The organism is Streptomyces sp. Ncost-T10-10d, assembly GCF_900091955.1.
Taxonomy (GTDB): domain Bacteria; phylum Actinomycetota; class Actinomycetes; order Streptomycetales; family Streptomycetaceae; genus Streptomyces.
Window position 1 is genome coordinate 1 of record NZ_FMDF01000149.1, and the last position, 95,188, is coordinate 95,188.

Sequence of the window (95,188 nt, forward strand, 5' to 3'; positions counted from 1 at the left end):
GAGCTGGAGCAGCGGCCGTCCGGGCGCGCGGTCGAGTCGAGGCCCGCGACGACATGAGCACGGGGAGTGCGGCGTGTGGGCACCGGCGCAGTCCGGTGGCCGCTCTGTCCCCAAATGCCGGAACGGCCTGAACCGGACTCGCCGGACGGACTCGAATCCGTCGCCTGACCAGGGCGTTCGCCCGGGTGGCGGGAGTGGCCGCGGGCGACACCATAGGATTGGGCCAAAACCACACACCAACCCCTGAGGATCGCTGCATGCCTGGCATCACGCGCGAGGAGGTCGCCCACCTCGCCCGGCTGGCGCGTCTGGAGCTGAAGGGCGAAGAGCTCGATCACTTCGCCGGTCAGCTCGACGACATCATCGGCGCGGTCGCCCGCGTCTCCGAGGTCGCCGACCAAGACGTACCGCCGACCTCCCACCCGCTGCCGCTGACCAACGTCATGCGCGCGGACGAGGTCCGTCCGTCGCTCACCCCCGAGCAGGCGCTCTCCGGCGCCCCGGCCCAGGAGCAGCAGCGTTTCAAGGTGCCGCAGATCCTGGGGGAGGACTAAAAGCCATGACGGACAACAGCACCATCATCAAGCTCACCGCCGCCGAGATCGCCGCGAAGATCACGTCCGGCGAGCTCACCGCCGTCGAGGTCACCGAGGCACACCTGGCCCGGATCGACGCGGTCGACGAGAAGGTCCACGCCTTCCTGCACATCGACCGCGAGGGCGCGCTCGCGCAGGCCCGTGCCGTCGACGCGAAGAAGGCGGCCGGTGAGAAGCTCGGTCCGCTGGCCGGTGTCCCGCTCGCGCTGAAGGACATCTTCACCACCGAGGGCATGCCGACCACCGTCGGCTCCAAGATCCTCGAAGGCTGGATCCCGCCGTACGACGCGACCCTCACCAAGAAGCTGAAGGCTGCCGACGTCGTCATCCTCGGCAAGACCAACATGGACGAGTTCGCCATGGGGTCCTCCACCGAGAACAGCGCCTACGGCCCGACCGGCAACCCGTGGGACCTCACCCGTATCCCGGGCGGCTCCGGCGGCGGCTCCTCGGCCGCGCTCGCGTCGTACGAGGCTCCGCTCGCCATCGGCACGGACACCGGCGGTTCCATCCGCCAGCCCGCAGCCGTCACCGGCACCGTCGGCGTCAAGCCCACCTACGGCGGCGTCTCCCGTTACGGCATGGTGGCGTTCTCCAGCTCCCTGGACCAGGGCGGGCCCTGCGCCCGTACCGTCCTGGACGCGGCCCTGCTGCACGAGGTGATCGCCGGGCACGACCCGATGGACTCGACGTCCATCGACGCCCCGGTCCCGCCGGTCGTCGAGGCCGCGCGCAACGGCAGCGTCGACGGCATGCGCATCGGTGTCGTCAAGCAGTTCGCCGGTGAGGGCTACCAGGCCGGCGTCGTCCAGCGCTTCAACGAGTCGGTCGAGCTGCTGAAGTCGCTCGGTGCCACGATCGTGGAGCTGGACTGCCCGTCGTTCGACCTGGCGCTGTCGGCGTACTACCTGATCGCCCCGTCCGAATGCTCCTCCAACCTGGCCCGCTTCGACGCCATGCGTTACGGCCTGCGGGTCGGCGACGACGGCACGCGGTCCGCCGAGGACGTCACCGCGCTCACCCGCGAGGCCGGCTTCGGCGACGAGGTCAAGCGCCGCGTCATCCTCGGTACGTACGCCCTCAGCTCCGGCTACTACGACGCGTACTACGGCTCGGCGCAGAAGGTCCGCACCCTCATCACCCAGGACTTCGAGAAGGCCTTCGAGCAGGTCGATGTGATCGTCTCCCCGACGACGCCCACCACCGCCTTCCCGATCGGCGAGCGCGCCGACGACCCGATGGCGATGTACCTCGCGGACCTGTGCACCATTCCGACCAACCTCGCCGGCAACTCCGCCATGTCGCTGCCCTGCGGCCTGGCCCCGGAGGACGGCCTGCCGGTCGGACTGCAGATCATCGCCCCCGCCATGAAGGACGACCGGCTGTACAAGGTCGGAGCCGCCGTCGAGGCCGCCTTCGTGGAAAAGTGGGGCCACCCGCTGCTGGAGGAGGCTCCGTCGCTGTGAGCGCACTGACCAAGGCCAAGGGCTTCAAGAAGTCCAAGACCGGTACGTACCTGTCCATCGGCACCACCGCTTTCGGGGCGCTCGGCGTCATCAAGCAGGCCAGGAAGGCCCGCTTCGAACACGACACGCTCCGACTGATCGACGCCGTTGTCTCCGCCGCCGCCATCGCCACTGGTGTCGCCCTGCTGCTGCGCGAACTCAAGCGCATCGGCGATGACGACGTACTGCTGGGCTGAGAGGGAAGTTTCACCGTGACTGTCACTGACCTGGTGTCGTACGAGGACGCGCTCGCGTCCTACGACCCCGTCATGGGCCTGGAGGTCCATGTCGAGCTCGGCACCAAGACCAAGATGTTCTGCGGCTGCTCGACCGAACTCAAGCAGGACGCCAACTCCCAGACCTGCCCGGTCTGTCTCGGCCTGCCCGGCGCACTGCCGGTCGTCAACGAGATCGGCGTCGAGTCAGCCATCAAGATCGGCCTCGCGCTGAACTGCGAGATCGCCGAGTGGTGCCGCTTTGCTCGGAAGAACTACTTCTATCCGGACATGCCGAAGAACTTCCAGACCTCCCAGTACGACGAGCCGATCGCCTACAACGGTTATCTGGACGTCCAGCTGGAGGACGGGGAGATCTTCCGGGTGCAGATCGAGCGCGCCCACATGGAGGAGGACACCGGCAAGTCGACCCACGTCGGCGGTGCCACCGGCCGTATCCAGGGCGCGTCCCACTCCCTGCTCGACTACAACCGTGCGGGCATCCCGCTCATCGAGATCGTCACCAAGCCGATCGAGGGCGCGGGCGCACGTGCCCTCGAGGTCGCCAAGGCGTACGTCGCCGAGCTCCGCGAGCTCATCAAGGCGCTCGGTGTGTCGGAGGCCCGGATGGAGATGGGCCAGATGCGCTGCGACGTCAACCTGTCGCTGCGCCCCAACGGCACCGAGACGTTCGGTACGCGCTCCGAGACGAAGAACGTGAACTCGCTGCGTTCCGTCGAGCGCGCGGCCCGCTTCGAGATCCAGCGCCACGCCGCGGTGCTGAGCTCGGGCGGCACGGTCGTGCAGGAGACCCGGCACTTCCACGAGGAGGACGGCTCCACCACGGCCGGCCGCATCAAGGACAACGCCGAGGACTACCGCTACTTCCCCGAGCCCGACCTGGTGCCGGTCGCCCCGGCCCGCGAGTGGGTCGAGGAGCTCCGCAAGGGCCTCCCCGAGATGCCGCGGGTGCGCCGCAACCGGCTGAAGGAGGAGTGGGGCGTCTCCGAGCACGACATGCAGTCCATCCTCAACGCCGGTGCGGTCGACCTGATCGTCGCCACGACCGACGCGGGCGCCCCCTCGGACCAGGCCCGCAAGTGGTGGATGGGCGAGCTGGCCCGTAACGCCAACGAGACCGGCCGCGGCCTCGACGAGCTGCCGATCACCCCGGTGCAGGTCGCCAGGGTGGCCGAGCTCGTCACCTCGGGCGACCTCAACGACAAGCTGGCTCGCCAGGTCATCGAGGGCGTCCTCGCGGGCGAGGGCGACCCGGACACCGTCGTCGAGAAGCGCGGCCTGAAGGTCGTCTCCGACGAGGGCGCGCTGGGCGCTGCCGTGGACGAGGCCATCGCCGCCAACGCGGCCATCGCGGACAAGATCCGCGGCGGCAAGGTCGCGGCGGCGGGCGCGCTCGTCGGCGCGGTCATGAAGGCCACCCGCGGCCAGGCGGACGCGGCCCGTGTGCGCGAGCTGATCCTGGAGAAGCTCGGCGTCGAGGGCTGATCCCGTCCCCTGCGTGGGCGGTTTCCGCACGTCCCTGAAGGGGTGGTGCACCCGTGAGCCGGGTGCACCGCCCCTTCACCCATCCGGAGAGTCAGTCCGCTGAACACCGTCACTGCCGAGATCGTCTCCGTCGTCCTCCTGCTCGGCGTGCTGGCCTTCGCCGTCGTACGCCCCCGGGGGCTGCCGGAGGCGACCGTTGCCGTGCCCGTGGCCGTGCTGGTGACCGTGGCCGGTGCGGTCCCGTGGCCGGAAGCCCGCGCACAGGTGGGCAGCCTGCTGCCGGTCGTCGGATTCCTCGCGGCGATTCTGGTCCTGGCCCAGCTCTGTGCGGACGAGGGGCTGTTCACGGCCGCCGGTGATCTGGTCGCCCGGGCCTGCGGCGGACGGACCGGTCCCCTGCTCGGCGGGGTCTTCGTCGTGGCCTCCGTGATCACCGCTGTGCTCAGCCTGGACGCGACCGTGGTCCTGCTGACCCCCGTCGTCCTCGCCACAGCCGCCCGCGTCGGCGCCCGCCCCCGCCCGTACGTCTACGCCTGTGCGCACCTGGCCAACTCGGCGTCCCTGCTGCTGCCGGTCTCCAATCTCACCAACCTCCTGGCGTTCACCGCGAGCGGCCTCTCCTTCACCCGCTTCGCCGCGCTGATGACCCTGCCGTGGCTGGCCGCCATCGCCGTCGAGTACGCCGTGTTCCGCCGGGTCTTCGCCGCCGATCTGGCAGCGGGTGCGTATCCGTCGAGGCCGCGGGAGGACCGTCCGGGCATCCCCGTTTTCACGCTCGTCGTCCTTGCCCTGACCCTGGGCGGATTCGTCGTCACCTCGTTCGCGGGTGCGGAACCGCTGTGGGCGGCGCTGGCGGGTGCCGGGGTGCTGGCCGTCCGTGCGCTGGCGAAGCGCGAGACCACCGTCAGGGGCCTCGTCCGCTCCGCCAACCCGCTGTTCTGCCTGTTCGTACTGGCGCTGGGCGTCGTGGTCAAGGCCGTGGTCGACAACGGCCTCGGTGCGGGGATCGACACCCTCCTGCCGGGCGGCTCGTCGCTTCCCGCGCTGCTTGCAGTGGCCGCGGTGGCGGCCGTGCTCGCCAACCTGATCAACAACCTGCCCGCGATCCTCGCTCTGCTCCCGGTCGTCGCGGCCGCGGGTCCCGGCCCGCTGCTTGCCGCACTGATCGGCGTGAACCTCGGCCCGAACCTCACGTACGTCGGCTCGCTCGCCACCCTGCTCTGGCGCCGCATCCTGCACAGCCACGGTGCCGCGCCCGACCTCGGCCACTTCACCCGGCTGGGGCTGCTGACCGTACCGGCGACGCTGGCCGTGTCGACGGTCGCGCTGTGGGGTGCGCTGCAGCTGATCGGGGTGTGATCGGGTGCGGGGCGCGGTTGGACTTTCCCGGCCGACCTGTTGGACGTTCACCACCGAGCCGTACGAAATCCTTCCCGGCGCCACCTGGCTTGATTAGTTTCCGGGCTGAACGACATGACTCGGGAGGCTCACTTGACCACGGACATTTCACGGCGACGGCTCTTCGCGCTCGGCGGCGGTGCACTCGGCGTCGCGGCTGCGGGGTCACTGCTTCCGCCGTCGCTGCAGGCCGCGATTGCCGCGCAGCCGGAACATTCGGCGGGGTCCGGTGGCGGTGACGGGCTCGGAGCCATCAAGCATGTGGTGATCCTGATGCAGGAGAATCGTTCCTTCGACCATTACTTCGGGACGCTCCGAGGAGTGCGCGGCTTCGGCGACCGCAACGCCGTCGAACTGCCCTCCGGCAAGCCCGTCTTCGAGCAGCCCGCCCCGCTGGGCACCTCGGTGCTGCCGTTCCCGGTGCGGGACGCCGCCGAGACGCAGAAGAAGGACCTCCAGTACATCGGCGCGCTCGACCATTCCTGGAGCGGTGGCGGGAAGGCCTGGGCCGGGGGTGGATGAACGGCTGGGTGACCGCGAAGACGGCCGCCACCATGGCGTACTACGACCGCCGTGACATCCCGCTGCACTACGAACTGGCCGACACCTTCACGGTCTGCGACGCCTACCACTCCTCCATCCACACCTCGACCAGCCCCAACCGCAACCACCTGTGGAGCGGGAAGACGGGCAACGAGGCGAACGGCAAGCGGGCCGTCGGGAACGACGCGTACAACGAGGGCACGCACCCCGGGTACGACTGGGGCACGTACGCGGAGCGGCTGGAGAAGGCCGGGCGCAGCTGGCGCACGTACACCGAGTGGGAGAACTTCACCGACAACCAGATCGAGTTCTTCGCCACCTTCAAGGCGATCGCCCGCAAGGCGCTGGCGAAGACCGGCGGCCATACGTACATGGAGTCGTTCTACTCGGCGGTACGGGACGCGGACGCCACGGAGCGGGAGCAGCTGTTCGCTCTGCTCGAAGAGGGCGTCGCCACCCTGGACAAGGCCGAACGCAGCCTCTTCGAGCGTGCATTGCGCCGGGTGGAGACCGGAACGCTGGCCGATGAGTTCGCCAAGGACGTGGCGGCGGGCACGCTGCCCGAGGTCTCCTATCTGGTGCCGTCGGCCGTCGACTCCGAGCACCCGAGCGTCTCCTCGCCGATCCACAGCGCGACGATCGTCTACAAGATCCTGGACGCGCTGGGCAAGCACCCCGATGTGTGGCGGCACACCGCTGTCCTCATCAACTACGACGAGAACGACGGCTTCTTCGACCACGTGCCGCCGCCGGTCGCGCCGCCCGAGGTGGCCGAGGAACAGTGGGAGGGCAAGCCCACCGGTCTCGGGATCCGGGTGCCGCTGCTCGTCGTGTCGCCGTGGACCGTGGGCGGCTACGTCTGCTCCGAGGTCTTCGACCACACCTCCGTGATCCGCTTCCTGGAGCGCTGGACCGGCGTGAAGGAACCGAACATCAGCGACTGGCGGCGCACCGTCACCGGCGATCTGACCTCGGCCTTCGACTTCAAGCGCGCGCGGCGCCGGCCCGAGGTCGAGCAGCCCGCCGCCATCCCGCCGTTCAGCGGACGCTGGGCGCCGAAGCCGCCGCTCGTGCAGCACATGCCCGTACAGGAGCCCGGAGCCCGCCCGGCCCGCGCGCTGCCGTACCAGCCGGACGCCCAGGCGAAGCTGGTGGACGGGGCGGTGCAGGTGGCCCTGAGCAACACGGGGCGCTCGTCGGCGCACTTCGCGCTGTATCCGTACGCCGGGGAGTTCCCCGTACCGCAGCACCGGGATGTGAGGGGCACGGCGCGATGGACGGTGCCCCTCGCCGGTGCGGCGTACCGGTTCACGGTGACCGGGCCGAACGGCTTCCGGCGCGAGTTCGCCGGGCCCGCGAAGGACGGCGTTTCGGCCGGGGCCGAGGTCGCCTCGCGGGTCGACGCGCACGAGCGGGATCTGCATCTCACCCTGCGCAACACGGGGCGGACGACGCTCACCTTCACCGTGCGGCCGTTGGGGTACGTCGACGAGGCGGACCTGCGGGACTGGACCAGGACCGTCAAGGTCAAGCCGGGACGCAGCCGTACGGTCGTGCACTCGGCGGCCGACGCACACGGCTGGTACGACCTGTCCGTCACCGTCGACGGGGACGATGTCTTCCGGCGACGGCTGATGGGGCACATCGAGAACGGCCGGGCGAGCGTCTCCGGCTGACGGGCCGTCCGGCAGGCCTCCGTACGGGGGTTCGGCGTCCACCGGAACCGCCGCGGCGCGGCATGCGTTTCCTTGATCATGACTGAACTGATCGGGAAATGGGCCGGAGTCACGGCGGGCGCCGCTCCCGAGGAGGCGGACCCCGTCGTCCTGGAGTGCGCCCGCCTGCTCGCCGCCGAACCGGACGGCGAGCAGGCGGTCCTGCTGACCTTCGGTCTGGTGAACATGGCGCGGTACGTCCTCGGGCGACGCGGCGCCGGCGTCGAGCGGGTCGTGGTGGACGCGCTCGGCGCCGCCGCCGAGGCCATGGACGAGCAGTGTCTTCAGGCCGGCGGGTGCGGGCACGCGGCCCATCCGTACACCGACAGCCTGGAGGAGTGGGACACGGACGCGGACGCGCTGCTCGACGCGCCGGACGTCCAGGTTCCGCTCGCTGCGTGGGACGAGGCCGAGGTCTGCCCCCACAACGCCGCCGGATGGGCTCGGACGGCCGCCGATGTGATCCTGCCAGGCAGCACGGACGGCATCCCCGAGATCGTCCCCGAAAGCCATCAGAGATACATCCGCAGCCTGGGCAGTGTGCTCAACGACTATCCGAACGGTGATCCGTTCTGGGACCTGGAGATCCACGCCGGACCGCCCAGCGGTCTCTCCCGGGCCGCTCTCGCCGGCTATGTCGTCGTCGCCCATGCGAACTGCTGGTACGCGGGGTCGGGCCGGATCAGACGGCGGTCGCTGCTCGACGACATGATCGAGGGCCTGGAGTCCGTACTGCCGCTGCTGCCGGACGAGGCCTGCGCGCACGAGGACGGCGAGCACCCGGCACTGCACTCCGGCAGCGACCAGCAGGCCGCCGAGGGCATCCACCTGCAGAGTCCCGGCGGCCGGACCGTCCTGCGCGAGGAACACGAGGACGGTCACGGGGCCTCGCTGGAGGCATGGACGTGCACCACCTTCCTGCGCGCCCTCGCCGTCGAGGCCCGCGACCATCTGCGCGAAGCGGTCGACAGACTCTTCGGCACCCGGGAGACAGCACATCTGGACCCGGTGTATCTGCGCCCCGACGGCCGGCTCGACATCAAACCGCTGAGCGAGCGGCATGTCCCGTTCAAGGACGAGACGGCCTCCGAGGAGGCGGCGCTCTGGGCCGCCCGGCGGTACGAGCAGCTCGGCCCCGACGGACCCGCGCTCGACCGGACCGTCCTGCTGCTCCTGATGGGCACGGCGGCCGATTCCCTGCAGCTGTCGTACGGAATCGCCCGCGAGATCCTCGGAATCCTCCGTACCGCTGCCGCCACCCTGCCCGGCGGCGCATGCGCCCACGCGGACGGCCATGCGCCCGGCCATGAGCGCACGTCCGACCGCTTGGCACGCATCGCGCACCTCTACGCCCCCGACGCATGCCCCGCCCTTGGCCCGGACTCCGGCCAGGGCTTCGGGAGCGAGGTGCTGACCTGCCCCGTCCATCTGGCGGAGGCCGTGGCGAAGGGAATCGCGGAGATCGAGGAGCAGTTCGAGGAAGAACTGGAGGCGGCGGAACGACTGACCGAGTGAGATGGCCTGAGGTCGCTGCGACTTGGGGGCCACGGAAATTCCTGCGGCCATTGTGAGTAAGGCCACGAAAGCGACAAATGATCACCTTCGGCTGCCAGAGTGGCGGTTCTCAGGTCATGTGTTCTTTGCGGGTAATTCATGTTTTGTCCCGGTAAAGATCCGCGAACCCTCAGGGAGCACGTCCGTTGGCCGCCATTGCCCGCTGGTGCATCAGGCACCGCCTCGTCGCCGTCCTCATCTGGCTCCTCGCCCTCGGCGGCGCAGCCACCGCGGCGGGCTTCGCGGGTTCTGCCTACTCCAACGACTACGACGTGCCCGGTACGGAGTCCGGCCGGGCCGCCGAGCTTCTCAAGAGCGGTTTCACGGACCTCGGCGGTGACACGGACACCATCGTCTGGCACACCACCGACTCCACCGTGCGGGCCGCCGATGTCCGCCAGACGATGACCCGGACCCTGCACGCGGTCGAGGAACTGCCCGGGGTCGGCGCAGTCACCGGACCGTACGGGGCGTCAGGCGCCGGGCAGATCAGCGAGGACGGACACACCGCCTACGCCACGATCACCTTCGACCAGCAGTCCGACGACATCCCGGTGCAGCAGGCCCGGGCGGTCGTCGACACAGCGAAGGCTGCCGCCGGCGACCACCTCCAGGTGGAACTGGGCGGCTCTGCCATCGCCCTCACCGAGGCGCCGTCCGTCCACTTCAGCGAGGCCATCGGGGTCGTCGTCGCAGCCGTCGTCCTGTTCCTCGCCTTCGGCTCGCTCGGCGCCAGCATGCTGCCCATCGCCACTGCTCTCGTCTCCGTCGGCACGGCGTACGCGGGCATCGTGCTGCTGGGCCATGTGATGACCGTCGCCGACTTCGCCCCCATGCTGGGCATGCTGATAGGGCTCGGCGTCGGCATCGACTACGCGTTGTTCATCGTCACCCGGCACCGCACAGGACTGCGCACAGGCATGACCGTCGCCGAGGCGGCGCAGAACGCCGTCGCGACGACCGGGCGGGCCGTCGTCTTCGCCGGAGCCACCGTCTGCACAGCGCTGCTCGGCATGCTGATCCTGCGGCTCGGGTTCCTCAACGGCGTGGCGATCGCCGCCTCGCTCACCGTCGTCCTGACCGTGGCCGCCTCCGTGACCCTGCTGCCTGCCCTGCTGTCCTTCATCGGCGTGCGGGCGCTGAGCCGGCGCGAGCGCAGAAGGCTCGCAGAGCGCGGACCGCAGCCCGAACTGCCCACCGGCTTCGCCGCCCGCTGGTCCGCGTTCGTCGAACGCCACCCCAAGCTGCTCGGGGCGTTCGCCGCCGTGGTGATGCTGGTCCTCGCGCTGCCCACGTTCTCCCTGCACCTGGGCACCTCCGACCAGGGCAACAACGCCTCCTCGTCGACCGCCCGGCAGGCGTACGACCTGCTGGCCGACGGATTCGGACCGGGCGTCAACGGCCCGCTGACGATCGCCGCACAGCTCGACGGCGCGGACGACCGGCTGGCGATGGACGGCCTGCCGGACGCCCTGCGAGCCACCGACGGCGTGGCCTCGGTCGGCCCGGTCACGTACAACAACAGTGGCAGTGCGGCCTTCATCACCGTTGTGCCGAAGTCGTCACCGCAGTCGCAGGAGACCAACACGCTCGTCGGCCGGCTGCGTACGGACGTCCTCCCGCAGGCCGAGGCGAACACCTCGCTGCGGGCCCATGTGGGCGGGATGACGGCCGGCTACGACGACTTCGCCCGGATCATCATCGGCAAACTCCCGCTCTTCATCGGCGTCGTCATAGGGCTCGGCTGTCTGCTCCTGCTGATGGCCTTCCGGTCGATCGGCATTCCGCTGAAGGCCGCCGTGATGAATGTGGCGGCCGTCGCCTCCTCGTTCGGAATCGTCGTCGCGATCTTCCAGTGGGGGTGGGGGAGCGAGCTGCTGGGGCTGGGCAGCTCGGGTCCCATCGAACCGTTCCTGCCGGTCATCATGGTGTCTGTACTCTTCGGGCTCTCCATGGACTACCAGGTGTTCCTGGTCGGGCGGATGCACGAGGAGTGGCTGGAGACCGGTGACAACCGGCGGGCGGTACGAGTCGGCCTCGCCGAGACCAGCCGCGTGATCAACTCCGCGGCCGTGATCATGATTTCGGTCTTCCTCGCCTTCGTCCTCAGCGGGGACCGGGTCATCGCCATGTTCGGAATCGCGCTCGCCGCGGCGGTCGCCCTCGACGCCTTCGTTCTCCGTACGCTGCTGGTCCCGTCCCTGATGCATCTGCTGGGCGGAGCGAACTGGTGGCTGCCGCGCTGGCTGGACCGGCGGCTGCCGCGGATCAGCATCGAGCCTCCCGAGTGCCGCGTGCCGTATGGGAAAATCCCGCAGACAGCGAAACCGGTGGAACCGGTGGGAACCGCGCAGGCAGTGCAAACGGTGGAATCGGTTCGAGAAGGAGCATGATGTTCGCGATATCCCTGGGCGACGACGGAGCGGAACTGCGGCCGCTGGAGATCTGGCGGGCGGCGGAATTCCTCGCCCATATGGACCGGGCACGCGAGATCGTCGACCCCTGGATCCCCCTCGCCTCGTTCGCCACCGACCTGGACTCGGCGCGTGCCCTGCTCCGGCAGTACGCGGAGAAGCAGGCGGCCGACACGGGGCGCCTCTACGGCATCTGGCTGGACGGCACGCTCGTCGGCGGTGTCCTGTTCCGGATCTTCGACACGGAATCCGGGAACTGCGAGGTCGGCTGCTGGCTGGAGCCGGCGGGGGAGGGGCGTGGCCTGGTCACCCGGGCGACACGGAAGCTGATCGACTGGGCGGTGTACGAGCGCGGCATGCACCGCGTGGAGTGGCGCGCGTCCGCCGCGAACACCCGAAGCATCGCTGTGGCCAAGCGGCTCGGTATGACACGCGACGGGGTGCTGCGCGAGAACTACCTGTACCGCGGCGAGCGGCACGACTCGGAGATCTGGTCCGTACTGGCCCGGGAGTGGCGCGCGCAGAAGGCCTGAGGCCGGGGCAGGGGGCCGGCCGGCGGCGCGCGTTAAGAGGGTTCTCATCCGGGCCGCCTACCGTGCGGGACATGAACCCCGGAACTCCCAAGAACCCCACCACTCCCACCGGCCCTGCCGCTCCCGCTGTTCTCGACGCCGAGGAGACCGCGGCCGAGGAGAACACCGCCAAGGACGCGGCGTACAGCCTCGACAAGGGGGCGGCCGAAGCCGAGGGAGAGCCCGCGGTGGCCGACGGCGCCGGAGCGGGTTCCGCGCCGGACCCCGCCCAGGACCTCGATGCGGATGCCGTCTTCAAGGACTCCGACGACGACTCCGACTTCACGGACCCCGACTTCGACGACTCCGGCAAGGAGTCGTCCGGCCTCGCATCGGCCGCCGCGGCCGTGGCCGCCACCGGTCTCGGTGTCGTCGCGCTGAGCGGGTCATGGACCGGCAAGGTCGCCGCCGAGCGCGAGACCCTGATCGGGCAGATCAAGACCTCGGGCGGTGGCACCGCGGCCCAGCAGATCTCGGAGATCTACGGCGACGCCTGGCACTCCACCGCGCTGGTCAACGGCCTCTTCGCACTGCTCGCCCTGCTGGTCGGCGTCTTCGCCCTGGTCCGCCCTGCCTTCGGCGCACCCTCCCCGCACCCGCAGCCCGGCTGGGTGCGTGCCGTAGCGACCGCCGGCATCGCGCTCGGTGTCCTCGGCCTGGTGATATCCGCCGGCATGTACTTCGACCTCATCGTCGCTCTGCCGACCGCGGGCATCACCAAGTGAGTACGTACCGTCCTAAGGCCGTCTAAGGCATCCGCCAGGGCGGCCCCGGCCGTGTGCGGCAGTGTCCGCACCCGGCTAAGGCCCCCCGCCCCGCGAAGATGCGGAACTCGCCCGATGTGGCGACACCCCCTGGGAGACGACAGTGGGGGCACGGCAGAAGCACTGCCGCCCCCCAGGCCCCAACGGGCCGTCGTCCTCCGGGAGAAGCACATGTACACGCTCGAACTCCACAAGATGAACGCGATCGAACTGCGGCGCCGTGCCGAGCAGGAGCGGCTTGTCGGGGAGGCCCGTCGGGCCCGCCGCGCCACCCGCAGGGCCGCCCGGGAATCCGTACACAAGGAGGCCGAGGGGCCGGTGAGTACGGACCGGAACCGGTTCGCCCACGCCGCGTAGCAGGTGTGTGACGGCTTCGCGATGCCGGACGACCCGATTCCGGGGCCTGCACCCTCGGACCCATGTGCGATGCTCAGCGACGTGGAGACCAGGTCCGTCAGTCCCGTGTTCGTCGGCCGCGCAGGCGAATTCGCCTCGCTCGTCGATGCGCTCACCCGCGCCACCGCAGAGGACACCGGCCGGGCCGACCGCCCCGGCGGCGAGCCGCAGGCGCTGCTCATCGGTGGCGAGGCGGGCGTCGGCAAGACCCGGCTGGTCGAGGAGTTCCTCGCGGCGGCGGTGCGCCGCGAGGCCGTCGTCGCCGTCGGCGGCTGCGTCGAGGTCGGTGCCGATGGCCTGCCCTACGCCCCGTTCTCCACCGCCCTGCGCGCCCTGCGCCGCACCCTGCCCGACGAGATGGCCGCCGCCTGCGCCGGGCAGGAGGGCGAACTGGCCCGGCTGCTCCCCGAACTCGGCGAGGCCGACCGGGACGCCACCGACGAGCACAGCACCGCCCGCCTCTTCGAACTCACCGCCAGACTCCTGGAGCGCATCTCGGCGCAGCGCGCGGTCGTCCTCGTACTGGAGGACCTGCACTGGGCCGATGCCTCCACCCGGCATCTCCTCGCCTATCTCTTCCGCACCGTCCGCAGCGGCCGCCTCGTCGTGATCGGCACCTACCGCTCCGACGACATCCACCGCCGACACCCCCTGCGCCCCCTCCTCGCCGAACTGGACCGGCTGCGTACCGTCCGCCGGATCGAACTCGCCCGCTTCAACCGCACCGAGGTCCGCCGCCAGCTCACCGGCATCCTTGCCGCCGCCCCCGAGCCGGCCCTGGTGGACGAGATCTTCGAACGCTCCGACGGCAACGCCTTCTTCGTCGAGGAACTCGCCTGCAGCCTGGAGAGCGGCGACCGCTCCCGACTCTCCGACTCGCTGCGCGATCTGCTGCTCGTCCGTGTCGAAGCGCTCCCCGAGGACGCGCAGAAGGTCGCCCGGATCGTGGCCGAGGGCGGTTCCACCGTCGAGTACGGACTGCTGGCCGCGGTCGCCGGCCTGGGCGAGGACGAGCTCATCGGGGCGCTGCGGGCGGCCGTCGGCGCCAACCTGCTGCTCACCACCCCGGAGGGCAACGGCTACCGCTTCCGTCACTCCCTGGTCCGCGAGGCCGTCAGCGACGATCTGCTGCCGGGCGAGCGCTCCCGGCTCAACCGGCGCTATGCGGAAGCCCTGGAGATCGATCCCACCCTCGTCCGCGCCGGTGAACGGGCCACCCGGATCGCCAGCTACTGGTACGGCGCACACGATGCCGCCAAGGCCCTGCCCGCCGTACTGAAGGCCTCGGTCGAGGCCCGCCGTCGCTACGCGTTCTCCGAGCAACTCCGCCTGCTGGAAAGGGCGATGGAGCTGTGGGACGACGCCCCCGACGATGTGCGCCGCACCCTGCGCCCCATCGACTACGCCGAGAGCTACCCGGCCTGCGGCTGCGACCCCGACACCACCCCGCTGCGCTATCTCGACCTGATGGCCGAGGCGACCGTCGCCGCCCGGTTCGGCGGCGAACGCGAACGGGCCCTGGCCATCGCCAAGAAGGCCATGCGCGTCCTGGACGGTGAGGACGACCCGCTGCGCGCCGCCTGGTTCTGGGTCCAGCGCTCCCGGCTGATGCAGGACCTCACCCGTGGCGACGGATCGCAGGAACTGGCCACCGCCCAGGAACTCGTCCGCGGCCTGCCCCCGTCCGTCGTGCATGCCGATGTCCTGATGAGTGTGGCGGGCTGGGGCGCCCTGCACCGCCCGGGCGCCGAGACACTGCAAGCCGTCGACCGGGCCGTGGAGTACGCCCGGCTCGTCGGTGACGAGTACATCGAACTGCACGCCAGGCTCACCCGTGGCGGGCTCACCGCCGACGCGGGCAGTGTCGACGAGGGCATCGCCGAGATGTACGCGGTCCGCGACCGCGCCGATGAACTGCACCTGGTCGGCATCATGAGCCGGGCCGGCATCAACCTCCCCTCCACTCTCGAATCCATGGGCCGCTCCCTGGAGGCCGTGGCCGCCGCGGACCACGGCATCGACATCAGCCGCAGCCACGGCATCGCCGACATGGAGGCATGGGTCCGCTGCAACCAGGCGACCTCGCTCTTCTCCCTCGGCCACTGGGACGAGAGCCGCGCGACCACCGACGCGGCGGCCCGTGCCGCCCAGTCCAGCAAGGCGCGAGGGCTCGTCGCCTCACGCCGTACCGAACTGGCCCTCGCCCAGGGCGACCTGGCCGAGGCCGAGATTCAACTCGCCCTGACCCGAAGCTGCTTCGGCTCCCGCGACCCGCAGCCCCAGCACCTCATCAACGTCGTACGCCATGCCATGATCCTCGCCGTGCAGCAGGGGCGGCTCCCCGAGGCGCGGGCCGCCTTCGAGGCGCAGGCGGAGCAGGGCTTCCCGCCCGGCACCCAGCGCTACGCCCTGCCGCTGCTCCATGTCGCCGCCGCTGCCGAGGCCGACGCCCGGGGTCTGCCCGCCGCCGAACCCGGCCGGCCGGCGATCCTCGCCGGCATCCGGACCCACCTGAAGCGGCTGCCGACGCTCATTCCCATCTGGGCCGCCCACGGTCTCCTGGTCGACGCCGAACTGGCCAGGGCCGAAGGCCTCGACACCCCCGACCACTGGTCCCGCGCCGCCGCCGCCTTCGCCCCCCTGCACCGCCCGTACGAGCTGGCACAGATCCGCCACCGCTGGGCCGAGGCCCTGCTGATCGCCGCAGGCGACCGGTCCGCGGCCACCACCCTGCTGCGCGAGGCCCACCGCACCGCCGGGCGACTCGGCGCGCGCCCGTTGACCGAGACCATCGAGCTGCTGGCCGGACGCGCCCGCATCACCCTCACCACCTCCGACCGGTCCCCGGCCCACGGCACCGCTCAAGAGATACCGGTCGCCGTCACCGTCCCCGCCCAGGACGGCACCACCGACGCTGCGGCGGACCCGGAGCAGACCGAGGACCACCTGCGCGAGGCGGCAGCAGCGGCGGTGGAGTCGTTCGGGCTGACGCGACGCGAACAGGATGTGCACCGTCTCGTCGCGGCCGGTCACACCAACCGCAGGATCGCCGAGGAGCTCTTCATCTCACCCAAGACCGCGAGCGTGCACGTCTCCAACATTCTCGCCAAGCTCGGCGTCTCCAGCCGCGGTGAGGCGGCCGCCCTGGCCCACCGGCTCCGCCTTTACCCGGCCCGGAACGCTTCCTGATACCGGGGGCATCCGGCCCCGCCTACGGTCGCGCGTCCGGACCGGCCCCCTGAGCGTCCGGGGTATCGGTATCCGGCCCGGACGTCTCATCGGAGTCGTCCGCTGCCTGGTCAGGGTCCGGTATCGCGTCTGTCGCGCCACGGTCCGCCCCAGGACCTTCGCCGGTACCGGACGCCCTGACGATCACCTTTCCGGAGGCCAGGTCTATGGGCCCGCGCCCGGGGTCGCCGACACCGAGATCCACCCGGGTCAGCTCCAGCCGCTTCTGCTCCTCGGCGGCATGCTTACGCCCCGGCGCGAAGAGTTCCTCGAAGAAGTTGAACACCGGTCGCACGCCCTTTCACCTGCTGTAGCAGCTACCGGACCTTCAGCACCAGGATTCTGTCGTCTCCCGGTTTCGGGGTGCCACGGGTGTCCGTATTGCTCGTGACCAGCCAGAGTTTGTCGCCGCCCGCGGCGAGCACCGTGCGCAGACGCCCGTACTTCCCCTTCAGGAACGACTGCGGGGCCGCCAGAGATTCCTTGCCGGACAGCGGAATCCTCCAGAGCCGCTTACCGCGCAGGCCCGCCATCCAGATCGAACCCTTGGCGAAGGCGATCCCGCTCGGGGACGCCTCGGACGTCTTCCACTGTGCCACGGGATCGATGAACCCCGGCTTCCCCGCCTTGCCCTCGACCTCCGGCCAGCCATAATTCCCACCCGGCTCGATCCGGTTCAGCTCGTCCCAGGTGTCCTGCCCGAATTCGGACGCCCACAGCTGCTTCTGCCCGTCCCAGGCCAGCCCCTGCACATTACGGTGCCCGTACGAATACACCACGGAATCGGCCTCCGGATTGCCGTGCAGCGGCCGGCCGTCCGGGGTCATCCGCAGGATCTTGCCGGCCAGCGATTTCTTGTCCTGCGCGAGCCCGGTGTCCCCGGTCTCCCCGGTGCCCGCGTACAGCATGTGATCCGGGCCGAAGGCGATCCGCCCGCCGTTGTGGATCGAGCCCTTCGGGATGCCCCGCAGAATCGTGTCCGGTGCACCCAGTAGCCGGCCGGGCGTCGTGCCGTTCTCGTCGTACTGCATGCGCGCGATGCGGTTGTCGGACTCGGTCGTGAAGTACGCGTACACCAGATGGTCCGAACCGTACGTGGGGGAGACCGCGATCCCCAGCAGCCCTCCCTCCCCACCGGGCGACACCCCGGGCACGGCGCCCAGCAGGGTCTTCTTGCCGCTCTTCCCGTCGATCCGGGTGATCGTGCCCTTGTCGCGCGAGGAGACCAGCAGATCGCCGCCGGGCAGCTCCGCCAGCCCCCACGGCGAGTCGAGGCCCTCGGTGAGCGTGGAGACCACCTCGACCGAGCCCTTCGCCGGTGGCAGGGCCACCGAAGCGGACGGGGACGCGGCAGCGGAGGGGCGGGACGGCGTCGGCAGGTGTCCGACGCCCGCCGCACCGCCGGAACCGTCCCCCGAGGAACACCCCGCGGTCATCAGCAGCGTGCCCGCCGCCAGTACGGCCACCGTTGCGTGACGCATGCCTCGACGCCGCCCCCTACGACCCGCAAGGTCTCGTACAGATCCGAACAGAACACCGCGCACAGCACCGATCCCTTCGACGGCCGCCCGACTACTGTTCTTACACCGCAGCCCCGCCCCGGGTACCCGATGCCCGCCGGTTTTCTCGATCGGTGATCACGAATGCGGGGCCGGAGGTCAGTCCCACGACCCCCGCGCCGGGGGCAGCCGGGCGATCTCCACGAGATCCTGCGCGGTCAGCGTCAGCCCGGCCGCCCCCGCGTTCTCCACCGCCCACCGCTCCCGCTTGGTCCCCGGCACCGGCACCACATGCGGCCCCTGCCGCAGCACCCAGGCCAACGCCACCTGCGCCACAGTCGCCCCGTGCCGCTCCGCGATCCGCCGCAGCCCGACCACCACCGGCTGGTTCGCCGCCATCATCTCGGCCGTGAACCGCGGATGCCTGGCCCGCAGATCGTCGGGCTCGAAGCCCTGTCCCGGGGTCAGCGTGCCCGTCAGATAGCCGTTCCCCAGGGGCATCGCCGCAAGCAGCCCCACACCCCGCGCCGAGCACCACGGAAGCAACGACTCCAGCGCCTCCGGCGACCACACCGACAGCTCCGCCTGCACCGCGCTCACCGGGAAGACCTGTTGCACCCGATCCAGCTGACGGATCGTTTCGTCATACATTCGGGCACCCGGCCGGCGTGAAGCCCGCGCCCCGACCGCACAGAGCCCGAGCGCCCGCACCTTCCCGGCGGTCACCAGCTCCGCCATCGCACCCCAGGTCTCCTCGACCGGCACCTCGGGATCGGCCCGGTGCAGCTGGTACAGATCGATCACATCGGTCTGCAGCCGCCGCAGCGAGGCGTCACAGGCCCGCCGCACATAGCCGGGGCGGCCATTGGCGACGATGTGCTGATCGCCCACCAGCAGCCCGCACTTGGTGGAGACGAACGCATCGGACCTGCGGCCCTTCAGCGCCCGGCCCACCAGCAGCTCATTGGTGAAGGGGCCGTACATGTCGGCTGTGTCGAGCAGTTGGACGCCCGCGTCGAGCGCGGCGTGCACAGCACGCAACGCACGGTCACCGCGCTGCTGCGACGCGCTGTACGCCCAGCTCATCGGCATACAGCCAAGACCGACCGCACCCACGGCGAGCGCCGCCGCACCGAGACTCCTGCGCTCCAACTCCCCGAACCCTCCCTAAGGTCCCGTGACGACAGGACCTCGGCCCCGCCGTCACGGGACCACACCGCACCCCAAAGTAACCTCTGCCGGCCGCCGCCCCTCGCGCAGCCTCCCGAGGATTAGCCTCCTGACCATGACTTCGACGAAGACTCCCGACGTATGGATGCCGTTTCCCGCCGATGAGATCGAAGGACTCCCCGAGGGTCTCAACTACCACTTCTGGGACGGCGCGCAGGACTACCCGGCCGACCCGGCCCGCTGCGCCTTCTACGTCGTGCCCTACATGAAGGGTTCACAGATCGCGGTCCGACCGCTCGCCGACATGACACGGGTCCAGATCGTGCAGACGCTCTCCGCGGGCATCGACCATGTCGAGCCGGGGCTCGGTCTGCTGCCGGCCGGGGTGCGACTGTGCAATGCCAAGGGGGTCCACGAGGCGTCGACCGCGGAGCTCGCCCTCGCGCTGATCCTCGCTTCCCTGCGCGGCTTCCCCGGGTTCGTCCACGGTCAGGACAAGGAGGAGTGGCGGGCCGGCTTCTACCCCGCGCTCGCCGACAAGTCCGTGCTGATCGTGGGGTACGGATCGATCGGGGCCGCCATCGAGGACCGGCTCGCGCCCTTCGAGTGTGCGCGGGTGGCGCGCGTCGCGCGCTCTGCGCGGACAACTGCACGCGGCCCCGTACACACGCTCGACGACCTGCCCGCGCTCCTGCCCGAAGCCGACGTCGTCGTGCTGTCCACCCCGCTGAACCCGTCCACGCAAGGGCTGGTGGGCGCGGAGTTCCTCGCCGCGATGCCGGACGGGGCGCTGCTCGTGAACGTCGCACGGGGCGGCGTCGTCGACACCGAGTCGCTGCTGCTCGAACTGGAGTCCGGCCGGCTGCGCGCCGCCCTTGATGTCACCGACCCGGAACCGCTGCCCGCCGGCCATCCCCTCTGGCATGCTCCGAACGTCCTGATCACTCCGCATGTGGGCGGCAGCACCTCGGCGTTCCAGCCGCGCGCCCGGCGTCTGGTGGCCGGACAGCTGAGCCGTTTCGCCGCAGGGGAGCCGGTGCAGAACGTCGTACGTACCACCGGTTGACCACGCTGCGGGTCCGTGCGGCTGCGTACCGTTCCGACAAGTGCCCGATCGTCACGGAGAGTAGATAAACTATGTCCCTGAGTGACTGGTCTGGTGTATCGTCCCGAAAGGGGCGCTGAGCCGAGGAAGGGACTGCGCCGGGGAGGACGCAACACGCGAGGGGGCGACGGGCGATGCACGGCCGATGGGCGAACGATCCGGCACCGCAGGGCAGTCGACGGCGACAGGGGCCTGTTCCGGGTTTCCCGTCGTCCGCCCGCAGGGTGGGCGACGCGGCGCCCGGTGCGTGCGATCGCCGAGCGGAGAGCCGTCCTCGTACGGGACGCTCTTGGGCGAGTCCGACAACGCGGCAGGGGGGTTCCCCCTGCTTGAGCGAAACCGAGTGCTCGAGGGAGTGCGTGCCGGGCGTCGCGGCACTGACGGAAATCCCGGAACAGGCCCCAGCCGGGCGCCGGGCGCGTGCGCACCCGGCGGCGTCGGGTGCGCCCCGGTGAGCGCGCCGGCCGGCGCCCTCGGGGCGTTCCTCTCCCGGCGGTCCACCGTCGGCGGCGCGTCCGCACTGGTCCTGCAGGTCCTGGTCGGCCTCGTCTGTGGCGGTTACGCGGTGGGGGCGGCCCTCGGCTGGGGTTCTTCGGAACTGGCGCTCATCATGGGGGATTTCGGCCTCAGCGCCGCCGCGCTGGTCGCGGCGGTCTCCTGCTTCCTCTACGCGCGGACCGGCGGCGACCGGTTCCGGCCCGCCTGGCTGCTGTTCGCGCTCTCCTCGCTCATGGCCGCAGGGGGCAATGCGGTCTGGGGCTGGTACGAGGTCGTGCTCGGGCGCCCGGTGCCCAGCCCCTCCCTCGCCGATGTCTTCTACCTCTGCTTCGCGCCACCCGCCATCGTCGGGCTGCTCGTCCTCGCCAAACGCCCCGTCACCCGGGCCGGATGGTTCTGTCTCGCGCTGGACTCCTGGCTGATCGGCGGATCGCTCCTCACGCTCTCCTGGAGCCTCGCCCTCGCCCATACCGCGCATCTCGTGGACGCCGAGGGCGCGAGCGTGGCCCGCGCGGCGCTCGCGCTGGCCTATCCGCTGCTCGATATCGTGCTTGTCTCCATGGTCCTGGCCCTGCACTTCCGGCGGTCCAACGCCAACCGCTCCGCGGTGAACACCGCCGTTGCCGCACTCGCCCTGACGGTCCTGTCCGACGCCCTGTTCACCTCCCCCCTGCTGCGCCAGACCTACCACTCCGGCCAGTTGCTGGACGCGGGCTGGTTCGCCGGTTCCCTGCTCCTCGCGTACGCACCCTGGGGGGCGAACGGCGCAAGGGGCAACGCCTTCCCGCCCCAAGGCGCGCCGCGCTCCACCAGCCGGCCCATCGCGGGGTCGCTGGCCGCGCTGACGCCGTATCTCGCCGCCGCCGTCTGCACGCTCGGCATTCTCTACAGCGTCACCGAGGGGCGCCGGGTGGACCGCGTCGTGGTCTTCACCGGCTGCACGGTGGTGCTCGCCCTGGTCGTCCGGCAGGGCATCATGCTCGTCGACAACATCGCGCTCACCCAGGAGCTGGCACAGAAGGAGAACCACTTCCGCTCCCTGGTCCAGGGGTCCAGCGACGTCATCATGATCGCCGCCCCCACCGGCGTCCTGCGCTACGTCAGCCCCGCCGCCGCGGGGGTGTACGGGCGGGATGCCGACGACCTGGTCGGCGCCGAGCTCGCCTCGATCATCCACCCCGAGGACCTGGGGCGGGTGGTCCACGAGGTGCGCCGGTTCCTCGCCGCTTCTCCGCGGGAGGAGCCCACCACCCGGATCGAGTGCCGCTTCAGATCCGGTACGGGCGACTGGCTCAATGTCGAATCCACGGTCAACCGCCACCAGGGCGGGCTGATCCTCAACAGCCGCGATGTGACCGAACGGGTCCGGCTGCAGGCCCAGTTGCAGCACAACGCCGAGCACGACCCGCTCACCGACCTGCCCAACCGCGCCCTGTTCACCGAGCGGGTGCGCCAGGCCCTCGGCGGCCGCCGCTCCGGCGACCCCGGCACCGCCGTGCTCTTCATCGACCTCGATGGCTTCAAGGCGGTCAACGACCGCCTCGGCCACCAGGCGGGCGACGAGCTCCTCATCCAGGCCGCCCGCCGCCTCCATGAATCCGTACGGGCCGGTGACACCGCGGCCCGCCTCGGCGGTGACGAATTCGCGGCCATCATCCTCGGCGACGGCATCCGCGACCTGTCCGCCCGGGAATGTCAGGTCCACGAGATCGCCGACCGGCTGCGCCTCACCCTCTCCCAGCCGTACCGCATCGGCACCGGCGAGGTCCGGGTCGCAGCATCCATCGGGGTCGCCTTCGCCGAGCCCGGCATCTCTCCGAGCGACCTCATGCGCAATGCCGACCTCGCCATGTACCGCGCCAAGGCGGGAGGCAAGAACCGCGTCGAGCTGTACGCCCCGCAGATGCAGGCCGAAGTCGTACGCCGCTCCGAACTGGCGACCCGGCTGCGCACCGCTCTGCGCGACGGCGAGTTCGCCCTGCTCCACCAGCCCGTGGTGCATCTCGCCAGCGGCACCGTCGCCGCCGTCGCCGCCCAGGCCCGCTGGCGCTCCGCCCAGGGCATCCTGTTCACCCCGGCCGAATTCCTCCGCGTCGCCGAGGACAGCGACCGCACGGCCGAACTCGGCCGCTGGCTCCTCGAAGAGGCCGTCGAGCAGGCGGCCGACCGGGCCAGAGCCGGTCATCCGGTCTCCGTCGCCGTGCGGCTCTCCGCCCGCAGGCTCCTCGACAAGGGGATGCCGTTCGGCTCCGTCGAGGCGCTGCTCACCCGACACAGCCTGCCCTCCGGCGCCCTGATGATCGAGGTCGCCGACAGTGACCCCCGGATCTCCTTCGACGAACTCGAACAGCGTCTCGTCGCGCTGCGCCGGCTCGGTGTCCGCATCGCGCTCGACGGCTTCGGCAGTGGATACGCCGCGATCAATGCCCTGCGCCGGCTCCCCATCGACGTACTGAAACTGGACCGCGGTCTCGTCGAGGGTGTTGTGGAATCTGCCCGGCTGCACAAGATCACCAGCGGCCTCCTGCGCATCGCCTGCGACCTCGGCATGCAGTCCGTGGCCGATGGTGTCGACGTACCGGAGCAGGTCCTCGCACTGCGCGCCATGGGCTGTACGCACGGCCAGGGAATGGCCTTCTCCGGACCGCTCGACGAGTACCGGCTGCGCCGCGCCCTGGCCCGCGGCGAGTTCCCGGTGCCCGGCAGTGCCCCCGCCCAGCCGGTCCTGGCCGGCGGCTCGATCCCACTCCTCAGCGGCTCACATGTTGAGACGCCCGTCCCACCCACTTGACACGTTGTATGCGTCGGAGAGAGGGTCAATGCCATGCGCACCCGAATTCTCGTACTTGGAAAGCGCGTCGGCTGAAGCAGAGTCCCTCACTGACACTCTGCAGACCACACCGACGCGCTCCCCTCGCTTGCCTCACGGCACGAGGGGTTTTTTGTTGCACTGACTCCAGGCAAAACCTCGTAAAACACCCGCAAAAACCCTCAGCTTCGAGAAGAGAATGCCGATGACCGAGCAGGCCACCGGGGCCCACCATCCCCAGCCGCGGGCCCGTAACGGCGGATCGTCCGCCGCCACCGTTGAGCACGTCACGGGCGCGCAGTCCCTCATCCGGTCTCTCGAGGAGGTGGGGGCCGACACGGTATTCGGCATTCCCGGCGGTGCCATCCTTCCGGCGTACGACCCGATGATGGACTCCACCCGGGTCCGTCATGTGCTGGTCCGCCACGAGCAGGGCGCCGGACACGCCGCCACCGGCTACGCACAGGCCACCGGCAAGGTCGGCGTCTGCATGGCCACCTCCGGCCCCGGCGCCACCAACCTGGTCACGCCGATCGCCGACGCCCACATGGACTCCGTCCCGCTGGTCGCGATCACCGGTCAGGTCGCCTCCAAGGCCATCGGCACGGACGCCTTCCAGGAAGCCGACATCTGCGGCATCACGATGCCGGTCACCAAGCACAACTTCCTGGTCACCAAGGCCGAGGACATCCCGCACACCATCGCCGAGGCCTTCCACATCGCCTCCACCGGCCGTCCGGGTCCCGTCCTCGTCGACATCGCCAAGGACGCCCTGCAGGCGCAGACCACGTTCAGCTGGCCGCCCACCCAGGACCTGCCCGGCTACCGCCCGGTCACCAAGCCGCACGCCAAGCAGATCCGCGAAGCCGCCAAGCTGATCACTCAGGCCAAGCGCCCGGTGCTGTACGTCGGCGGCGGTGTCATCAAGGCGGGGGCCACCGCCGAACTGAAGGTCCTCGCAGAGCTCACCGGAGCGCCCGTCACCACCACACTGATGGCGCTCGGCGCATTCCCCGACAGCCACCCGCTGCACGTCGGAATGCCGGGCATGCACGGTGCGGTCACCGCCGTCACCGCGCTGCAGAAGGCCGACCTGATCGTCGCCCTCGGAGCCCGATTCGACGACCGCGTCACCGGCAAGCTGGACAGCTTCGCCCCGTACGCCAAGATCGTCCACGCCGACATCGACCCGGCCGAGATCGGCAAGAACCGTGCCGCGGACGTCCCGATCGTGGGCGATGCCCGCGAGGTCCTGGCCGACCTGGTCCAGGCCGTCCAGGCCGAGCACAACGACGGTCACGTCGGTGAGGCCGCCCGGACGGGATATTCAGCCTGGTGGAAGGACCTCAACCGCTGGCGTGACACCTACCCGCTCGGCTACGACCTGCCCGAGGACGGCAGCCTCTCGCCGCAGCAGGTCATCCAGCGCATCGGTCAGCTCGCCCCCGAGGGCACGATCTTCGCGGCGGGTGTCGGCCAGCACCAGATGTGGGCCTCGCACTTCATCCAGTACGAGCAGCCCGCCACCTGGCTGAACTCCGGCGGCGCCGGAACGATGGGTTACGCGGTCCCGGCCGCGATGGGCGCGAAGGCCGGCATGCCGGACCGTACGGTCTGGGCGATCGACGGCGACGGCTGCTTCCAGATGACCAACCAGGAACTCACCACCTGCGCGCTCAACAACATCCCGATCAAGGTCGCCATCATCAACAACGGGGCGCTCGGGATGGTCCGCCAGTGGCAGACCCTGTTCTACAACCAGCGGTACTCCAACACCGTGCTGCACTCCGGCGCCGACACCGAGGGCGTCCCGGCGAAGGGCACCCGCGTCCCGGACTTCGTCAAACTGTCCGAGGCCATGGGCTGCCACGCGATCCGCTGCGAGGACCCGGCCGACCTGGACAAGGTCATCGAAGAGGCCAACTCCATCAACGACCGCCCCGTCGTGATCGACTTCATCGTCCACGAGGACGCCATGGTGTGGCCGATGGTCGCCGCCGGCACCTCCAACGACGAGGTCATGGCCGCCCGTGGGGTCCGCCCCGACTTCGGCGACAACGAAGACGACTGAGAGACAGAGAGAGACCGACTCCATGTCCACCAAGCACACGCTCTCCGTCCTGGTCGAGAACAAGCCCGGTGTCCTCGCCCGGATCACCGCCCTGTTCTCCCGCCGCGGCTTCAACATCGACTCGCTCGCGGTCGGTACCACCGAACACCCCGACATCTCGCGCATCACCATCGTCGTCAATGTCGAGGACCTGCCTCTTGAGCAGGTGACCAAACAGCTCAACAAGCTGGTGAACGTCCTGAAGATCGTCGAACTCGAGCCGTCCGCTGCGATCCAGCGTGAGCTCGTCCTGGTGAAGGTCCGCGCCGACAACGAGACCCGCTCCCAGATCGTCGAGATCGTCCAGCTGTTCCGCGCCAAGACCGTGGACGTCTCCCCGGAGGCCGTCACGATCGAGGCGACCGGCGGCGCCGACAAGCTGGAGGCCATGCTCAAGATGCTGGAGCAGTACGGCATCAAGGAGCTGGTCCAGTCCGGCACCATCGCCATAGGGCGCGGCGCGCGCTCGATCACCGACCGTTCGCTGCGCGCCCTCGACCGTTCGGCCTAGGCACCGCCACTTCGCCGCTCGTATGGCGAGACCCGAAAACGTATCTGACGCACCCCGCCGTACGGTGGGACGCAACACCTGCACACCAAGGAGAGACCCAGTGGCCGAGCTGTTCTACGACGACGATGCCGACCTGTCCATCATCCAGGGCCGCAAGGTCGCGGTCATCGGCTACGGCAGCCAGGGCCACGCCCACGCGCTGTCGCTGCGCGACTCGGGTGTCGACGTCCGTGTCGGTCTGCACGAGGGCTCCAAGTCCAAGGCCAAGGCCGAGGAGCAGGGGCTGCGCGTGGTGACCCCGTCCGAGGCCGCCGCCGAGGCCGACGTCATCATGATCCTGGTCCCGGACCCGATCCAGGCCCAGGTCTACGAGGAGTCCATCAAGGACAACCTCAAGGACGGCGACGCGCTGTTCTTCGGCCACGGCCTGAACATCCGCTTCGGCTTCATCAAGCCGCCGGCCAACGTCGACGTCTGCATGGTCGCCCCGAAGGGCCCGGGCCACCTGGTCCGCCGTCAGTACGAGGAGGGCCGTGGCGTTCCGTGCATCGTGGCCGTCGAGCAGGACGCCTCGGGCAACGGCCTGGCGCTCGCCCTGTCGTACGCGAAGGGCATCGGCGGCACCCGCGCCGGCGTCATCAAGACGACCTTCACCGAGGAGACCGAGACCGACCTGTTCGGTGAGCAGGCCGTCCTCTGCGGTGGCACCGCCGCCCTGGTCAAGGCCGGTTTCGAGACCCTGACCGAGGCCGGCTACCAGCCGGAGATCGCGTACTTCGAGTGCCTGCACGAGCTGAAGCTCATCGTGGACCTCATGTACGAGGGCGGCCTGGAGAAGATGCGCTGGTCCATCTCGGAGACCGCCGAGTGGGGCGACTACGTCACCGGCCCGCGGATCATCACGGACGCCACCAAGGCCGAGATGAAGAAGGTCCTCGCGGAGATCCAGGACGGCACCTTCGCCAAGAACTGGATGGCCGAGTACCACAACGGTCTGCCCAAGTACAACGAGTACAAGAAGGCGGACAGCGACCACCTCCTGGAGACCACCGGCCGTGAGCTGCGCAAGCTCATGAGCTGGGTCAACGACGAGGACGCGTAACCCATTCGCCCCGGGGGCGGGTCTCCTGACCCGCCCCCGCGGTGTTCCCCCTGCTTCACCGCTGGAAGAGGCGGCGTCGTACGTGTGTACAAGTCGTCCACCCCCGTGTGGGTGATCCTTCCATCGGGGCGCAGTATGCGTCCTGGCGCATGACTACACTTCTCCACACATACACGCGTCAGGCCCACAGTGTCGTGCGTCTTCCACGCGGCAAGCCCCTCCACCGCCTGCGGCCGTCGGGACGGCCGTCCGCACTGGACTTGTGAGGACTCACGTGAGCTCGAAACCTGTCGTACTCATCGCTGAAGAGCTGTCGCCTGCCACGGTTGACGCCCTGGGTCCGGATTTCGAAATCCGGCACTGCAACGGCGCGGACCGCGCCGAACTCCTCCCCGCGATCGCCGATGTCGACGCCATCCTGGTGCGCTCCGCCACCAAGGTCGACGCCGAGGCCATCGCCGCCGCGAAGAAGCTGAAGGTCGTCGCCCGCGCGGGCGTCGGTCTGGACAACGTCGACGTCTCCGCCGCCACCAAGGCCGGCGTGATGGTCGTCAACGCGCCGACCTCCAACATCGTGACCGCCGCCGAGCTGGCCTGCGGTCTGCTGGTCGCCACCGCGCGCAACATCCCGCAGGCCAACACCGCCCTCAAGAACGGCGAGTGGAAGCGGTCCAAGTACACCGGCGTCGAGCTGAGCGAGAAGACCCTCGGCGTCGTCGGCCTCGGCCGCATCGGTGTCCTGGTCGCTCAGCGCATGTCGGCCTTCGGCATGAAGATCGTCGCGTACGACCCCTATGTGCAGCCCGCGCGTGCCGCCCAGATGGGCGTCAAGCTCCTTACGCTGGACGAGCTGCTCGAGGTCGCGGACTTCATCACCGTGCACCTGCCCAAGACCCCCGAGACGCTGGGCCTGATCGGCGACGAGGCGCTGCACAAGGTGAAGCCCTCGGTGCGCATCGTCAACGCCGCGCGCGGTGGCATCGTCGACGAGGCGGCGCTCGCCTCCGCCCTCAAGGAGGGCCGGGTCGCCGGTGCCGGTCTCGACGTGTACACGAAGGAGCCCTGCACGGACTCCCCGCTGTTCGAGTTCGACCAGGTCGTCTGCACCCCGCACCTCGGCGCCTCCACCGACGAGGCCCAGGAGAAGGCGGGCATCGCGGTCGCCAAGTCCGTGCGCCTCGCCCTCGCCGGTGAGCTCGTGCCGGACGCGGTCAACGTCCAGGGCGGTGTGATCGCCGAGGACGTACGTCCGGGCCTGCCGCTCGCCGAGAAGCTCGGCCGGATCTTCACGGCGCTCGCCGGGGAGGTCGCGGTCCGCCTCGACGTCGAGGTGTACGGCGAGATCACCCAGCACGACGTCAAGGTGCTCGAACTCTCCGCGCTCAAGGGCGTCTTCGAGGACGTGGTCGACGAGACCGTGTCGTATGTGAATGCCCCGCTCTTCGCGCAGGAGCGCGGTGTCGAGGTCCGCCTCACCACCAGTTCCGAGTCGCCGGACCACCGCAACGTGGTCACCGTCCGCGGCACGCTCTCGGGTGGCGAGGAGATCGCCGTCTCCGGCACGCTGGCCGGCCCCAAGCACCTCCAGAAGATCGTAGCCGTCGGCGAGTACGACGTGGACCTGGCGCTTGCCGACCACATGGTGGTGCTGCGTTACGAGGACCGTCCAGGTGTCGTCGGCACGGTCGGCCGGATCCTCGGCGAGGCCGGTCTGAACATCGCGGGCATGCAGGTCTCGCGGACGGACGCGGGCGGCGAGGCACTGGTCGTGCTCACCGTCGACGACGACGTCCCGGCGTCGGTGCTCACCGAGATCTCCACGGAGATCGGTGCCGCATCGGCTCGTACGGTGAACCTGACCGACTGACGGCCCCAGGCCCCGCGTACCCGGCATCTAGACGTGCGTCTTACACAAACGTCTGCATGCCGGGTACGCTGCTTTCATGGGACACCGTGAGGATCTGCTCGAAGGCGCCAAGCGCTGCCTGCTGGAGAAGGGATACGCCCGGACGACGGCGCGCGACATCGTGGCCGCCTCCGGTACGAACCTCGCCTCCATCGGCTATCACTACGGCTCGAAGGAGGCCCTGCTCAACCTCGCCTTCCTCAAGGTGACGGAGGAGTGGGGTGATGTGCTCACCGAGCGGCCGGACGTGGACGACGACCGCGGCGACGGCGGGCCCCAGTCGCCGCTCGACCAGTTCCGCGACACCTGGGAGCGGGTGATCGACAGCTATGGGCAGACCCGGTCCGTCTGGCAGCTCCAGATGGAGGTCGTCTCCCGGATCGACCAGGACCCGGATCTGCAGAAGGCCCTGGCGGGCCCGCAGCGCGAGGGGCGTGACGGGCTCGCCGAGAACATGCTCGGCATCGACCCGGAGACGGACCCGGAGAAGGCGCGGGTGGCCGGGCTGTTCTGCCAGGCGCTGCTCGCGGGTGTGATGGTGCAGTGGCTGATGGACAGTGAATCGGCGCCTTCCGCACAGGATCTGACGGACGGTCTGAAGGCCGTGCTCGAAGGGCGGGTGCGACAGGAAGGGCCTGGCGTCGCCGACCAGGCCGGCCCGAGTGCCGGGGTCCGGGGTGACGGTGACGTCCTCGAACGCCGGACGGGTTGACGGGGGCTCTCAAATGCGTCGTGCTCGGTGACGGCGCGCGGGATCAGAGCCGCGCGCCCTTGAGTGTCATGTGCAGCAACAGCCGGTCCTCGCCGTCGTTGAGATCGAGGCCGGTGAGCAGCTGAACCCGGGAGAGCCGGTAGTAGAGCGTCTGGCGGTGGATACCGAGTGCGGTGGCCGTCCGGGACGCCTGGCCCGCGCAGTCGAGGAACACCTCGGCGGTGCGGGCCAGATCCTTGTGCGGCGGGGTGAGCAGGGCGCGGACCGCGGGATCCGCGGCCGCTTCTGCGGGGAGCGCGGTCAGCAGCCGGTACGGGCCGATCGCCGACCATTCGGCGACCGGGCCGAAGCGGGACTCGGCCGCCGCCGCGCGGGCCGCGGCCGACGCCTCGTGCCAGGCCTCGGCCAGGTCCGCCAGGTCCCGACGGGGCATCGCGACCCCGGCGGTGGCGTGCCCGCCCGCGGAGGAACGCAGCCGCTCCGCGGCGGTGAGCGCCGGGTCGAGGACATCGCTGGAGCGCAGCCGGATCAGCGCGGCCAGCGAGGGGCCCCCGGCGGCCCCGGGGGCCGGGACCGAGGTCAGCGCCGATGCCGAGGACACCGTACGGACCGTTGGCGGGTCGTCGGTCCACGGGGTCACGCACACCACCGTGTGCAGGCCTTCCGCATCCCGGCCCAGTGCCTCGCGCAGCGCGGCCACCGCCATGTCGCGCTGCCAGCCCCGCCCGGCGGTGAGGACCGCACCGAACTCCCGGGACAGATCCGTGCCCGCCCGCGCCTCGTCGGAGAGCAGCCCCCCGATCCGGGCCGCCACCTCCATCGCCGCCCTCAGCTGCTCGTCGGTCGGCCCGGGGTCCGCGTCGAGCAGCCATACGTAACCCAGTACGACACCCCGATGGCGTACCGGCAGACAGATACGGCCCCGGAACACCCCGGCCTCCGGGGCGGCCGGAATGCGGACCGGGCCGGTGGCGCGGGCGATGCCGAAGCCCTCGAACCAGGCGCGCACCGCGGGCGTGGAGCGCCGGGTCAGGATCGAGCGGGTGCGGACCGGGTCCATCGCCGTGTCGTCGTCGCTGTCGTGGGCGCCGAAGGCGACCAGGCCGAAGTCCCGGTTCTCCAGCGTCGCGGGGGCGCCGAGCAGCCCCGAGATCTCGTCGACCAGCTCCTGGTAATCGCCCTTCACCCAGCCATTCTCGCACCCCTTCAGACATCTGTCTGAGATCCCGGGAATGGATGCGTGACAGCTGTCGATGGCACACCATCGGAGGGATCCTTAGATTTCACGGTGGTTCTCCGTGCTGTACCGCTCTGTCCTCATCTGCCGGTACGGCCTTCGTTCGTACTTTCCGTGGAGGTGCCCCGTGCTGGGTCCCGTGATTCTCGCCGCGTCCCGCAGCGACAAGATGCGCCGTTTCATCTCGGCCGCACCTGGCACCAAGCAGGTCGTCGACCGGTTCATCGCCGGTGAGACCGTCGAGCAGGTCGTCCCGGTCATCGAGGACGCCGCCGACAAGGGCCTCGAAGTCACCCTCGACGTGGTCGGTGAGGACATCACCACCCCGGAGCAGGCCGCCGCCGCCCGCGATGCCTACCTCGAACTGATCGAGCGCCTCAAGGACCTGGGCCTGGGCACCAAGGCCGAGATGTCCGTCAAGCTCTCCATGTTCGGCCAGTCCCTGGAGGGCGGCCACGAGCTGGCGCTCGCCAACGTCCGCCCGGTCGTCGAGGCCGCCGCCGCGATCGGCACCACGGTCACGCTGGACGCCGAGGACCACACCACCCTCGACTCGATGTTCGCCATCCACGAGGAGCTGCGGAAGGACTTCCCGCAGACCGGCTGTGTGATCCAGGCGTACCTGTTCCGCACCGAGGAGGACGCCCGCCGCCTCGCCGCTGCCGGCAGCCGCGTCCGCATCGTGAAGGGCGCCTACAAGGAGCCCGCCTCCGTCGCGTACCAGGACAAGGCCGAGATCGACAAGGCGTACGTCCGCATCCTGAAGACCCTGATGGAGGGCGAGGGCTACCCGATGATCGGGTCGCACGACCCGCGTCTGATCGCCATCGCCCAGGAGCTGGCCCGGAAGGCCGGGCGCAAGCTGGACGAGTACGAGTTCCAGATGCTGTACGGCATCCGCAGCGACGAGCACATCAGGCTCGCGGCCGAGGGCCACCGGATGCGTGTGTACACCGCGTACGGCACCGACTGGTACGGCTACTTCATGCGCCGCCTCGCGGAGAAGCCGGCGAACCTGCTGTTCTTCGGCCGCTCCATCCTCACCAAGGGCTGACCTGCCCGGCTGACCCCCACCCTCTGACACAAGGAGACAAGGCACTCATGGACGCTGTTACCCAGGTCCCCGCGCCGGTCAACGAGCCGGTCCACTCCTACGCCCCGGGTTCCCCGGAGCGCGCCCGCCTGGAGGCGAAGCTCAAGGAGCTCAGCCAGAACCCGATCGACCTTCCGATGACCATCGGTGGCGAGAAGCGGATGGGCGGCGGCGAGCGCTTCGACGTCGTACAGCCGCACAACCACAAGGCCGTCATCGGTACGTTCGCCGGCGCCACGCAGCAGGACGCCCAGGACGCGATCGACGCCGCGCTGGCCGCTGCCCCGGCCTGGCGCGCGATGTCCTTCGACGACCGCGCCGCGATCATCCTGCGCGCCGCCGAGCTGCTGTCCGGCCCCTGGCGCGAGACGCTGGCCGCATCCACGATGCTCGGCCAGTCGAAGACCGCCCAGCAGGCCGAGATCGACACTCCCTGTGAGCTCGTCGACTTCTGGCGCTTCAACGTGCACTATGCGCGCCAGATCCTGGCCGAGCAGCCCCCGGCCAACTCGCCGGGCGTGTGGAACCGCATGGACCACCGCCCGCTGGAGGGCTTCGTCTACGCGATCACGCCGTTCAACTTCACGGCCATCGCGGGCAACCTGCCCACCGCCCCGGCCCTCATGGGCAACGTCGTGGTGTGGAAGCCGTCCCCGACGCAGACCCACGCCGCCGTGCTGCTGATGCAGCTCCTGGAAGAGGCGGGTCTGCCCAAGGGCGTCATCAACCTGGTGACCGGTGACGGCATCGCCGTCTCCGAGGTGGCCCTGAACCACCGCGACCTGGCCGGTATCCACTTCACCGGTTCGACCCCCACCTTCCAGCACCTGTGGAAGACGGTCGGCAACAACATCGCCAACTACCGCACCTACCCGCGGCTCGTCGGCGAGACCGGCGGCAAGGACTTCGTCGTCGCCCACCCGTCGGCCGACCACGCCGTGCTGAAGACCGCGCTCACCCGTGGCTCCTTCGAGTTCCAGGGCCAGAAGTGCTCGGCTTCCTCCCGTGCGTACGTCCCGGCCTCCATCTGGAACTCCGGTTTCAAGGAGAAGTTCGCGGCAGAGGTCGACTCCATCACCATGGGTGACGTCACCGACCTGTCGAACTTCATCGGTGCCGTCATCGACGAGCGCTCGTTCGCCAAGAACAAGGCCGCGATCGACCGCGCCACGTCCGACCCGTCCTGCACGATCATCGCGGGCGGCACGTACGACGACTCGGTGGGCTACTTCGTCCGCCCGACCGTCATCGAGTGCAGCGACCCGGAGAACGAGGTCTTCACGACCGAGTACTTCGGCCCGATCCTCGCCGTGCACGTCTACGAGGACGACAAGTACGACGAGATGCTGGAGCAGATGGAGTCGGTCTCCGACTACGCGCTGACCGGTTCCGTCATCGCGGGCGACCGCGCCGCGGCCGCGCACACGATGGAGAAGCTGCGGTACGCCGCGGGCAACTTCTACATCAATGACAAGTCGACCGGTGCCGTCGTCGGCCAGCAGCCCTTCGGTGGCGGCCGCGCCTCGGGTACGAACGACAAGGCGGGCGCCCCGCAGAACCTGCAGCGCTGGACCCTGACCCGGGCCATCAAGGAGACGCTGGTTCCGCCGACCGACTACACCTACCCCCACCAGGGCTGACACCCCCCGGGGCGCCGCACCCCCGGCGCCCCGCCACGAATTCCGCCTCCCGCCCGGTTCCCCTGCCGGCCGGGAGGCGGTTTCCATTCCGGCGCCGTCCGCTCAGGAGCGGTCCCCTCAGTAAAGGAACCGCTTCACCACCGCGTCGCCCGCCTCCGCGGCCCGCCCGTAGAAGTCCAGCACCTGCCTGTAGTGGTGGGCGAAGACATCGCGGACCTCGGGTTCCGGCCGGCCCCAGTGCGTGCCCACGCCCCCGGCGGCCGCGTGCCACAGCTGGTCGAACGGATGGCTGCGGAGGAACTCCGCCGCCTCCCGCACCCCTGCGGCCTCCAGAGTCACCGACGGCGCCTCGATCCCGGCCGGGTCCTCGTGGACGGTCCCGCCGAAGACCGGGAGCTCGCAACTGCCCTGGCCGGGCGGTGCGGTGAGGCACAACTCGTGCACCGCGGAGAAAACTTTGGAGATGTGCAGATCCGTCTCCAGGAAATCGAGCTCGTCGTCCGTGTCGGCGAAGACCGCCGTCACCCCGGCGAAGTCCTGCGGCAGCCCGGCTGCCGGAACGGCCCGCGCCTGCATGCTGAAGCTCATCGTCGTCCCCTCCCACCGGGCCGCTGTCCGCCGGCCCCCCTGCTCATGAACGGTAGGGGCGCCCACTGACAACGGCCCGGGCCGACGGGTGAGCCTGCGGGCCGGAGACTCCGGCCGCTACCGGTTCAGCGGTCGCACGAGGTGCGGCCCGGGGCCCAGCGGCAGGCCACCGCGGCGAAGCCGCCGTCGGCAACCACATCCACCGACAGCGCGTCGCCGCCCCGCACCGCGCGGGCCGTGCGCACCAGCCCCGTCGGCCCGTCCGTCACCGTTTCGACCAGCCACCGGCCGGCCCCGATCCGCAGGGGCACCTCGGCGGTATGCGCCGTGCCCGCGTACGTACCGCCGATGAACCAGCGGCTGCCGTTGCGGCGGGCCAGGACCGCGCTGCTTCCCGGCTCGCCCGCCAGCAGCCGGGTGTCGTCCCAGGCGTCCGGCAGCTGCTCCAGGAAATGCCGGGCCACCGGGCGGGCTTCGTACGACTCGGGGGTGCCGGCCAGGTTCTGGACCCCGGACTCGTACAGCACCGACAGGCCCAGCTCACCCGCGTCGGACGCGGCGTTGGGCCGGTTCGGGCGATGGAAGGCGCCAGGGGTGAAGTCCATGGAGCCGATCACGTTCCGGGTGAACGGGAGCGTGGTCAGATGCTGGGCGGTGTTCGTCTTCTTCTCCTCTCCGTTGACGCCCTCCAGCGACATGACGTGCGGCCAGGTGCGCTGGATGCCCTTGGGGATCGTGGAGCCATGGAAGTTGACCAGGAGGTGGTGGGCCGCCGTCTCGGGGAGGATCTTGTCGTACCACTGGAACGTCTCCTGCGCCTCCGAGTCCATGAAGTCGATCTTCACCCCCTTGACGCCCCACTTCTCCAGTGTGGTCAGCCACTGGGCGCGCTCCTCGGCGGTGTCCAGGTCGCGGTGGTGGATCCAGACCTGGATTCCGACGCCGCGCTCCCTGCCGTAGCGCACCAGCTCCGGAATCCAGCTGTGCGACTGCCAGTCGGGGTCGGTGACGTCCCACTGGTCCGGGTCGAAGTACCAGCCCGCGTCGACGACGGTGTACGGCCAGTGGCGGGCGGCCGCGTAGTCGACGTACCCCTTCTGCATCTCCAGGCTCTGGCCCGCCGGACGCCCGCCCGCCAGCCAGGTCCACAGGGCCCGGCCCGGCTTGATCCAGGAGGTGTCACGGACCTCGGAGGCCGGGGCGAGATCGTCCGTGAAGGTGGACCCGGTGACGGTCGCCAGGTCGCCGGTGACCACGGCGCGCCAAGGCGTGGTGAGGGCGCCCTTCACCTGGACCTGCTCGTCCCAGAGCTTGACGCGGTAGGTGGTGGAGCCTGCGTCATGGATCAGACGGGCCCCGGAGTAGCTGCCGGTGAGGTCGGACTCGGCGACCAGGGCGTAGCCGCCTTCGGTACGGAACAGCCCTTGCATCATGTATTCACCGGCCGGGGCGCCCGCGGCGGAGTACGCGTTGAAGAGGTTCTCGTTGTCCTTGCGGTAATTGCCGAGCCACGCCGACGCCCCCTCGGGCAGGGTGAACGCGGAAGCCTCGCGCAGGACGTTGCCCGTGTCACCGGGCAGCACGTAGCGGTAGGCGACACCGTCGGCGGAGGCCCGGACGAGCAGATCGAGCCGGGCACCGGCCGCGGTACGGAAGCGGAAGCGCGATTCACGCATGTGGACGGCGCGGCTCCGGGTCTTGCCCGCGCCCGTGCGGTAGTGCTCGTCCACTGAGCGGTCGCTGCGGCCGAGGAACCCCAGCCCCGCGGTGAGGTCGGCCCGCTCGGTCACGATCCCCACGGGTGACGGGGCGATGACCGTCCCGCCTTCGCGGGACACCGCCAGGCTCAGTGATCCGGTCGCACGGTCGAGCCGCAGCTCCGCGCGGGGCCCGTCGGGCTTGTCCCGTACCGTCCAGGTGCTCTCCTCGGCGTGTGTGCCGGCCGCCGTCAGCAGCGTCGACGCGAGCGCGCCGCACAGGACCACCGACAGCGTTGCGATGCGGGTTCTCCATGGCTTGTGCAGTGACACGATTTCTCCCAGTCCAGAGGCTCATCGTTCACAGACCTGACCATTGGTCCGATGGCTGGGAGGATGATGGTGGACTGAGGGGGCGTCAAGGTTCCTGGCAGCAAATACATCGGATCAATAGAGGGGAGGGTGGGGAGTCGCCCGGGATCTCCTACTGTGTCCCTGTTCAGCTCCGGCCGTGCACGACGTTCAGGTCCAGCCGTGCACGATCAGTGAAAGGCCGACCGTGAAGCCGCCGCCCAGCAGGATCAGGCAGCGGCCGTAATGCCGACGGTGACGGCGCATCAGCAGTACCGAAGGCGGCGAAGCCGCGCTGGGAGATTGAGGCACGTGATCGATATGCCGCTGCGCACCGCGCACACCTACATGCTGACCCCGGCCACCCTCGACGAGATCCGCACCTTCCTGGACACCGCTTTCGAGGGAGACTTCAGCGACGACGACTGGGACCACGGCCTCGGCGGCATCCACGTGTATGTACGGGACGGCAGCGGGCTCCTCGCGCACGGCAGTGTCGTCCAGCGCCGGCTGATCCATGAGGGCCGCTCGTACCGGATCGGCTACGTGGAGGCCGTGGCCGTCCGCGCCGACCGCCGCCGGGAAGGGTTCGGCGGGCGCGTGATGGCAGGGCTGGAACAGGTCGTGGACGGGGCGTACGCCTTCGGGGCCCTGTCCGCATCGGCTGCCGGGGCCGCGCTGTACGCGGGGCGCGGCTGGCAGGTGTGGCCGGGGCGGATCGCCGTACAGGGAAGGCGCGGGGTGGAGCGACTGCCGGACGAGGAGGGCAGCACGTATGTCCGCGGTGCGGCCGGCCGCGTGCTGCCGGCCGCGTCCGGGACGCTGATCTTCGACTGGCGGGACGGGGACGTGCTGTGATCGGGCGGTGGCCGACCGGAGGATCGCCGCCGGGGGTGTCCGCCGCTCAGGGACGAGTTCCCCGGACCGAAGGGACTCGTCGGGGGAGTGCTGATGGAGGAGGAGTACGCGCCGGTGCACCCGGCCGGCCGTCCGGCGCCGCGGATGCTCCCGCTGGTGGACCGGGCGGAGCGCTGCACCTCGTACACCCGGGACCGGTGGGCCGCACAGGAGCGGATCCCGCGTGCGACGGTCGAGGCCGAGGACGATAGCGGCGCTCTCGATGGTGTGCCGTCGTCCCGGCATGGCGATCACGCCGGAGCTCTCACTCGAAGGAGCACCGGACGCGGTCGAGATCACGGCTCTCGGGCCGGAGCCGCCGACGCGTTCGGTCGGCTGTGTCACCACCCCTGAGCAGGCACGATCGCTCGCTGCCCGGGCCCTGATCCGGGAACTGAGGGCGGGCGGCCGTAAACCTCCGTCTCAGATAGTAGGAAGTCCGAGTAATTGTGGAGACAGACCGGCCGAGCTGTCCTAGCTTTGTAGAAGCCGAACGTCTCGCTAGATCCAGCGACTGGCGGTCGTGAGTGTGCGCCCCTGTGCAGGCAACCCCTGCGGCGCCCGCTCCCCGCCCCTTCCGGCGCCTCGAAATCCCGATCTCGAAATCACGTTCACGATTTTTCGATCTCGAAATCCTCGCGATCTCAAGGAGTCGATCCACCATGGCCGAGACGACTGTCCGCCGAGTCCGTCACACCCACCGCCCGACCGAGTCGGAGCGCCAGAATGCCGCCGCCGCCCTGCAGCGGGCCCTCGACCGCAGGGACAACGGCGGCTCCACGGGCCACTGAGAACGGTCAGCCGCGACTGATCTCGAAGTGGTCGATGCGCTCGCTCGACAGTCCTGGCGCGCATCCGCCACCTTCGCGTGTGCGCGGGCGACCCTGATCCGCCGGAGCGCATGATTCCGTGAGGTAAACCGTCATGGCCTGCCCCGCTTGAGTGCAACCTGACGCATGTTGAAAGGGGTGCACCACCTGTCGGCGGTACGGTCGCAGCCGCTGGTACGTCCGTATGGTGGACATGAAATGTCATGGTGTGGGACGCGCAGTAAGGTGCGGACATGTCTCGCAGCATCAATCTCGCAGTGATCCCTGGTGACGGTATCGGCCAGGAGGTAGTGGCTCAGGGCCTCAAGGTCCTCAATGCTGTTCTCCCGCAGGATGTGAAGCTGGAGACCAAGGACTTCGACTTCGGCGCCAAGCGCTACCACGCGACCGGTGAGACCCTCACCGACGCGGATGTCCAGGCGCTCAAGCAGCACGACGCAATCCTGCTCGGCGCGATCGGTGACCCCTCGGTTCCGTCCGGCGTCCTGGAGCGCGGCTTCCTGCTGAAGCTCCGTTTCCTCTTTGACCACCATGTGAACCTGCGGCCGTCGAAGCTCCTCCCGGGTGTCGCGACCCCGCTCAAGGGGCAGCCGGAGATCGACTTCGTCGTGGTCCGTGAGGGCACCGAGGGCCCGTACACCGGCAACGGCGGCTCGATCCGCACCGGTACCCCGCACGAGGTCGCCACCGAGGTCTCGGTCAACACCGCCTTCGGTGTCGAGCGTGTGGTCCGTGACGCCTTCGCCCGCGCCCAGGCGCGCCCGCGCAAGAAGCTGACGCTGGTCCACAAGAACAACGTGCTGACCTACGCCGGGCACCTGTGGACCAACATCTTCAACAAGGTCGCGGCCGAGTTCCCGGACGTCACCACCGACTACCTGCACGTGGACGCGGCGACGATCTTCCTCGTCACGCAGCCCGAGCGTTTCGACGTGATCGTCACCGACAACCTCTTCGGCGACATCATCACCGACCTCGCCGCGGCCGTCTCCGGCGGCATCGGCGTCGCCGCCTCGGGCAACATCAACCCGAGCGGCGAGTTCCCCTCGATGTTCGAGCCGGTCCACGGCTCCGCCCCGGACATCGCGGGCCAGGGCAAGGCCGACCCCACGGCCGCGGTCCTCTCCGTCGCCCTTCTGCTGCGCCACCTCGGCTACGAGGCCGAGGCCGTGCGCATCGAGGACGCCGTCTCCGCCGACCTCGCGGAGCGAGGGGGGCACCTCCCAGGCCCTTCCGGCTCTGGGGGAGGCACGACGACTCGTACCACCGACCAGATCGGCGACGCGCTCGCGGTACGCGTAGCGAGCTGACCCGACGACTCCATTTCGAAGCCGCCGGGTCGCAATCGCACCCGGCGGCTTCTCCTGTGCCGTCCCGGGTGCCACCATCGACCACTGGACCGCAATCACGTCATTTCGTGCACGGCCACCCGGGAGCGATAATCGAACGGGGCCGTCGCTCGCGGTGAAGCTCGGACGTCCTAGCACCTGTCTGACAGGAGCGGCGTGAGCGCGGTCGAACACACACAACCGGTGAAGGACACGCACACATGACGATGCCCACGATCGAGCTCAAGCCCTCCTCGAACCCGCTGTCCGACGCGGAGCGCGAGGCGATCCTGGTCAAGCCCGGATTCGGCCGCTACTTCACCGATCACATGGTGACGATCCGGTGGACCGAGGGCCGCGGCTGGCACGACGGCCAGCTCGTCCCCTACGGCCCGCTCTCCATCGACCCCGCGACCACGGTCCTGCACTACGCGCAGGAGATCTTCGAGGGCCTCAAGGCCTATCGCCGGCCCGACGGCTCCGTCGCCACGTTCCGTCCCGAGGCGAACGCCAAGCGTTTCCAGGCATCGGCGCACCGGCTGGCCATGCCGGAACTGCCCGTCGAGACGTTCATCGAGGCGTGCGACGTGCTGGTCCGGCAGGACAAGGCATGGGTTCCGGCGCACGGCGGCGAGGAGTCGCTCTACCTGCGCCCGTTCATGATCGCGACCGAGGTCGGCCTCGGTGTGAAGCCCGCCAACGAGTACCTTTTCGTCGTCATCGCCTCGCCCGCCGGTGCCTACTTCCCCGGTGGCGTCAAGCCGGTCTCCATCTGGCTGTCCGAGGACCGCGTCCGCGCCGTCCCCGGCGGCATGGGCGACGCCAAGACCGGCGGCAACTACGCGGCGTCGCTCCTCGCCCAGGCAGAGGCCGCGGCGAAGGGCTGCGACCAGGTCGCCTACCTCGACGCGGTCGAGCACAAGTGGGTCGAGGAGCTCGGCGGCATGAACCTGTACTTCGTGTACGGGAACAAGATCATCACCCCGGCCCTGACCGGCTCCCTGCTCGCCGGCGTCACCCGTGACTCGCTGCTCAAGGTCGCCCGCGACCTCGGCTACGAGTCCGAGGAGGGCCGCGTCTCCATCGACCAGTGGCGGACCGACACCGCGAACGGCACTCTCACCGAGGTCTTCGCCTGCGGCACCGCAGCCGTCATCACCCCCGTCGGCACCGTCAAGTCCGCGGGCGGCGAGTGGACCCAGAGCGAGGGCGCGCCCGGCGAGGTCACGATGAAGCTGCGTGAGCGCCTGCTGGACATCCAGCGCGGCGTCGCCGAGGACACCCACGGCTGGATGCACCCGCTCGGCTGACCAGCCGGTTCCGTACAGACGAAGGCCGCGCCCGGCTGCTCGCCGGGCGCGGCCTTCGTCGTGCTGTGCCTGGCTGGGATCCCGACGCTCTCGAGCTCGGGCGTCAGGTTCGAGGTGCCCGGCGCCAAGTACGGAGCCTTCCAGTGGAAGGGCGATCTCCAGGACACCTCTGCGGGCGACGGCCACAATGTCTATGTTCAGGTCAAGGCCGAGGGGTACAGCTGGAACCGCTACAACGGCAACGTACGACGGCGCCGCCCGGTACACCAGCGACGCCTGGATGCGTGCCTGCCGTGACCGCGGCTCGTTCCACCCGGGATGGTGTCGACTCCGCGTTGTTCCATCGGCATGAGGCCGCCCCTGACGCCCGATTATTAGAGTGCCGTTCAATGTGACGTAAGGGCCGATAACCGTCAGTATCTTCCTGTCATGGGAAACCATGGTTAGAGTGACGTTCTAATCTGGAGGTATGGTGACGTGAGACTGACCCCGACCGAGCGTGACCGGCTGCTGCTCTTCGGAGCTGCTGAACTGGCGCGGGCGCGCCGGGCGCGTGGGCTGAAGCTCAATGTGCCCGAAGCGACCGCGCTGATCGCGGACACCGTGTGCGAAGCGGCGCGCGACGGACGGCGGCTCGCGGAGGCCATCGAGGCCGCGCGCGGTGTGCTGGGACCCGACGACGTCCTGCCCGGTGTGGCGGATGTGGTCACCGAGGTCCATGTCGAGGCCGTCTTCGACGACGGATCCCGGCTGGCCGTCGTGTCCGAGCCCATCGGCCACGGCGCCGGAGTCCGGCTGGGGGACGGCGCGCCCGGCGCCGTACTGCCCGCACCGGCGCACGCCGAGCCCGAACCCGCTCTGCGGCTGGCCGTGCGCAACACCGCGACCGTCCCGGTCAGCGTCACCTCGCACTACCACTTCTTCGAGGCCAACCCGCGACTCGACTTCGACCGGGCCGCGGCATACGGCATGCGGCTGTGTGTTCCCGCCGGGTCATCGGTCCGTTTCGACCCGGGCGGCGAGGCCGAGGTCGGCCTGCTGCCGATCGGCGGTGCTCGCATAGCGATCGGTTTCGCGGGCCTGGTCGACGGCCCGCTGGACGCGCCCGGCGCGAAGGACGAGGCTCTGCGACGTGCGGCGGCCTGCGGTTATCTGGGAGCGGAGGACGCCTGATGGACCCCTACGAATACGCATCGGTCCACGGACCCCGCGCCGGGGACCGGGTTGTCCTCGGCGACTCGGGCCTGGTGGTACGCGTCGAGTCGGACGCACAGCAGCACGGCGACGAGTTCCTCGCCGGATTCGGCAAGACCGCGCGCGACGGGCTGCACCTCAAGGCCGCGGCCGTACGCGACACCTGTGACGTCGTCATCAGCAATGTGCTGGTCATCGACGCGGCCCAGGGCATCCGGAAGGTCTCGATCGGCATCCGCGAAGGCCGGATCTGCTCGATCGGACGGGCCGGGAACCCGGACACGCTCGACGGCGTCGACGTCGTCGTCGGTACGGGCACCTCGATCGTGTCCGGCGAAGGAATGATCGCGACGGCCGGCGCCGTCGACACCCATGTCCATCTGCTCTCGCCGCGCATCATGGAGGCCTCGCTCGCCTCCGGCGTCACCACCGTCATCGGCCAGGAGTTCGGCCCGGTGTGGGGCGTCGGGGTCAACTCGCCGTGGGCGCTGCGCCACTCCTTCAACGCCTTCGACGCCTGGCCGGTCAACATCGGCTTCCTGGCGCGCGGTTCCTCCTCCGACGACGCGCCCCTGGTGGAGGCGCTCGCCGAGGGCGGCGCGTCCGGCTTCAAGGTGCACGAGGACATGGGCGCGCACACCCGCGCACTCGACACCGCCCTGCGGGTCGCCGAGGAGCACGATGTACAGGTCGCCCTGCACAGTGACGGGCTGAACGAATGCCTGTCCGTCGAGGACACCCTGCGCGTCCTGGACGGCCGGACGATCCACGCCTTCCATATCGAGGGCTGCGGCGGCGGACACGTACCGAACGTGCTCAAGATGGCGGGCGTCCCGAACGTCATCGGTTCCTCCACCAACCCGACCCTGCCGTTCGGCCGGGACGCGGTGGCCGAGCACTACGGGATGATCGTCTCCGTACACGACCTCAAGACCGACCTGCCCGGTGACGCCGCCATGGCACGGGACCGGATCAGGGCCGGGACGATGGGCGCGGAGGACGTGCTGCACGACCTCGGCGCGATCGGCATCACCTCGTCGGACGCACAGGGGATGGGACGCGCGGGCGAGACCGTACGCCGTACCTTCGCCATGGCCGGGAAGATGAAGGCCGAGCTCGGCCCGATGGAGGGCGACGGCCCGCACGACGACAACGCCCGGGTGCTGCGCTACATGGCGAAGCTGACGATCAACCCGGCCATCGCGCATGGTCTGGCGCACGAGATCGGCTCGATCGAGGTGGGCAAGCTCGCCGACATCGTGCTGTGGAAGCCACAGTTCTTCGGGGCCAAGCCGCAGCTCGTACTCAAGTCGGGCTTCCCGGCGTGGGGAGTGACGGGCGACCCCAACGCCGCGACCGACACCTGTGAACCGCTGGTCCTGGGACCGCTGTTCGGGGGGCACGGCGCGACCCCCGCGGACATCTCGGTGGCCTTCGTGGCGAAGGCTGCGACCGAGCTGGGTTCCGACCTGATACCGACGCGACGCCGCCGGGTGGCCGTACGCGGCACCCGTGGGATCGGGCCGGCGGACCTCCGCCTCAACTCCCGTATCGGCGATGTGGCAGTGGACGGACGCAGCGGCCTGGTCACGCTGGACGGTGCCCCGGTGCGCTCCGAGCCCGCCGACTCGATCTCTCTCAACCGCCTCTACTTCCTTTAAAAGCACAGCTAAAAGCACAGCCTTAGGAGTCCGACGACATGACGTTCCGTATGCCGCCCGAGTGGGCCCCGCACGAGCGCACCTGGATGGCCTGGCCGGGCCCCAACGTCACCTTCTCCGGCGACGACCTCGCCGAGTCCCGCCAGGCATGGGCCGCGGTGGCCCGGGCCGTACGCCGCTTCGAGCCGGTCACCATGGTCGTCGGGCCCGGCCAGGCGGAGGACGCCCGTGGCCTCCTCGGCCCGGACATCGAGCTGGTCGAGCGCGAGCTGGACGACGCCTGGATGCGCGACATCGGCCCGACCTTCGTCACCGACGGCACCCTGCTGGCCGCCGTGGACTGGGTGTTCAACGGCTGGGGCGCACAGGACTGGGCCACCTGGGATCACGACGCGAAGATCGCCCGCCATGTCGCGGACCTCGCCGGGGTCCCCGTGCACAGCTCATCCCTCGTCAACGAGGGCGGCGGCATCCACGTCGACGGTGAAGGCACCGTCCTGCTCACCGAGACCGTGCAGCTCGGCCCCGAGCGCAACCCGGACTGGACCAAGGAAATGGTCGAGGCCGAGATCCACGCCAAGCTCGGCACCACGAAGGCGATCTGGCTGAAGCGCGGCCTGACCGGCGACTACCCGCCCCACGGCTTCGGCACCCTCGGCCATGTCGACATCGTCGCCGCCTTCGCCGGACCCGGTGTGGTCGTCGTCCACACCCAGCCGGATCCGTTCCACCCGGACCACGAGCTCTGCAGGGAGAACGTGGAGATGCTCAGGGCCCAGACCGACGCGCGGGGCCGCGCCCTGGAGGTCATCGAGGTCCCGGCCCCGACCGTGGTTCAGGACGAGGAGGGGCAGTGGGTCGACTACTCCTACATCAACCACTACGTCTGCAACGGCGGCGTGGTGCTGTGCGCCTTCGACGACCCCCGTGACGAGAACGCCGCGGGCATCTTCCGCCGCCTCTACCCCGGCCGCACGGTCACGCCGGTCGACGCCCGCACGATCTTCGCGGGCGGGGGCGGTATCCACTGCATCACTCAGCAGCAGCCCGCAGTAGGTGGCTGAGCGGCGGATCCGGTAGAACGTACGGGTGAACGAGATGCTCTGCGCGGCGGCCGCGGCATGACCCCGCCCTCCGCCCGGCGGCGCAATACGGCGCCGCCCCGTGAGTCCCTGCTCGCCGCCGCCATGGCCACCATCGCCGAGCGCGGGCTCGACGGGCTGACCATGGCGGGGCTCGGGCGCGAGGTCGGGATGAGCAGCGGGCACCTTCTGTACTACTTCCGGACCAAGGACGAGCTCCTGCTGCAGACCCTGGAGTGGAGCGAGGGGCGCCTCGGCGCCGAACGCAGCGCCTTGCTCTCCCAGCAGGCTCCCGCCGCCGAGCGGCTCGACCACTACGTGGATCTGTACGTCCCCGAAGGGCCGCGCGATCCCCATTGGACGCTCTGGCTGGAGGTCTGGAACCGCTCGCAGAACGCCGACGCCGACGCGCGCGGTCGCCAGGCTGCCATCGAGGGGGCCTGGCACCGGGACCTGGTGGCGCTGCTGGCCGAGGGCATTTCGCGGGGGGAATTCCGCGCCGTGGACCCGGACCGGTTCGCCGCCCGATTGCGCGCCCTGCTCGACGGCTTCAGCGTCCATGTCGCCGTCGGCATACCGGGTACCGGCCGTGAGCAAGTCCTTTCCCACGTAAGGGAGTTCCTGCAGAGCTCGCTGCTTCCGTGAACGCAACGCACGCAAGTACTCGCGATCGTTGCGCACTGCACCCTTGTTACGTTTCTGTTTCCTGGGGCACGGTGACGAACCATGGGACGAGAGCAGTGGAAGAAGATCTGGGTCGGCTCCGCCGGCAACATGGTCGAGTGGTTCGACTGGTTCGTGTACGCGACCTTCGCCGTCTACTTCGCGGATTCGTTCTTCCCCGAAGGCAATGAGACCGCCAACCTCATGAACACCATGGGCATCTTCGCCGTCGGCTTCTTCATGAGGCCGGTCGGGGGATGGTTGCTCGGCCGGATCGGTGACCGCAGAGGACGCAAGGCCGCGCTCACCCTCACCGTCACCCTCATGTCGGCCTCCGCGGTCCTCATCGCCATCGCGCCGACGTACGACGTCGCGGGATACGGGGGTGTCGCCGTCCTGCTGGTGGCCCGGCTGCTGCAGGGCCTCAGCGTCGGGGGCGAGTACGCCGCCAGCGCCACCTATCTGACCGAGGCGTCCGCGCCCCACCGGCGCGGCTTCGCCTCCAGCTTCCAGTACGTGTCCATGACCGCGGGACAGCTCATCGGCCTCGGCCTCCAGATCATCCTGCAGCGCAACATGTCCGACGCGGCCCTGCACAGCTGGGGCTGGCGCATCCCGTTCATCGTCGGTGCGCTCGGTGCAGCGATCGTCTTCTATCTGCGCCGCTCGATGCTGGAGACCGAGGTGTACGCGGAGTCCGGCGCCGCCGAGCAGGAGGACCGCGGCACGCTGAAGGCGCTGTGGCAGCACAAGCGCGAGGCGTTCCTGGTGATGGCGCTGACCATGGGCGGGACCGTCGCGTACTACACGTACACGACCTATCTCACCAAGTTCCTCTCCAAGAGCGCCGGCATGGAGAAGTCCACCGCCTCGCTCGTCAGCTTCTGCGCCCTGTTCGTCTTCATGTGCATCCAGCCACTGGCCGGACTGCTCTCCGACCGGATCGGCCGCCGCCCGCTGCTGATCACCTTCGCCGTCGGCTCGACCTTCCTGACCGTGCCGATCATGACGATGCTCAAGCACGCGGGTACCTTCTGGCCCGCGTTCGGCCTGGCGCTCCTCGCCCTGGTCGTCGTCACCGGCTACACCTCGATCAACGCCTGTGTGAAGGCCGAACTCTTCCCGACCGGCATCCGCGCCCTGGGCGTCGCCCTCCCGTACGCCATCGCCAACGCGCTCTTCGGCGGTACTGCCGAGTACGTGGCGCTCTGGTTCAAGAAGTCGGGCGTCGAGTCCGGCTTCTACTGGTACGTGGCGGGCTGCGCCGCGGTCTCCCTGGTCGTCTACCTGACCATGCGCGAGACCCGCGACATCGACCTCGGCCGGGTCGGTGCCGACCGGAGGACAGGGCAGGCGGCCCCGGCGGAGTCGTCCGGAGCGACGAGCGTCACGCCCGCATCCTGAGACGGGTCACGGTGCGGAGGCAGCCCTGTGCGACACTGCCTCCGTGCCCTCGTTCGTCATGATTATCGGCAACAGGCGCGCCGGTCCGCAGTGACCGTCCCGTACCACCATGTGCGGCACGGCCACCGTGCCCCAGACCCGCGCGCAGACCTCTCGCACCCGCGAGGGGTTTTTTCGTTTTCCGGCCCTCACCTCGGCCGGGGCGAGGCGCGCGGGATGATGGGGGCAAGTGGAGCCAGATCGTCCGGATCCACTCATCCGACAGGAGTCAGACCAGCATGACCACCAAGGCCAAGGCCACCGACGACAGTTTCCATGTCTTCGACACCACACTGCGCGACGGGGCTCAGCGTGAAGGCATCAACCTGACGGTCGCGGACAAGCTGACCATCGCGCGGCACCTGGACAACTTCGGCGTGGGCTTCATCGAGGGCGGCTGGCCCGGCGCCAACCCCCGGGACACCGAGTTCTTCGCCCGCGCCCGGCAGGAGATCGAGTTCAAGAATGCCGAGCTGGTCGCCTTCGGCGCGACCCGCAGGGCCGGTGGCAAGGCCGCCGAGGACCACCAGGTCAAGGCGCTGCTGGACTCCGGTGCCCCCGTGGTCACGCTGGTCGCCAAGTCCCACGACCGCCATGTGGAACTCGCCCTGCGCACCACCCTCGAAGAGAACCTGGAGATGGTCCGCGACACCGTTTCCTTCCTCCGTGAGCAGGGCCGCCGGGTCTTCGTGGACTGCGAGCACTTCTTCGACGGCTACCGCGCCAACCCCGAGTACGCCAAGGCCGTCGTCCGCACCGCCTCCGAGGCCGGCGCCGATGTCGTCATCCTCTGCGACACCAACGGCGGGATGCTCCCGGCCCAGGTCCAGGCCGTCGTCTCCACCGTTCTCGCCGACACCGGCGCCCGGCTCGGCATCCACGCCCAGGACGACACCGGCTGCGCGGTCGCCAACACCCTGGCCGCCGTCGACGCGGGCGCCACCCACGTCCAGTGCACCGCCAACGGTTACGGCGAGCGGGTCGGCAACGCCAACCTCTTCCCGGTCGTCGCCGCCCTGGAACTCAAGTACGGCAAGACCGTCCTGCCCGAGGGCGCACTCGCCGACATGACCCGCGTCTCGCACGCGATCGCCGAGGTCGTCAACCTGACGCCCTCCACTCACCAGCCCTATGTGGGTGTTTCCGCCTTCGCCCACAAGGCCGGACTGCACGCCTCCGCGATCAAGGTCGACCCCGACCTGTACCAGCACATCGACCCCGCGCTGGTCGGCAACACCATGCGGATGCTCGTCTCCGACATGGCGGGCCGCGCCTCCATCGAGCTCAAGGGCAAGGAGCTCGGCATCGACCTCGGAGGCGACCGCGAACTCGTCGGCCGAGTCGTCGAGCGCGTCAAGGAGCGCGAGCTCAAGGGCTACACGTACGAGGCCGCCGACGCCTCCTTCGAACTGCTGCTGCGCGCCGAGGCCGAGGGCCGGGCACGCCGCTACTTCCGCACCGAGTCCTGGCGCGCCATCGTCGAGGACCGCCCCGACGGCACGCACGCCAACGAGGCGACCGTGAAGCTCTGGGCCAAGGGCGAGCGCATCGTCGCCACCGCCGAGGGCAACGGCCCGGTCAACGCACTCGACCGGGCGCTGCGCGTCGCGCTGGAGCGGATCTACCCGCAGCTCGCCAAGCTGGAACTGGTCGACTACAAGGTCCGCATCCTCGAAGGCCGCACCGGCACCGAGTCCACCACCCGCGTCCTCATCACCACGGGCGACGGCACCGGCGACTGGGCGACGGTCGGCGTCGCGGAGAACGTCATCGCGGCGTCCTGGCAGGCGCTGGAGGACGCCTACACGTACGGGTTGCTGCGGGCCGGGATCGAACCGACGGAGTAGTCGCCCCGGTCCGGGGCGGGCCCACGGAGCAGTCGCCGCGGGCCCGCCCTCCGGCGGCCCTGTTGCTGGAGATGCCACTTCTGGTTGGCCGCTCCCGTGCACGTCCAGATCCGGGCGCGGGCCCCGTTCGCCGCCGACTGGGCACGCGAGGTGCTGTCCGAGCCGGTGGAACGGCCACGAGGAGAGCGTGCCCCGCTGGTCGCGGCGAAGCCGTACCCACGCTTCGCGCCGCCACGTGATGCGATTCCTTCCAGGCGTGAATGGCCGGGCCTCCTGGCAAGACTCAGGGGAACTGCTGTTACGCGCCCACGTCAAGGGGATGCGTGTTCAAACCTTGAAGACGCAACGCGCTCTGCCTGTACAGGAGATGGGTACGGACCAATGTCGGCGTGAAGTATTGACGGCAGTGTTCCAGCGGGGTTAACTCACGCCGCAACGCCGGTACCGGTTCCGGAACCGGTTGCGGTACCGGTTTCAGCTCCCTGCCGTGCCTTGTCCTGGAGGCCCCGATGCGTGTCACCATCGCCGATGTCGCCCGCGAGGCCGGCGTCAGCAAGACGACCGTGTCCCGGGTCATCAACACCAAGGGCGAAGTGGACGGTTCCACGGCCGCCCGTGTTCGTGAAGTGATCGCACAGCTCGGCTATGTGCCCAGCTCGGGCGCCGTGGGCCTGGCCCGCGGCAGCAGCCGTACGGTCGGGATGCTGGTGCCCTCGCTCACCTGGCCGTGGATGGGCGAAGTGCTGCAGGGGGTCGTCGACACGGTCGAGGCCGCGGACTACGGGCTGCTGCTCTTCACCTGCAACCGTGGTGCCGAGTCCGTGGAGCGCTTCGCCAGCCAGGTGTCGGCGCGTGCCTTCGACGGGCTGTTGGTCGTCGAACCCGAGAACACCCTCGACCACCTGACCGCACTGCACCGCGGCGGTCTGCCGATCGTGCTGATCGACGACCGCGGCCACCACCCCGAATTTCCCTCCGTCGTGACCACCAACCACGAAGGAGGCGCGTCCGCCGCCCGCCATCTGCTGACGGCCGGACGCACCAGACCCCTGGTCATCACCGGCCCCCAGAACTTCGGCTGCGTACGCGACCGGCTGGACGGATTCCGTACGGTCCTGCCCACCGATCTCGTCGCCCACGGGGATTTCACCGAACGCAGCGGCCGGCTGGCCGTGGAGCAACTACTGGCTTCCGGTACCGAGTTCGACTCTGTCTTCGCGCACAACGACATCAGCGCGGCGGGCGTGCTGCGGGCGTTGCGTGCGGCCGGGCGGTCCGTACCGGACGACATCGCCGTGGTCGGCTTCGACGACATCCCGATGGCCGAGCACACCGAACCGCCGCTGACCACCGTGCGCCAGCCCACCCGGCAGATGGGTGAGACGGCCGCGCGGATGCTGCTGTCCCACCTCGGCGGCACGGCCGTACCCGATGAACCGGTCGTGCTGCCCACCGAACTGGTCGTGCGTCACTCGGCGCCGTAGCGGTCCGGCCGGTTCCCCGGCCGCCTGCACCCCGCACAACCTCCCTCACGATCCGCACCGCCCCGTACCGCCTGTACCCGGCGCGCCGAGCGCTGCCCACTTTCCGGATCTCCCAGACCCGCAGTCCCTCATGGAGTCGCCATGTCCGCACGACGTCACGCCACGCTGAGAGCGCTCTCGCTCGCCACCGCCGTGGTCGCGCTCGCCGCCGGTTGCTCGTCCGCCAACTCGGGTGCCAACAAAGGGGGCGGCGCCTTTGGCGTGCTGACCCTGGGCAAGCCGGACGGGCCGCAGACCAACAACAGCAACCCGTTCCTGAGCACCTCGGCGAGCGCCACGCTCGGCTACCGCTTCATGATCTACGAGCCGCTGGCGATGACGAACCAGATCCGCCCCGCGGACAAGGCCGCCCCCTGGCTGGCGACCGACTGGAAGTGGGAGTCCAACTTCACCAAGGTCACCTTCACCCTCGACCCCAAGGCCGAGTGGGCCGACGGCAAGCCGCTGACCGCCGACGACGTCGCGTACACCTTCGACCTGCTGAAGAAGCACCCGGCGCTGAACGGCAACGGCATCCCGTTCGACGGGGTCGTCGTGCAGGGCAAGAGGGTCGTCCTGACGTTCAAGGACTCCCAGTACGTCAACCAGAACAAGATCATCCAGCAGTTCATCGTGCCCAAGCACATCTGGGAAGGCGTCAAGAACCCTGAGACCTGGCCCAACCGGACACCCGTCGGCTCGGGCCCGTACAAGCTCAAGACGTTCACCCCGCAGACCACCACCCTGACCGCCACGCCCACCTACTGGAAGGGTGCGACCGAGGTCAAGGAGCTGCGCTACACCGCGTACAACGACAACAGCGCGGCGACCACGGCGCTGGCGAGCGGCAAGGTCGAGTGGTCGTTCGTCTTCATGCCGAACTACAAGCAGCTGTTCATCAGCAAGGACCCCAAGAACCACAAGCTGTGGTTCCCCTCCGGACTCGGCATCCACGGACTGTGGTTCAACACCGCCCGCAAGCCGTTCGACAACCCGGCGCTGCGCAAGGCCATGGCGATGGTCGTCGACCGCAAGGCGATCTACACCCAGGCCGAGGCGACGCTCTACCCGGAGATCACCAACCCGACCGGCATCCCGCTGCCCGCCGGTGACTCCTTCCTCGCGCCCGAGTACAAGGGCGCCACCACCGCACCGGACGTGGCGGGAGCCAAGAAGGTCCTCGCCGACGCCGGGTTCAAGCTCAGCGGCGGGGTGCTGAAGGACCCGAGCGGCAAGCCGGTGAAGCTCACCTTCACCGACCCGGCCGGCTGGAACGACTACATCACCGGTCTCGCGATCATCAAGGACGACATCAAGCAGCTCGGCATCGAGGCCAAGGTCAAGACGCAGACCGCGGATGCCTGGGGCGCGGACGTCGCCAACGGCAACTTCGACGCCACCCTGCACTGGACCAACAGCGGCGCCACCCCGTACGACATGTACCAGAACATCATGGACGGCGCGCTGCTCCAGCCCGTCGGCAAGGCGTCCCAGCTCGGCAACTTCGGCCGCTTCAAGAACGACGAGGCGACCAAGGCGCTCAAGGACTTCGCCAACGCCACCGAGGACTCCGCCCGCACCACGGCCATGAACACCCTCCAGAAGATCATGGTCGAGCAGGCGCCGATGATCCCGACGGCCGCCGCCCCCATCGGAGCCGAGTACTCCACCAAGAACTGGGTGGGCTGGCCCACCGAGGCCGACCCGTACGCCCCGCCGCAGCACACCCAGCCGTCCGCGCTGCAGATCGTGCTGAAGCTCAAGCCCGCCAAGTAGAGCCAGGGATACGGGACACAGGGACCGGCCATGTCAGAACAGTCCACAAAGAACCACGTCGTGCTCGAAGCACGCGGAGTCACCAAACACTTCCCCGTACGCCGCACCGGACGCGACCTCGTCGCGGGCAGGCGCCGTACCGTCCACGCCGTCGACGACGTCTCGCTGCGACTGCGGCGCGGCACCGTCACGGCGCTGGTGGGGGAGTCGGGCTCCGGGAAGTCCACCGTCGCCAGACTGCTCGCCCAGCTGTATCCGCTCACCGAGGGCGAGATCCACCTGGACGGCACGGCGGTGAAGGCCGGACGCGGCCGGTCCTTCCGCAATTACGTACGCCAGGTCCAGCTCATCTTCCAGGACCCGTTCGCCTCGCTGAACCCGGTGCACACCGTGCGCTACCACCTCACCCGTGCGCTGAGGATCCATGACCGGGCGGGCAGCGGCGAGGCGGAGCTGGAACAGAACCTGACCGCTCTGCTGAACCGTGTCCAGCTGACTCCTCCTCATCAGTATCTGGACAGGTTCCCGCACGAGTTGTCCGGGGGACAGCGTCAGCGCGTGGCCATCGCCCGCGCGCTCGGCGCCGATCCCCAGGTCCTTCTCGCCGACGAGCCCGTCTCGATGCTGGACGTCTCGATCCGGCTCGGGGTGCTCAATCTGCTGAAGGGCCTCAAGGACCGGCTGCATCTCGCGATCCTCTACATCACCCACGACATCGCCTCGGCCCGCTACTTCGCGGACACGACGCTGGTGATGTACGCGGGCCGGATCGTCGAGGGCGGTGACAGCGAGACCGTCACCCAGCGCCCCGCACACCCCTACACCCAGCTCCTCATCGCCTCGGCACCCGACCCGGACCGGGTGGTCGCCGAGGCGGAACAGGAGGAGTCCGGCAGCGGCGAACCGCCCTCGCTCATCGCCCCGCCCGCCGGCTGCCGCTTCCACCCCCGCTGCCCCGAGGCCATGGAGCGCTGCCGCACCGAACTGCCGCCGCGCTTCGACCTCGAAGACGGTCAGTGGGCGGCCTGCTGGCTGTACGCGGACGGCACGGAAGCCGCCGATGACCACGAGAAGGAGGCCGCGAAGTGAAATACCTGCTGAAACGGCTCGCCTTCTACCTGGTCACCGCGTGGGCCGCGATCACCATCAACTTCCTGATCCCGCGCATGATGCCGGGCGACCCCGTCCAGGCACTCATCTCCCGCTTCCAGGGCCAGCTCGACACCAGCGCCATCAACTCGCTCAAGGCCCTCTTCGGCCTCGACAAGCACCAGTCGCTCTGGCAGCAGTACACCGACTACTGGTCGCATCTGCTCGACGGCGACCTCGGGCTCTCCTTCACCTTCTTCCCGACCCCGGTCAGCGAGGTGATCGCCCAGTCGCTGCCCTGGACGCTGGCGCTCGTCGGAGTCACCACCCTGATCAGCTTCGTGCTCGGCACCGGTATCGGCGTCTTCACCGGCTGGCGGCGCGGCTCCTGGATGGACAGCCTGCTGCCCGTCACCACGTTCATCTCGGCCATTCCGTACTTCTGGCTGGGGCTCATCGCCATCGCGCTGTTCGCCATGAAGTGGCCGCTCTTCCCCGAATCGGGCGGCTACGACAATTCGCTCGTCCCCGCCTTCGACTGGCCGTTCATCTCCAGCGCGCTCTACCACGCGGCCCTGCCCGGCCTCACCATCGTGCTCAGCGCCGTGGCCGGCTGGATCCTCGGCATGCGGAACATGATGGTGACGGTGTCCTCCGAGGACTACGTCATGGTCGCCCAGGCCAAGGGGCTCTCCGAGCGCCGGGTGATGTTCGGATACGCCGCACGCAACGCGATCCTGCCCAACATCTCCGGCTTCGCCCTTTCGATCGGCTTCATCGTCGGCGGCACCCTGCTGGTGGAGATGGTCTTCAACTATCCCGGCATCGGCTACCAGCTCTTCCAGGGCGTCGGCGCCAAGGACTACCCCCTGATGCAGGGCGTCTTCCTGATCATCACGCTCTCCGTCCTCGCGGCGAACCTCCTCGCCGACGTGATCTACCTGATCCTCGACCCCCGTACCCGAAGGGAGGCCTAGGAACATGGCCGTCACCGCTGCCGAGGTCGCCGTGACCGACGCGACCGGGGCCCCGGCGCCCAGCAAGCGCCGCCTGCGTTTCCTGCGCGGCCGCAAGACCGTCATCGGTCTCGGGATTCTCGCCTTCTTCGTCGTGATCGCGGTCATCGGGCCGTGGATCGCACCGTACGACCCCGACGCCATGAGCAACGAACTGCTCCGGCCGCCGTCCGGCGCCCACTGGTTCGGCACCACGCAGACCGGTCAGGACGTGCTCTCGCAGATCCTCGTCGGCACCCGGGGCGTCCTGGTCGTCGGCTTCGTCGCCGGTATCTTCGCAACGATCCTCTCCGTACTGGTCGGGGTCAGCGCCGGCTTCCTGGGCGGCACGGCCGACGAGCTGCTCTCGGTGCTCTCCAACGTCTTCCTGGTGATTCCGGGACTTCCGCTGATCATCATCGTCGCCAGCTTCGTCTCCGACGCGGGCGACCTGCTCATCGCCGCCGTCATCGCCTTCACCTCATGGGCGTGGGGAGCGCGCGTGCTGCGTGCGCAGACGCTGTCGCTGCGGCGCCGGGACTACGTCGAAGCGGCCCGCGCCACCGGCGAGTCCACCTGGCGGATCATCTTCTTCGAAGTCCTGCCGAACCTGACCGCCGTCATCGCCTCCGGCTTCGTCGGCACGGTCATCTTCGCGATCCTCTCCGAGATCACCCTCGCGTTCATCGGCGTCGCCGACATCTCCAACTGGAACTGGGGGACCGTCCTGTTCTGGGCGCAGTCCAACCAGGCCCTGGCCCAGGGCGCGTGGTGGTGGTTCGTCCCCGCCGGGCTCTGCATCGCGCTGCTCGGCATGTCGCTCGCCCTGATCAACTTCGGCATCGACGAGTTCGTCAACCCGCGCCTGCGTACGGAGACCGGCGCGTCCAGGAAGGTCCGGATGCGGGTCGGATTCACGCCCGTGGCACGCGGTACGCACGACAAGGAGACCCGCTCATGACCAGCGAGCCCGTCCTCACCATCCGCGGTCTGAACGTGGACTACGGGACCGGGGACGACGCCGTGCACGCGCTGCGCGACATAGACCTCACCCTCCACCGGGGCGAGGTCCTGGGCCTGGCGGGCGAGTCCGGGTCCGGCAAGTCGACGCTCGCGTACGCCGTCACCCGGCTGCTGTCGCCGCCCGGGGTGATCACCGGCGGCGAGGTCCACTACCACCAGCGGCACGGCGAAGCGCTCGACCTGCTGACCCTGTCGGCTCCCGAGCTGAGGGCCTTCCGCTGGCAGGAGCTGTCCATCGTCTTCCAGGGAGCGATGAACTCGCTCAACCCGGTGCACACGGTCCACAGCCAGCTCACCGACGTACTCCAGGCACACCGCCCGGAAATGAAACGGCCCGAACGGACGGCCCGTGCAAAGGAGTTGCTGGCACTCGTCGGCATTTCGTCCGACCGTCTCGCCGCCTACCCGCACCAGCTCTCCGGCGGGATGCGCCAGCGCGTGATGATCGCGATGGCGCTCGCGCTGGAGCCCGAGATCGTCATCATGGACGAGCCGACGACGGCCCTGGACGTCGTCATGCAGCGCCAGATCCTGCGCCAACTGGTCAGACTCCGCGAGGAGCTGGGCTTCTCGGTCGTCTTCATCACCCACGACATCTCGCTGCTGATCGAGTTCTCGGACCGGATCGCGATCATGTACGGCGGCCGGATCGTCGAGGAGGCCGGTGCCTCCGCGATCTACCAGGACCCCCGCCACCCCTACAGCGACGGCCTGCTGCACTCCTTCCCGGCGCTGCACGGCCCTCGCCGCGAACTCACCGGCATCCCCGGCTCGCCCCCGCATCCGTCCGCGATGCCGGCCGGCTGCGCCTTCCACCCCCGCTGCGGCAAGGCGCTCGACGCCTGCACCACCCATGTCCCGGAGCTCGCCGTACCGGACGGGGGCGACTCGCGCACGGTGGCCTGCTGGCTCCACCGGCCGGCCCCGGCCACCGCGGCACCCCGCTCGTAGCGAATCCACGCACACCACAGGAGAACCATGAACATCGTCACCCCTCAGGGATACGCGCGCGAGATCGCCGCCGAGGCCGTCCCCGGCCTGCCCGCCGACTTCCGCTGGGGCGTCGCCACCGCCGCCTACCAGATCGAGGGAGCGGTCACCGAGGACGGCCGGACCCCGTCCATCTGGGACACGTACAGCAGGGTGCCGGGCATGGTCGTGCGCGGTGAGAACGGCGATGTGGCCTGCGACCACTACCACCGGATGCCCGAGGACGTGCAGCTGATCGCGGACCTGGGCGTCGACACGTACCGGTTCTCGCTCGCCTGGCCGCGCATCCAGCCGGGCGGGCGGGGGCCGGCCAACGCGAAGGGCCTGGACTTCTACAAGCGTCTGGTCGACGAGCTGGAGTCCAAGGGCATCACGCCCTGGATCACCCTTTACCACTGGGACCTCCCGCAGGAGCTGGAGGACGCGGGCGGCTGGCCGGCCCGTGACACGGCCTACCGTTTCGCCGAGTACGCCGCCCTCGCCCACGACGCGCTCGGCGACCGGGTGAAGCACTGGACGACGCTGAACGAGCCCTGGTGCTCGGCCATGCTCGGGTACGCGTACGGCAACCAGGCCCCCGGCCGGAAGAACTTCGGCGACGCGATCCGCGCCGTCCACCATCTGCTCCTCGGCCACGGTCTCGCCTCGCGGCACATCCGCGAGACGGCGGCCGCCCGCGGCAGCGAGCTCGAACTCGGCATCACGCTCAACCTCGGCACCGCCACCCCCGAGACCGACAGCCACGAGGACGCCGAGGCCTGCCGCCGCGCGGACGGGCTCGGCCGCCGCCTCTACCTGGACCCGATCGTCAAGGGCGCCTACCCCGAGGACGTCATCGCCGACCTCGCTCTGCAGAACGCCGAACTCCCGGTCCAGGAAGGCGACTTGGCTGCCATCTCCACTCCGATCGACATCCTCGGTGTCAACTTCTACCGCGGCACACTCTTCTCCGGCGTCACGGAGGAGGGCTCCCCGGTGGGCGCCGACGGTCTGCCCGTCACCCGGGGAGTGGAGCGCGACCTGCCGCGGACCGCCATGGACTGGGAGATCACCCCCACCGCTCTCACCGACCTGCTGGTGCGCCTGGACAAGGAGTACGGCGTTCCGACGGTCATCACCGAGAACGGCGCCGCGTTCGACGACTCCGTCTCCGAGGACGGGCAGATCCACGACGCCGACCGCACCACCTACCTCGCCGACCACATCGCCGCCGTCGCGGCGGCTCGCGCCGAAGGGGCCGATGTCCGGGGCTACTTCGCCTGGTCGCTGATGGACAACTTCGAATGGTCCTACGGCTACGACAAGCGGTTCGGCATCGTCCGCGTCGACTACGACACACAGGAGCGGACGCTCAAGGACAGCGCCAAGTGGTACCGCGACACGATCCGGCACACCCGCAACGCGTAGCCGGACGGCGCGCGGCGGCGCCCCTTCCGATGAAACGAGCGGCAGCCCCACCATGCCCTCCGGTGGGACTTCGATGGCGACCGCTGCCGCACTCTTCGCCTTCGCCGCCCCTGCCGGACCGGCGGGAAGCCCACCGCCGCGGTGTCCAAGCCGTTCGCCGGCGCGGATCATCTGCCCGCGTAGTCCCGTGAGGAGGAAGCAGGCCCGGGTGGGTGGTGGCGCACAAGCCGCCCACCTGGGTTAGCTTCGGTATATGCGGAACAGGCTGTTCCCTGCCTTGTTGGCCGGCCTGCTGCTGATTCTCTCGGTGGCCGTGCTCGCCATGGCACCCACTGCGCCCACAGCGGTCGGTGCATCCACCATCAATGATGTCGCGCAGGCGCTGCGCAAGGGCCCGGTGTACGTCGACCCGGCCGCCGCCGACCAGCTGCCCCCGGGCAGGGCAGCCGCCCTGACGAAGAAGATCAAGGACGCAGACAAGCCCGTGTTCGTGGCGGTGCTGCCGCGGACCTCGGCGTTCCCCGAGCAGAACCTGCTCACCACCCTGCGCACCGACACCGGCATCACCGGCGTCTACGCGGTCCGCCTCGGCAATGGGTTCAACGCGGGCGCCGACCCCCGGGTGATGTCCACCCGAGCGGTCCAGAACCTCGTCGCCGCCGTGAAGACACCCGGCACGGACACCGACGCCGCGACCCAGTTGAACACCTTCGTCGACCGGGCCGTCGAACAGGCCCGGGGCGGCGCCCCCGCCTCCTGGGGCGGCTCCTTTGCGGGCGACGGATCATCGTCGATCGTCGGACTGATCACGGTCGGCGCGATCCTGGTGCTGGGCGCCGGCACGGCCTGTGCGATCTTCCGGCGCAACCGGAAGCGCAAGGAGACCGAGGAGCGGGCCGCACTCGACAAGCTCCGGGTCGTCGTGGACGAGGACATCACCGCGTACGGAGAAACTCTGGACCGGCTCGACTTCCACCCCGCCGAGCCGGGCGCCGACGACAGCATGCGCGCCGACTACGAGAGGGCGCTCGACTCCTACGACAGCGCCAAAACCCGCATGTCGAGGGCCCGGCACCCGTCCGATGTGCGCGGGGTCACCCAGGCCCTGGAGGACGGCCGGTTCTCCCTCGCCGTCCTGGAGGCCCGCCGCAGAGGCGGTGAACCGCCCGCCCGCCGCCCGCCGTGCTTCTTCGACCCGCGCCACGGCCCTTCGGTCGCCGACGTCCGGTGGTCCCCGTCCGGCGGGACGGCCCGTGAGGTCCCGGTCTGTGCGGCGGACGAGATCCGGCTGCGCGAGGGCGAGGAGCCGCTCGGCCGCACCGTCGACACGGGCGACGGCCGCCGCCCGTACTGGGAGGCGGGCCCGGCGTACGGTCCGTGGGCGGGCGGCTACTTCGGCGGCGGTCTGCTCCCCGGCCTGCTGGTCGGCACACTGCTCGGCTCGGCGCTGTCGAGCCCGGCGTACGCGGCGGAGTACGGCGGCGGTGACTTCGGCTCCGGCGGTGAAGGGAGCGGCGGGGACTTCTCCGGCTCCGACTTCGACCCTTCGGGCTTCGACGGTGGCGGCTTCGGCGGCGGCGACCTCGGGGGAGGAGGCTTCGACGGAGGCGGGTTCTGAGCCGCTGACCGGCTATCTCTCGGGCAGGTGCGATCCATGCTAGACCTGAAGTTATGTCTGGTATCGGCCGATTCCGGGCGAGGTTGCGACGCTCCGTCCGGCGACCACATCGGCACGATGGGGGGCGCTCGGGCCAAGCCACCCCCGCGCCGCCCGATCGGGACATGACCCACCGCTCCCCGGGCCGCGAACTGCTGTCCCTGTTCACCCTGCGTACCGTGGCCGGCCAGGTCTTCTGCTTCGTGCTCGGGCTGGTACTCCTGCTCATCGCAGGCGCCGCGGTCGCGCTGGTACTGCAGGGCCGCAGCGACAGCCTGCAGGAGGCCCGGCTGCGTACACTGAGCGTGGCCGAGACGTTGGCCCACTCGCCGGGGATCGTGGCAGCGCTGGACAGCAAGAACCCCACCGCCATCCTGCAGCCGCGCGCGGAGCAGATCCGCCGGCAGACACATGTCGACGTCGTCGTCGTTGCCAGCCCCCAGGGCATTCGCTATACGCACTCCGACCCCGCGCTGATCGGCAAGCACATCGTCGGTCCGTACAAGGAGGCGCTGGCCGGCAAGAGCTTCACCCGGACCTTCTCCGGCAGCCTGGGGCCCTCCGTCAACTCACTGGTGCCCGTCAACCGGCCCGACGGCTCGGTAGCCGGGCTGGTGTCCGTCAGCCTCACCGACCAGTCGGTCAACAGTGTGGCCAACCGGTCCATCCCGCTCGGTATCGCCGTCGCGGTGTCCGCCGCCGCAGTCACCACAGGCGGCGCGGCCCTCGTGAGCAGACGGCTGCGCCGCCAGACACACGGGCTCGGACCGGCAGAGATGACCCGGATGTACGAGCACCACGACGCGGTGCTGCACGCGGTCCGCGAGGCCGTCCTCATCGTCGGGGCCGACCACCGGCTGACGATGGCCAACGACGAGGCCCGCAGGCTGCTCGCCCTTCCTCCGGACGCCGAGGGCCGCGCGGTGGCGGACCTCGGGCTGGCCCCCGATACCGCGGAGCTGCTCGCCTCCGGCCGGACCGTCACCGACGAGGTGCTGCGCGTCGGCAGCCGCCTGCTGGCCGTCAACCTCCGGCCGACGGGCGAGCACGGCGGGCCACCCGGCACCGTGGCGACCCTGCGCGACACCACCGAACTCCGCAAGGTCACCGGGCGAGCCGAGCTGATCCACGAACGCCTGCTGCTCCTCTACGAGGCCGGTGCCCGGATCGGCACCACCCTTGACGTGGGCAGGACGGCCCAGGAACTGGCCGACGTGGCGTCCCCCGGATTCGCCGACGTCACGAGCGTCGACCTCGCCGATCTCGCGCTTCCCGGGGATGAACCGACCACGCCGGACAGCGCCCCGCTGGACATGCGCCGTACCGCCATCGCCGCCACGGACGCGGACCAGCCCCTGTACTCGATCGGCCGACTGGTCGGATTCGTTCCCTCAAGGACCCGGGCCATGCGCGTGAACATCGACGAGGCCGGGCTGGGGCCGGAGGTGATCACACAGCTGGGATGGCGGTACTGGGACCCCGAGCGGGCCTCGAAGATCCTGGACTACGGATTCCACTCGGTGCTCTCCGTACCGCTGCACGCACGCGGCGTCATCCTGGGTCTGGTCAACTTCTGGCGCGCGGGCACTCCCGACCCGTTCGACGAGGACGACCAGTCCTTCGCCGAGGAACTGGTGGCCCGGGCGGCCGTCAGCGTGGACAACGCCCGCAGGTACACACGCGAGCACGAAATGGCCGTGACGTTGCAACGCAGCCTGCTGCCCCGCGACCTGCCCGAGCAGAACGCCCTCGACGTGGCCCACCGCTATCTGCCGGCGCGGGCCGAGGTGGGCGGCGACTGGTTCGACGTGATCCCGCTGTCCGGCGCCCGGTTCGCACTGGTTGTCGGTGATGTGGTCGGACACGGGCTGCACGCAGCCGCCACCATGGGGCGGCTGCGCACCAGCATCCACAACTTCTCCGCGCTGGACCTCGCGCCCGACGAACTTCTCGGACATCTCGACGAACTGGTCAGCCGGATCGACCAGGACGAGGCGGCGGGCGGCGGCGCCGAGATCGCCGGAGCCGGCTGCCTGTACGCGATCTACGACGCGGTCTCCGGCAACTGCTCGGTGGCCCGGGCAGGCCACCCCGGGCCCGTGCTGGTCCTCCCGGACGGCAGCGTCGAAGTTCCCGAGGTTCCGGCCGGCCTGCCCCTCGGCATCGGTGGCATGCCGTTCGAGGCGGCCGAGTTCCATGTACCCGAAGGGAGCCGTCTGGTCCTCTACACGGACGGTCTCCTGGAGAGCCGTGACCGGGACATCGACGCCGGCCTGGAGCTGCTGCGCGCCACTCTCGCCGGTCGCGACCGGACACCGGAGGAGACCTGTGACGACGTGCTCGACGCGATGCTGTCCGGGCCGCCGACCGACGATGTCGCCATTCTTGTGGCCTGCACCCGCACGCTCGATCCGAACCAGGTCGCGCAATGGGCCGTGGCCACCGATCCGGCGGCCGTCGCCGGGGTCCGCAAGAACGTCGCCCAGTGGCTCAGCGAGCGTGGCCTGGACGAGGAGGCGTTCACCACCGAGCTGATCCTGAGCGAACTGGTCACCAACGCGGTGCGCTACGGCACAGGACCGATCGAGGTCCGCCTGCTGTACGACCGCAGCCTGATCTGCGAGGTGTCCGACACCAGCAACACCTCACCGCATCTGCGCTACGCGGCGACGACGGACGAGGGCGGCCGGGGACTGTTCCTCGTCGCCCAGTTCGCGGAACGCTGGGGCACCCGCTACACCGAGACGGGCAAGGTGATCTGGTCGGAGCAGACGGTCGGCGAATCGGGGACGGAGGGCGACTGAAGCATGCGTCGCCCGGAGTGCCGACGGAGAGCCGTCGTGACACGCTGAAGCGGGGGATCACGGCTACGTCACCCAAGGAGATCGAAATGGCCAGTGACACCACCGGACCCGGACCGAGTCGCACGAGGCCGAGCCCCACGCACGCGCCCACATCCGGTACGACACTCCTGGCGGCAGTCCTGATGATCCTCGGCGGAGCGATGGCGATCTTCGAGGGGATCGCGGCCATCACGAAGGACCGCCTGTTCGTCGTGACGCGGCACTACGTGTTCGAGTTCAGCCTGACGGGCTGGGGCTGGGTCCACCTCATCCTGGGCATCGCCCTCCTCCTCGCCGGCTGCGCCGTATTCACCGGAGCCCTGTGGGCACGCTTCTTCGGTGTCGCCGTGGCCGGCCTGGGCGCAATCGCCAACTTCCTGTGGCTGCCGTTCTACCCCTTGTGGGCCCTGGTGGTGATCGTGGTCAACATCCTCGTCATCTGGGCGCTGTGCATGGGCATGCACCGAGAAGCGGACGCCGGCCTGACTGCCTGACCCACGCGTGCCCGGACCGGGCCGAGACCGCGCCGTCGAGGAACGCCGGCCGGGCGGTGGGCGGAACAGTGAGGACGGGGCGCGGGTTCAGGGTCCGACGGCCGTGGAGAGTTCTGTTCGCAACCGCTCGTACGTCGGTGCCAGTTGACGTAGTTTCGTCTCCAGGGTCCGGTCGTCCCCGGTGACGAGCGGGTGTTGCAGGCCGGCCAGGATCCGGGCCTGCTGATTCAGTGTCTCCGCGCAATCGGTCAGGCCGATCAGGTCCAGGCAGGCCGCCGCATCTGCGAGACGGCGCGCGCCGACGCGTACGCCGAACCCGGCCATCATGGCGCGGATGCCGGGCGCGAGTCCCTCGGCCACCTGCGAGGCAAGGGCCTCGACCGCAGCCGCTCAGGTGATCGGCACGTACATCGCCGCCGATCCGACCGGTGCCACAGAGGTCCCCGGTGTCTGGGTGGGCGGCAATGTCGCGGACCCGAAGGGGCAGGTCATCGGCTCCGCCGACGCCGGGGTGCGGGCCGCCGCGGCGATCAACGCGGACCTGATCGCCGAAGAGACCCGCCGGGCGGTCGCCGCCCGTCGCCGTACGGCCTTCTCGGCGGCGGAGCGCGAAGTCTGCGAGCGGGTGCTCGGGGAGCGACGACACGGGTTGTGACCGGCCGGTCCGCAGGGGCCGTGCGAAGGGAGTGGTCCGGTCGGACATCGGCAGTGCGCGGTCCTGCCCGACGACGAGCGCCCGCCTTCCGGCCCCGGGCGGGGGAGGGGGAAGGCGGGCGCGCTCGGGTTCGGGCGTGAGGCGGCGGGAGGCGTCAGGCCTGCGCTGCTGCGGCCTTGATCGCGGAGATGTCGAAGTTGAGCTTGACCTTGTCGCTGACCATGACGCCGCCGGTCTCCAGCGCCGCGTTCCAGGTCAGGCCCCAGTCGGAGCGCAGGATGTCCGCGCTGCCCTCGAAGCCGACGCGCTCGTTGCCGTAGACGTCGGTGGCGGAGCCGTTGAACTCCAGGTCGATGGCGAGGGGGCGCGTGACGTCCTTGATGGTGAGGTCGCCGGTGATGCGGTACTTGTCGCCGCCGAGCTGCTCGGCGTGTGTGGAGCGGAAGGTCATGAGGGGGAACTTCTCGGCGTCGAAGAAGTCGCCGCTGACCAGGTGGCCGTCACGGTCGGCGATGCCGGTGTCGACGCTGGCGATCTTGACGTCGATCGAGGCGGCGGAGTTCGCGGGGTTGTGACCGTCGAGCTTCAGGCTGCCCTCGTGCTCGCCGAAGGAGCCACGCACGTTGGTGACCATGGCGTGACGCACGGTGAATCCGATGCTGCTGTGCGCCGGGTCGATCGTGTAGTCACCGGTGAGGGCGGCCAGAGCCGGGTCCACGGCGGGGGCGGTGGCGACCGCGGTGGCGGACGGGGCGTTGTTGTTCTTGCGGTTGAACAGAGCCATGGCTCCTCCTCGGGGGACGTGATCGAGTGGCGGTCGAAGTCGTTGTTTAACCTTCAACGAGATTGACTCTAGCGCTATCTAGTTCAAAGTTCAACATCAAGGGTGCGGATTGTTGTGAGAGGTGACTCGCCCGCCGCCATCCGCACCCTTCGCCCTCTGGCGGACGCGCGTAGAACTCGGGCACTATCTCCCTGCCCCGTTTTTTGTCATGAGCAGGAGGAATCCCCCCATGGTGTCCCGTATGACACTGCGCCCCGTCCTGACCGCCCTCGCCCTCGTCCTCGGCGTCCTCTTCGCGCCCGGCGTCGGCGTTCTCGGCAGCGGTGCCACCCAGGCCCACGCCGTCACGAAGCTCACCCACGCACAGGCCACCGCCCGGTTCAGCTCCTCCGGAATCACCTGGTCGTCCTCCGGCGGCTGCTCCAACCGCAACGTGGCCACGTGCACCTCGTTCGACCAGCTCAACCTGGCCACCGCCCAGGGCGCCCAGACCCTCAAGAGCGCCACGGGCTGCGCGCTGAACATCACCGGCGGTACCGAGACGGGCCACGCCAGCGGTACGTACTCGCACTGGAACGGCTACAAGCTCGACTTCGGCAAGTCCACCTGTCTCACGAACTACGTCCACGGCGTCTTCGCCTACATAGGACTGCGCGGCGACGGTGCACCCCAGTACCAGTCGGGTTCCGGCAACGTCTACGCGGACGAGGGCAACCACTGGGACGTGACGTACTACAACTGCGGCGGCTGCTGACCGCGCGCTGTATTCACCCGCACAAGTGCCCCCGTTCGCCGGAACGGGGGCACCCGCACGTGATGGCGCAGCGGGCAGGCCCTGGACCAGCTCCGGTACCTCCTCGCCGCCACCCGGGTCGCGGCACGCCCCAACTGCTGGCGCCCCACCCCGTTGCAGCCCTACGGTCCCACAAAGCCCTAGGGGGACGGGCAGGTCTGCCGGTAGGGCAGTCCCGGCACGTACCGGTCCCACTCCTCCCGGGTGAGACCGCCTCCGGCGACGGCGCAGGCCTGCTCGATGGTGTCGGCGCTGATGTCGGGGAAGTCGTCCAGGTCCCACAGAAGGACGTTCCGGCCGTCGGCGCCGAGCAGGTAACGTCCGTCGGGGGTGAACCGGACGATTTCCACGCTGTCCGTGAGTTCGGTCAGGGTCGCGGCTCGATGAGGCCGACTCCGTTCGCCGACGGCCCACAGCACGATGTCTCCGTCCTCGCCGGCTCCGGCGAGCAGATTCCCCTGCGGGTGGAAGGCGAACGACCTGAAGTCGCCGTCTTCCGGCTCGGTGACGTCGGCGATTTTTCGGGGGTGCCGTGGGTCGCTGATGTCCCACAGCAGCACCGGCTTGTCGATGTCCCCGGTCGCCAGTGTTGTCCCGTCCGGAGCGAAGGCGGACGAAGGGTTGCCGGACGGCAGCTCGACCGGCTTCGTGGCAGGGTTCAAGTCCCAAAGAGTGGCATTCAATTGGGTCGGAAGGGCGAGCAGTCTGCCGTCGGGGCTGAACCGTGGCGCGTACGTGAGGCCGGCGTTGGAGAAGGCCCCCTGTGCACGGGGGCGGTCAAGATCCTCGACGTTCCACAGCGTGGCCGAGCCCGTGAGGAAGATGCCGTCGATGGCGACTACGGTCGTGCCACGGGGGGAGAACGCCAGCGAGAAGATCTGATGCGGGCGCCGGACGGTGGCGGTCCGGCGTGGCCGGGCGGGATCGGTGAGGTCCCAGAACAGAAGGGCGCCGGCGGTGTCACCGCTGACCAGCGCCCTTCCGTCGGGGCTGAAGGCCACGGCCTCGATGCCCTTCGTGTGGCCTGTCAGTGAAGCGAGGCGTTTCGGCCTGAGCGGGTGGGTGAAGTCCCACAGGTCGACGGTTTCCCTGTTTCCGCCGGTGGCGAGCAGCTTTCCGTCGGGGCTGATGTCGAGTCCACTGACACTGCCTTCCTGGCCCAGCGCCTCGACGGCTCGGGGCCCGCGCACGGTCGCCTTCCAGCGGATGACCTCGTCGGCCGCCGCGCTGACCAGTTGTCGGCCGTCCGTACTGAACGCCACCGACTCCACGGTCCGGTCGTGCTGGCTCAGTGTCAGCGCCTTCGAGGGATTCACCGGGTCCGTGACGTTCCACAGGACGACGGTCTCGTCCATGCTGCCGGTCGCCAGGATCTTGCCGTCCGCACGGAAGGCGAAGGCGGTGACATATGTCTTGTGGCCGTTCCAACTGCGTTCCCTGCGGGGCTTGGCGGGTGTCGAGATGTTCCACATCTGGATGGTGCCGCCGTCCGTCGTGACCAGCCGACGGCCGTCGGGGCTGAACGCGAGAGTCTCTTCGACCCCTTCGAACCGGGTCAGGCTCTTCGGGTGTGCCCGATCGGTGATGTCCCAGAGCGTCGCCCCGCCCCTGTGGGTGATCGAGTCCTTGTCGGGTGGATCCTCGGACGCCATGACCGTGCCGTTGGCTGTGGCCAGTGTCCGGCCGTCGGCGCTGAACTCCAATTGCTCGCTGTCGTAGACACCGCGGCGGATGCCGAGTCGCCGGGGCTGTGTGCTGTTCCTCATGTCCCACAGGACCAGGGCTCCGAAGCTCGCATTGCTCTTCCACCACCCCACCGCACCGAGCGTCCTGCCGTCGGGGCTGAACCGTACCGTCTCTGCCTTCCCGGGCAGCGCGGTCACGCGGAGTGTGACGATCCGGTCCGGCGGCGTGGGCCCTCGCACCTTCCACAGGCCGATGGTGCCGTCCTCGCAACTCACGGCCAGAGTGGCGCCATCAGGGCTGAACGAAACGCCCGACAGCTCGTCCTGGCACGCGGTGAAGGCCGCCAGCCGCCGCTGCTCGCCCGGGACACGGACGTCCCACAGCAGCACACGTCGTCGGTCATCCAGGTCATCGACGGCGAGCGTCCCGCCGTCCGCGCTGAGCACGGTCGTGTGGAACGGCCGGCCGGTCAAGCGCGTGCGCCCCGCGAAATGGCTCTGCGCGAGGGTGTCGAAGAGTGCGGAGCGAGCTTCCGCCGAGGGCTGGAGGCGGTACGCGGCGACGCCGAGGCGCAGTGCGGTCTGCGGCTGCGTGGCGCCGAGGTTCTCCGCCTCCGCACGCAGCGCCCGGTAAGTGGCGAGGCGCCGCTGCGCGTCGGCGGTGCCGCGCTGCTGGACGGCGATCACCGCAGCGGTCACGGCCAGGCACAGGACAAGTGCGACGGCGCCCAGCGCCTGTTTCAGCCGCCGGATGCGCCGTGCCTCAAGGGCGCGTTCCGCACCCTCGGCCGCCCTGCTCTTCGCCAGGAAGTCCCCGACCGGGTCGCGCGGCAGTCGATCCTGCTCCAGCAGTTCCGACGCGCTCTGCAGACGGGTACCCCGATAGAGGAACGCCTTGTCGCGGCCGGCTGCCAGCCAGGCGTCGGCGTCGTCGGAGATCTGCTGGCGCAGTCTCAGTTCCGCCCGGTCCTCGTCGATCCAGCGGCGCAGCCGCGGCCAGGCGTGCAGCAGTGCCTCGTGGGAAATCTGGGCACTGTCCTGATTGATGGTGACGAGCCGTGCGGCGACCAACCGGTCGACGAGGGCGGCGTCGTGGCGGCTGGGCAGCAGCGTGCTGGTGGGGATGCGGCGGCGCACGGCGTCTGAGCCGTCGGCAGTGACGTGCACCATGCGCAGCAGCAGTTCGCGCAGCGCCGCGCGACCGGAATCGTCCAGTTCCTGGTACAGCTTCTCGGTTGTGGTGGTGACGGCCTGCCAGATCCCGCCGGTGGCTTGGTAACCGGCGAGGGTCAGCACCGCGCCGCTGCGGCGCAGCCAGGTCTCGCGCAGCGCGTGCGCCAGGAAGGGCAGGCCGGCCCGTCCGCCCTGGCGCAGGTCGTGCAGCAGCCTGTCGGTGAGACCGGCCTGAAGAGTCAGTCCGGCGGCCCGTGCCGGGTGCTCGACCGCGGTGCGCAGATCGGCCGTGGTCATCGGTGGTACGGCCAGCTGATTGACGGCGAGGGCGCGGACGAGTCCGGGATGGTCGAGGCAACTGCCGTAGTGGTCGGCGCGCAGGCTCACCACGATGCGCGGCCCGCCCGGCTCCTGCTGGGTGAGGACGGAGATGAAGCGGGCGCGCTCTTCGGCGTCCTGGCAACGGGTGAAGACTTCCTCGAACTGGTCGACGACCAGCAGCCGACAGGGCCGGTGCCCGGGAAGGGGTGGCGCCAGGCGACCTTCGCCGAGCGCGGCGCGCACCTCCGCCAGGGGCCGATCGGTGTACCCGGCCCACAGTTCGGCCAGTTGACCCATGGGGCGTGGCCCGGGCGCGGGCAGCAGAAATACGGGCCACGCCTCCTCGTCGTTCTCCAGCCGGGCGATGAGCCCGGCGCGCAACAACGACGACTTGCCGACACCGGACGCGCCGACCAGGACCAGCGGACCCGGTACGGATGTTTTCACTGCGGCCAGCAGGCTTTCGGTGAGTGCGTCACGGCCGTGGAAGTAGCCGCTGTCCTCCGCGCGGAAGGACTCCATGCCCGGATACGGGCAGGGCACATCGGCCGGTGGGGCGTCTTCCGGTCCGGGGGCGTCGCGATAGGCGGGATTGCGCGCGAGAACCAGGTCGCCGAGCGTTCCCTCGCTCTGGCGGTACGGGCGGGCGGGGCCGTCCCTCAACGCCCGGTCGAGAGCGGCGTGGACCTGGTCGAGGGTGAGCAGCGGCGGGCCGGACGGGTCGCCGCTCTCCAGCAGGTCGAGCAGCCGCCCTGTGAACAGCGTGTGTCGCTCCCCTGCGGGCGCGTACGAAAGGTCGTAGTACGAGGCGGAGCTGAGCAGGAAGCCGCCACGGGGCCGCACGGCGGCGAACGGGTTGACTCCACGGCCGCTGCCGGGCATGGCCGCCCGCCCCGAGAAACAGCAGTCGAGGATGACGGCGCTGCCGTCGACGGCCTGGCCGAGCAGGCCCTTGATGATGTGGTAGGACACCGTGCCCGCGATCTCTTCCGCGGATCGGCTCGTTCGGGTGGCCAAGTACAGCTCGTTGCCCGGTCCGAGCAGTCCGTGGCCCACGTAGTGGAACAGGACCGGGCCGGTCGCCTCGGCCACGACGTGCTCGACGGCGGCGATGACGTCCGTGGGGCCGGCGTCGGCAGGGACGCGGTGGACGCGTTCTGCAGGTATCCCGCAGACGGCTTGCAGCACGCGCTGGAGGTCGTCGAGCGTCGTGTCGACGGACGGGATTTCCCGGAGGGTCGAACCGGGCACATGGCGGCCGGTACCGATCAGGATCGCGTGCGTACCGGGCGAGGCGAGACCCGGACCGGGCCGGGTCTCGCCCGATCCGACGGTCACGGGGTGCGCGGTACGTCGCTGCCGGGTTCGGTGGACACCCGGACCACGTCGGCGGCCAGTTGCCTGGCCAGCGTCGCCGTCTGCTGGGCGTCCAGCCCGCGTACATGGTCCGACGAAATCGTGATCTCCGTGCCGTCGGGCCGGGTGATGGTGATGGTCTGGCTGCCGCGCCGGGTCTGCGCCCAGGCGACGACGGCCCCGGCGAACACCGCGGCCACCCCGCCGGGGGCCAGCAGCGCGATCAGTGCGTCGGCTCCGAGACCCATGGCCCCGGCAGGCAGGTCGCCCCCGTCACCGACGCGAATCCGGCCGCGCAAACGCGGCTCCTCACTCAGCCAGTTCCGTAACGCGTGGGTGTGGGACCGGCCTTCACCCTGGACAGTGATGACTGCGCGCATGACATGCAGCTTACGGGCCGGGGTGGTGGTGTGAGGTCAGGATCGATGTGATGGGACAACGGGTGGCGGTGGCCGCCCCGGTGAGCGTGGCCGAGCCCGACGGCGCGCTGTGGAAAAGGCCTGCAGCGGCTTCTTCCGAGCCGGAGACCCCGGCGCCGAAATCACTGCATTCGGCGAAGTTCCCGGGGCGACGGGCCACGCGCCATCGGGGTCCTCGAAGCCCCGAGCTCAGGCCCCCACGCTCACCGTGAAGCGGCGCGGGTTGCCGTCGTTCGCGGCGCCCGAGACGTCCGGTCGGCCGTCGGGGCGTACGTCGTCGTACGGGAAGGCATAGCCGATCGGGGTGTTGGCGTGCACCACCCGTGACCAGTGGTTGGTCGCCGCGCCCTGGTAGTAGTCGGCCGACGAGGTGCCGTTCGGCTGGTCGGGGTGGGTGAGCATCAGGGAGCGGTTGAAGCCGGCCGCGAGCCGGGCCAGCAGCGCCTTCTTGTCGTCGGGGTCCGCCGGGTTGTTGGCGAACGGGCCGTGGTTGCAGGTGAAGACGTCCTTGGAGACCGGCTTGGTGAAGGTGTGTCCGCCGTCGAAGGTGAGGACGTCGCCGCTGACCCGGCCGGTGCGGACACCGCGACCGCCCTGGAGATCGATCCGCAGATCGGTGGAGCGGTACTTCTCCCAGACCTGGTCGATGTAGGACGTGAACACGTCGCGCAGCGGCATCTGGTCCGGACGGTCGAAGAACGGTGCCATCAGATTCTGCGGCGAGATCACGCGCAGCACGCCGCCGTCCGCACCGCGGATCACCAGCTTGTCCCACGGCCGGCCGTCGGCGGCGGCCTGGGCGGTGAGGCCGTCGGCGATCCGCTGCACCGCACCGTCCGGGAGCGGCGCCACGGTGTGCGTGGTGTCGCCCTCCAGGGTCAGGCCGATCGGCAGCGCGGTGACCAGGTCGACGTAGCTGATGTTGGCGTACAGCTGCTGAGGGTTGAAGGTGAACTCGCAGAACGACCAGGTCCGCCCGTAGTTGGCGTCCGTGGACGTCGCGAACGCCGGCTCGACCAGGGCGGGGCCGGGGTTGAGATAGAAGGTCAGGGTGTCGTCGCGCACGAAGTAGACACGGGCACCGTACATCTGAGGCAGCGTCAGCACGACCGGTGCGCCGCCCGCCCCGTTCAGCGGGATGGCGCAGTCGACCGGCAGCGGGGTCTGCGGCGCGGCGGGGGAGTCGGGGCGATAGGCGCTGCCGTCGGCCCGCAGCAGCACCCAGCGATCGGTGCCCTGCTCATGGCCGGTGACGTAGGCGTTGACCCGGCCGGGCAACGAGCTGTTCACCAGGGCGAGTTCGCAGGTCGCGGGGGCGGCGGAGGCGTGCGGGCTCAGGGCGCTGCCCCAGACGGGGTAGGTGAGTGCGGTCGCGGAGGCGGCGGCGCCGCCCGTCAGGAACAGTCTGCGCGAAATCACGAGAGGACTCCCGAGGTGTGTGGGGGGCCACGGACGGGACGGCGTGCGGGAACGGGGCGGGTGCGTCCGCGGTGCGCACCACTCTCGTGATGACCGGGTTGGGCGTCAAGACTTGCGGTTGAGAGCGCTCTCAAAAATGGGAAGTCTTCACAACTCGACGCTTTGCGCGTCACGTGCGCTCGACGTGCGTGACGCGCACGGACGCAATGTCCTGGACCGTGCCGTCTTCGATCTCCGCGTCCCGTGGCGCCGAGCTCCCCGTCTTCGTCTTCCCGGGGCCCAGCCTGTCGGCTGTCACCCTGGTGTTCCCGAGAACATCCCCGTCCTCGTCCAGGAACTCGAACTGCGCGAAGTAACTCGCCGCCCCGATCCCGCCGTTCCTGATCGTGTAGTGCACGACGTATGCGCGATGCCCCCGGGCCCGATGGCCCTCGAACCCTGACTTCACGATGCTGACGTCCCTCGACGGGTTCGCCGCCGAGGCCTCCTCGCTCCAGGCTCTCCCTGTCCCCGGTGTCGGGGCGCCCTCTTTCGCGGAGTCGGCGGAGTCCTTCGCACCCGAACACGCCGTGAGTAGCCCGGCAGTGGCAGCAACCGCAGCCACAGACAGCCAAAACTTGCGCATGACGCACTCCCTGTAGTCGAAGGGCAGACCATAGCCGCGGGCCGCGGCACACAAGCCGTGGGACACGGGGTGAACCCTCTGACGGGGCAACCGTCGACCGCATGACCGAAATCTGTCGGTTTGCGGCCTGTTCCGGGAAGTCTGCCGCCGAGTCTGCCGACGTCGTCCGGGAGCGTGCGTCCGGCCGGCGAGCACTGCCGGCGAGCACGGAGGAGGCGCGGCAACCTCAACGGATCAGCCGGACCTCGTAGACCCGACCGGGCTTCGACGGGCGATCGTGGTGCCGATGCCCGTCGGTGCAGGTCGGCATAGACTTTTCCTTGCTGGTGCAGGCCGCCGCCGACCGGGATGGCCAGGATGGGCGCATTCGGGCGGGCGGGCCTGCGGAGCGCGCGGAAGCGGTGCTGGACGCGGTGATCGGTGCGGTCGTACCGGAGATCAACGGGCTCGCGATGACACGACAACCGGAAGTTGCGACCCGTCGAAGGTCGCCGAGCCGACGTTCAGGCCCAACGGTCCGGCGTACGCGGGGGCCGAAATCCCGGTGGTGTCGACCCTCAGGCTGTGAAGCCGAGGCCGAGGAAGGCGGCCCAGGCGGCGGGCGGGACCGTGAGGACGGGGCCGTCGGTGACCTTGGAGTCGCGGATGTGTACGGCGGTGGTGTGCGTGGAGACTTCTACGCAGTTGCCGCCCTCGCTGGCGCTGTAGCTGGACTTGCGCCAGTCGTGGGCGACTTCGACGCAGTCGCCGCCCTGGCTGCTGCTGTAGCTGGACTTGAACCAGGCGAGAGCGGTCGAGCTGGGGGCCGGGTGTGCTGCGCGGGTCATGACTCTCCAAGCAGTTCGTCCAAAAGGCGCATGCTTCGTTCAGGAGAGAGCGCCTGCGAACGCAGCATCCCATATTTCTGCTGGAGAACACTGACCTCGTCGAGATCGTCGATCAGGAAGCTGATGCGTTGCCCCTCGATGTAGGCCAGCTGATCGTGATCGGGGGTCTCCAACAGCACCATCGGACCGTCCAGTGCGGCGTGCGTCTCGCGGTTGCTCGGCATGATCTGCAGCCCCAGAAAAGGGAGTTCAGCGCAACGTCTCAGGTGTCGGAGCTGCTCGCGGAGAACATGACGCCCCCCGATAGGCCGGTGCAAGATGCTCTCCTCCAGCAGGAAGTTGGCCATCGGTCTCGGCTTGCGATCGAAGACCTTCTGGCGGTCGAGTCGCGCCGCGACCCGTTCTTCGATCTCCTCTTCCTCCAGCGGTGGATAGAGAGAGACGAAGACCGCACGCGCGTACTCCTTGGTCTGCAACTGTCCCGGGACGACCTGGTTCTCGTACGACAGCAGCGTCAGCACCTCCTGCTCGTACTCCACGAAATCCTGCACGAACGCCGGGAACCGCTCCTTCTGCGGCACCTTCGACACCGCGACCTGCAACACCCCTTTCGTGCCCAGCAGTTCGTCGAGCTGCGCTGCGAAATCGGCCTGCAGCGGCCTGCGCCCCTGCTCGATCGACGCGATCGTGTCCTCGCCCACGCAGAACTGATCGGCCAGCGCCGCCTGCGTCATCCGGGCCGCCTTGCGGAACGTCGCCAGCTGGGCGCCGATCAGGTGCCAGGACGTGATCCGCTTGTTCTTCTTCGCCGAGTGCATGAAGTGCCTCTCCCCGTCGCGAAACCCGGATGACCCGTCAGGCCCCGTACAAGTGCGTTGTACGACCCGACGCGCTGATCAACGGTAGTGACTTTGTGTGACGTTGGCTGCGTGAACGAACCAACTCAACTCCCTCACTTCCGCGAGGCGTTCCACCGCAGGGAACGCCGGTCCGTGCCGCTCGTACGACAGTTCGTGCGCCAGGCCCTCGTCGACTGGGCGTGCGATTCCCGTGCCGACGACGTGTTGCTCTGCGTGAGCGAACTCGTCACCAATGCCCTCCTGCACGGCGTCCCGCCCGGTCGCGGATTCCGTACGCACCTCTACCTGGAGCAGGCCGACGGCGTCCTGCGCGTCGAGGTCCACGACAGTGGTGACGGGGAGGTGCGCCTCGCCGACGAGGGCGCGGTGCCCGATGCGGAGGGCGGACGGGGGCTGCTGCTGGTGGCGGCGCTCGCCGACAAGTGGGGGGTGGGGGAGCGGAACCCCGGCAAGGTGGTGTGGTGCGAGTTCGAGGTGCGCGGCCGGACCCCGCTCCCGGCGTGCCGCCCTGTTTCGCGTGAGGGGCCTGGTGGGCTATCCCTGGAACGGCGACCCTCGACGGAGTCGTATCCCGTGGAAGTGGAAGGAGCCCTGCCATGGCCGACTGGTACGTGGACGACCGCTGCACCAATTGCGACGTGGCCCGACAGTTCGCGCCCGAGCTGATCGGAGAGGAGGAAGGGGCGTCACGGATCCTGCGGCAACCGAGCGACGAGGCGGAGAACCGGCGCTTACACGCCGCCGTCTTCGCCTGCCACACCCGCTCGATCCGGCCCGCGTCGGGGCAGCCGGACCCGGCGCTCGACCCGTTCCCGATGGCGGTGGACGACGGCGTACTGGTCTGCGGGCACAACTCCCAGCACACCGCCGGCGCCAATTCCTATCTCCTGCGGCGCCCGTCCGGCACGGTCATGATGATCGACACCCCGCGCTGGAGCCCCGGACTGGCCGAGCGGTACATGGCGACGACGGGGCCCGTCACCGATGTGCTGCTCACCCATCGCGACCACGTCGCGCACGGGCGCCGTTACGCCGACCACTTCGGCGCCCGGATGTGGATCCACGAAGGAGATCTCGACGCGGCGCCGGACGCGGACCAGGTGATCCGGGGGCTCGACCCGGTGGAGATCGGCGAGGGTGTCACCGCCCATCCGCTGCCCGGCCACACCCGGGGCAGCGTGCTCTATCTCGCGGACGACAGGTACTGCTTCAGCGGCGACAGCTTCTACTGGTCGCGTACGACCGGTGATCTCGAAGTCGCGGAGAGCGTGACCTGGTACTCCATCGAGGAGTTGGCCGCCTCCCTGGCGCGGACGGCGGGGCAGTTGCAGTTCGAGTGGGTGCTGCCCGGCCACGGCGACCGGCAGCGCCGGGACGCCGACGAGATGTCCCGGCGGCTGCACGCGCTGACGGAACGCACGGCGCTGCTGCGGCCCCGGCCGATCGACTTCACCGCCGTCCGCTGGTGACGTTCCACGACCGCCGGTGACGCCTGCCGGACCGGCTCCATGCCGTCCGCAGGCGCTCGGCCGGTGAGGCGAAACCGCGGTCAGCCCATTGCCATGACGACCGGCTTCTCCGCGGCCATCAGCATGTACGGGGCCTCCGGATCGGCGTTCACCGCTCCGACCCACCGGTTGTAGAACGCGGTACCGGATGTCGCGGTCGAGCTTGAGTTGACCTCGAACAAGGCGAATGCCCAGACGTTCGAGCAGATCAGGACGAACTCCTGAGCAGTGACACCACGAAGGGCGGCGGTGGCCGCTCTGGACCAGCGTCGATCGTTCTCGGCGAGGTTCTCGCCGATGAAAGCCCGGAGATCACCGCGTGACGTCTGGTTGCGCTTGAAGACGCGACGGGTGAACTGCCCCTGCACGTGCTGCGAGTTGAAGGGGTAAGGGACCCACATCCAGCTCCACCCCGGCCCGGTCCCGTTCCATTCGGCTTCCGTATCCGGATAGTCGTGGTTGGAGATCACGGATCGGAAAGACTTCCCCGGAGCGTCCAGCTTGAGCATGCTGCCCCCTGATGTCGTCCGTCGGTGAGCCGCGGCAGCGGACGCGCACCGCCCCCACCGCGTGCTCGTCAGTCGGTAGCAGGCTACGGGGAGGGCTTCCGGGTGAGGGCCGGCTTCGGGGAACATTTCCACTGTTCCTGCACACACCCGTGGTCGAAGGGGCAATCCCGTCCTGTTCGGCGCCTGTTCACCACTGGCCGCCCCGATGTGGCCCGCCTCGCGCGCGGGTCCGGTAGGCGCGTGGTGTGGTGCCCGTCAGTCGGGAGAAGCGGTGGCGCAGGCCGGCCGGGGAGGTGAAGCCGCACCAGGCTGCCACCCGCTCCACCCCCTCGTCGGTGTCCTCCAGTGCGATGTTCGCCGGGGTCAGGGGAAGGTGCAGGCGGGTCTCCAGCCGGCGCAGCGTCGGTTCGATGCCCGCGCTGTCCGTGAACTCGCGGTCGATGCACTCCTGGACGCGGTCGCTGTGAGGCCGTCATCAACAACCCTGCCGGGCCGTGCAGGCAGCCAATGAGTTGTGATCAAGTACTTAATACCATGCTGGGCAACAGGCAACTCACAGTACACAGGCCGAACGGGCAAGGTGGTTACAGCTCGTGGACCTGTGGAAATGGCCACGCAGGGATGGGTGGAAAGTGACGCACAACAGGGTTCAGGTGTACTACTGCGTGCAGCATGCAGACGAACCGTTGGTAATCCGAACCCCTGAGGACGTCGATGCGCTGATCGACGCTCTTGCTACGGGCCCTGAGTTCGAGAACTTGGCCATTCTGCACAGTTCGGAGCGTGAGCTTCTGCCGTCAGGATTTCCAGATCACGAGTTCATGGTTGGCGCCGACGGGAAACGGCAGGTAGGGGTTCTGAGCTTCATGGACGAGAAGAACTTCGTTTCGCTCGGCTCTTCGGGGAGTAATGGAGGGGAGGTTGCCTACTTTGTTGCAGGGAATCCGACCGAGTTTCCCTCCGCGGCAGAAATCCCCCTTGCTCTGGTGTGTCAGGCCGCAAAGGAATTCCTTTCTTCCGGAGGGCGGCGTCCAACGTGTGTCCAATGGCAGGAGCCGGAAATCTGGTAATCGCCCATTTAGGGCCTTTATCCGGTGAAGCGGGAGTACAACATGACCCAATGGCACATACCGTAAGTCGATCACGAGGATGCGGTTGCCGTGTGGGTGCGGTGACGGACGGTCCGGCGGCGTGGACCGGCTCCGTGTCCCGAGCCGGAGTGAGTCGTTAACGGAAACGTACTTCCGGGAAGTGCGATTCCGTAAATTTGCGAAGGGTTGCTCCTCATGGCTGGGAAACGTCGCAATCTCGCGAAGCCGTCCGACATGTTCGACCGGGACTGGGAGTGGAGCGAACTCACTGCGTTCGCCGCCGACCCTGGTCCCGAGGCGACACTCGGCGTCGTGTCGGGGCGGCGGCGGCAGGGAAAGTCATTTCTCCTCGACTCGCTCGCCCGGGCTGCGGGTGGCTTCTACTTCTGCGCGTATGAGGCGACGGAGGCGGAGTCGCTGCGCCGGTTCGGGGAGGAGCTGGGCCAGTACACGCGGGCGGCCGGGCCGCTGCGTTTCGACCGGTGGGAGCAGTGCGTCGATGCGCTGCTCGCGCTGGGACGGGAGAAGCCGGTACCGGTGGTGATCGACGAGTTTCCCTACCTCGCCCGCGCCACCCCGTCCCTCCCCTCCATTGTTCAGGTTGCCTATGGCCCGCGCCGCCCCGAGCGGCTGGAGTCCCGCACCAGGCTGCTCCTGTGCGGCAGCTCGCTCTCGTTCATGGGTGGACTGCTCGGCGGTACCTCGCCGCTCCGGGGCAGGGCGAGCCTCGAACTCATCGTCCAGCCGCTCGACTTCCGGCAGGCAGCCAGCTTCTGGGGCATCGACGATCCCCGGCTCGCGCTTCTCGTGCACAGCGTGGTGGGCGGCACCCCCGCGTACCGCCGCGAGTTCGTACGCGACGATGTCCCTGCCGGGCTAGACGACTTCGATGCCTGGGTGTGCCGCACGGCCCTGTCACCACGCTCGCCCCTGTACCGCGAGGCGCGATACCTGCTGGCCGACGAATCCGACCTGCGGGACCGGGCGCTCTACCACTCCGTGCTTGCCGCACTGGCCTCGGGAAACGCTACGGCAGGCGGGATCGCGGGCTGCCTGGGGCGACCGGCTGGCGACATCACGCATCCGCTCACGGTGCTCCAGGACTGCGGCCTCGTACGCCGTGAAGTGGATGCCTTCCGCAAGAACCGGAGTGTGTACCGCATCGGGGAACCACTGATCGCGTTCGATCACGTCGTCGCCCGGACCAAACTTGCCCTGCTCGACCGGGGACTGGCGGAGCAGGTCTGGGAAGACTCCCGTGCCCGGTTCCTGTCGGCGGTGGTCGGGCCGCACTTCGAGCAGATCTGCCGGGAGTGGGTGGCGCACTTCGCAGCCCCGGAGACCTTCGGCGGCATGCCGATCGACGTCTCGTACGGGACGGTCGCCGACCCGGCGGCACGCACCAGTCACGAAGTCGACGTGGTCGTGCGCGGGGCCGTCGGACAGGACAACGGGGTGCTGCTCTCCCTGGGGGAGGCCAAGTGGGACCAGGTCATGGGGGAGGGGCATCTGGAGCGCCTGCGGCACATCACGGAACTGCTTGCGGGACGAGGGATCGACACCTCCGCCGTACGGCCGGCCTGTTACAGCGGCGCCGGGTTCACCGACGGCCTGTGGAACGCGCAGGCCAACGGTGAGGTCGTCCTCGTGGATCTGCGGCGGCTGTACGCGGCGGAGTGAATGCCAGGGCGCCCCGGACACCGCAAGGGTCGGTGAAGAGACGTCAGCCAACGGACGTACACCGTCCACTTGGACTTACGCAAAGCGGTTGTTGGACTGGAGGGCCCCCAGAAGCCACACGTCGTTGACGCTGTCCAGTCACGGGGACTACTCAGAGCACATGTCGCGAAGATTCACTTCGGCGGGCGCTGTCGCCGCCGCCTCAGCCGCCGTCCTGGCGCTGGTGGGGACCGCGCTCCCCGCCACAGCCGCCGCCCCCTCACCCGCCGCAGTCGAGTCGGCCGTGCCCGCGGACGCCACCGTCATCCGGTCCGCGCAGCTCTCGGTCGCGGTCGCCGACGACTTCCCGCGCGTCCTGGCGTACACCGACCGGGCCAGTGGCGAACAGCTGCTCGGCAGTACGCAGCCCGTCACCGCCGTGACCCTCAACGGCACCGCGCACCCCGTGAAGCTCAAGGGCGCCCCCGAGGTCACCGGTTCGACCGCCCGCTACACGCTGACCTTCTCCGATCTGCCCGGCATCGAGATCGACGCCTCGCTCTCCGTCTTCGGACGCGCCACCACCTTCAAGGTCACGGCCGTCCGCGACACCGAGGCGTTCCGTGTCGGCACCATCGACATACCCGGCCACGACCTGGTCTCTGTCGGCTCCACGGACACCGGCGGGGCCACCGCCTTCACCCGGCTGGACAACGACTCGACGAAGACCGCCGACGTCTTCTCGAAGGTCACCGCGGACACCGCCGCCGACAAGGCGCCGGTCGGTGCCTCGTACGCCATCGTCAACACCGGTGCGCTCGCCGCGGCCGTGGAGTCCAACTCCTCGTACGACAAGCCCTCCGGCGCCACCGGCGGCGACGACGCCCGGTTCTGGCACCAGGCCCGCAAGGCCGACGACGGCAGCGTCCGGGTCGGCGTCTGGTCCGGGCAGTGGACCTACCGCGGCGACGGCGCATCGCAGCCGGAGAGCGGGGGCAACCTCCCCTGGGCGAAGGTCGTCGTCACTCCCGACGCCAACGGTGACAAGTCGGTCGACTGGCAGGACGGAGCCGTCGCGTTCCGCTCGATCGGCATCACGGCGCCCGGCAGCAAGGACACCCCGGACCGGGTCATCACTCATATCCCGTTCAACTTCGCCAGCCAGGCCACCCACCCCTTCCTGCGCACTCTGGACGACGTCAAGCGGATCTCGCTCTCCACCGACGGCCTCGGGCAGATGGCGCTCCTCAAGGGGTACGCCTCCGAGGGCCACGACTCCGCCCACCCCGACTACGGCGGCAACTACAACAAGCGCGCCGGCGGGCTGAAGGATCTCAACGAGCTCCTCAAGGACGGCAAGAAGTGGGGCGCCACCTTCGGCGTCCACGTCAACGCCACCGAGGCGTACCCGGATGCCAAGGCCTTCGACGAGAAGCTCGTCGACAAGACCAGGCCCGGCTGGAACTGGCTCGGCCAGAGCTACTACATCGACCAGCGCCGCGACATCAACAGCGGTGACCTGGCCAAGCGCTTCCAGCAGCTGCGCGACGAGACGGACCCCAACCTCAGCCTGCTCTACATCGACGTCTACTACACGCACGGCTGGATCGCGGACAAGACCCTCCGGTCCGTGCAGAAGCAGGGCTGGAACGTCGCCACCGAATGGGCCGACAAATTCGAGCGCGGCTCGCTCTGGTCGCACTGGGCCAATGACCTCGACTACGGCGGCGCCACCAACAAGGGCCTCAACTCGAAGATCATCCGGTTCATCCGCAACGACGAGAAGGACGTCTGGAACAACGATCCGGTACTCGGCCAGACAGCCATCGAGGAGTTCGAGGGCTGGACCAACGAGACCGACTGGAACGCCTTCTACGACAACATCTGGCAGCGCGACCTGCCCGCCAAGTACCTCCAGCAGCAGAAGATCACCCGCTGGGACGGGAACGACATCACCTTCACCGGCGATGTCCGGGGCACCGTCGAGGACAGCAAGCGGACCTTCTACGACCACGGCCGCAAGGTTCTGAGCGGCACCGACTACCTGCTGCCGTGGGACGGCGGCAAGAAGCTGTACCACTACAGCAAGTCCGGCGGCACGAGCAGCTGGGCGGTGCCGTCCAAGGGCGCGTACACCGTCTACAAGCTCACCGACAACGGCCGGGTCAAGGCCGGCACGGTCAAGCCCGTCGACGGGAAGATCACGCTGACGGCCGAGGCCGGTCAGCCGTACGTCCTCTACCCGGACCAGGCGCCGAAGGCCGCCGACCCCAAGTGGGGCGAGGGCACGCCGGTCGACGACCCGGGCTTCAACGACAGCGGCCTCGACGCCTGGTCGAAGACCGGAACCGTTGCCCGTGACACCGACGGCCAGGGCCGCAACAGCGCCGAGCTCTCCGGCACCGGCACGGCGGCACTCTCGCAGAGCATCCACGGCCTCACGCCCGGCAAGCGCTACACCGCGTCCGCACTCATCGAGGTCCAGCCCGGAAAGACCCGGCACACGACACTCTCGATCGGCGGGAAGTCCGTCGCCGTGGACCGCTCCACCGCCGAGGACTATGTCGCCGCGTCCGACTGGCACGGTACGTACTTCCAGCGGGCGAAGGTGAACTTCACCGCCCCCGCGAACGGCCGCGCCACGCTCCGTATCGAAGCGGCCGGGGGCAGCGCGGCGAGCGTCCGCGCCGATGACGTACGGATCGTCGCGAGCGCCCCGGCGACCAGGAAGAACACCGTCGTGTACGAGGACTTCGAGGACGTCGACCAGGGCTGGGGCCCCTTCCTCAAGGGCGACGCGGGCGGCTCCACCGACCCCCGGACCGTCATCTCCCAGCTGCACACCCCGTACACCCAGGCCGGCTGGAACGGAAAGCTGATCGACGACGTGATCGGCGGCAAGGAGTCCCTCAAGGCCCACGAGGAGAACACCGGACTCGTCTACCGCACCGCACCCTGGACCGTGCCGATGGCCGACGGCCACCGCTACAAGGTCGAGTACGACTACCAGTCCAGCCACGCCGGCGCCTATGAGTGGGTCGACGGCTACGACCGGATCACCGCAGAAGGAAACCCCGACTCGGTCGAGACCCGGACCACCCCCATCGGACAGCAGCGCACCACCGGCCACTTCAGCGAGACCGTCACCGCGGGCTGCGGCGACACCTGGACCGGACTGCGCAAGCGCGGCGACGCACCCGACGGCGCCGACTTCGTCCTCGACGTGTTCACCGTGACCGACCTCGGCCCGGCCCCCGCCTCCGAGCAGGCCGCCTGCGGCACGCTCACCGTCGACCCGGCAGCCGAGACCCTGGAGCCGGGCACCGCCAACACCGTCAAGGCGAGTTTCACCAACTACGAGGCCACCGCGGCGACCGGTGTCGCGCTGAGCCTGACCGTCCCCGAGGGCTGGACGGCGGAGCCCGCGGGCGCCGTCACCTTCGACTCGGTCGCGGCAGGCGCCAAGGTCACCGGCAGCTGGCAGGTCACCCCGCCGGTGGACGCCAAGTACCGGACGTACAGCCTGAGTTCCGAGGCGATGTACACGGTCGGCGGCGCACGGCGCACGCTCGGCGCACAGACCTCCGTGCGGACCCTGCCACCGCCGCCCACCACGGACAGCTGGGCCAGCGACCTCGACTGGACGGCCTCCGAGAACGGCTGGGGGCCCGTCGAGCGGGACCTCTCCAACGGAGAGCAGGGCAGTGGCGACGGCACCCCGCTGAAGATCGGCGGCATCACCTACACCAAGGGCCTCGGCAGCCACGCCCCGGCGAAGATCCGCTACTACCTGGGCGGCAGGTGCACCTCCTTCACCGCCCAGGTCGGCGTGGACGACGTACAGACCTCGCGAGGCAGCGTGCAGTTCAGCGTCACGGCCGACGGCACCGAGAAGGTGAAGTCCCCGGTCCTGAAGGCCGCCGACAACGCCTGGTCGCTCACGGCGGACACCACCGGCGCCAAGTACGTCGAACTGGTCGTCGGCGACGGCGGGGACGGCAACGGCAACGACCACGCGGACTGGGGTGACGCACGCTTCCATTGCGGTAGTTGAGAGCGCAGGATGCGGGACGGGTGCCCATGGTGGGCATCCGTCCCGCACCTGCATGCGATGGCCTTCCCCCCCGACGAACTGGAGCCGTACATGCCGAACCCGCCCGTATGGTCACGCCGTACCCTGCTCGCCCTCTCGACCGCCACCGCCCTGGCGGTCTCCCTCCCCGGCTCCGCGACGGCCGCAGCCGCCGAGGCCGACGAGTTCGACACCCTCCGTCTGCGCTGGACCGGGATCGCGCTCGGCGCCGGCTTCGACGCGGCCGCCGAACCGTACGCCTCCCGCCTCGCCGAAATCGGCACGCTCGCCCGGAGGTTCCGGGCCACGATGAACCCGGCCGTCGGCTCGTTGTGGCCAGGCATCACGTACAACCCGCCGTCCGGCATCACCCAGAGCTACGGCCGCCTGTGGACGATGACCCAGGCGTACGCCCAGCCCGGCACCGGATCGACCGGCGACGCCGCCCTGCTCGCCGACATCATCCGCGGTTACGACCACCTCGCGCAGACGGCCTACCACTCCTCCGTCACCCCGTACGGCAACTGGTGGGAGTGGCAGATCGGCAGCCCGCGCATCCTCATGGACATCACGTCCGTCCTGTACGAGCACCTGGGCGCGGCCCGCGTCGAGGCCGCCTGCGCCGCCGTCGACCACTTCATCCCCGACGCCGTGCTCCACGACTACAGCGGCACCTCCACCGGCGCCAACCGCGTCGACCTGTGCCGCTCCGTCGCCCTGCGCGGCGTCCTCGGCAGGGCGCCCGCGAAGACCGCACTGGCCAGGGACGCGCTGTCACCCGTCTTCCCTTACGTCACCGAGGGGGACGGCCTGTACGCGGACGGGTCGTTCATCCAGCACACCACCGTCGCCTACTCCGGCACCTACGGCCAGGTCATGCTCGACGGCCTCGGCCGCCTCTTCGCCCTGCTCGCCGGATCGACCTGGGCCGTCACCGATCCCAACCGGCAGATCATCCTGGACAGCGTCGAGCGCGCCTATGCGCCGCTGATCTACAACGGCCTGGTCATGGACAGCGTCAACGGCCGTTCCATCAGCCGCGGTTACCTGAAGAACGACGAGCTTCAGGTGATGCGCGGCGACCACTTCCACGGGCAGGGCATCATCGCCGCGATCGCCCTCCTCGCCGCGGGCGCATCGGCGGCCGAGCGCGACCGGTGGCACGGCATGATCAAGGGCTGGATCGCCCGCGACCGGACCAGCCCGATCCTCACCGCCCGCCAGTTCGGCATCGCGGACCTGGCCCGGCTGCACGCGGTCCAGGCCGCCGCCGTGCCGACCGCGCCCGAGCGGGTGGGCCACCACCTCTTCGCCGAGATGGCCCGCGCCGTGCACCGCCGCCCGGACTGGGCCGCGGGCATCTCCATGGCCTCGGAGCGGATCTCGTACTACGAGTGCGGCAACGGCGAGAATCCGCGCGGCTGGCACACCGGAGCCGGAATGCTCTACTGGTGGCCGGGCGGGAAGGAGAACGACCAGTACACCGACTGGTTCTGGCCGACCGTCGACTTCTACCGCCTGCCCGGAACGACCGTGTCCACCAAACGGCTCGCCGACAGGGCGGGTGGCGAATGGGGCGCGCCCAAACCCGCGGTGAAGTGGGTCGGCGGCGCCACGGACGGCGAATTCGGCGCGGTGGGCCAGCACCTCAAGGGCCTCGGCTCGACCCTGGACGCCCGCAAGTCATGGTTCTGCGTCGCCGATACGGTCGTCTGTCTCGGCGCCGGCATCACCAGCACCGACAAGGTCCCCGTCGAGACGATCGTCGACAACCGCATGCTCGGCGAGGACGGCACGGACCCCCTCACCGTCGACGACCGCACCGGCCCGCGCTGGGCCCACCTCGCGGGTCACGGCGGCTGGGTCTTCCCCGACGGTGCCGACCTGCGCACCCTGCGGGAGGACCGCACCGGCGCCTGGTCCGACATCAACACCACCAGCTCGACCGAGCGCCGGACCCGCCGCTACCAGACCCTCTGGCTCGACCACGGCACGGACCCGGTCGACGCCGAGTACCTCTACCTGCTGATGCCCGGCGCCTCCCGCCGAACCGTCGCCGCCCGCGCGGCGGACCGGCACTGGCTGACCGTGCACGCCAACACCGCCGCCGCACAGGCGGTAGCTGTCCGCTCGCTGGGGGTGACCGCCGCCAATTTCTGGCAGCCGGGTGCGGCCGGTCCGCTCTCCGTCACGGCCGCGGCGAGCGTGCTCGTACGGGAGGGGCGGCATTCCACGACCGTGTGCGTCAGCGGGCCCGACCGGACCGGTGCGCCGGTGGACGTGGTCTGGGAGCGGCCGGTACGGAAGGTCGTCTCGGCGGACCCGGGGATCGAGGTACGTGCCACCGGCCGACGGCTGGTGCTGAGGGTCGAGCCGGGAACGGAGGGGGGCACCCTGCGGTGCGAGGTCCGCTAGACGCCGGGGCTCAGGACGAGTGAGGGGTGGGGCGCAGGGCCGGGGTACTCTCGCGGAACCGCGCCGTGCGTCCCCCTCCGGTGACCGGCGCGGGCGCCCCGCGGGACCGGCCGGATGCCGTCCGTGCGGGCCGGGACCCCCGATCGGACCACACTCCGAGGCTGATGCGAGTGTGCAGCAGACCACAGTGACCCTTTGTCGGACCCACACAAAGACGGACCCATAAGGGCTGGTACTTCGCCTGCATGTCCCCAAGCTTCTGTCAGGCTTCACCAGGAAACAGGTCAGGAGACTGTACGGAGTCGACGGCAGGATTTACTTGCCCGGCTTCGTAGGGTCGGTACATGACCGTTGTGGACGAAACCCCGGGCGAGCCGAGCGACACCCGTGGCCGTGTGGCCGAACTGCTGGCGCTGCGCGAGCAGGCCCGGCGCGGACCGAGTGACCGGGCGACCGAGGCGCAGCACGCCAAGGGCAAGCTGACGGCGCGTGAGCGCATTGAGCTGTTGGTCGACCCGGGTTCGTTCAAGGAGGTCGAGCAGCTTCGCCGGCACCGGGCGACCGGCTTCGGCCTGGAGCAGAAGAAGCCGTACACCGACGGTGTCATCACCGGCTGGGGTACGGTCGACGGCCGCACGGTCTTCGTCTACGCGCACGACTTCCGGATCTTCGGCGGTGCGCTGGGCGAGGCCCATGCCACCAAGATCCACAAGATCATGGACATGGCCATCTCGGCCGGTGCCCCGCTGGTCTCGCTGAACGACGGCGCGGGCGCCCGCATCCAGGAGGGCGTCAGCGCGCTCGCCGGATACGGCGGGATCTTCCAGCGCAACACCCGGGCCTCCGGTGTCATCCCGCAGATCAGCGTGATGCTCGGCCCGTGCGCGGGCGGCGCGGCCTACTCCCCGGCGCTCACCGACTTCGTGTTCATGGTCCGCGAGACCTCCCAGATGTTCATCACCGGACCGGACGTCGTGAAGGCGGTCACCGGTGAGGAGATCAGCCAGAACGGCCTCGGCGGCGCCGATGTGCACGCCGAGACCTCGGGCGTCGCGCACTTCGCGTACGACGACGAGGAGACCTGCATCGCCGAGGTCCGCTACCTGATCGGGATGCTGCCGTCCAACAACCGGGAGAACCCGCCCACCGTGGCGAGCGACGACCCGGCCGACCGGCGCGGCGACGTCCTGCTCGACCTGGTGCCGGCCGACGGCAACCGCCCGTACGACATGCACAAGGTCATCGAGGAGCTCGTCGACGACGGCGACTACCTGGAGATCCACGAGCGCTGGGCCCGCAACATCATCTGCGCCCTGGCCCGTCTGGACGGCCAGGTCGTCGGCATCGTCGCCAACCAGCCGCAGTCCCTCGCCGGTGTCCTGGACATCGAGGCGTCGGAGAAGGCGGCCCGGTTCGTCCAGATGTGTGATGCATTCAACATTCCCATCATCACTCTTCTGGACGTACCCGGCTTTCTCCCCGGGGTGGATCAGGAGCACGGTGGAATCATTCGACACGGTGCGAAGCTGCTCTACGCGTACTGCAACGCCACTGTGCCGAGGATCTCGCTGATCCTGCGCAAGGCCTACGGCGGTGCGTACATCGTGATGGACAGCCAGTCCATCGGTGCGGATCTGACCTACGCCTGGCCGACCAACGAGATCGCGGTGATGGGCGCCGAAGGTGCCGCCAACGTCATCTTCCGTCGGCAGATCGCCGACGCCGAGGACCCGGAGGCCATGCGGACCCGCATGGTCAAGGAGTACAAGGCCGAACTGATGCACCCGTACTACGCGGCCGAGCGCGGCCTGGTCGACGACGTCATCGACCCTGCCGAGACCCGCGAGGTGCTGATCGCCTCGCTCGCCATGCTCCGCGCCAAGCACGCCGACCTGCCGTCCCGCAAGCACGGCAACCCCCCGCAGTAGTCCGCGGCTGTCGCAGCCACCCTGCCGAGCCCGCGAAGACCTGCCGAGAAGACGGAGAAACCACCCATGAGCACTGCCGCCGAGTCCGTGCTGCGTGTCGAGAAGGGTCTTGCCGACCCCGAGGAACTGGCCGCCATAACCGCGGTCCTGCTCGCCCGCGCCGCTGCCCAGCCCGCAGCGACCCCCGCCCACCGTGGCCGCAGCACCGCCGGATGGCGCCGCCTGGAACGCACCCCGGGCTTCCGCGCCCCGCACTCCTGGCAGGGCTGACAGACGCTCTCATGCGTGAGGCCCCGCACTCCTCCGGGAGTGCGGGGCCTCACGCATTGCGCGACTTTCGACCACGCTCCGTCGTCGAACGCCGGGCAGGCTCGGAAGTCGAGCCTGCCCGGCGTTCGAGGACACGACGGCTGCCGGACGACCCGGCGGACCCCTACCGCAACCGAGCCATCAGCGCATGCTCCACCAGCGTGATCAGCGCACTCTTGGCATCCGCACGGTGCCGTGCGTCCGTCGTGAGAATCGGCGTGTCGGGTCCGATCTGGAGTGCTTCGCGGACCTCGTCGGGGGTGTAGGGCTGGTGTCCGTCGAAGCCGTTGAGGGCGATGACGAAGGGGAGTCCGCTGTTCTCGAAGTAGTCGACGGCGGGGAAGCAGTCGGCGAGGCGGCGGGTGTCGACGAGGACGACGGCGCCGATGGCGCCGCGGACCAGGTCGTCCCACATGAACCAGAAGCGGTCCTGTCCGGGCGTACCGAAGAGGTACAGGATCAGGTCCTGGTCGAGCGTGATGCGGCCGAAGTCCATCGCCACCGTCGTGGTGGTCTTGTCCCCGGTGTGCGTCAGATCGTCGATGCCCGCGGACGCGGACGTCATCACGGCTTCGGTGCGCAGCGGATTGATCTCCGAAACGGCACCGACGAACGTGGTCTTACCCACGCCGAAGCCCCCTGCCACCACGATCTTCGCGGAGGTAGTGGAGCGGGCTGCTCCGCCGCTAGAGCTTGCGAAGTCCACTGAGCACCCTTTCGAGCAGTGTCACATCTGGCTGGCCGCCGGCGGACTCGTCGCCGCCGGGCTGATGGATAGCGACGAGTCCGGCCTCTGCCAGGTCGGCTACGAGGATCCGGGCAACGCCGAGCGGGATCGAGAGCAGTGCCGAAATCTCGGCGACCGACTTGATCTCGATGCACAGCCGGCAGATCCGCTGGTGCTCGGGCAACTGCCCTTGCAGCCGGGACGGATCGGCCGTGGTACTGACCAACGCCTCAATGGCGAGTTGGTAGCGCGGTCGGGTCCGGCCGCCGGTCATGGCGTACGGACGGACCAGCGGATTGTGCGCGGCCGGTGCGGCCGGTTCGGGGGCCTGCCGCGGCTGTACGGGCTGAATACGGGGCGACTGGGGCGAGTCGTAGCGGTGCGGCCGCTGCGGAGGCCACCCGGGACCTGGCTGAGCGCCCTGCGGAGGCTGCGAATAGGGCTGATACGGCTGCTGTGCGCCCTGTCTGCTGGGTGCGGAGGGGAAGTTGAAACGATTGTCCCCGTGCTCACCCGGCACGTTCTGACCACCGTCGTACCGGTGTCCGCCTGGGGGTGTTGCCACGATTCCTCCTCCGCTTGCCGGTCCCGATCCCAGTGGGTCCGCGCCACCGCACCTTATGACTCGGTGGCGCGAAACGCACTGTCTGTCTACTAGTTAAGAAGACTTCCCTGAAGTTCGGCCCGGAGGTCCGGGGTGAGGACGGTGCCCGCACGATCGACAAGCAGGGCCATTTCGTACCCGACCAGGCCGATGTCGGCGTCCGGGTGGGCGAGCACGGCCAGCGAGGATCCGTCGGAGATGGACATGATGAAGAGGAACCCGCGTTCCATCTCCACAACTGTCTGATTCACGGCGCCGCCTTCGAAGATCCGGGAGGCGCCCGCGGTCAGCGAGGTCAGACCGGAGGCGACAGCCGCCAGCTGGTCCGCGCGGTCGCGCGGGAAACCTTCGGACATGGCCAGCAGGAGTCCGTCGGCGGAGACCACCACCGTGTGCGACACCCCGGGGGTGTTGTCCACGAAGTTGGTGATCAACCAGTTCAGATTCTGCGCCGCCTGGCTCATCGGGCTCACACTAACGCTCCTGGTTGTAGGTATTACTTGCGTCCGAACCCGCGTTACGTCCCCGCAGTACGCCCCGCCGCAGGTTGCTCAACCTGCCGCGGACGTCCTCGGGGGCGCGGGAGACCTGAGGGCCGTCCTGCCGGGTCTGCTCCGCCGTGCCCTCGACCAGATTGGCCTTGGGCACCCGCCGGGGAAGTCCGGACGGGGTGACCCCGCCGGCCTTCGGCTCCCGGAGCTTCTCGGCCCGCTCCCAGCGCTCGTCGTTCGCCGAGCGCCAGTCGTCGGAGCCGTTCCCGTTCTGCTGCGCAGGCGACTGCCGCTGTGGCAGTTCCTGCTGCGGCTGTTGCTGCTCGGCGGTGGGCCGGTTGTTCCCGCGGCCGGTGGGCTGCCAGTGCTGCTGACCGCCCCGGCGCGGCAGACCGGCGTCGGTCAGCTCGTGGCCAGGGTTCGGGGTGGGTCCCGGACGGTCGAAGCCTACGCGTTCCTGCGGCTCGGCGGGGGTGCTTGGGGCAGATTCCGCTTCGACCTCAGCCGGCGGCTCATACGCGCCCTGGTAGGCGTCCTGATTCGGCCACCCGTCCTGGTGGGGCTGGGGAGCGAACTGCTCCTCGTGAGACGGCTGCGGGACCTCACCGGCCGCATAGGCAGCCTCCGCATAGCCGCCCTGATGAGCGTGGTCGGGCTGCTCGGCGAAGCCCGTGTCGCCGCGGTAGGGGTCGTAGCCGCCCTCGTACGAGGCCTGTTCGTACTGCTCCTGCTGCAGGGCCTGCTGCGGCTCCTGGGCGTACCTGTTCCCGGCGTACCCATTGTCGGCGTACTCGTTCCCGGCGGGCTGGTTCGCTGCGTACTGCTCCTGCGGGAACTGCGGGCGCTCGCCGACCGTCTGTGCCTCCAGCGCGGCCCGGCGCTCCTCACGTATCAGCGAGCGGCCCACCGGGTCCAGCTGCGCGGTGTCCACCGACTGCTGCTCGTAGCGCGAGTCGTCGAAGCCGAGCTCCGCCGCCGTGCGCATCTGGGGCTGGTGCGGCAGCTGTTCGAAGGTCTGCTGCTGCGGAATGATCGAGGAGACGGTGAAGTCGTCCTGCGCGGCGACCGGTTCGCCACCGCCACCGCCACCGTGGGTGATGGCGTCCGGCAGCATGACGAGCGAGGTCGTTCCGGCCTGTTCGCCCGAGGGGCGCAGCTGGACCCGGATGCCGTGCCGGTCGGCGAGCCGGCCGACCACGAACAGGCCCATCCGCTGGGACACCGCGGCGTCCACGGTCGGCGGGTTGGCCAGCTTGTGGTTGATGTCGGCGAAGTCCTCGGCGGTCAGGCCGATGCCCTTGTCGTGGATCTCGATCACCACGCGGCTGTCGGGCAGCCGGGTCGCTGTGACCCGCACCTTGGTCTGCGGCGAGGAGAACGTGGTGGCGTTCTCCAGCAGCTCGGCCAGCAGGTGCACGAGGTCGGTGACGGACTGGCCGTGGATCTCGGTCTCCGGCACCCCGGAGAGCTCGATGCGCTCGTACGACTCCACCTCGGAGGAGGCAGCCCGCAACACGTCGACCAGCGGGACCGGCTGGTTCCAGCGGCGGCCCGGCTCCTCGCCGGCGAGGACGAGGAGGTTCTCGCCGTTGCGGCGCATACGGGTGGCCAGGTGGTCCAGCCGGAAGAGGTTCTCCAGCTGGTCCGGGTCGGCCTCGTTGTTCTCCAGGTCGGTGATGAGGGTCAGCTGGCCCTCGATCAGCGACTGGTTGCGACGCGACAGGTTGGTGAAGATCGCGTTGACGTTGCCCCGCAGCATGGCCTGCTCGGCCGCCAGCCGGACCGCCTCGCGGTGCACCTGGTCGAAGGCGCGGGCGACCTCACCGATCTCGTCGCGGCTGTCGATCGGGATCGGCTGGACGCGGGTGTCGACCCGGCCCGGATCGGTCCTGGAGAGCTGGTCGACCAGCATCGGCAGCCGCTGCTCGGCGATCCCGAAGGCGGCCGTACGCAGCCGGCGCATCGAGCGGCTCATCTGCCGGGCCATCAGCCCGGCCACGACGAAGGCGGCCAGCAGAGCGACGATCACGACGGCGGCGTTGATGAAGGCGTCGTTCTTGGCGCTGGACGAGATGTCCGCGGCCTCGGTCACGGCCTTGTCGACGAGCTCGTCCTCGACCGTGGTGTAGCCGTCGAACTTGGCGGTGGCAGCCGCCATCCAGGTCTCGGGCGTGATGCCCTTCGCGGCCAGCTTCTCGGGCGACTTGCCCTGCCCGATCTGCTGGGCCATGCCGTCGAAGACCGAGCCGTCGATGCTGGGCGGCGCGACGAACGGGACACCCGCGGCGTCGGCCTGCTCCTTCGCCTTCTTCAGTTTCTTCGCGCCGTCGGCCGACTTGGCGGCCATGACCTGCCTCAGCCGGGCGGCGTCGGCCTCCGTACCACCGGAGACGAACTCACCGAGCGCGATCTGCTCCAGGTAGTTGTACGAGCCGAAGGCCTTGACCTGGGCGTCGAACTTGGCGTTCTCCTGGCTCGGACGCACCAGCAGATGCATGCCGATGGAGCGCTGAAGCGATTCTGCAGCCTTGGCGAGTTCGATCGCGTAGACCGTACGGCCGTAGCTGGTGATGTTGCCGGTGCCCAGCCCCAGCTCGTTGCAGAACTCCATCAGGGAGTGCTGGACCTTGACGTAGCCCTCTTCCGTCTTCACCGGGTCCATGGCCTCGGCGTAGGCGGCCTTGCGCAGCTCGGGGAGCTTGGGCTCCTCCAGCCGGAACAGCTGAAGACGCCGCTCCAGGCCCTGCTTCTTGGGCATGGCCTTCACGGCCGTGTCGAACTTGGCCGCGGCCGCGTCGGTGGCGGCCCGGACCTCGTCGATGACAGCGGCGTCACGCTTGTTCGACAGCAGAGGCTGAGCGGAGAGGTCACGCTCATTGAGGAGCGCCTGACCGTACACGGAGGCCGCGCGCACGATCAGCGCGGTCTTCTCGGCGTCCTGCGCCTCCCGCCAGGTGTCGATCGACCCCTTCACCTGGAAGCCGCCCATGACCAGGCCGACCAGCACCGGGATCAGGAGGATCGCGTTCAGCCGGGTGGGCACCCGCCAGTTGCGCGGGGACAGCCGACTGCTGCTGCCACCGGACGCCACTGCCCCGGGCGCATCGGCAGGCGACGCCGCGGCGCGCGGCGGCGGGGTGAAGTTGCCCCGCTCCTGCTGCGCCGCGGAGCCCTCGTTGCTTCGCCTCACTCGACCAACAACCTCTCGGCGTCGGCACCTACGTTGTGCCGTTTTTTGTTCAGGGCCGTACTACTGGGGAGTTCGTCGAATTCCAGCACGGGGACCGGCCGCGTTCCAAACAGTCGGAACCAGCCATTCCGAGTGGTCCAGGCCTCAGATAAAACGGGCATAAAGAGCGAGCCCCGTCAAAAGGCGGGGCTCATGTGAGCACAGCGGTACCGATTGAATGCATCGGGTGTTGAACGCGGGACAATTCTCTGTCGAAACGTTATGAACACGGGGGCGGATCGTGTCAAAGGACACAGCCCACCCCCGTTTGGCTACGGTAACTGCCGTATATCAATACAGACTTGCGCCTACTTCAGCCGTGCCATCAGAGCATGTTCGACGAGCGTGATGAGGCCGCTCTTGGCATCCGCACGGTGTCGTGCGTCCGTCGTGATGATGGGCGTGTCGGGTCCGATCTGGAGTGCTTCGCGGACCTCGTCGGGGGTGTAGGGCTGGTGTCCGTCGAAGCCGTTGAGGGCGATGACGAAGGGGAGTCCGCTGTTCTCGAAGTAGTCGACGGCGGGGAAGCAGTCGGCGAGGCGGCGGGTGTCGACGAGGACGACGGCGCCGATGGCGCCGCGGACCAGGTCGTCCCACATGAACCAGAAGCGGTCCTGTCCGGGCGTACCGAAGAGGTACAGGATCAGGTCCTGGTCGAGCGTGATGCGGCCGAAGTCCATGGCGACGGTCGTCGTCGTCTTGCCGCCGGTGTGCGTCAAGTCGTCGATGCCCGCGGACGCGGACGTCATCACGGCTTCCGTACGCAACGGGTTGATCTCCGAAACGGCACCGACGAACGTGGTCTTACCCACGCCGAAGCCCCCTGCCACCACGATCTTGGCCGAGGTGGTGGCGCGGGCCGCACCGCCGCTAGAGCTTGCGAAGTCCACTGAGCACCCTTTCGAGCAGCGTCACATCCGGCGCGCCGCCGGCCTCTCCATTGCCCGGCTGGTGGATGGCCACCATGCCGGCTTCCGCCAGGTCCGCGACAAGAATCCGGGCCACGCCGAGCGGCATCGACAGCAGCGCCGAGACCTCGGCCACCGACTTGACCTCACGGCAGAGGTGGCAGATCCGCTGGTGCTCGGGGAGCAGCGTCCCCAGGTGCGCGGGGTCGGCCGTGGTGGAGACCAGCGCCTCGATCGCGAGTTGGTAGCGCGGTCGGGTCCGGCCGCCGGTCATGGCATACGGACGGACCAGCGGCTGGTCGCCTTCGCCGTCGTACGACGCGTGGTGCAGTGCGCCGTACGGATCGGGTGAGGCGGGTGGCGGGGTCATGAATCCTCCGGGCGTGACAGCAAGGGGTCGGCTTGCCGTCTGAAGGGGCCGGTGGGGGCTCTAAGCGGCCGAACGGGCTGGGGATGAGGGCGTTGGGGCAATCGAGTCTGTCATCGATCCGCGGCCGCCTAGTGGAGCAGGCTGCCTTGGAGCTCGGCGCGCAGGTCCGGGGTGAGGACGGTGCCCGCACGGTCGACCAGGAGGGCCATTTCGTACCCGACCAGGCCGATGTCGGCGTCCGGGTGGGCGAGCACGGCCAGCGAGGAGCCGTCCGAAATGGACATCAGGAAGAGGAACCCGCGTTCCATCTCCACCACGGTCTGGCTGACGGCGCCGCCTTCGAAGATCCGGGAGGCGCCCGCGGTCAGCGAGGTCAGACCGGAGGCGACAGCCGCCAGCTGGTCCGCGCGGTCGCGCGGGAAACCTTCGGACATGGCCAGCAGGAGTCCGTCGGCGGAGACCACCACCGTGTGCGACACCCCGGGGGTGTTGTCCACGAAGTTGGTGATCAACCAGTTCAGATTCTGCGCGGCCTGACTCATCGGGCTCAACTAACGCTCCTGCTGGTGAGTGGGGCCGAGGGGAAAACTTCCGGTCGACTGGCTGTTGTTGGCCTGCCGTCCCTGCTGGATGCCCCGGCGGAGATTGGTCAACCGCCCGCGCACATCATCGGGTGCACGCGACACCTGAGGACCGGACTGATGGTTCTGCTGCTGGGCGGTGCCCGGCACCAGATTGGCGCGAGGTACCCGGCGAGGCAGTCCGGAGGTGGTCACTCCGCCTGCCGCGGGCTTCTTGGCCCGCTCCGCCTGCCGTACGAGTTCGTCGTTCGGCGAGGGGCGCCAGGAGCTTGTGGTGGCGCCCGTGTCGCCTCCGCCGCGGCGCGGAGCGGCGGGAGCGGGGCGCTCCTGGGCCGACTGCTGCGGGAAGGCGGGCGCCTGCGGCTCGGCGGGCGGCTGCTGGCCGCTCTGCTGCGGGCCGTGGAACCAGTTCGTTTCCAGGGTGTCGTACAGCGGCGTACGGCCGTCCCCGGGCCCGGCCGGAGGCAACGCCTCGGGCTGCGGCTGCGGCGGCAGGACAGGTCGGTACTGCGCGTCGCCGTCGGGCACGGCGGGCGGACGCGGGGCACCGAAGTCCCCGTTGTCCCAACCGCGCTGACGCGGTGCCGGCAGGCCCTGGTCCTGAGCCCCGGCGGGCTGCGGCTGTCCGAAGTCGGGGCGGGCGAACTGCGCGGTGCTCGCCGGGTCCTGCGGAGACTGAGCCTGCGGGGCCGGGGCCGAGAAGTCCGGACGGGCGAACTCGGCGGTGGAGCCGGGGCCCTGCCGGTCGTCCATGGGCGGCCGCGGGGTGAGCGGCGGGCTCATCGGCCGCTGGAACAGGCCGGTGGACTCGGGCTCCTCGTGGCCGCGCGGGGCGTCCAGCGGAGCACGCCGCGGCGCGGACGGCTCCTCGGCGCCCCAGCTGGTGGTCTGCGGACGCTGCGGCATGGGGTATCCCCTGCTCGAAGAGCTTGGGGAGGGATTGCCACCGGGCAGCTCGGCGCGCGGACCGCCGACCGGGGGCAGCTGACGACCGGGGTCGACCGGACCGCCGGGCTGCTGGAAGCCGCCCTGGCCGCCCGAGGTCTGCCGGGACTGCCACGGGCTCGGGCTGTTCGACCGGTCCTGCTGGTCGACGCGGTCCTGGCGGCTGGGGTCCTGGCGGTTCCGGTCCTGGCGGTTCTGGCCGAACATGTCGGGCTGGGACGAGTCCGTACGGCCCGTTCCGTCGCCCTGGCCGCGGGCGCCGAGCCGGGCACCGTTGCCGAAGGCACCGGCGAGGCCGCCGCCCTGACGCTGCGGCTCCGGGCGCGAGGTGTCCTGCGGGCCGGTGTTGGACAATCCGGCGGACTGGAAGCCGGCGTTCTGCTGACCCGGCTGACCCAGCTGGTTCTGCGGCTGGCGGGGGCCGCCGTCACGCGAGGGC

The 95,188-nt window shown here is 69.6% G+C and carries 71 protein-coding genes and 4 pseudogenes; 52 read left to right on the forward strand and 23 right to left on the reverse strand.

The features are described 5' to 3' along the window. The first annotated feature begins 257 nt into the window (after positions 1-257). The 12 genes and pseudogenes from gatC to GA0115254_RS26350 all read left to right on the forward strand — a co-directional run bounded on the left by gatC (position 258) and on the right by GA0115254_RS26350 (position 16,367). A complete protein-coding gene (gene gatC, locus GA0115254_RS26295; protein ID WP_015036350.1) occupies positions 258-554 on the forward strand; it encodes an Asp-tRNA(Asn)/Glu-tRNA(Gln) amidotransferase subunit GatC in 297 nt (98 codons plus the stop codon). Positions 555-559: 5 nt separating this feature from the next. Then, positions 560-2,062: an Asp-tRNA(Asn)/Glu-tRNA(Gln) amidotransferase subunit GatA gene (gene gatA / locus GA0115254_RS26300; RefSeq protein WP_093897777.1), complete on the forward strand. Its 1,503-nt coding sequence runs from the start codon at positions 560-562 to the stop codon at positions 2,060-2,062. After that, positions 2,059-2,298 carry a hypothetical protein gene (locus tag GA0115254_RS26305; RefSeq protein ID WP_093897778.1) on the forward strand — a complete coding sequence of 80 codons (240 nt, stop codon included), beginning with the start codon at positions 2,059-2,061 and terminating at the stop codon, positions 2,296-2,298. Before gatA ends, GA0115254_RS26305 begins: the two co-directional genes overlap by 4 nt. A gap of 15 nt (positions 2,299-2,313) precedes the next feature. After that, positions 2,314-3,822, forward strand: coding sequence for an Asp-tRNA(Asn)/Glu-tRNA(Gln) amidotransferase subunit GatB (gene gatB, locus GA0115254_RS26310; protein WP_093897779.1), 1,509 nt, complete (start codon positions 2,314-2,316; stop codon positions 3,820-3,822). Positions 3,823-3,903: 81 nt separating this feature from the next. Continuing rightward, positions 3,904-5,181 carry an SLC13 family permease gene (locus tag GA0115254_RS26315; RefSeq protein ID WP_370740944.1) on the forward strand — a complete coding sequence of 426 codons (1,278 nt, stop codon included), beginning with the start codon at positions 3,904-3,906 and terminating at the stop codon, positions 5,179-5,181. A gap of 132 nt (positions 5,182-5,313) precedes the next feature. Further along, positions 5,314-7,439: pseudogene (locus GA0115254_RS26320) on the forward strand (phosphocholine-specific phospholipase C). Positions 7,440-7,517: 78 nt separating this feature from the next. Further along, on the forward strand, positions 7,518-8,993 hold the full coding sequence (locus tag GA0115254_RS26325; protein WP_093897781.1) for a hypothetical protein: 1,476 nt from the start codon (positions 7,518-7,520) through the stop codon (positions 8,991-8,993). A gap of 185 nt (positions 8,994-9,178) precedes the next feature. Further along, positions 9,179-11,425: an MMPL family transporter gene (locus GA0115254_RS26330; protein WP_093897782.1), complete on the forward strand. Its 2,247-nt coding sequence runs from the start codon at positions 9,179-9,181 to the stop codon at positions 11,423-11,425. After that, positions 11,425-11,979 (forward strand): GNAT family N-acetyltransferase, encoded by a 555-nt coding sequence (locus GA0115254_RS26335; RefSeq protein WP_093897783.1) that lies wholly within the window; start codon positions 11,425-11,427, stop codon positions 11,977-11,979. Before GA0115254_RS26330 ends, GA0115254_RS26335 begins: the two co-directional genes overlap by 1 nt. A gap of 71 nt (positions 11,980-12,050) precedes the next feature. Continuing rightward, positions 12,051-12,743: a hypothetical protein gene (locus tag GA0115254_RS26340; protein WP_093897784.1), complete on the forward strand. Its 693-nt coding sequence runs from the start codon at positions 12,051-12,053 to the stop codon at positions 12,741-12,743. 210 nt (positions 12,744-12,953) lie between these two features. Continuing rightward, positions 12,954-13,139, forward strand: coding sequence for a hypothetical protein (locus GA0115254_RS26345; RefSeq protein WP_093897785.1), 186 nt, complete (start codon positions 12,954-12,956; stop codon positions 13,137-13,139). 69 nt (positions 13,140-13,208) lie between these two features. Further along, positions 13,209-16,367 (forward strand): helix-turn-helix transcriptional regulator, encoded by a 3,159-nt coding sequence (locus GA0115254_RS26350; protein WP_176740292.1) that lies wholly within the window; start codon positions 13,209-13,211, stop codon positions 16,365-16,367. Positions 16,368-16,389: 22 nt separating this feature from the next. Here the strand turns inward: GA0115254_RS26350 and GA0115254_RS26355 are convergent, their stop codons facing one another. The 3 genes from GA0115254_RS26355 to GA0115254_RS26365 form a co-directional block, all read right to left on the reverse strand. Continuing rightward, complete coding sequence (locus tag GA0115254_RS26355; RefSeq protein ID WP_256102786.1) at positions 16,390-16,692, reverse strand: DUF6191 domain-containing protein; 303 nt, start codon at positions 16,690-16,692, stop codon at positions 16,390-16,392. Between the two features lie 31 nt (positions 16,693-16,723). Continuing rightward, positions 16,724-17,887, reverse strand: a complete 1,164-nt coding sequence (locus GA0115254_RS26360; RefSeq protein WP_176740293.1) for a PQQ-dependent sugar dehydrogenase — start codon at positions 17,885-17,887, stop codon at positions 16,724-16,726. 177 nt (positions 17,888-18,064) lie between these two features. Beyond that, positions 18,065-19,057 (reverse strand): aldo/keto reductase, encoded by a 993-nt coding sequence (locus GA0115254_RS26365; RefSeq protein WP_093897788.1) that lies wholly within the window; start codon positions 19,055-19,057, stop codon positions 18,065-18,067. Positions 19,058-19,190: 133 nt separating this feature from the next. On the opposite strand from GA0115254_RS26365, the gene GA0115254_RS26370 reads away from it, so the two are divergent. The 7 genes from GA0115254_RS26370 to GA0115254_RS26400 all read left to right on the forward strand — a co-directional run bounded on the left by GA0115254_RS26370 (position 19,191) and on the right by GA0115254_RS26400 (position 29,828). Continuing rightward, on the forward strand, positions 19,191-20,141 hold the full coding sequence (locus tag GA0115254_RS26370) for a 2-hydroxyacid dehydrogenase (RefSeq protein WP_093897789.1): 951 nt from the start codon (positions 19,191-19,193) through the stop codon (positions 20,139-20,141). Positions 20,142-20,631: 490 nt separating this feature from the next. Beyond that, positions 20,632-23,469, forward strand: a complete 2,838-nt coding sequence (locus tag GA0115254_RS26375; protein ID WP_093897790.1) for a putative bifunctional diguanylate cyclase/phosphodiesterase — start codon at positions 20,632-20,634, stop codon at positions 23,467-23,469. Positions 23,470-23,686: 217 nt separating this feature from the next. Further along, positions 23,687-25,558, forward strand: a complete 1,872-nt coding sequence (locus tag GA0115254_RS26380; RefSeq protein ID WP_093897791.1) for an acetolactate synthase large subunit — start codon at positions 23,687-23,689, stop codon at positions 25,556-25,558. Between the two features lie 22 nt (positions 25,559-25,580). Continuing rightward, positions 25,581-26,108: an acetolactate synthase small subunit gene (gene ilvN / locus GA0115254_RS26385; RefSeq protein WP_018102507.1), complete on the forward strand. Its 528-nt coding sequence runs from the start codon at positions 25,581-25,583 to the stop codon at positions 26,106-26,108. Positions 26,109-26,208: 100 nt separating this feature from the next. Next, complete coding sequence (gene ilvC, locus GA0115254_RS26390; protein WP_093897792.1) at positions 26,209-27,210, forward strand: ketol-acid reductoisomerase; 1,002 nt, start codon at positions 26,209-26,211, stop codon at positions 27,208-27,210. Between the two features lie 274 nt (positions 27,211-27,484). After that, entirely contained in the window at positions 27,485-29,077 is a 1,593-nt protein-coding gene (gene serA, locus GA0115254_RS26395) for a phosphoglycerate dehydrogenase (protein ID WP_093897793.1), read from the forward strand. 76 nt (positions 29,078-29,153) lie between these two features. After that, complete coding sequence (locus GA0115254_RS26400) at positions 29,154-29,828, forward strand: TetR/AcrR family transcriptional regulator (RefSeq protein ID WP_093897794.1); 675 nt, start codon at positions 29,154-29,156, stop codon at positions 29,826-29,828. 43 nt (positions 29,829-29,871) lie between these two features. Here the strand turns inward: GA0115254_RS26400 and GA0115254_RS26405 are convergent, their stop codons facing one another. After that, positions 29,872-31,014, reverse strand: coding sequence for a PucR family transcriptional regulator (locus GA0115254_RS26405; protein ID WP_093897795.1), 1,143 nt, complete (start codon positions 31,012-31,014; stop codon positions 29,872-29,874). 178 nt (positions 31,015-31,192) lie between these two features. Between GA0115254_RS26405 and GA0115254_RS26410 the strand changes: the two genes are divergently transcribed. After that, positions 31,193-32,119: a proline dehydrogenase family protein gene (locus GA0115254_RS26410; protein WP_093897796.1), complete on the forward strand. Its 927-nt coding sequence runs from the start codon at positions 31,193-31,195 to the stop codon at positions 32,117-32,119. 47 nt (positions 32,120-32,166) lie between these two features. Then, positions 32,167-33,798: an L-glutamate gamma-semialdehyde dehydrogenase gene (pruA, locus tag GA0115254_RS26415; RefSeq protein WP_093897797.1), complete on the forward strand. Its 1,632-nt coding sequence runs from the start codon at positions 32,167-32,169 to the stop codon at positions 33,796-33,798. Between the two features lie 117 nt (positions 33,799-33,915). On the opposite strand, the gene GA0115254_RS26420 is transcribed toward pruA, so the two are convergent. Next, the gene (locus GA0115254_RS26420; protein WP_107451383.1) at positions 33,916-34,386 is read right to left on the reverse strand and encodes a DUF1877 family protein; all 471 of its coding nucleotides are present in this window, start codon (positions 34,384-34,386) and stop codon (positions 33,916-33,918) included. A 125-nt stretch (positions 34,387-34,511) separates the two neighbouring features. Then, positions 34,512-36,416: a glycoside hydrolase family 97 protein gene (locus tag GA0115254_RS26425; RefSeq protein ID WP_256102781.1), complete on the reverse strand. Its 1,905-nt coding sequence runs from the start codon at positions 36,414-36,416 to the stop codon at positions 34,512-34,514. Positions 36,417-36,755: 339 nt separating this feature from the next. Between GA0115254_RS26425 and GA0115254_RS26430 the strand changes: the two genes are divergently transcribed. From GA0115254_RS26430 to GA0115254_RS26530, 21 genes are all read left to right on the forward strand, one after another. Beyond that, on the forward strand, positions 36,756-37,292 hold the full coding sequence (locus GA0115254_RS26430; protein WP_093897799.1) for a GNAT family N-acetyltransferase: 537 nt from the start codon (positions 36,756-36,758) through the stop codon (positions 37,290-37,292). 701 nt (positions 37,293-37,993) lie between these two features. After that, positions 37,994-38,122, forward strand: coding sequence for a hypothetical protein (locus GA0115254_RS46485; RefSeq protein ID WP_093772350.1), 129 nt, complete (start codon positions 37,994-37,996; stop codon positions 38,120-38,122). Positions 38,123-38,394: 272 nt separating this feature from the next. Next, positions 38,395-39,471, forward strand: a complete 1,077-nt coding sequence (locus GA0115254_RS26445) for a 3-isopropylmalate dehydrogenase (protein WP_093897800.1) — start codon at positions 38,395-38,397, stop codon at positions 39,469-39,471. 239 nt (positions 39,472-39,710) lie between these two features. Next, the gene (locus GA0115254_RS26450) at positions 39,711-40,799 is read left to right on the forward strand and encodes a branched-chain amino acid aminotransferase (RefSeq protein WP_093897801.1); all 1,089 of its coding nucleotides are present in this window, start codon (positions 39,711-39,713) and stop codon (positions 40,797-40,799) included. Between the two features lie 114 nt (positions 40,800-40,913). Beyond that, positions 40,914-41,096, forward strand: a complete 183-nt coding sequence (locus GA0115254_RS43380; RefSeq protein WP_256102782.1) for a hypothetical protein — start codon at positions 40,914-40,916, stop codon at positions 41,094-41,096. A gap of 180 nt (positions 41,097-41,276) precedes the next feature. Then, entirely contained in the window at positions 41,277-41,972 is a 696-nt protein-coding gene (gene ureA / locus GA0115254_RS26455; protein ID WP_093897802.1) for an urease subunit gamma, read from the forward strand. Next, positions 41,972-43,654 carry an urease subunit alpha gene (locus GA0115254_RS26460; RefSeq protein WP_093897803.1) on the forward strand — a complete coding sequence of 561 codons (1,683 nt, stop codon included), beginning with the start codon at positions 41,972-41,974 and terminating at the stop codon, positions 43,652-43,654. Before ureA ends, GA0115254_RS26460 begins: the two co-directional genes overlap by 1 nt. A 38-nt stretch (positions 43,655-43,692) precedes the next feature. After that, entirely contained in the window at positions 43,693-44,718 is a 1,026-nt protein-coding gene (locus GA0115254_RS26465) for an agmatine deiminase family protein (RefSeq protein ID WP_093897804.1), read from the forward strand. Positions 44,719-44,775: 57 nt separating this feature from the next. Then, positions 44,776-45,381, forward strand: coding sequence for a TetR/AcrR family transcriptional regulator (locus tag GA0115254_RS26470; RefSeq protein ID WP_093897805.1), 606 nt, complete (start codon positions 44,776-44,778; stop codon positions 45,379-45,381). An 81-nt stretch (positions 45,382-45,462) separates the two neighbouring features. Continuing rightward, positions 45,463-46,803 (forward strand): MFS transporter, encoded by a 1,341-nt coding sequence (locus tag GA0115254_RS26475; protein ID WP_093897806.1) that lies wholly within the window; start codon positions 45,463-45,465, stop codon positions 46,801-46,803. A 278-nt stretch (positions 46,804-47,081) separates the two neighbouring features. After that, positions 47,082-48,689 (forward strand): citramalate synthase, encoded by a 1,608-nt coding sequence (gene cimA, locus GA0115254_RS26480; RefSeq protein WP_093897807.1) that lies wholly within the window; start codon positions 47,082-47,084, stop codon positions 48,687-48,689. A gap of 509 nt (positions 48,690-49,198) precedes the next feature. Then, the gene (locus tag GA0115254_RS26485; protein WP_093897808.1) at positions 49,199-50,173 is read left to right on the forward strand and encodes a LacI family DNA-binding transcriptional regulator; all 975 of its coding nucleotides are present in this window, start codon (positions 49,199-49,201) and stop codon (positions 50,171-50,173) included. Between the two features lie 141 nt (positions 50,174-50,314). Further along, positions 50,315-51,988 carry an ABC transporter substrate-binding protein gene (locus GA0115254_RS26490; RefSeq protein ID WP_093897809.1) on the forward strand — a complete coding sequence of 558 codons (1,674 nt, stop codon included), beginning with the start codon at positions 50,315-50,317 and terminating at the stop codon, positions 51,986-51,988. 30 nt (positions 51,989-52,018) lie between these two features. Then, the gene (locus tag GA0115254_RS26495) at positions 52,019-53,077 is read left to right on the forward strand and encodes an ABC transporter ATP-binding protein (protein WP_093897810.1); all 1,059 of its coding nucleotides are present in this window, start codon (positions 52,019-52,021) and stop codon (positions 53,075-53,077) included. After that, a complete protein-coding gene (locus GA0115254_RS26500; RefSeq protein ID WP_093897811.1) occupies positions 53,074-54,054 on the forward strand; it encodes an ABC transporter permease in 981 nt (326 codons plus the stop codon). The genes GA0115254_RS26495 and GA0115254_RS26500 overlap by 4 nt, the downstream gene beginning before the upstream one ends. A 4-nt stretch (positions 54,055-54,058) precedes the next feature. Next, entirely contained in the window at positions 54,059-55,033 is a 975-nt protein-coding gene (locus GA0115254_RS26505; RefSeq protein ID WP_093897812.1) for an ABC transporter permease, read from the forward strand. Beyond that, positions 55,030-56,046: an ABC transporter ATP-binding protein gene (locus GA0115254_RS26510; RefSeq protein WP_093897813.1), complete on the forward strand. Its 1,017-nt coding sequence runs from the start codon at positions 55,030-55,032 to the stop codon at positions 56,044-56,046. Before GA0115254_RS26505 ends, GA0115254_RS26510 begins: the two co-directional genes overlap by 4 nt. Before the next feature lie 27 nt (positions 56,047-56,073). Next, positions 56,074-57,492, forward strand: coding sequence for a GH1 family beta-glucosidase (locus GA0115254_RS26515; protein WP_093897814.1), 1,419 nt, complete (start codon positions 56,074-56,076; stop codon positions 57,490-57,492). 253 nt (positions 57,493-57,745) lie between these two features. Continuing rightward, complete coding sequence (locus tag GA0115254_RS26520) at positions 57,746-59,110, forward strand: hypothetical protein (protein ID WP_093897815.1); 1,365 nt, start codon at positions 57,746-57,748, stop codon at positions 59,108-59,110. A gap of 164 nt (positions 59,111-59,274) precedes the next feature. Continuing rightward, positions 59,275-61,953, forward strand: a complete 2,679-nt coding sequence (locus GA0115254_RS26525) for a SpoIIE family protein phosphatase (RefSeq protein ID WP_256102783.1) — start codon at positions 59,275-59,277, stop codon at positions 61,951-61,953. 86 nt (positions 61,954-62,039) lie between these two features. Continuing rightward, positions 62,040-62,486, forward strand: coding sequence for a DUF7144 family membrane protein (locus tag GA0115254_RS26530; RefSeq protein ID WP_093897817.1), 447 nt, complete (start codon positions 62,040-62,042; stop codon positions 62,484-62,486). 87 nt (positions 62,487-62,573) lie between these two features. Here GA0115254_RS26530 and GA0115254_RS26535 read toward each other — a convergent pair whose 3' ends face one another. Continuing rightward, positions 62,574-62,813, reverse strand: a complete 240-nt coding sequence (locus tag GA0115254_RS26535; protein ID WP_141720909.1) for a hypothetical protein — start codon at positions 62,811-62,813, stop codon at positions 62,574-62,576. Positions 62,814-62,880: 67 nt separating this feature from the next. On the opposite strand from GA0115254_RS26535, the pseudogene GA0115254_RS26540 reads away from it, so the two are divergent. Then, positions 62,881-63,141 (forward strand): annotated as a pseudogene (locus tag GA0115254_RS26540) (thioredoxin reductase); the annotation flags it as partial. A 154-nt stretch (positions 63,142-63,295) separates the two neighbouring features. Here GA0115254_RS26540 and GA0115254_RS26545 read toward each other — a convergent pair. Further along, positions 63,296-63,925, reverse strand: coding sequence for a YceI family protein (locus tag GA0115254_RS26545; RefSeq protein WP_093897819.1), 630 nt, complete (start codon positions 63,923-63,925; stop codon positions 63,296-63,298). 229 nt (positions 63,926-64,154) lie between these two features. Between GA0115254_RS26545 and GA0115254_RS26550 the strand changes: the two genes are divergently transcribed. Then, positions 64,155-64,679 (forward strand): hypothetical protein, encoded by a 525-nt coding sequence (locus GA0115254_RS26550; RefSeq protein ID WP_093897820.1) that lies wholly within the window; start codon positions 64,155-64,157, stop codon positions 64,677-64,679. Between the two features lie 179 nt (positions 64,680-64,858). Here the strand turns inward: GA0115254_RS26550 and GA0115254_RS26555 are convergent, their stop codons facing one another. The 6 genes from GA0115254_RS26555 to GA0115254_RS26580 all read right to left on the reverse strand — a co-directional run bounded on the left by GA0115254_RS26555 (position 64,859) and on the right by GA0115254_RS26580 (position 73,361). Continuing rightward, positions 64,859-69,235 (reverse strand): caspase, EACC1-associated type, encoded by a 4,377-nt coding sequence (locus GA0115254_RS26555; RefSeq protein ID WP_093897821.1) that lies wholly within the window; start codon positions 69,233-69,235, stop codon positions 64,859-64,861. Next, positions 69,232-69,633, reverse strand: coding sequence for an effector-associated constant component EACC1 (locus GA0115254_RS26560; protein WP_141720910.1), 402 nt, complete (start codon positions 69,631-69,633; stop codon positions 69,232-69,234). Before GA0115254_RS26560 ends, GA0115254_RS26555 begins: the two co-directional genes overlap by 4 nt. Before the next feature lie 228 nt (positions 69,634-69,861). Next, positions 69,862-71,091: a glycoside hydrolase family 64 protein gene (locus tag GA0115254_RS26565; protein ID WP_093897823.1), complete on the reverse strand. Its 1,230-nt coding sequence runs from the start codon at positions 71,089-71,091 to the stop codon at positions 69,862-69,864. Positions 71,092-71,260: 169 nt separating this feature from the next. Beyond that, positions 71,261-71,539, reverse strand: a complete 279-nt coding sequence (locus GA0115254_RS46490; protein ID WP_256102784.1) for a hypothetical protein — start codon at positions 71,537-71,539, stop codon at positions 71,261-71,263. Positions 71,540-72,273: 734 nt separating this feature from the next. Further along, a complete protein-coding gene (locus GA0115254_RS26575; protein ID WP_093897824.1) occupies positions 72,274-72,543 on the reverse strand; it encodes a DUF397 domain-containing protein in 270 nt (89 codons plus the stop codon). Beyond that, positions 72,540-73,361: a helix-turn-helix domain-containing protein gene (locus GA0115254_RS26580; protein WP_093897825.1), complete on the reverse strand. Its 822-nt coding sequence runs from the start codon at positions 73,359-73,361 to the stop codon at positions 72,540-72,542. The genes GA0115254_RS26575 and GA0115254_RS26580 overlap by 4 nt, the downstream gene beginning before the upstream one ends. Before the next feature lie 111 nt (positions 73,362-73,472). On the opposite strand from GA0115254_RS26580, the pseudogene GA0115254_RS26585 reads away from it, so the two are divergent. Next, a pseudogene (locus tag GA0115254_RS26585) lies at positions 73,473-73,880 on the forward strand (ATP-binding protein); the annotation flags it as partial. A gap of 119 nt (positions 73,881-73,999) precedes the next feature. Further along, a complete protein-coding gene (locus GA0115254_RS26590; protein ID WP_093897826.1) occupies positions 74,000-74,872 on the forward strand; it encodes an MBL fold metallo-hydrolase in 873 nt (290 codons plus the stop codon). An 80-nt stretch (positions 74,873-74,952) separates the two neighbouring features. Here the strand turns inward: GA0115254_RS26590 and GA0115254_RS26595 are convergent, their stop codons facing one another. After that, positions 74,953-75,420 (reverse strand): hypothetical protein, encoded by a 468-nt coding sequence (locus GA0115254_RS26595; RefSeq protein ID WP_093897827.1) that lies wholly within the window; start codon positions 75,418-75,420, stop codon positions 74,953-74,955. A gap of 632 nt (positions 75,421-76,052) precedes the next feature. On the opposite strand from GA0115254_RS26595, the gene GA0115254_RS26600 reads away from it, so the two are divergent. The 6 genes from GA0115254_RS26600 (at position 76,053) to GA0115254_RS26625 (ending at position 86,855) form a co-directional block, all read left to right on the forward strand. Continuing rightward, the gene (locus GA0115254_RS26600; protein ID WP_176740295.1) at positions 76,053-76,490 is read left to right on the forward strand and encodes an Imm1 family immunity protein; all 438 of its coding nucleotides are present in this window, start codon (positions 76,053-76,055) and stop codon (positions 76,488-76,490) included. 216 nt (positions 76,491-76,706) lie between these two features. Continuing rightward, positions 76,707-78,191 (forward strand): AAA family ATPase, encoded by a 1,485-nt coding sequence (locus GA0115254_RS26605; protein ID WP_093897829.1) that lies wholly within the window; start codon positions 76,707-76,709, stop codon positions 78,189-78,191. A gap of 160 nt (positions 78,192-78,351) precedes the next feature. Beyond that, complete coding sequence (locus GA0115254_RS26610; protein ID WP_093897830.1) at positions 78,352-82,224, forward strand: endo-alpha-N-acetylgalactosaminidase family protein; 3,873 nt, start codon at positions 78,352-78,354, stop codon at positions 82,222-82,224. Between the two features lie 57 nt (positions 82,225-82,281). Further along, positions 82,282-84,657, forward strand: coding sequence for a polysaccharide lyase 8 family protein (locus GA0115254_RS26615; protein WP_256102785.1), 2,376 nt, complete (start codon positions 82,282-82,284; stop codon positions 84,655-84,657). Positions 84,658-85,001: 344 nt separating this feature from the next. Then, entirely contained in the window at positions 85,002-86,585 is a 1,584-nt protein-coding gene (locus tag GA0115254_RS26620) for an acyl-CoA carboxylase subunit beta (RefSeq protein WP_093897831.1), read from the forward strand. Positions 86,586-86,651: 66 nt separating this feature from the next. Then, complete coding sequence (locus tag GA0115254_RS26625; RefSeq protein WP_093897832.1) at positions 86,652-86,855, forward strand: acyl-CoA carboxylase subunit epsilon; 204 nt, start codon at positions 86,652-86,654, stop codon at positions 86,853-86,855. Positions 86,856-87,018: 163 nt separating this feature from the next. Here GA0115254_RS26625 and GA0115254_RS26630 read toward each other — a convergent pair whose 3' ends face one another. The 8 genes and pseudogenes from GA0115254_RS26630 to GA0115254_RS26665 all read right to left on the reverse strand — a co-directional run. After that, complete coding sequence (locus GA0115254_RS26630) at positions 87,019-87,600, reverse strand: GTP-binding protein (RefSeq protein WP_014048542.1); 582 nt, start codon at positions 87,598-87,600, stop codon at positions 87,019-87,021. Continuing rightward, positions 87,581-88,186, reverse strand: coding sequence for a DUF742 domain-containing protein (locus GA0115254_RS26635; RefSeq protein ID WP_093897833.1), 606 nt, complete (start codon positions 88,184-88,186; stop codon positions 87,581-87,583). Before GA0115254_RS26635 ends, GA0115254_RS26630 begins: the two co-directional genes overlap by 20 nt. 89 nt (positions 88,187-88,275) lie before the next feature. Next, the gene (locus GA0115254_RS26640) at positions 88,276-88,689 is read right to left on the reverse strand and encodes a roadblock/LC7 domain-containing protein (RefSeq protein WP_030980891.1); all 414 of its coding nucleotides are present in this window, start codon (positions 88,687-88,689) and stop codon (positions 88,276-88,278) included. Positions 88,690-88,699: 10 nt separating this feature from the next. Next, positions 88,700-91,906 carry a sensor histidine kinase gene (locus tag GA0115254_RS26645; protein ID WP_093897834.1) on the reverse strand — a complete coding sequence of 1,069 codons (3,207 nt, stop codon included), beginning with the start codon at positions 91,904-91,906 and terminating at the stop codon, positions 88,700-88,702. Between the two features lie 347 nt (positions 91,907-92,253). Continuing rightward, positions 92,254-92,835, reverse strand: coding sequence for a GTP-binding protein (locus GA0115254_RS26650; protein ID WP_072487286.1), 582 nt, complete (start codon positions 92,833-92,835; stop codon positions 92,254-92,256). Further along, positions 92,816-93,223, reverse strand: coding sequence for a DUF742 domain-containing protein (locus GA0115254_RS26655; RefSeq protein ID WP_003966010.1), 408 nt, complete (start codon positions 93,221-93,223; stop codon positions 92,816-92,818). Before GA0115254_RS26655 ends, GA0115254_RS26650 begins: the two co-directional genes overlap by 20 nt. A gap of 128 nt (positions 93,224-93,351) precedes the next feature. After that, positions 93,352-93,774, reverse strand: coding sequence for a roadblock/LC7 domain-containing protein (locus tag GA0115254_RS26660; RefSeq protein WP_003966009.1), 423 nt, complete (start codon positions 93,772-93,774; stop codon positions 93,352-93,354). Further along, positions 93,775-95,188: pseudogene (locus GA0115254_RS26665) on the reverse strand (histidine kinase); the annotation flags it as partial.

Coding starts and splice junctions, on each gene's coding strand:
- gatC (WP_015036350.1), top strand. CDS start 258: ATGCCTGGCATCACGCGCGAGGAGGTCGCCCACCTCGCCCGGCTGGCG.
- gatA (WP_093897777.1), top strand. CDS start 560: ATGACGGACAACAGCACCATCATCAAGCTCACCGCCGCCGAGATCGCC.
- GA0115254_RS26325 (WP_093897781.1), top strand. CDS start 7,518: ATGACTGAACTGATCGGGAAATGGGCCGGAGTCACGGCGGGCGCCGCT.
- GA0115254_RS26335 (WP_093897783.1), top strand. CDS start 11,425: ATGTTCGCGATATCCCTGGGCGACGACGGAGCGGAACTGCGGCCGCTG.
- GA0115254_RS26340 (WP_093897784.1), top strand. CDS start 12,051: ATGAACCCCGGAACTCCCAAGAACCCCACCACTCCCACCGGCCCTGCC.
- GA0115254_RS26345 (WP_093897785.1), top strand. CDS start 12,954: ATGTACACGCTCGAACTCCACAAGATGAACGCGATCGAACTGCGGCGC.
- GA0115254_RS26350 (WP_176740292.1), top strand. CDS start 13,209: ATGCTCAGCGACGTGGAGACCAGGTCCGTCAGTCCCGTGTTCGTCGGC.
- GA0115254_RS26360 (WP_176740293.1), bottom strand. CDS start 17,887: ATGCGTCACGCAACGGTGGCCGTACTGGCGGCGGGCACGCTGCTGATG.
- GA0115254_RS26370 (WP_093897789.1), top strand. CDS start 19,191: ATGACTTCGACGAAGACTCCCGACGTATGGATGCCGTTTCCCGCCGAT.
- GA0115254_RS26380 (WP_093897791.1), top strand. CDS start 23,687: ATGCCGATGACCGAGCAGGCCACCGGGGCCCACCATCCCCAGCCGCGG.
- ilvN (WP_018102507.1), top strand. CDS start 25,581: ATGTCCACCAAGCACACGCTCTCCGTCCTGGTCGAGAACAAGCCCGGT.
- GA0115254_RS26400 (WP_093897794.1), top strand. CDS start 29,154: ATGGGACACCGTGAGGATCTGCTCGAAGGCGCCAAGCGCTGCCTGCTG.
- pruA (WP_093897797.1), top strand. CDS start 32,167: ATGGACGCTGTTACCCAGGTCCCCGCGCCGGTCAACGAGCCGGTCCAC.
- GA0115254_RS26420 (WP_107451383.1), bottom strand. CDS start 34,386: ATGAGCTTCAGCATGCAGGCGCGGGCCGTTCCGGCAGCCGGGCTGCCG.
- GA0115254_RS26430 (WP_093897799.1), top strand. CDS start 36,756: ATGCCGCTGCGCACCGCGCACACCTACATGCTGACCCCGGCCACCCTC.
- GA0115254_RS46485 (WP_093772350.1), top strand. CDS start 37,994: ATGGCCGAGACGACTGTCCGCCGAGTCCGTCACACCCACCGCCCGACC.
- GA0115254_RS26445 (WP_093897800.1), top strand. CDS start 38,395: ATGTCTCGCAGCATCAATCTCGCAGTGATCCCTGGTGACGGTATCGGC.
- GA0115254_RS26450 (WP_093897801.1), top strand. CDS start 39,711: ATGACGATGCCCACGATCGAGCTCAAGCCCTCCTCGAACCCGCTGTCC.
- GA0115254_RS26460 (WP_093897803.1), top strand. CDS start 41,972: ATGGACCCCTACGAATACGCATCGGTCCACGGACCCCGCGCCGGGGAC.
- GA0115254_RS26465 (WP_093897804.1), top strand. CDS start 43,693: ATGACGTTCCGTATGCCGCCCGAGTGGGCCCCGCACGAGCGCACCTGG.
- GA0115254_RS26470 (WP_093897805.1), top strand. CDS start 44,776: ATGACCCCGCCCTCCGCCCGGCGGCGCAATACGGCGCCGCCCCGTGAG.
- GA0115254_RS26475 (WP_093897806.1), top strand. CDS start 45,463: ATGGGACGAGAGCAGTGGAAGAAGATCTGGGTCGGCTCCGCCGGCAAC.
- cimA (WP_093897807.1), top strand. CDS start 47,082: ATGACCACCAAGGCCAAGGCCACCGACGACAGTTTCCATGTCTTCGAC.
- GA0115254_RS26485 (WP_093897808.1), top strand. CDS start 49,199: ATGCGTGTCACCATCGCCGATGTCGCCCGCGAGGCCGGCGTCAGCAAG.
- GA0115254_RS26490 (WP_093897809.1), top strand. CDS start 50,315: ATGTCCGCACGACGTCACGCCACGCTGAGAGCGCTCTCGCTCGCCACC.
- GA0115254_RS26495 (WP_093897810.1), top strand. CDS start 52,019: ATGTCAGAACAGTCCACAAAGAACCACGTCGTGCTCGAAGCACGCGGA.
- GA0115254_RS26505 (WP_093897812.1), top strand. CDS start 54,059: ATGGCCGTCACCGCTGCCGAGGTCGCCGTGACCGACGCGACCGGGGCC.
- GA0115254_RS26510 (WP_093897813.1), top strand. CDS start 55,030: ATGACCAGCGAGCCCGTCCTCACCATCCGCGGTCTGAACGTGGACTAC.
- GA0115254_RS26515 (WP_093897814.1), top strand. CDS start 56,074: ATGAACATCGTCACCCCTCAGGGATACGCGCGCGAGATCGCCGCCGAG.
- GA0115254_RS26520 (WP_093897815.1), top strand. CDS start 57,746: ATGCGGAACAGGCTGTTCCCTGCCTTGTTGGCCGGCCTGCTGCTGATT.
- GA0115254_RS26525 (WP_256102783.1), top strand. CDS start 59,275: ATGACCCACCGCTCCCCGGGCCGCGAACTGCTGTCCCTGTTCACCCTG.
- GA0115254_RS26530 (WP_093897817.1), top strand. CDS start 62,040: ATGGCCAGTGACACCACCGGACCCGGACCGAGTCGCACGAGGCCGAGC.
- GA0115254_RS26535 (WP_141720909.1), bottom strand. CDS start 62,813: ATGATGGCCGGGTTCGGCGTACGCGTCGGCGCGCGCCGTCTCGCAGAT.
- GA0115254_RS26545 (WP_093897819.1), bottom strand. CDS start 63,925: ATGGCTCTGTTCAACCGCAAGAACAACAACGCCCCGTCCGCCACCGCG.
- GA0115254_RS26550 (WP_093897820.1), top strand. CDS start 64,155: ATGGTGTCCCGTATGACACTGCGCCCCGTCCTGACCGCCCTCGCCCTC.
- GA0115254_RS26560 (WP_141720910.1), bottom strand. CDS start 69,633: ATGCGCGCAGTCATCACTGTCCAGGGTGAAGGCCGGTCCCACACCCAC.
- GA0115254_RS26575 (WP_093897824.1), bottom strand. CDS start 72,543: ATGACCCGCGCAGCACACCCGGCCCCCAGCTCGACCGCTCTCGCCTGG.
- GA0115254_RS26580 (WP_093897825.1), bottom strand. CDS start 73,361: ATGCACTCGGCGAAGAAGAACAAGCGGATCACGTCCTGGCACCTGATC.
- GA0115254_RS26590 (WP_093897826.1), top strand. CDS start 74,000: ATGGCCGACTGGTACGTGGACGACCGCTGCACCAATTGCGACGTGGCC.
- GA0115254_RS26595 (WP_093897827.1), bottom strand. CDS start 75,420: ATGCTCAAGCTGGACGCTCCGGGGAAGTCTTTCCGATCCGTGATCTCC.
- GA0115254_RS26605 (WP_093897829.1), top strand. CDS start 76,707: ATGGCTGGGAAACGTCGCAATCTCGCGAAGCCGTCCGACATGTTCGAC.
- GA0115254_RS26610 (WP_093897830.1), top strand. CDS start 78,352: ATGTCGCGAAGATTCACTTCGGCGGGCGCTGTCGCCGCCGCCTCAGCC.
- GA0115254_RS26615 (WP_256102785.1), top strand. CDS start 82,282: ATGGCCTTCCCCCCCGACGAACTGGAGCCGTACATGCCGAACCCGCCC.
- GA0115254_RS26620 (WP_093897831.1), top strand. CDS start 85,002: ATGACCGTTGTGGACGAAACCCCGGGCGAGCCGAGCGACACCCGTGGC.
- GA0115254_RS26625 (WP_093897832.1), top strand. CDS start 86,652: ATGAGCACTGCCGCCGAGTCCGTGCTGCGTGTCGAGAAGGGTCTTGCC.
- GA0115254_RS26640 (WP_030980891.1), bottom strand. CDS start 88,689: ATGAGCCAGGCGGCGCAGAATCTGAACTGGTTGATCACCAACTTCGTG.
- GA0115254_RS26655 (WP_003966010.1), bottom strand. CDS start 93,223: ATGACCCCGCCACCCGCCTCACCCGATCCGTACGGCGCACTGCACCAC.